90 protein-coding genes, 9 tRNA genes, 3 rRNA genes and 1 riboswitch (1 of these 103 running past the window's edge) are annotated in these 115,343 nt (G+C 46.3%); of the genes, 38 read left to right on the top strand and 64 right to left on the bottom strand.

Annotation, left to right across the window (positions count from 1 at the left end; translation table 11 throughout):
* A protein-coding gene (locus AC6I7V_RS00510) for an AsmA family protein (RefSeq protein ID WP_498011100.1) crosses the window boundary here: on the top strand, positions 1 to 1,303 show its 3' portion. The gene continues 674 nt to the left of window position 1, outside the view; the window shows 1,303 of its 1,977 coding nt (coding positions 675-1,977); its start codon lies off the left edge, out of view; it ends in the stop codon at positions 1,301 to 1,303.
* A gap of 45 nt (positions 1,304 to 1,348) precedes the next feature.
* Here AC6I7V_RS00510 and AC6I7V_RS00505 read toward each other — a convergent pair whose 3' ends face one another.
* Genes AC6I7V_RS00505 through AC6I7V_RS00495 form a run of 3 tightly spaced genes read right to left on the bottom strand, consistent with a single transcriptional unit; the run spans position 1,349 to position 3,648 of the window.
* Positions 1,349 to 2,284, bottom strand: a complete 936-nt coding sequence (locus AC6I7V_RS00505; RefSeq protein ID WP_032551099.1) for a bifunctional GNAT family N-acetyltransferase/hotdog fold thioesterase — start codon at positions 2,282 to 2,284, stop codon at positions 1,349 to 1,351.
* Between the two features lie 16 nt (positions 2,285 to 2,300).
* Positions 2,301 to 2,735 carry a D-aminoacyl-tRNA deacylase gene (dtd, locus tag AC6I7V_RS00500; RefSeq protein ID WP_255231712.1) on the bottom strand — a complete coding sequence of 145 codons (435 nt, stop codon included), beginning with the start codon at positions 2,733 to 2,735 and terminating at the stop codon, positions 2,301 to 2,303.
* Positions 2,707 to 3,648, bottom strand: a complete 942-nt coding sequence (locus AC6I7V_RS00495; RefSeq protein WP_255231713.1) for a virulence factor BrkB family protein — start codon at positions 3,646 to 3,648, stop codon at positions 2,707 to 2,709. The genes dtd and AC6I7V_RS00495 overlap by 29 nt, the downstream gene beginning before the upstream one ends.
* Positions 3,649 to 3,687: 39 nt before the next feature.
* Between AC6I7V_RS00495 and AC6I7V_RS00490 the strand changes: the two genes are divergently transcribed.
* The gene (locus AC6I7V_RS00490) at positions 3,688 to 4,329 is read left to right on the top strand and encodes a DUF2959 domain-containing protein (RefSeq protein ID WP_255231714.1); all 642 of its coding nucleotides are present in this window, start codon (positions 3,688 to 3,690) and stop codon (positions 4,327 to 4,329) included.
* A gap of 13 nt (positions 4,330 to 4,342) precedes the next feature.
* Positions 4,343 to 4,873: an AAA family ATPase gene (locus AC6I7V_RS00485; RefSeq protein WP_498011099.1), complete on the top strand. Its 531-nt coding sequence runs from the start codon at positions 4,343 to 4,345 to the stop codon at positions 4,871 to 4,873.
* Positions 4,874 to 5,032: 159 nt separating this feature from the next.
* On the opposite strand, the gene typA is transcribed toward AC6I7V_RS00485, so the two are convergent.
* On the bottom strand, positions 5,033 to 6,862 hold the full coding sequence (gene typA, locus AC6I7V_RS00480) for a translational GTPase TypA (protein ID WP_032551091.1): 1,830 nt from the start codon (positions 6,860 to 6,862) through the stop codon (positions 5,033 to 5,035).
* Between the two features lie 554 nt (positions 6,863 to 7,416).
* Here typA and glnA point away from each other — a divergent pair.
* From glnA to gepA, 5 genes are all read left to right on the top strand, one after another.
* Positions 7,417 to 8,826, top strand: a complete 1,410-nt coding sequence (gene glnA, locus AC6I7V_RS00475) for a glutamate--ammonia ligase (RefSeq protein WP_255231716.1) — start codon at positions 7,417 to 7,419, stop codon at positions 8,824 to 8,826.
* 189 nt (positions 8,827 to 9,015) lie between these two features.
* Positions 9,016 to 9,579 carry a DUF4124 domain-containing protein gene (locus AC6I7V_RS00470; protein ID WP_255231717.1) on the top strand — a complete coding sequence of 188 codons (564 nt, stop codon included), beginning with the start codon at positions 9,016 to 9,018 and terminating at the stop codon, positions 9,577 to 9,579.
* Positions 9,580 to 9,747: 168 nt separating this feature from the next.
* Positions 9,748 to 10,824: a nitrogen regulation protein NR(II) gene (gene glnL, locus AC6I7V_RS00465; RefSeq protein ID WP_191907594.1), complete on the top strand. Its 1,077-nt coding sequence runs from the start codon at positions 9,748 to 9,750 to the stop codon at positions 10,822 to 10,824.
* 112 nt (positions 10,825 to 10,936) lie between these two features.
* Positions 10,937 to 12,337 carry a nitrogen regulation protein NR(I) gene (gene glnG, locus AC6I7V_RS00460; RefSeq protein WP_255231718.1) on the top strand — a complete coding sequence of 467 codons (1,401 nt, stop codon included), beginning with the start codon at positions 10,937 to 10,939 and terminating at the stop codon, positions 12,335 to 12,337.
* A gap of 105 nt (positions 12,338 to 12,442) precedes the next feature.
* Positions 12,443 to 14,977, top strand: coding sequence for a phosphodiesterase GepA (gene gepA, locus AC6I7V_RS00455; protein ID WP_498011098.1), 2,535 nt, complete (start codon positions 12,443 to 12,445; stop codon positions 14,975 to 14,977).
* A 93-nt stretch (positions 14,978 to 15,070) separates the two neighbouring features.
* Here the strand turns inward: gepA and hemN are convergent, their stop codons facing one another.
* From hemN to AC6I7V_RS00430, 5 genes are all read right to left on the bottom strand, one after another.
* Positions 15,071 to 16,462, bottom strand: coding sequence for an oxygen-independent coproporphyrinogen III oxidase (hemN, locus tag AC6I7V_RS00450; RefSeq protein ID WP_255231720.1), 1,392 nt, complete (start codon positions 16,460 to 16,462; stop codon positions 15,071 to 15,073).
* 240 nt (positions 16,463 to 16,702) lie between these two features.
* Positions 16,703 to 17,191, bottom strand: coding sequence for a DUF2489 domain-containing protein (locus tag AC6I7V_RS00445; RefSeq protein WP_255231721.1), 489 nt, complete (start codon positions 17,189 to 17,191; stop codon positions 16,703 to 16,705).
* 6 nt (positions 17,192 to 17,197) lie between these two features.
* Positions 17,198 to 17,749, bottom strand: a complete 552-nt coding sequence (gene yihI, locus AC6I7V_RS00440) for a Der GTPase-activating protein YihI (RefSeq protein WP_255231722.1) — start codon at positions 17,747 to 17,749, stop codon at positions 17,198 to 17,200.
* Entirely contained in the window at positions 17,749 to 18,387 is a 639-nt protein-coding gene (locus tag AC6I7V_RS00435; RefSeq protein WP_261882348.1) for a class I SAM-dependent methyltransferase, read from the bottom strand. The genes yihI and AC6I7V_RS00435 overlap by 1 nt, the downstream gene beginning before the upstream one ends.
* 560 nt (positions 18,388 to 18,947) lie before the next feature.
* On the bottom strand, positions 18,948 to 19,565 hold the full coding sequence (locus AC6I7V_RS00430) for a c-type cytochrome (RefSeq protein ID WP_255231724.1): 618 nt from the start codon (positions 19,563 to 19,565) through the stop codon (positions 18,948 to 18,950).
* A gap of 148 nt (positions 19,566 to 19,713) precedes the next feature.
* Here AC6I7V_RS00430 and yihA point away from each other — a divergent pair, with 148 nt between their 5' ends.
* Positions 19,714 to 20,373, top strand: a complete 660-nt coding sequence (yihA, locus tag AC6I7V_RS00425; RefSeq protein WP_498011097.1) for a ribosome biogenesis GTP-binding protein YihA/YsxC — start codon at positions 19,714 to 19,716, stop codon at positions 20,371 to 20,373.
* 188 nt (positions 20,374 to 20,561) lie between these two features.
* On the top strand, positions 20,562 to 21,209 hold the full coding sequence (locus tag AC6I7V_RS00420) for a GTP-binding protein (protein WP_498011096.1): 648 nt from the start codon (positions 20,562 to 20,564) through the stop codon (positions 21,207 to 21,209).
* 269 nt (positions 21,210 to 21,478) lie between these two features.
* On the opposite strand, the gene spfP is transcribed toward AC6I7V_RS00420, so the two are convergent.
* The 4 genes from spfP to hemB form a co-directional block, all read right to left on the bottom strand.
* Complete coding sequence (gene spfP / locus AC6I7V_RS00415) at positions 21,479 to 21,526, bottom strand: small protein SpfP (RefSeq protein WP_438356636.1); 48 nt, start codon at positions 21,524 to 21,526, stop codon at positions 21,479 to 21,481.
* 193 nt (positions 21,527 to 21,719) lie between these two features.
* Complete coding sequence (polA, locus tag AC6I7V_RS00410; protein ID WP_498011621.1) at positions 21,720 to 24,524, bottom strand: DNA polymerase I; 2,805 nt, start codon at positions 24,522 to 24,524, stop codon at positions 21,720 to 21,722.
* A gap of 681 nt (positions 24,525 to 25,205) precedes the next feature.
* A complete protein-coding gene (locus AC6I7V_RS00405; RefSeq protein WP_255231726.1) occupies positions 25,206 to 25,640 on the bottom strand; it encodes a GNAT family N-acetyltransferase in 435 nt (144 codons plus the stop codon).
* Between the two features lie 119 nt (positions 25,641 to 25,759).
* Positions 25,760 to 26,803 carry a porphobilinogen synthase gene (hemB, locus tag AC6I7V_RS00400; protein ID WP_150870538.1) on the bottom strand — a complete coding sequence of 348 codons (1,044 nt, stop codon included), beginning with the start codon at positions 26,801 to 26,803 and terminating at the stop codon, positions 25,760 to 25,762.
* Positions 26,804 to 27,013: 210 nt separating this feature from the next.
* On the opposite strand from hemB, the gene AC6I7V_RS00395 reads away from it, so the two are divergent.
* Positions 27,014 to 27,775 carry a TatD family hydrolase gene (locus AC6I7V_RS00395; protein WP_255231728.1) on the top strand — a complete coding sequence of 254 codons (762 nt, stop codon included), beginning with the start codon at positions 27,014 to 27,016 and terminating at the stop codon, positions 27,773 to 27,775.
* Between the two features lie 303 nt (positions 27,776 to 28,078).
* Here AC6I7V_RS00395 and tatC read toward each other — a convergent pair whose 3' ends face one another.
* From tatC to rmuC, 7 genes are all read right to left on the bottom strand, one after another.
* The gene (gene tatC / locus AC6I7V_RS00390; protein ID WP_255231729.1) at positions 28,079 to 28,825 is read right to left on the bottom strand and encodes a twin-arginine translocase subunit TatC; all 747 of its coding nucleotides are present in this window, start codon (positions 28,823 to 28,825) and stop codon (positions 28,079 to 28,081) included.
* 84 nt (positions 28,826 to 28,909) lie between these two features.
* Positions 28,910 to 29,317, bottom strand: coding sequence for a Sec-independent protein translocase protein TatB (tatB, locus tag AC6I7V_RS00385; RefSeq protein ID WP_255231730.1), 408 nt, complete (start codon positions 29,315 to 29,317; stop codon positions 28,910 to 28,912).
* 3 nt (positions 29,318 to 29,320) lie between these two features.
* Positions 29,321 to 29,557: a Sec-independent protein translocase subunit TatA gene (gene tatA, locus AC6I7V_RS00380; RefSeq protein ID WP_032551065.1), complete on the bottom strand. Its 237-nt coding sequence runs from the start codon at positions 29,555 to 29,557 to the stop codon at positions 29,321 to 29,323.
* A gap of 51 nt (positions 29,558 to 29,608) precedes the next feature.
* Complete coding sequence (ubiB, locus tag AC6I7V_RS00375) at positions 29,609 to 31,243, bottom strand: ubiquinone biosynthesis regulatory protein kinase UbiB (RefSeq protein ID WP_498011095.1); 1,635 nt, start codon at positions 31,241 to 31,243, stop codon at positions 29,609 to 29,611.
* Complete coding sequence (locus AC6I7V_RS00370) at positions 31,240 to 31,845, bottom strand: ubiquinone biosynthesis accessory factor UbiJ (RefSeq protein WP_372064421.1); 606 nt, start codon at positions 31,843 to 31,845, stop codon at positions 31,240 to 31,242. The genes ubiB and AC6I7V_RS00370 overlap by 4 nt, the downstream gene beginning before the upstream one ends.
* 85 nt (positions 31,846 to 31,930) lie before the next feature.
* Complete coding sequence (gene ubiE / locus AC6I7V_RS00365) at positions 31,931 to 32,710, bottom strand: bifunctional demethylmenaquinone methyltransferase/2-methoxy-6-polyprenyl-1,4-benzoquinol methylase UbiE (protein ID WP_261882341.1); 780 nt, start codon at positions 32,708 to 32,710, stop codon at positions 31,931 to 31,933.
* A 65-nt stretch (positions 32,711 to 32,775) separates the two neighbouring features.
* Positions 32,776 to 34,308: a DNA recombination protein RmuC gene (rmuC, locus tag AC6I7V_RS00360; protein ID WP_255231734.1), complete on the bottom strand. Its 1,533-nt coding sequence runs from the start codon at positions 34,306 to 34,308 to the stop codon at positions 32,776 to 32,778.
* 135 nt (positions 34,309 to 34,443) lie between these two features.
* On the opposite strand from rmuC, the gene AC6I7V_RS00355 reads away from it, so the two are divergent.
* Complete coding sequence (locus AC6I7V_RS00355) at positions 34,444 to 35,337, top strand: DMT family transporter (RefSeq protein WP_255231735.1); 894 nt, start codon at positions 34,444 to 34,446, stop codon at positions 35,335 to 35,337.
* Positions 35,338 to 35,475: 138 nt separating this feature from the next.
* A protein-coding gene (locus AC6I7V_RS00350) for an IS1182 family transposase (protein WP_498010706.1) occupies positions 35,476 to 36,911 on the top strand; the annotation gives its coding sequence in 2 pieces (ribosomal slippage) (positions 35,476 to 36,649 and positions 36,649 to 36,911; 1,437 coding nt in all).
* Positions 36,912 to 37,041: 130 nt separating this feature from the next.
* On the opposite strand, the gene AC6I7V_RS00345 is transcribed toward AC6I7V_RS00350, so the two are convergent.
* The 7 genes from AC6I7V_RS00345 to ftnA all read right to left on the bottom strand — a co-directional run bounded on the left by AC6I7V_RS00345 (position 37,042) and on the right by ftnA (position 42,409).
* The gene (locus AC6I7V_RS00345) at positions 37,042 to 37,488 is read right to left on the bottom strand and encodes a PTS sugar transporter subunit IIA (protein WP_255231736.1); all 447 of its coding nucleotides are present in this window, start codon (positions 37,486 to 37,488) and stop codon (positions 37,042 to 37,044) included.
* Complete coding sequence (gene ulaA, locus AC6I7V_RS00340; RefSeq protein ID WP_032551054.1) at positions 37,485 to 38,741, bottom strand: PTS ascorbate transporter subunit IIC; 1,257 nt, start codon at positions 38,739 to 38,741, stop codon at positions 37,485 to 37,487. The genes AC6I7V_RS00345 and ulaA overlap by 4 nt, the downstream gene beginning before the upstream one ends.
* Positions 38,742 to 38,752: 11 nt before the next feature.
* Positions 38,753 to 39,022: a PTS sugar transporter subunit IIB gene (locus AC6I7V_RS00335; protein ID WP_032551053.1), complete on the bottom strand. Its 270-nt coding sequence runs from the start codon at positions 39,020 to 39,022 to the stop codon at positions 38,753 to 38,755.
* Positions 39,023 to 39,300: 278 nt separating this feature from the next.
* Positions 39,301 to 39,771 (bottom strand): hypothetical protein, encoded by a 471-nt coding sequence (locus AC6I7V_RS00330; RefSeq protein WP_498011620.1) that lies wholly within the window; start codon positions 39,769 to 39,771, stop codon positions 39,301 to 39,303.
* Positions 39,772 to 40,084: 313 nt separating this feature from the next.
* Positions 40,085 to 41,278: a BaiN/RdsA family NAD(P)/FAD-dependent oxidoreductase gene (locus AC6I7V_RS00325; RefSeq protein ID WP_498011094.1), complete on the bottom strand. Its 1,194-nt coding sequence runs from the start codon at positions 41,276 to 41,278 to the stop codon at positions 40,085 to 40,087.
* Between the two features lie 210 nt (positions 41,279 to 41,488).
* On the bottom strand, positions 41,489 to 41,812 hold the full coding sequence (gene uspB, locus AC6I7V_RS00320; protein ID WP_255231740.1) for a universal stress protein UspB: 324 nt from the start codon (positions 41,810 to 41,812) through the stop codon (positions 41,489 to 41,491).
* A gap of 66 nt (positions 41,813 to 41,878) precedes the next feature.
* Entirely contained in the window at positions 41,879 to 42,409 is a 531-nt protein-coding gene (gene ftnA, locus AC6I7V_RS00315) for a non-heme ferritin (RefSeq protein WP_255231741.1), read from the bottom strand.
* Positions 42,410 to 42,596: 187 nt separating this feature from the next.
* Between ftnA and uspA the strand changes: the two genes are divergently transcribed.
* Together uspA and AC6I7V_RS00305 are read left to right on the top strand one after the other, a co-directional pair.
* Positions 42,597 to 43,031, top strand: a complete 435-nt coding sequence (uspA, locus tag AC6I7V_RS00310) for a universal stress protein UspA (protein ID WP_255231742.1) — start codon at positions 42,597 to 42,599, stop codon at positions 43,029 to 43,031.
* A 51-nt stretch (positions 43,032 to 43,082) separates the two neighbouring features.
* Positions 43,083 to 43,961, top strand: coding sequence for a carboxylate/amino acid/amine transporter (locus AC6I7V_RS00305; RefSeq protein WP_261882339.1), 879 nt, complete (start codon positions 43,083 to 43,085; stop codon positions 43,959 to 43,961).
* Positions 43,962 to 44,044: 83 nt separating this feature from the next.
* Here the strand turns inward: AC6I7V_RS00305 and AC6I7V_RS00300 are convergent, their stop codons facing one another.
* The 3 genes from AC6I7V_RS00300 to AC6I7V_RS00290 form a co-directional block, all read right to left on the bottom strand.
* Positions 44,045 to 44,665 carry a hypothetical protein gene (locus AC6I7V_RS00300; protein WP_498011093.1) on the bottom strand — a complete coding sequence of 207 codons (621 nt, stop codon included), beginning with the start codon at positions 44,663 to 44,665 and terminating at the stop codon, positions 44,045 to 44,047.
* Positions 44,666 to 44,786: 121 nt separating this feature from the next.
* Positions 44,787 to 45,566: a class I SAM-dependent methyltransferase gene (locus AC6I7V_RS00295; RefSeq protein ID WP_255231745.1), complete on the bottom strand. Its 780-nt coding sequence runs from the start codon at positions 45,564 to 45,566 to the stop codon at positions 44,787 to 44,789.
* Positions 45,567 to 45,679: 113 nt separating this feature from the next.
* Positions 45,680 to 48,820, bottom strand: a complete 3,141-nt coding sequence (locus AC6I7V_RS00290) for an EAL domain-containing protein (protein WP_498011092.1) — start codon at positions 48,818 to 48,820, stop codon at positions 45,680 to 45,682.
* 98 nt (positions 48,821 to 48,918) lie between these two features.
* On the opposite strand from AC6I7V_RS00290, the gene asnC reads away from it, so the two are divergent.
* The gene (asnC, locus tag AC6I7V_RS00285; RefSeq protein ID WP_255231747.1) at positions 48,919 to 49,383 is read left to right on the top strand and encodes a transcriptional regulator AsnC; all 465 of its coding nucleotides are present in this window, start codon (positions 48,919 to 48,921) and stop codon (positions 49,381 to 49,383) included.
* 67 nt (positions 49,384 to 49,450) lie between these two features.
* On the opposite strand, the gene prlC is transcribed toward asnC, so the two are convergent.
* Complete coding sequence (gene prlC, locus AC6I7V_RS00280) at positions 49,451 to 51,493, bottom strand: oligopeptidase A (protein WP_498011091.1); 2,043 nt, start codon at positions 51,491 to 51,493, stop codon at positions 49,451 to 49,453.
* A gap of 271 nt (positions 51,494 to 51,764) precedes the next feature.
* Between prlC and AC6I7V_RS00275 the strand changes: the two genes are divergently transcribed.
* From AC6I7V_RS00275 to AC6I7V_RS00265, 3 genes are all read left to right on the top strand, one after another.
* Positions 51,765 to 52,604, top strand: coding sequence for a 23S rRNA (adenine(2030)-N(6))-methyltransferase RlmJ (locus AC6I7V_RS00275; RefSeq protein ID WP_498011090.1), 840 nt, complete (start codon positions 51,765 to 51,767; stop codon positions 52,602 to 52,604).
* A gap of 197 nt (positions 52,605 to 52,801) precedes the next feature.
* Positions 52,802 to 54,157 (top strand): glutathione-disulfide reductase, encoded by a 1,356-nt coding sequence (gorA, locus tag AC6I7V_RS00270; protein WP_032551036.1) that lies wholly within the window; start codon positions 52,802 to 52,804, stop codon positions 54,155 to 54,157.
* A gap of 135 nt (positions 54,158 to 54,292) precedes the next feature.
* Positions 54,293 to 54,541 carry a DUF6482 family protein gene (locus AC6I7V_RS00265; RefSeq protein WP_032551034.1) on the top strand — a complete coding sequence of 83 codons (249 nt, stop codon included), beginning with the start codon at positions 54,293 to 54,295 and terminating at the stop codon, positions 54,539 to 54,541.
* 78 nt (positions 54,542 to 54,619) lie between these two features.
* On the opposite strand, the gene AC6I7V_RS00260 is transcribed toward AC6I7V_RS00265, so the two are convergent.
* On the bottom strand, positions 54,620 to 55,861 hold the full coding sequence (locus AC6I7V_RS00260) for an NADH:ubiquinone reductase (Na(+)-transporting) subunit B (RefSeq protein ID WP_498011089.1): 1,242 nt from the start codon (positions 55,859 to 55,861) through the stop codon (positions 54,620 to 54,622).
* 341 nt (positions 55,862 to 56,202) lie between these two features.
* On the opposite strand from AC6I7V_RS00260, the gene AC6I7V_RS00255 reads away from it, so the two are divergent.
* The 5 genes from AC6I7V_RS00255 (at position 56,203) to AC6I7V_RS00235 (ending at position 63,629) form a co-directional block, all read left to right on the top strand.
* On the top strand, positions 56,203 to 57,495 hold the full coding sequence (locus AC6I7V_RS00255) for a serine/threonine protein kinase (RefSeq protein WP_498011619.1): 1,293 nt from the start codon (positions 56,203 to 56,205) through the stop codon (positions 57,493 to 57,495).
* Between the two features lie 2 nt (positions 57,496 to 57,497).
* Positions 57,498 to 58,934 carry a chromosome partitioning protein ParA gene (locus tag AC6I7V_RS00250; protein ID WP_498011088.1) on the top strand — a complete coding sequence of 479 codons (1,437 nt, stop codon included), beginning with the start codon at positions 57,498 to 57,500 and terminating at the stop codon, positions 58,932 to 58,934.
* Entirely contained in the window at positions 58,934 to 59,506 is a 573-nt protein-coding gene (locus AC6I7V_RS00245; RefSeq protein ID WP_261882333.1) for an ECF-type sigma factor, read from the top strand. The genes AC6I7V_RS00250 and AC6I7V_RS00245 overlap by 1 nt, the downstream gene beginning before the upstream one ends.
* Position 59,507: 1 nt before the next feature.
* Positions 59,508 to 61,052, top strand: a complete 1,545-nt coding sequence (locus AC6I7V_RS00240; protein ID WP_498011087.1) for a hypothetical protein — start codon at positions 59,508 to 59,510, stop codon at positions 61,050 to 61,052.
* A gap of 306 nt (positions 61,053 to 61,358) precedes the next feature.
* Positions 61,359 to 63,629: a putative Ig domain-containing protein gene (locus tag AC6I7V_RS00235; protein WP_498011086.1), complete on the top strand. Its 2,271-nt coding sequence runs from the start codon at positions 61,359 to 61,361 to the stop codon at positions 63,627 to 63,629.
* A 62-nt stretch (positions 63,630 to 63,691) separates the two neighbouring features.
* Here the strand turns inward: AC6I7V_RS00235 and AC6I7V_RS00230 are convergent, their stop codons facing one another.
* From AC6I7V_RS00230 to AC6I7V_RS00185, 10 genes are all read right to left on the bottom strand, one after another.
* Positions 63,692 to 64,717, bottom strand: coding sequence for an SPOR domain-containing protein (locus tag AC6I7V_RS00230; RefSeq protein ID WP_498011085.1), 1,026 nt, complete (start codon positions 64,715 to 64,717; stop codon positions 63,692 to 63,694).
* A gap of 187 nt (positions 64,718 to 64,904) precedes the next feature.
* Positions 64,905 to 65,843, bottom strand: a complete 939-nt coding sequence (locus AC6I7V_RS00225; protein ID WP_255229529.1) for an ABC transporter permease — start codon at positions 65,841 to 65,843, stop codon at positions 64,905 to 64,907.
* Between the two features lie 2 nt (positions 65,844 to 65,845).
* Positions 65,846 to 66,823 carry an ABC transporter permease gene (locus AC6I7V_RS00220; RefSeq protein ID WP_032551023.1) on the bottom strand — a complete coding sequence of 326 codons (978 nt, stop codon included), beginning with the start codon at positions 66,821 to 66,823 and terminating at the stop codon, positions 65,846 to 65,848.
* Between the two features lie 175 nt (positions 66,824 to 66,998).
* Positions 66,999 to 68,552 (bottom strand): ABC transporter substrate-binding protein, encoded by a 1,554-nt coding sequence (locus AC6I7V_RS00215; RefSeq protein ID WP_498011084.1) that lies wholly within the window; start codon positions 68,550 to 68,552, stop codon positions 66,999 to 67,001.
* Positions 68,553 to 68,647: 95 nt separating this feature from the next.
* Complete coding sequence (locus tag AC6I7V_RS00210; protein ID WP_261882328.1) at positions 68,648 to 70,375, bottom strand: dipeptide ABC transporter ATP-binding protein; 1,728 nt, start codon at positions 70,373 to 70,375, stop codon at positions 68,648 to 68,650.
* A gap of 1,063 nt (positions 70,376 to 71,438) precedes the next feature.
* Positions 71,439 to 71,515 (bottom strand) — tRNA-Pro (locus AC6I7V_RS00205).
* 10 nt (positions 71,516 to 71,525) lie between these two features.
* A tRNA-His gene (locus AC6I7V_RS00200) sits at positions 71,526 to 71,601 on the bottom strand.
* A 43-nt stretch (positions 71,602 to 71,644) separates the two neighbouring features.
* Positions 71,645 to 71,721: transfer RNA gene (locus AC6I7V_RS00195), tRNA-Pro, on the bottom strand.
* Positions 71,722 to 71,786: 65 nt separating this feature from the next.
* A tRNA-His gene (locus AC6I7V_RS00190) sits at positions 71,787 to 71,862 on the bottom strand.
* A gap of 48 nt (positions 71,863 to 71,910) precedes the next feature.
* Positions 71,911 to 71,987: transfer RNA gene (locus AC6I7V_RS00185), tRNA-Arg, on the bottom strand.
* 296 nt (positions 71,988 to 72,283) lie between these two features.
* On the opposite strand from AC6I7V_RS00185, the gene AC6I7V_RS00180 reads away from it, so the two are divergent.
* Complete coding sequence (locus tag AC6I7V_RS00180) at positions 72,284 to 72,697, top strand: c-type cytochrome (protein ID WP_255229532.1); 414 nt, start codon at positions 72,284 to 72,286, stop codon at positions 72,695 to 72,697.
* A gap of 54 nt (positions 72,698 to 72,751) precedes the next feature.
* On the opposite strand, the gene rep is transcribed toward AC6I7V_RS00180, so the two are convergent.
* Positions 72,752 to 74,770, bottom strand: coding sequence for a DNA helicase Rep (rep, locus tag AC6I7V_RS00175; protein WP_255229533.1), 2,019 nt, complete (start codon positions 74,768 to 74,770; stop codon positions 72,752 to 72,754).
* Between the two features lie 179 nt (positions 74,771 to 74,949).
* Here rep and AC6I7V_RS00170 point away from each other — a divergent pair, with 179 nt between their 5' ends.
* The 4 genes from AC6I7V_RS00170 to ubiK all read left to right on the top strand — a co-directional run bounded on the left by AC6I7V_RS00170 (position 74,950) and on the right by ubiK (position 80,161).
* The gene (locus AC6I7V_RS00170) at positions 74,950 to 75,531 is read left to right on the top strand and encodes a TetR/AcrR family transcriptional regulator (RefSeq protein WP_255229534.1); all 582 of its coding nucleotides are present in this window, start codon (positions 74,950 to 74,952) and stop codon (positions 75,529 to 75,531) included.
* Between the two features lie 17 nt (positions 75,532 to 75,548).
* Positions 75,549 to 76,655: an efflux RND transporter periplasmic adaptor subunit gene (locus tag AC6I7V_RS00165; protein ID WP_498011083.1), complete on the top strand. Its 1,107-nt coding sequence runs from the start codon at positions 75,549 to 75,551 to the stop codon at positions 76,653 to 76,655.
* 11 nt (positions 76,656 to 76,666) lie between these two features.
* Entirely contained in the window at positions 76,667 to 79,789 is a 3,123-nt protein-coding gene (locus tag AC6I7V_RS00160; protein WP_498011082.1) for a multidrug efflux RND transporter permease subunit, read from the top strand.
* Positions 79,790 to 79,909: 120 nt separating this feature from the next.
* Positions 79,910 to 80,161: a ubiquinone biosynthesis accessory factor UbiK gene (gene ubiK, locus AC6I7V_RS00155; RefSeq protein ID WP_032551009.1), complete on the top strand. Its 252-nt coding sequence runs from the start codon at positions 79,910 to 79,912 to the stop codon at positions 80,159 to 80,161.
* 57 nt (positions 80,162 to 80,218) lie between these two features.
* Here the strand turns inward: ubiK and AC6I7V_RS00150 are convergent, their stop codons facing one another.
* Positions 80,219 to 81,412 (bottom strand): ISL3 family transposase, encoded by a 1,194-nt coding sequence (locus AC6I7V_RS00150; RefSeq protein WP_498011081.1) that lies wholly within the window; start codon positions 81,410 to 81,412, stop codon positions 80,219 to 80,221.
* A gap of 322 nt (positions 81,413 to 81,734) precedes the next feature.
* The gene (gene ilvC / locus AC6I7V_RS00145) at positions 81,735 to 83,219 is read right to left on the bottom strand and encodes a ketol-acid reductoisomerase (protein ID WP_498011080.1); all 1,485 of its coding nucleotides are present in this window, start codon (positions 83,217 to 83,219) and stop codon (positions 81,735 to 81,737) included.
* 147 nt (positions 83,220 to 83,366) lie between these two features.
* On the opposite strand from ilvC, the gene ilvY reads away from it, so the two are divergent.
* Positions 83,367 to 84,257, top strand: coding sequence for an HTH-type transcriptional activator IlvY (gene ilvY / locus AC6I7V_RS00140; protein ID WP_498011079.1), 891 nt, complete (start codon positions 83,367 to 83,369; stop codon positions 84,255 to 84,257).
* A gap of 124 nt (positions 84,258 to 84,381) precedes the next feature.
* Here ilvY and AC6I7V_RS00135 read toward each other — a convergent pair.
* The 10 genes from AC6I7V_RS00135 to AC6I7V_RS00090 all read right to left on the bottom strand — a co-directional run bounded on the left by AC6I7V_RS00135 (position 84,382) and on the right by AC6I7V_RS00090 (position 93,219).
* Positions 84,382 to 84,472 (bottom strand) — tRNA-Ser (locus AC6I7V_RS00135).
* A gap of 97 nt (positions 84,473 to 84,569) precedes the next feature.
* Positions 84,570 to 84,685, bottom strand: a 5S ribosomal RNA gene (rrf, locus tag AC6I7V_RS00130).
* Positions 84,686 to 84,804: 119 nt separating this feature from the next.
* Positions 84,805 to 87,696 (bottom strand): 23S ribosomal RNA (locus AC6I7V_RS00125).
* Between the two features lie 452 nt (positions 87,697 to 88,148).
* Positions 88,149 to 88,224: transfer RNA gene (locus tag AC6I7V_RS00120), tRNA-Val, on the bottom strand.
* A gap of 67 nt (positions 88,225 to 88,291) precedes the next feature.
* Positions 88,292 to 88,367 (bottom strand) — tRNA-Lys (locus AC6I7V_RS00115).
* A gap of 2 nt (positions 88,368 to 88,369) precedes the next feature.
* Positions 88,370 to 88,445 (bottom strand) — tRNA-Glu (locus AC6I7V_RS00110).
* Positions 88,446 to 88,533: 88 nt separating this feature from the next.
* Positions 88,534 to 90,087, bottom strand: a 16S ribosomal RNA gene (locus AC6I7V_RS00105).
* The 16S, 23S and 5S rRNA genes sit together here with 4 tRNA genes alongside, the layout of an rRNA operon.
* 479 nt (positions 90,088 to 90,566) lie before the next feature.
* Positions 90,567 to 91,094 (bottom strand): menaquinone-dependent protoporphyrinogen IX dehydrogenase, encoded by a 528-nt coding sequence (gene hemG, locus AC6I7V_RS00100; RefSeq protein WP_255229539.1) that lies wholly within the window; start codon positions 91,092 to 91,094, stop codon positions 90,567 to 90,569.
* Between the two features lie 9 nt (positions 91,095 to 91,103).
* Positions 91,104 to 92,561 carry a TrkH family potassium uptake protein gene (locus AC6I7V_RS00095; protein WP_032548605.1) on the bottom strand — a complete coding sequence of 486 codons (1,458 nt, stop codon included), beginning with the start codon at positions 92,559 to 92,561 and terminating at the stop codon, positions 91,104 to 91,106.
* A 34-nt stretch (positions 92,562 to 92,595) separates the two neighbouring features.
* Positions 92,596 to 93,219, bottom strand: coding sequence for a YigZ family protein (locus AC6I7V_RS00090; protein WP_498011078.1), 624 nt, complete (start codon positions 93,217 to 93,219; stop codon positions 92,596 to 92,598).
* A 227-nt stretch (positions 93,220 to 93,446) separates the two neighbouring features.
* Here AC6I7V_RS00090 and fadB point away from each other — a divergent pair, with 227 nt between their 5' ends.
* The 3 genes from fadB to acuI all read left to right on the top strand — a co-directional run bounded on the left by fadB (position 93,447) and on the right by acuI (position 98,020).
* A complete protein-coding gene (gene fadB / locus AC6I7V_RS00085; protein WP_498011077.1) occupies positions 93,447 to 95,618 on the top strand; it encodes a fatty acid oxidation complex subunit alpha FadB in 2,172 nt (723 codons plus the stop codon).
* A gap of 26 nt (positions 95,619 to 95,644) precedes the next feature.
* Positions 95,645 to 96,808 carry an acetyl-CoA C-acyltransferase FadA gene (gene fadA / locus AC6I7V_RS00080; protein ID WP_255229542.1) on the top strand — a complete coding sequence of 388 codons (1,164 nt, stop codon included), beginning with the start codon at positions 95,645 to 95,647 and terminating at the stop codon, positions 96,806 to 96,808.
* A 231-nt stretch (positions 96,809 to 97,039) separates the two neighbouring features.
* A complete protein-coding gene (gene acuI / locus AC6I7V_RS00075) occupies positions 97,040 to 98,020 on the top strand; it encodes an acrylyl-CoA reductase (NADPH) (RefSeq protein ID WP_498011076.1) in 981 nt (326 codons plus the stop codon).
* A gap of 74 nt (positions 98,021 to 98,094) precedes the next feature.
* Here the strand turns inward: acuI and AC6I7V_RS00070 are convergent, their stop codons facing one another.
* Both AC6I7V_RS00070 and AC6I7V_RS00065 read right to left on the bottom strand, forming a co-directional pair.
* Complete coding sequence (locus AC6I7V_RS00070; protein ID WP_498011075.1) at positions 98,095 to 99,036, bottom strand: LysR family transcriptional regulator; 942 nt, start codon at positions 99,034 to 99,036, stop codon at positions 98,095 to 98,097.
* Positions 99,037 to 99,208: 172 nt separating this feature from the next.
* On the bottom strand, positions 99,209 to 99,394 hold the full coding sequence (locus AC6I7V_RS00065; protein ID WP_032548611.1) for a hypothetical protein: 186 nt from the start codon (positions 99,392 to 99,394) through the stop codon (positions 99,209 to 99,211).
* 148 nt (positions 99,395 to 99,542) lie between these two features.
* On the opposite strand from AC6I7V_RS00065, the gene tusA reads away from it, so the two are divergent.
* Entirely contained in the window at positions 99,543 to 99,794 is a 252-nt protein-coding gene (gene tusA / locus AC6I7V_RS00060) for a sulfurtransferase TusA (protein ID WP_032548612.1), read from the top strand.
* 56 nt (positions 99,795 to 99,850) lie between these two features.
* On the opposite strand, the gene AC6I7V_RS00055 is transcribed toward tusA, so the two are convergent.
* Complete coding sequence (locus AC6I7V_RS00055; protein WP_084181750.1) at positions 99,851 to 100,108, bottom strand: hypothetical protein; 258 nt, start codon at positions 100,106 to 100,108, stop codon at positions 99,851 to 99,853.
* Between the two features lie 213 nt (positions 100,109 to 100,321).
* On the bottom strand, positions 100,322 to 100,876 hold the full coding sequence (locus AC6I7V_RS00050) for a TMEM165/GDT1 family protein (protein ID WP_032548613.1): 555 nt from the start codon (positions 100,874 to 100,876) through the stop codon (positions 100,322 to 100,324).
* A gap of 38 nt (positions 100,877 to 100,914) precedes the next feature.
* A riboswitch (yybP-ykoY riboswitch) is annotated at positions 100,915 to 101,103 on the bottom strand.
* A gap of 209 nt (positions 101,104 to 101,312) precedes the next feature.
* Between AC6I7V_RS00050 and glyQ the strand changes: the two genes are divergently transcribed.
* From glyQ to AC6I7V_RS00030, 4 genes are all read left to right on the top strand, one after another.
* A complete protein-coding gene (gene glyQ / locus AC6I7V_RS00045; RefSeq protein WP_255229546.1) occupies positions 101,313 to 102,233 on the top strand; it encodes a glycine--tRNA ligase subunit alpha in 921 nt (306 codons plus the stop codon).
* Between the two features lie 2 nt (positions 102,234 to 102,235).
* Entirely contained in the window at positions 102,236 to 104,302 is a 2,067-nt protein-coding gene (glyS, locus tag AC6I7V_RS00040) for a glycine--tRNA ligase subunit beta (protein WP_498011074.1), read from the top strand.
* Positions 104,303 to 104,502: 200 nt separating this feature from the next.
* Positions 104,503 to 106,590: an alpha-amylase gene (locus AC6I7V_RS00035; protein ID WP_498011073.1), complete on the top strand. Its 2,088-nt coding sequence runs from the start codon at positions 104,503 to 104,505 to the stop codon at positions 106,588 to 106,590.
* Positions 106,591 to 106,781: 191 nt separating this feature from the next.
* A complete protein-coding gene (locus tag AC6I7V_RS00030) occupies positions 106,782 to 108,032 on the top strand; it encodes a valine--pyruvate transaminase (protein ID WP_498011072.1) in 1,251 nt (416 codons plus the stop codon).
* 105 nt (positions 108,033 to 108,137) lie between these two features.
* On the opposite strand, the gene AC6I7V_RS00025 is transcribed toward AC6I7V_RS00030, so the two are convergent.
* The 5 genes from AC6I7V_RS00025 to dnaA form a co-directional block, all read right to left on the bottom strand.
* The gene (locus AC6I7V_RS00025) at positions 108,138 to 108,572 is read right to left on the bottom strand and encodes an Hsp20 family protein (protein WP_120119637.1); all 435 of its coding nucleotides are present in this window, start codon (positions 108,570 to 108,572) and stop codon (positions 108,138 to 108,140) included.
* Between the two features lie 543 nt (positions 108,573 to 109,115).
* On the bottom strand, positions 109,116 to 111,533 hold the full coding sequence (gene gyrB, locus AC6I7V_RS00020) for a DNA topoisomerase (ATP-hydrolyzing) subunit B (protein ID WP_261882316.1): 2,418 nt from the start codon (positions 111,531 to 111,533) through the stop codon (positions 109,116 to 109,118).
* A gap of 17 nt (positions 111,534 to 111,550) precedes the next feature.
* Positions 111,551 to 112,630 carry a DNA replication/repair protein RecF gene (gene recF, locus AC6I7V_RS00015; protein WP_032548620.1) on the bottom strand — a complete coding sequence of 360 codons (1,080 nt, stop codon included), beginning with the start codon at positions 112,628 to 112,630 and terminating at the stop codon, positions 111,551 to 111,553.
* 37 nt (positions 112,631 to 112,667) lie between these two features.
* Positions 112,668 to 113,768: a DNA polymerase III subunit beta gene (gene dnaN, locus AC6I7V_RS00010; protein WP_255229552.1), complete on the bottom strand. Its 1,101-nt coding sequence runs from the start codon at positions 113,766 to 113,768 to the stop codon at positions 112,668 to 112,670.
* Between the two features lie 83 nt (positions 113,769 to 113,851).
* Entirely contained in the window at positions 113,852 to 115,270 is a 1,419-nt protein-coding gene (gene dnaA, locus AC6I7V_RS00005) for a chromosomal replication initiator protein DnaA (protein ID WP_032548623.1), read from the bottom strand.
* Positions 115,271 to 115,343: the final 73 nt, after the last annotated feature.

The raw sequence follows: 115,343 nt of genomic DNA, 5'->3' as shown, positions 1-115,343 counted from the left end.
TGTCACTATTGATGGTCTGCACCTTAATCAAAAGCAAACTCAGGAATTACTAATATCTGACTGGCGTATCCCAAACTTCAACATTAGCCATATTAATAGCCTAGATGTACTGAAAAGTGACATCGCTTGGCAAGATGCTCACCTCGCAGCTTTCAGCGCCTCGCTTGAAAACATCCATCTGCCTTTCAAGATATGGCAGCAACAGCAGAGCTACTTCTCACTGCAGGCTGAGAGTCTTTCTCTGCAAGACGAGCAGTGGATTGAGCCCAATCTAAAACTGACCCTACAGCAAGATCACATCGAGATTAATGACTTTTACAGTCAATGGCAGCAAGGCAGTATCCAACTCAATGGTCAAATAGGCCCTCGCTCTATCAAGCTCCAAGAGCTGGATGTTCGCGGCGTAAAATGGGTGACGGAATCAGAGGAAGAGAAGGAGCCGCTTGAAGTATTGCAACCTTGGCTACAAGAGATCGACTCACTCTCGATCTCGCGACTCAATGTCGAGCGAAGCCAACGTATTCAGCTTGCTAGTCATCCATATTGGCAAGTCTCTGGATTACATATAGAGGGTCAAGAGCTGACCTTGATAGAACAAGGCAAATGGGGGCTGTGGGAAGGCGAGTTAAGCGCCAGTGCCAATGACGCGAGCTATCAGAGCATTTTATCAGCCCAGCCAGTGGTTGAAATGAGCAGTCACCAAGGACTGTGGCAGCTTAAACGACTTTTTGCGCCGCTCAAGCAAGGCTATATTGAGGCTCAAGCCACACTCGACTTCAATCAAGTCAGCCAGCCATGGCAAGCGACCATCAGTGCCGATGGTGTTCCATTGTCGCCGTTTATCCCTTACTTGGCGTTACCCTTTGATGCCTCAGGCATTGGTGAATTTGAGCTACGTGCCTCTGGCTTAGCCGGCGATGATCTAATGCTCAGACATTCAGCTACAGCGAGCCTTGAGGGCAGTATTCGCAATGGCGTGATTAACTTTGCCTCTAACAATCCCCAGGCAACTGAGCTCCAAACAAACCAAGCGTCACAATCCAAGATCGTGAACTTTGAGGTCTCAGATATCAAAGCCGACTTAAACCGCGGCCATCTGTCATTGCTACCATTGCACATTATTGGTGCAACACAACAAGATGACCAGCCTCAGCCAGTCACACTGACAGGTGAACTTGGTGGCGAACTCGATCTTGTGACACCGCAAACGCACAGTTTGACGCTTACTCTTTCGAGTGAATGTTACGAAGTTTCTGGTTTAATCACCCAAGCGCAGTTAGTGCACAAAGAGAGCTGCCAATAAAAACGCCACTTAGAGAAGTGGCGTTGGTTAAGAGATTAAAATGCATTATTCCGAGACGTTTTGCGTGGAACTAAGAACCTTTTTATAGTCTGGGATCAGCATGTAGGTTCCCGTGAACTCAACCGCGGCCACATCACCACTGTGAATCGTCACATGGATGATGATTCTCGCCTTACGCCCCGATGCGAGTCGATCTAAGTCGCCGCTGATTCCATCTAAAGAGGTTGAAGCCACCGGATTCTGCTCTACCGGGTGACGATAGCGAATGTTGCTGTCAGCCAGCACGATATCCCCTGTCAAGCCGCGCTCTTTCATCAGCAACCACGTCATGCCCCACCCCGTCAGGGTCGCCAGAGTAAACGCCGAGCCCGCAAACATGGTGTTGTGAGGGTTAAGGTTTGGGTTAAGCTGAGCACTGCACTCAAACTGGTAACCTGTGTATTGGTTTATCTTGATGCCCATCTTGTCGCTGATAGGGATCTGATGTTCCCAACGCTGCTGCAGTTCATTACACCACTCCGGCTTACGCAGTACATCCGCCATAGGATCAAGATGTTTTACCATCTGTTGGTGACGCACCGGACCGCGCTGATCATTAATCTCACCACGACGCTCAAAGCTGTTCTTCTCATAGAATGAGATTGCATCTTCACGAGCATTACACACTAAGCGCTTAGCCCCTTCTTGACGAGCCAGTGACTCTAGCGCAACTAAGATAAGAGAACCCATGCCCTTGCTACGGCGCGAGTTCTTTACCGCCATATAGCGGATCTGACCTTCGAGATCAGGGGTGATGTAGAGGCGTCCAATTGCCATAGGTCGACCACGTCCATCGACAATCATGCGATGGTGACTCATCCCGTCATATTCATCACGTTCCGAGCCAACTGGCATGCGCCAAGGCTCGCGCAGCATCTGCCAGCGAAAGTGATAATACTTGTTCAGTTGATTCTCCGTGGTCGGAGTAATAAGTTTAAACATGCTTATTCCTTTAAGCTTAAACCTGTAGCCAGAATGTCACAGGGCCATCATTGACCAGAGAAACTTTCATATCTGCTGCAAAGCGGCCACGCTCCGTTGGCAGTACAGTCGCGCATTGATCGGCGAAGTAATCGTAAAGACGTTCAGCATCGGCAGGGTGTGCACCGCGAGAAAAACCGGCACGAGTCCCTTTTTTGGTATCGGCTGGTAGCGTGAACTGAGATACCACCAAGACTTTGCCATCAACCTGCTTCACATTGAGGTTCATTTTATCGTCTTCATCACCGAAGACACGATAAGTCGTCACCCTTTCCATCAAACGTTTCGCTTTAGCTTCATCGTCGCCTTTCTCTACACCTAGCAGTACCAATAAGCCTTTATCGATTTCGCCAACGGCCTCACCATCGACACGAACGGCAGCTTCACTTACTCTTTGAATCAGTGCTATCACTGTGATTTCCTTGTTCTGGAGCTTTTTGATTATCGGTAGAGTGTACCATTTCTTGCGTCTCACTCCACTGTTCGCGCTCGCCAAGTGCCGCCGTTACCTCAGCTCCCACCAGCACGATCAACCAACACAAGTAAACCCATACGAATAAGATCGGAATCGCAGCCAGTGCGCCGTAAATCAACTGATAAGAGGGAAACTGAGTGATGTAAGCCGCAAAGCCTTTTTTACTCAATTCAAACAAAAGTGCTGCCACCATCGATCCTGCAGCCGCGTGAGAAAAATTAATTTTCTTGTTTGGAACCAGTAAGTACAAGCCAAAAAAAGTAAAGAAAGAGAGAATTAATGGCAACTTACGAATCACAAAGTTATACAACCCAGAGACGGTTTCGTTTTGCAGCAGAGTAAGCGAAGTCACGTAGGATGTGGCCGCAATGCTTGCACCCACTAAGATTGGACCTAGAGTTAACACCATCCAATACATTGAGAATGAGTGAACCGGGCGACGCTTGGCTCTCACTCGCCAAATGTAGTTGAGATTCTTATCGATGTTCGAGATCAGCATCATCGCGGCAATAAACAGGAATCCACTACCGACTGCCGTCATCTTGCCAGTATTCGCAACAAAATCCTGTAGAGCATTATGAACCGCATCACCAGAGGCTGGGACAAAGTTATTGATGATGAATTTCTGAATAACAAGCCCAACATCTTCAAACACAGAGAAAGAAGAGAGTATCGACAGCAATACTGCCAACATAGGCACAATCGATAGCAAGGTGATGTAAGCTAAATAGCCTGCATTTACATTGACTCGATCGTGTTTCATTCGCGCCATCAGGTAGTGTGAGAACGCGAGTCCGAGTTCGGTTGTCTTTTGAATCTTCAACTTGTAACTCCCATGTAACTCGTTCATAGTCCTAATATGTTGATTATCTATATATAGGAACCAAGGATGCCTTATTTACTCGTCTTAGTGCTATCTATTTTTACCCTAACGGGATGTCAGTCAGCGTATTACTCCGCAATGGAGCAAGTGGGCTACCACAAGCGTGACATTATGGTCGACCGTGTCGAAGACGCTAAAGAGTCACAACAAGATGCCCAAGAAGAGTTCACCAGTGCCCTAGAAGCACTGAGCAGCCTGACCAACTTCAACGGCGGTGACCTTGAAGATATGTACAACAAGATCAACGACAAATACCAAGACAGCGAAACAGCGGCACAAAATGTCAGTGACCGTATCGCTGCGATCGAGGATGTCTCCGATGCCCTATTCGCCGAGTGGCAAGACGAACTCGACCTCTACACCAGCGCTTCACTGCGCCGCTCAAGTGAGCAAAAGTTGCGAGACACCAAGTCCTCTTATCAAACGATGCTCTCGGCGATGAAACGTGCGGAGAAGAAGATGGACCCGGTACTCAACACCCTACGCGACAATACGCTCTATCTTAAGCATAACCTAAATGCGAGCGCTGTCGGTTCACTGCAAGGTGAATTCATGAGCCTAGAAAAGGACATCGCCTTTGCTATCAAACAGATGAATGAAGCGATTGAAGAGTCAGATAAGTTTCTTGCTCAGCTAAATCAGAAGTAAATAGAGTCACTCAATGCAACCTATCATCATAAGTGGCGGCCCAGGCGCAGGAAAAACAACCTTGGTCAACGCACTCGCCGAGCGCCGCTACGCTACCTTTGCCGAAGCTTCTCGCCAGTTAATTGAACAGCAGAGCCAATTAGAAAGTGGGGTACTGCCTTGGGTCGACCTACCCGCTTTTGCTGCACTCTGCTTAGAAGTAATGAGTGAACAAAAGGTACAGGCCAGCCAGCACTCCATCGCTTTTCTTGACCGCGCCATCCCTGACATCTGTGGCTATCTATCTCAAGCACAACTAGAGATTGATGAGAAGTACCTAAAGGCGAGTCAGGGTTACCACCCTCAAGTGTTCTTGTGTCGCCCAGAAGCAAGTATTTACGTGCAGGATGAGGTGCGCCCTTACTCGTTTGAGGGTGCCCTAGAGATTCACGACAGCCTAGTCGCACTCTATCAGCAACTCGGATATGAAGTGATTGAGGTGCCATTTATGACAGTGGAAGAGCGAGTTCAGTTCATCCAGCACAAGTTAGGTATAGCAAGTTAGATCCCCAACTCAGTCGTTGCTCCCTTTTGAGGGTGACAAGTACTTGAACGCTCTTCGCATCTCGCATCCCGTTTACTCGAATCTAGACTAACTAAAAAAACAAAAGCCCCGAGCAGCATCGCTACTCGGGGCTTTTTAAACTCAATCAGTTAAATCTGATTATTTCGCTGCACGTGAAGCACGCTTACGATCCGATTCCGTTAGGAACTTCTTACGGATACGGATGCTTTCAGGTGTTACTTCTACTAGCTCGTCGTCATCGATGAACTCTAGAGCTTGCTCAAGAGTCATGATAATTGGCGGAGTAAGAACCTGTGCGTCGTCCGTACCAGATGCACGAACGTTGGTTAGCTGCTTACCTTTCAGTACGTTAACTGTAAGGTCGTTGTCACGGCTGTGGATACCAACAACCATGCCTTCGTATACTTCAACACCGTGACCGATGAACATGCGACCACGCTCTTGTAGGTTGAATAGTGCGTTAGTCAGCGCTTTACCCATACCGTTAGAGATTAGTACACCGTTAACACGCTGGCCGATTTCGCCGCCTTTGTGTGGACCGTAGTGATCGAATGTATGATAAAGAAGACCAGAACCTGAAGTTAGAGTCATGAATTCCGTTTGGAAACCGATTAGGCCACGAGATGGCATAACGAAGTCCATACGTACACGACCTTTACCGTCTGGAGACATGTCAGTCAGCTCACCTTTACGTAGGCCGATGTTCTCCATGATACCGCCTTGGTGCTCTTCCATAACGTCGATAGTTACCGTTTCGAACGGTTCCATCAGTTGACCATCTTCTTCTTTGATGATTACTTCTGGACGAGATACTGCTAGCTCGAAGCCTTCACGACGCATGTTTTCGATCAGGATAGATAGGTGAAGTTCACCACGTCCTGATACGCGGAATTTGTCTGGATCGTCTGTTTGTTCAACACGTAGTGCAACGTTGTGTACCAGTTCTTTCTCTAGACGCTCAAGGATGTTACGTGAAGTGACGAACTTACCTTCTTTACCCGCGAATGGAGACGTGTTTACTTGGAACGTCATTGTTACTGTTGGCTCATCTACAGACAGTGCTGGTAGCGCTTCTACTGCGTTTTGTGCACAGATAGTGTCAGAGATTTTTAGCTCACCAAGACCAGTGATCGCGATGATGTCACCCGCATTCGCTTGTTCAACTTCATGACGCTCAAGACCTAGGTAGCCCATTACTGTGCCAACTTTGCCGTTACGAGTTTTGCCGTCTGCGCTTACGATAGTAACTTGTTGGTTTGGTTTAACAGAACCACGAGTTACACGAGCAACACCGATAACACCAACGTAAGAGCTGTAGTCTAGTTGAGAAACTTGCATCTGTAGTGGACCATCTAGGTCAACTTGTGGCGCTGCTACTTCTTCAACGATAGTTTGGAATAGTGGTTCCATGTCTTCGCCAGTTTCGCCTTCTTCTAGAGAAGCCCAACCGTTAAGTGCTGAAGCGTAAACTACTTTGAAGTCTAGCTGTTCGTCAGAAGCACCTAGGTTGTCGAATAGGTCGAATACTTGATCCATAACCCAATCAGGACGCGCGCCTGGGCGGTCGATCTTGTTGATGACAACGATTGGCTTAAGACCGTGTGCGAATGCTTTTTGCGTTACGAAACGAGTTTGAGGCATTGGGCCATCTACTGCGTCAACGATAAGTAGCACAGAGTCAACCATAGACATGATACGCTCTACTTCACCACCGAAGTCCGCGTGTCCCGGAGTATCTACGATGTTGATGCGGTGATCGTTCCAGTCGATTGCTGTGTTCTTAGCAAGGATGGTAATGCCACGCTCTTTCTCGATGTCATTCGAGTCCATTACGCGCTCTTCAGTCTCACCACGAGATTCTAGTGTGCCTGATTGTTGTAGCAGTTTATCAACCAGCGTTGTTTTACCGTGGTCAACGTGCGCGATAATCGCGATATTTCTTAACTTATCAATCTGTGGAGTAGACATGGATTCTCGATTCACTCATAAAAGTAGCCGCACATCACCTCTACAATCAGGGTAAGTGCCACTAGCTTGATTAAAAAAACGGTCAATAATATACCAGATTCTAGCAAAAACCCCAGAAATATGTGATCTGAACCAAAGCCTTTTTCCACAGGCGCTTATTCCCAATAAATAACCGGCCATCAGGCGCCCTCAATTCGAAATGGCTCAGCCTTTTGTATTATCTCAGTCAGGCTGGTGAAATCTCGTCGTAAAACGAAAAAGTGGATTGACAACCCATGCAAATCGTTGCTGAATGGTACTCGTTTGTGACTCATTATGGTGCACAACCAAACAACTGCACCATAAGTGTGCATCGCATGATCATTTTGGTGCAAAGAAACGCACCAAGAAAAACACAAACAAACTAAATCATTGAAATTAATGGATTAATTTTTTTGGCACGCTTTTAGCTTTAGTTAAAACAGCATCGATTAATGCGCCGAAAGACATTAATCAATGCTAGTTTCGACCGAATCGAGCACAAACCAAATTAATAACACTGGAGGTTATCCAAGATGTCAGTAGAAAACGTACTATCGCTGATCCAAGAGAACGAAGTTAAATTTGTAGACCTACGCTTTACAGATACTAAAGGTAAAGAGCAACACATCTCTCTACCTGCTCACCAAGTTGACGCAGACTTCTTTGAAGAAGGTAAGATGTTTGACGGCTCTTCAGTAGCTGGTTGGAAAGGCATCAACGAATCTGACATGGTAATGATGCCTGACGCATCATCTGCTGTTCTTGACCCATTCACGGAAGACGCAACACTAAACATCCGTTGTGACATTCTTGAGCCTGCAACAATGCAAGGCTACGACCGTGACCCACGTTCTATCGCAAAACGCTCTGAAGAGTACATGCGCTCTACAGGTATCGCAGATACTGTACTTGTTGGTCCTGAGCCAGAGTTCTTCCTATTTGACGACGTTAAATTCGCAACTGACATGTCTGGTTCTTTCTTCAAGATCGATGACATCGAAGCTGCATGGAACACAGGTTCTGACGTAGAAGGTGGTAACAAAGGTCACCGTCCAGGCGTTAAAGGTGGTTACTTCCCAGTAGCTCCAGTTGATTCATCTCAAGACATCCGCTCTGCAATGTGTCTAGTAATGGAAGAGATGGGTCTAGTTGTAGAAGCGCATCACCACGAAGTAGCAACTGCGGGTCAAAACGAAATCGCAACTCGCTTCAACACGCTAACAACGAAAGCGGATGAAACTCAAATCTACAAGTACGTTGTACACAACGTTGCTCACGCATTTGGTAAAACAGCGACATTCATGCCTAAGCCACTTGTAGGTGATAACGGTTCTGGTATGCACGTTCACCAATCTCTAGCAAAAGACGGTGTTAACCTATTTGCTGGTGATAAGTACGGCGGTCTGTCTGAAATGGCGCTTTACTACATCGGTGGTATCATCAAGCACGCTCGCGCAATCAACGCGTTCTCTAACCCAGCGACGAACTCGTACAAGCGTCTTGTACCTGGCTTCGAAGCACCAGTTATGCTTGCTTACTCTGCACGTAACCGTTCTGCTTCTATCCGTATCCCAGTAGTACCAAGCCCTAAAGCGCGTCGTATCGAGCTACGTTTCGGTGACCCAGCAGCAAACCCATACCTATGCTACGCTTCAATGCTAATGGCTGGTCTTGACGGCATCAAGAACAAGATCCACCCAGGCGAAGCTATGGATAAAGATCTGTACGACCTACCAGCTGAAGAAGCAGCAGAAATCCCAACAGTAGCGTACTCACTAAAAGAAGCTCTAGAGTGTCTAGATGCTGACCGTGAGTTCCTAACAGCTGGTGGTGTATTCTCTGACGACTTCATCGACTCTTACATCGCCCTTAAGTCTCAAGATGTAGAGAAAGTGAACATGACAACTCACCCACTTGAGTTTGAACTGTACTACTCTGTTTAATCTCTGGTAGAGATAAGCACTCTTACTGCAACCCTGTAAGAATCGCTAACTAAATATTAGGCTCGCCTCGCAGGCGGGCCTTTTTTATATTCCTCCTCCCCCATTCGCTTCGTACCATTCCCTATCAAACCAGCTCATTCCGACTGCCTACAACGTGTGCATTCACAGCATCAGAAAAGGGTCATCATCATGAAAACGATATGGATATTCATTGGGGCAATACTCTCAGGTATGTTGGGGGCTCAAACTGTCTATACTTGGGAAGACGACAATGGGGTACTGCACTTTAGTGATACACCAGACAACAACAAAGCCAAAGCATTAGACCTGCCCGATGTTCAAGCGGTGGCGCCGGCCCCTAAATTTGATAGCGCCTCGCCAGTTGACCTTAAACCTACAGAGCCTTTGCCCGCTGCCACTTCCACTCAGGAAACGCCTACGTCAGACAAACCAGATACTCCGCCTCCGCTCATGCTAACGCTAATTACTCCGCAACATGATCAGACCTTACGCAGCAACCGCGGTTTGATTGCGATTGAAATAGAACTCAACCGAAAACTCGGTATTGGAGAACAGCTGCAGTTAATGTTAGATGGGCGCCGTTATGGTGCACCTCAAACCACATCAACATGGGCGTTAAAAAACATCGATCGTGGTGCACATACCATTGCTATTCAAGCACATAGAAGCGGCAAGCTTATTGCATCTACTACTCCAGTCACTGTGTTTTTACACCGTGCGACGATCAAGTAGGCCAATGTGCACAAAACACGTCCAGTTTGTCTGTTTTTCACCGGATACTGACCACTTTAAGGCAACAGATAGGAATTATCTTTAGCTTCTGGTTGAGATGCGCCATACTTGAACTTATCAACGCACCAATTTGGTGCAAGGAAATAATCTCAGTTCAAGGATGCAACAGTGAATCGATCAGCGCAGAGCGACAGTATAGAGACACATCAATTATCTAACGCCATACTCGACAATATGGTGACGGCCACCTTGATGCTCGATGAGCAGCTCTATGTGCGTTATGCCAATCCAGCCGCCGAGCAACTGTTCTCACAGAGTGCTAAACGCATTGTTGATCACCCACTTAGTCAACTCATTCAACATGCGTCTCTCGATCTCGCACTACTTACACAGCCTCTGCAGAGTGGTCAAAGCATCACTGACAGTGACGTTACCTTTGTGGTCGATAACCGACCGCTAATGCTGGAAGTCACAGTCAGCCCAATGACTTGGCAGCGTGAGACTCTGCTGTTGGTAGAGATGCGCAAGATAGACCAGCAAAGACGCCTCAGCCAAGAGCTCAACCAGCATGCCCAGCAACAGGCGGCCAAGCTTTTGGTGCGCGGTTTAGCCCATGAAATTAAGAACCCACTTGGTGGGCTACGCGGCGCGGCACAGCTTCTAGGGAAAATGCTGCCAGACCAATCGCTGAACGAATACACCCAAATTATTATCGAGCAGGCCGACCGTTTAAGAGCTTTGGTCGACCGTCTACTAGGTCCACAAAAGCCGGGTAAGAAAAGTGAAGAGAACCTTCACCAGATTCTAGAAAAAGTGCGCCAATTGGTGGAATTAGAGTCAGGCTCTTCATTGGCGATTGAGCGCGATTACGATCCGAGCCTACCCAATATTTTGATGGACTCAGCCCAAGTTGAGCAGGCGATGCTCAACATTGTGAGTAACGCGGCGCAGATTCTGAGCTCACAAGAGTCGGGCAAAATCACCATTCGCACCAGAACGGTGCATCAAGCGAACATTCATGGGCAGCGACACAAACTCGCGGCACGCATTGAGATCTGCGACAACGGGCCGGGCATCCCAGATGAACTCAAAGATACTCTCTTCTACCCTATGGTCAGTGGACGAGAAGGGGGTACTGGACTTGGATTATCAATCTCGCAGAATTTGATTGACCAACATAACGGAAAAATTGATGTAGAGAGCTGGCCGGGGAACACCACCTTCACCATCTACTTACCAATTTAATAAATTTATCGGCATCACCAGAGAGCTGCTTGGGTGGTGTTGGCAACAAGATATAACAGCATAAAAACAACAATGATCACCACAATAGAATTGGCTGCAAAGGAATGGAACTATGAGTAAAGGATATGTATGGGTCGTCGATGACGATAGCTCTATCCGCTGGGTCGTTGAGAAAACGCTCTCTTCGGCGGACATTAAGTGTGAAACCTTCGCTGATGCGGAGAGCGTGCTCATGGCACTGGAACGCGAAACCCCTGATGTCTTAGTCTCAGATATCCGTATGCCGGGTATCGACGGTATCGAGCTACTTAATCAAGTTCAGCAGCGCTCACCGGATCTGCCTGTCATCATCATGACCGCGCACTCGGACCTCGACGCTGCCGTTAACGCTTACCAGAAAGGTGCTTTCGAGTATCTTCCAAAGCCATTCGATATTGATGAGACTCTAACTCTGGTTGAGCGTGCTATTGCCCACAGCCATGAACAGAAACGTGAGCAAGCCAATGAAGTCGCCGATACCGATGCACCAGAAATCATTGGTGAAGCGCCAGCAATGCAAGAGGTTTTTCGCGCCATTGGTCGTCTATCTCGCTCTTCAATCTCAGTGCTAATCAATGGTGAGTCTGGAACAGGTAAAGAGCTGGTTGCCCACGCCCTACACCGCCACAGCCCACGCGCGACGAAACCATTTATCGCCCTCAACATGGCCGCCATTCCAAAAGATCTGATTGAGTCAGAGCTGTTTGGTCATGAAAAAGGCGCATTTACTGGTGCCAATAGCGTGCGTCAAGGTCGTTTCGAACAGGCGAACGGTGGCACCCTATTTCTAGATGAGATCGGAGATATGCCACTCGACATTCAAACTCGCCTACTACGTGTACTTTCAGATGGGCAGTTCTACCGTGTTGGTGGTCACTCAGCTGTGAAGGTCGACGTTCGTATTGTCGCGGCAACGCACCAAAATTTAGAACGTTTAGTGCACGAAGGCGATTTCCGTGAAGACCTGTTTCACCGTCTCAACGTCATTCGTATCCATATCCCCGCACTACGCGAACGTAAGCAGGATATCGAAAAGCTCACACAACACTTTCTAAGCTCGGCAGCAGAAGAACTTGGCGTTGAGGTGAAAGCGCTTCACCCAGAGACTATCGCCAAACTTAATCAACTCAACTGGCCGGGCAACGTTCGCCAACTCGAAAATATCTGTCGTTGGTTGACGGTCATGGCGAGTGGTAGCGAGATACTGCCATCTGACCTTCCTCCAGAATTACTCGAAGAAAAATCCGTTACCACCAGCGATAGCGGTGAGAGTTGGCAAAACCTTTTAGCAAACTGGGCAAAGTGCGCGCTAGATTCAGGAGAAAAAGAGCTGCTCTCTTATGCGCTTCCAGAGTTTGAACGCATACTGCTTGAAGCGGCTTTGAATCATACTAATGGTCATAAGCAAGATGCCGCGAAAGTGCTTGGTTGGGGTCGAAATACTCTAACAAGGAAGCTAAAAGAGTTGTACTAACATAGACAGACTTAAACCCACAGTTACTTTTTAATCAAAAAAGTGTCGCCTGACTGGGATGGAATCGGTACAATTACAGTACAACATACAAAAAATTAATCGTCGATGTACATAAAAGCCCAAATTACACTCAGAACTGCTGTGGTTTTGCCGTTCGTGATGATTTTTCTCGTCACCACCGGTGTAATGGTTTTTACTCAGAAAAACAGCTTCGAAGAGATGGTTCGTGATGTCAGTGCACGTCAATTAGCGTCACTGACAGAAAATGTCCACAAAAGTCTATCTGAATTTCTAGAGAAGCCGTTCCACGCCAACCTATCTCTAAGTCATAACATCGGGTACCACCAGCTGTATCAAGAAGGGAAACTGAATACAGTACAGGACTACATTCTTCGAAGCTTTGCAGGGCACTTCTCAACCATCGAACAGCTCGATGTTATTGGCTTTGGGTCAGAGCAGGGGCACTATGTAGGTCTTCGTAAAGAAGCCAACAATGGCTATTCGTTAATGTTGCAAGATGAGCGCACTCAAAATCAGCTGATCATCTATCGCGGCAGTGAGATAAGCAAAGACATTCGCTCTGTGATCTCAAATTACGACCCACGCATTCGCCCTTGGTACACACCTGTTGCTCATCAAACCAAACCCGCATGGTCAACGATTTACACCAACGCTGACGAAAGACAGGAGATCACCCTCTCTGCTCTCGCACCAATCTATGACCAAGACAAATTCAAGGCGGTCATTGTTAGCGACATTAAAATTGATACCTTCAACGCTTTCCTCAAGCAACTCAAAGATAGAACCAACGCCTCCGTTTACATTATGGATCAGCAGCAACGCATGGTGGCTCATTCTGATGGCGGGAGTGTCGTATCCTGGGGCAATACTCGCCACTCTGACCGAGGGGAGAGACTGCTCGCGACAGAGAGCCCCAACCCAATCATTCGAGAAAGTGCCTCTTACGTAGATCAATTCCATTTAATTGATGATCAGCAAGTGCACCGCTTTAGCTTCGATCTCGACGACGAACGCTTCTACAACCAGATCACCCCTTATTCGGATGAATACGGCATTACATGGTTCATTGGCATGTCTATTCCCAAAACAGACCTACTCGGTAAACTGCCAGAGAATCAGCGTAATAGCTTACTACTTGGGCTGCTACTAAGCTTTACGGGGATTACTCTTGGTTTCTTAGCATTCAATCGTGTGACGCGACCGATCACCTCAACTGCCGATGCAGCAAAGCAGCTAGCAAAAGGCGATTGGGAAAGCACCATGCCACGACCAGGCCATATCTACGAAACCAGTATGTTGGTCGAAGCGTTCAATGAAATGACCGACAACCTCAAGTCTTCGTTTAACGCTCTGCAGACTCAACTTACCTATGACTCACTGACCAAGTTGTATAGCCGCGAAGGTCTAGTGGATGCTGCGAAAAAACTCAATATCGCCAACACAGGCACTCTATATCTGGTGGGTATTGACCGCTTCCGTGACATCAATGATAGTCTTGGTCACTACAACGGTGATCAGTTACTGATTGTCGCCGCTGCTCGCCTGCGAGGTATTCTGCCAGAACATTACTTACTGGCTCGTACTGGCGGTGATGAATTTGCTATCTACGCACCCGATGTGGCTGACAAAGAAGAAGTAAGTCTATTAGCCAGCCGACTGCTGCAGACCTTCGCCTCTCCCTTCTGTATGGAATCAGAAAATGTGGTCGTCAATATTTCGATTGGTATTGTGCAGCAATGCGAAGATTGCGATATGACCCTGTGGTTGCGTAACAGCAGTATCGCCTTGAGTAACGCAAAACAAGACAAAGCGCGCTTTAGTATATACAGCCCTGAAATGGCTAACGCCTCAAGGCATCGCACTAAAATGCTGGCTCGTATTAATAAAGCGATAGAGAAAAAACAGTTTGAACCCTTCTACCAGCCAATCATTGACCTAGAAACCGGCACAATCATTGGTGCTGAAGCGCTAGCTCGTTGGGTAACGGAGCAAGGTATCATCCCCCCGTTGGAGTTTATTCCATTGGCGGAAGAGACTGGGCTTATCAGTGATATCGGCCAGCAAATTTTGCATAAGTCATGTCGTGATACGGCAATCGCGATTGAAACGGGTATGTGGGCGCCTGAGTTTTCCATTCACGTTAACTTAGCGGTTGATCAACTGAGTCAAGCTGGCTTTGTCGAGCAGGTTATGACCACCCTGCGTGATACTAGACTGCCAGCTCGCAATCTCACCTTAGAAATCACCGAGTCTCGAATCGTCGATAATGATCCAACGATCATTGAGAATATGCTAGCACTTAAGGCTCTGGGTATTTCGATTGCGATTGATGACTTTGGCACTGGCTATTCATCACTGGCCTACCTGCAAAAGCTGCCATTTGATTGCTTGAAGATCGACCGTAGCTTTGTTAGCAAGTTAGAGAAAGAGCGCTTAGAAAGTTCAATCGTAGCTGCGATTGTGAACATTACACGGGGCTTTAAGGTTAACTTAGTAGCTGAAGGCGTGGAAACCCAACAGCAGGCTGATTTGCTCAAACAGTTAAAATGCCCGCAAGCTCAAGGCTTCCTTTATAGCCGCCCGGTGCCAATCGATGAATGGCCTCACCAACTGAGTTAGCCGACAGATTGATCGTTATAGAACAAAAAATGCCAACATCTCGATGCTGGCATTTTTATTGGGAAAAGCAGGTAACGGGAAAACAGGGCTCGCTTAGATAACGCGAGAGAACTGCTGCTGACGCGCTTTGGCTCGCAGGTACTTATCGAAACACATACAGATGTTACGAATCAGCAATCGACCACGCAGGGTTACACGGATCTCTTTATCATCCACTTCAACGAGCTCATCATTGATGAAAGTTTGCAGTAACTCTAAATCTTCTTTGAAGTAGCGATTAAAGTTCACTGAGAACTCAGACTCAATCTGGGTCTTATCTAGCTTAAAGTTACAGATAAGCTGCTTAATCACTTCACGGCGCAATAGATCGTCGTTATCCAGTACCACCCCCTTCCATAAAGCATGACGAAGTTCGTTCACTTGAGCGTAGTACTTCTTCAACTCTTTCTGGTTCTGAGCGTAAGCATCACCCACCATAGAGATTGCCGATACACCAAAGCCAATCAGGTCACACTCACCTTGTGTGGTGTAGCCTTGGAAATTACGGTGAAGAATGCCTTCACGCTGTGCTACCGCCAGTTCATCTTCAGGCAGAGCGAAGTGGTCCATACCGATAAACTGATAACCCGCACCTGTCAGCGTCGCGATGGTATCTTGCAGGATCGCCATCTTCTCTTCTGCTTTTGGTAGGTCTTCATCTTTAATCTTACGCTGAGCCGCAAACAGTTGAGGCATGTGCGCGTAGTTAAACACCGATAGGCGACCCGGCTTCATCTCCAGAACTTGCTTCAGTGTTTCAGCAAATAACGCTTGAGTCTGCTTTGGCAAACCGTAGATAAGATCCAGGTTGGTTGAGCGGAAACCCAGGTCTTTGGCACGCTGCACCATAGCAATGATGAACTCTTCATCTTGCTCACGGTTAACCAGTTTCTGTACTTCTTTGTTGAAATCTTGAACACCGATGCTCAGACGGTTAAAGCCTTCGCTGCGCAGGTGATCAAGCATATCAAGCTCAATCTCACGCGGGTCAACTTCAATACTGATCTCAGCATCTTGAGTAAAGTTGAACTCATCACGCAAAATCATCATCAGGCGAGTGATTTGCGCTTTGCTCAGGAAGGTTGGTGTACCACCACCAAAGTGCAGCTGCGTCACTTCACGCCCTTGCAGTAGTGCTGCGCGCTGGCGGATCTCATGCTCAATGACATCCAAGTACTCATCAGCCTTATGCGAGTGGCGAGTGATCACCTTATTACAACCACAGTAGTAACAAAGCTTGTGACAGAACGGGATATGTACGTAAAGAGAAAGCGGACGCTCAGGGTACTGAGTACACGCCATGTCATAATCAGAGACCGTGAAAGCTTCATGGAACTCCAACGCAGTTGGATAAGAGGTGTAACGTGGACCAGAATAGTTGTACTTATCTAAGATGGCTTGATCCCAAACGATTTGCTGGCTCGTTACTGCTGGCTTGCTCGACATGATGGTATTTCCAATTAAGATCCGCGAATACTGATGTACTCTCAAATCATTTTACATACATTAAAATATAGACGGGTTATTTTGCCACACGATGTGTAAGGACGTTTGACAGCAAATCGCTTTTTGAACACCAATGCTCAAAATTGATAGCTTGATCACTAACCGGTTTAGGGGATGTAAGATAACACAAAGGTAAGAGGGCTTATTTGATGTGACACCACACCACACAAGCCCTTTTTATTAGATCATCTGAATGTTGATTTGGTTATTGAGCGGTTTTACTCTCTTCTGTAACTGTTTCAACTCTTCAATGATGGATTCGTTCAAGCGTGACTCAGCTTTTTGTCGAGTCAGGTTCTGCTTCATGCGCTCTCGTTTCGGAAGATTTTGTCGCTCTTCACCACGCGCCATGTCTTTCACCACGTGATACAACTCAGAGGTTGCAGGGTATTCAGTGTCGAAATCAACACGTTCATCACCCTGAACAAAGTCCATGATGTTGTACACGCGAATACTGATCTCCGACAAATCGCACTGACCTTGAATGCCCGCAAGACATAGGGTGTTCACGTTGTCGAAGATGTTCGCGTTACGCTTCTCGATGGCTAGAGCTTTATGCTGCTTTTGCAACTCCGTCTGCTTCTTCACTTGAAGTAGAAGGTAACCTGCGTAACAGCCCAAGCCGAGAACGATAATTCCGCCAGCAATTGCTAATAAGGTTACATTCATAGATTCTTAGCCTTTAAAGTTATCGAGATCGATGTCTTCAAACTGCGACAATAGGTCTTCATCTGAAGAGGCTTTCTTAGATACAGCTTCAGGAAGGTCATCAAATACGTCTTCCTCTTCTGGCTCAAGTAGGCCTAGGCGATCCATTAGGAACTCAATACGATCCAGCTTCTCGTCGACCAGTTTCTGTAGACCTGCACCCAAGTTTTCGCCCGCTTCTAGACGGTCAAGCAAGGTGTTCAGTTGTGCATCGTTCTCAAGCATCTCTAGCTCTTGTTCAAACGACAACTTACGCTCTTGTTTGGTAGGCTTCTTAACTGGTTCGATCACCAATGGAATCTTTTTCTTGCTGCCTAAACGTGGGTCGCGGTTTTGTGCAGCTTTACGCTGTTTCGCTTCGCCACCGTCTGAGTGACGACTACCTGATTTTAAACCTTTACGTTTCTTCAGGCGCTTACGCTCACGTCCCTCAACATCCGATTCGCTACGGTTGCGAGTTACGATAACTTCAGGAGCACCGTAAGCTCCTGGCTTTCTTGATTTTTTGCTACGGCTCATTACTGGGTCTTCCTCAGTAAAATTACATCATTTCCAACAAATTCGAGTTCGAGCTTATCCCGCTCAGCCAAAAACTGGAATGTTTGGCGGCTAAAAAAGACCACATGCGTCGGATCATTCTTATAGTGCCAACCAGCAAACGCGTCTACGTCAATTACTAGCTTGGTCATGAGACCAATCCAGCCCTCCGGCTTAACTAAATTCAACCATTGCTGCCACACCTTATCGGGTTCATAAAGATGTTCAATCACCTCGGTGGCAGTCATAAAGTCGTACGTCTTATCAAGAACGGCACGTTCTGGGTGATAGTAGATGTCGTACAACTCCACGGTGTGTCCAGCTTCTTCTAACATGATAGATAGCGTAGGGCCTGGGCCACAACCAAAATCTAACCCATGTGAGTTAGATGAAATTCTGTCTGTTAATGGGTCGGCAATGCGCGACAAGAATCTACGATATCCAGCATCACTGGGATCATTCTCATGCAGATCATAGTGTGCTTTCTCTTCGCTTGCTTCTAACCTTTGGTCAGGTTTTACAAATACCAACTCACATTGCTGACACTGCAGATACTCTCTGCGTTTGTCTTCAAAGTAGTGATGCACATCGTGATGATGGCATAAGGGACAAGTATACATAGCACATCCTTAAACAGGGATGCGAAACATACCAGAAAGTGCGTTTAGAGTGGAGAGATATTGGGTGTTTTTTCATCAAATCAATAAAAAAAGCGATAGGAAAACCTATCGCTCTCTAAATCTGCCTATATTGGCCAAAATTTGCGTACTCAACTTGATACACAAATCTCCATTTGTTATTGGTGCTTTCCTTGCCAAATTTGTTTTTTGTTCATCACCCTGATGAATTTTGGCTATCCGTTTCTAACACCTTGTCGCTGGGCTATCCTAGCCTGATCCTTTTCTGTCTATACCGTTAGACTAGACGATCATCCATATCGATTTCAGCTCCAAGCTGATGGCGGCTAATTTACTTACTTATCAAAAAAACGACAAGAGCGCGACTTCACACTTTTTGTACATCCTTTGAACACTCATAAAGAATGCCTATTTGATCACACCACACATAATGTGAGGTTATATAAAAGACAACGCCCCAGCCGATCATGGCTAGGGCGCATCCTAAATATTGCTCGAACGTACATTTCTTTACTCTTAATTAAGAGCGAGAAACCGACAAATTAGTGTAAACCACCAACGTACTTCGATAAGGTTTCAATGTCTGCGTCTGTTAGCTTTTTAGCTACATCACGCATCATCGCGTTCATGTCGTTGTTACGGCTACCATCGCGGAATTTCTCAAGCTGTGCCTTGATGTATTCTGCGTGCTGACCAGAAATCTTAGGGAAACCAGATAGCTCTGTACCGTTACCACGAGGACCGTGACAAGCGATACACGCCGTTAGGCCGCGTTCAGCGTCACCCGCAGTGTATAGAACCTTACCCTCTTCTACTACGTTCTCTGGCGTAGAGTTGTTAGAGATAGGCAGAGATGCGTAATATGCAGCTAGGTCAGCCATGTCTTGTTCAGACAGAGGCATCGCCATTGCACCCATTACAGGCTCATTACGACCTTGTTTACCACCACTAGTCATACCTAACTTGAGATCTTTTAACTGCTTCTCTAGGTATTTCTCATGTTGACCAGCCAGTTTAGGGTACTGTGTGATCAGACTGTTGCCGTCAGCACCGTGGCAGGCAACACATGTTTGTGATTTGGCTTTACCAGCTTCAATACTACCTTGAGCCCATACTGAGCAGCTGGCTAATAGACTCAAAATTAGCGCTAATTTCTTCATGACATTCCATTATAATTATCAAGCTTCCAGTACCACTCTATGTTGCCACTCATGGTACAATAGGCGACCTTATGCCGAGCACGGTTATTTTACACAAATTCACAAAAAAGTAATCAATCGACTACACAAAGTCGAGATGGAGTTAACAGTGAGCGTAAAAATTCATTATCAAAACACGCATTTCATTACCAGTGCACCTGATATTCGTCACTTACCAGAAGACGAAGGGATCGAAATTGCGTTCGCAGGACGCTCCAATGCTGGTAAATCTAGTGCACTAAATCGCGTGACCAACCAAAAAAGTCTAGCGAAAACCAGTAAGACCCCAGGTCGTACTCAACTGATCAACCTGTTTAAGGTGACTGACGGTTGTCATATTGTCGATTTACCAGGGTACGGCTTCGCGCAAGTACCACTAGAAATGAAGAAAAAGTGGCAGAAGTCACTGGGTGAATACCTTCAAAAGCGTGAATCGTTAAAAGGTTTGGTGGTATTGATGGATATCCGCCACCCAATGAAGGACCTTGACCAACAGATGATCTACTGGGCTATCGATAGCCGCATCCCAGTACAAGTCCTGCTAACTAAGGCCGACAAGCTAAAACAAGGCGCGCGCAAAGCACAGCTACTCAAGATTCGTAAAGATGCGCAATCTTTCGGTGGTGATGTTGCCGTTGACGTGTTCTCTTCTCTAAAAGGCATTGGTGTTGACCAGCTACGCAGCAAAATGGACGAATGGTTCGCACCTGCGCTTGCTGAGCAAATAATCGATGAACTTGCAGAAGAAGAGCGCAACGACGAGGTCTAAAATAGACACATTCGTTAGCTTTAAGGAATAGAAGACTTACCCTGCTTATATAAGCGGGGTATTTTTTTACCTAATTTTCATCGGCTAGCGCTCTGAGTGAGCCATACTGACAGACAGAAATAGAATAAATAGATGATAACAATGGTTGAATAGCTGTCATCTAACTTAATAATGGGAAAGGAAGACTGATGTTAAAAAAATGGACACTGCTACGAATTTTGGCCCTTATCAGCTTGTTGATGCCACTATTATTCACGCCACTATCGCTGCATGCCGAACAGACCCAGACTCCGCCGCCAGCTCTCATGAATGTCGACATGACTCTCGACCTCGATGGTATGGAGAAATATGCCAAAGAAGCCAGCCAGTCGCTACAGGTCATCTCTGAGTCACTGCAGTCTATTGTCAATAATCCCAATCTCAGTCAAGACCAACAACAAGCGCTCGATGAAACAATCGCTAGTATTAATCAATTGAGCGTCGCAACGACCCAATCGATCAATCACCTTCCCGAAGTGTTTGAACACTCACGAATGACCTTCCAGCAGACTAGCCAAACTTTACTTGATGATATCCAGAGCAAAATATTGATTGCCTTGGTCGCTATCGTTGCTGTCATCATCTTGGCTTTGATTGCTATCTATCTACTGATTCTAAAACCGATGCAACATACTCTCGTCCAAGCCACCAGCAATATCTCGGCGATGGCGAAATCCATCCAGATCACTGCGGAAGCGTTGAAATACAGCACCGACCAACAACAGTACTTAATGGCAGCCATTGATCAAAAAAGCGATGCGCAGGAAAGCTTAACGACTGAAAAGCAGAGCAAATAAAGCAGTAACAATAACCAAATCGCGGCACACTCCAGATTTAACAAGGTTATTTTCTCAGATAAAACAAGACTGAGAGGCTTTGATTGAAAGTTACATTTTGATCGCTTTATTCCACAAACATCAAATCATAGCATATTTGTCGATGAGACTGTTCTGGTTGAGATAGACAAGCGAAAGGTGGGTTAGTATTGGCGAGAAAAGAGGGGTTGGAAAATTTTCTTTCGCACAAGAAAAAACGCCCCAGTCAAATACTGACTGGGGCGGCTGAATCAGCCTAATCCAATAACGTGAAACAAAAGGTCTGAAAGATAGAACATCTTACCTCTGTACCCTACGAGATTTAATGTACAACAATTGCTCAGAAATGAAAACAATTTTTGTAGTTTTTTTTCATGAATGTTTTATTAAAACACTTCGAACGCTTGAAGTAGCTCGCTTTATTCATGATAAAAAAAAGCCAGTGTTTGTGCACTGGCTCATACTAATTTCGTAAATAAGGTTAAAAAGTGATTAGTGGGCCTGATCCCAGTTGTCACCATGGCCAGCTTCCGCAACCAGTGGGACATCTAGCTCCGCGGCTGATTCCATCAATTCTTGTACTTTACTTTCAATTTCCGCTAATGCTGACTCTTCTACTTCAAACACCAGTTCATCGTGTACTTGCATCAGTAGCTTCACGCGACCCGCGCCTTCAGCTTGAATCCACTCGTCCACCAATAGCATCGCTTTCTTGATAATGTCTGCCGCAGTACCTTGCATTGGTGCGTTGATCGCCGCACGCTCCGCTGCCTTACGACGCATACCGTTACGAGATTTAATTTCTGGTAGATGTAGACGACGACCGTAAATCGTCTCAACAAAGCCCTGCTCAGAAGCCGCACTGCGGGTGTCTTCCATGTACTGCATTACGCCAGGGTAACGCTCAAAGTAAGTATCCATGTAGTGCTGTGCTTCGCCACGAGGAATACCTAGCTGCTTCGCAAGGCCAAAGGCACTCATACCGTAGATAAGACCAAAGTTAACCGCTTTCGCGCGACGACGCTGCTCTGAAGTCACATCATCAATGCTCACGCCGATGATCTCAGCTGCCGTTGCGGCGTGGATATCTTTACCTTGTTGGAAGGCTTCAAGTAGCGCTTTATCGCCAGATAGGTGCGCCATGATACGCAGTTCAATCTGAGAGTAATCGACTGCAAGAATCTTCCAGCCGTGAGGCGCGACAAATGCCTGACGAATACGACGTCCTTCTTCGTTGCGAATTGGAATGTTCTGTAGGTTTGGATCTGTCGAAGATAGACGACCTGTCGCCGTTACCGCTTGGTGGTAAGAGGTGTGTACGCGACCTGTCTCTGCATTAATCATCTTCGGTAGCTTGTCTGTGTAAGTCGACTTAAGCTTAGCCAAACCACGGTATTCCAGAATCAACTTCGGCAGTGGGTAATCCAGAGCCAGCTCTTGCAGCACTTCTTCATTGGTCGATGGCGCGCCCGATGGCGTCTTCTTCACCACAGGTAGACCCATCTTTTCGAATAGAATCGCTTGCAGCTGTTTTGGTGAGTTCATGTTGAACTCTTGCTCGGCGATTTCGTAAGCCTTCTGCTCAAGCTCATCAAGACGCGCGGCAATTTCTTGCGACTGTGCACCTAGCAGCATGTCATCGACAAAGACACCTGTGCGTTCAATGCGAGAGATCACCGGTACCAATGGCACTTCAATCTCTTCGTAAATCGCTTTTAGCTTTTCATCTTGCTTGATGTGTTGCATCAAACGATTGTGCAGACGTAGGGTGACATCCGCGTCTTCAGCTGCGTAAGGAGAGGCCTCGCCCAGTTCAATCTGGTTAAACGTCAGTTGCTTCTTGCCCTTGCCTGCAATCTGCTCGAATGAGATGCAGCTGTGTTGTAGGAAACGCAGCGCAAGGCTATCCATGTCGTGCTTACCACCTACGCTGTTGAAAACGTAAGATGCCAACATGGTGTCATGTTTAATGCCCTTCATCTCAATGCCGTAGCGCGCAAGTACAGACGCATCGTACTTAAGGTTCTGACCGACTTTGGCTTGAGTATCGTCTTCTAAAATCGGCTTCATCTGTTCCAGTACCCAATCACGATCCAGCTGTGCTGGCGCGTCTAGGTAGTCATGTGCCACAGGTACGTAAGCGGCAACGCCCTCTTCTGTCGCGAACGATAAACCGACTAGATTCGCCACCATGTAGTCAAGGCTGTCCGTTTCCGTATCAAAGGCAAACACTTCCGCTGCTTTTAGCTTCTCTAGCCAAGCACTGAAGTCCTCTTCATTCAGAATCGTTTCGTACTTGCTGCGATCAATAGTCACAGCTGAAGTGTTCATCTCTACACTTGATGACGTTGGTGCTACAGAGCGTGCAGCGCCAGCCGCACCAGACTTCTCATCAGCCTCAACCACACCAGTGCCGCCTTCTAACAGCTCATTCAACCACGACTTAAAAACGAGTTGTCCATACAGTTTGATCAGCTCGTCTACATTTGGCGCCCCTTTAACTAAGGACTCCGGTGTCTCTTCTAGCTCAACATCCAATTTGATGGTCGCTAGCTCGTAAGAAAGCTTGGCATTCTCTTCGTTATCAACCAGCTTCTTAGCCATAGTTTTCGAACCACGGAATCCAAGTGCTGCGATGTCGTCTAAATTTTGGTACAGCTTTTCGATGCTACCTATACCCTGAAGTAGCGCCGTCGCCGTTTTATCGCCGACACCCGGTACACCAGGGATGTTATCCACTTTATCGCCCATCAGTGCCAAGTAGTCGATGATCAGCTCTGGTGGAATACCGAACTTCTCGATAACGCCTTCACGATCCATCACTACATTCGTCATGGTGTTGATCAGCGTAACGTTATCATCAACTAACTGAGCCATATCTTTATCACCGGTACTGATCAGTACTGGCATACCCGCTTTGGATGCTTGTGACGCCAACGTACCGATAACATCATCCGCTTCCACGCCCGGGATTGAGATCAATGGCAGACCCATTGCACGAATCACATTGTGCAGAGGCTCAATCTGGCAACGCAGATCATCCGGCATAGGCGGACGATTGGCTTTATATTCTGGATACATATCATCACGGAACGTTTTGCCCTTAGCATCGAAAACAACGGCAATGCGATCTGAAGCGAATTGACGCATCATGCTGCGCAGCATGTTCACCACACCATAAATAGCGTTAGTGGGAATATCACCATTACTCATGGTGCCCGGGTAAGCATGGAACGCGCGATATAGGTAAGAAGAGCCATCAATCAAAATCAATGGATTATCAGGAATACGAGCCATAATGTTTGTGTATCCAGTAATAAGTACAGAAATAATGAGGTAAGCATGCCACGTATGGTGACGGGATTCCACGTTGTCGATCTGTATCCGTAGAATGGGTTGTGTTTGTTATAAACAGAATCTTGTTATTTTTTGTTCCACAAGCCACCTCATCTGTGGATAACTCTGTTTATATTATTTATCCACCCTGTTGAGAAGTTCGTAACATGAGACAAAAGCACAACCTAAGACATTGAAATACAAAAGATAAAATAGAGATCGAACAGATGATCAACGATCTTTTTTCGATCTTGCATTGTGGAAAAGAATATTGGTGAGGATTTATGCATGCACCTTTATGGTGCCGCATATGCATCTTGTTGAAACTAAGATAGAAAAAAAGCGACACCCGAGGATGTCGCCTAGCAAAAAGCGGTGAAGCTATTCAATTGAATACCACAGCTTAACCAAAAAGCTATAAATTACACTGGAAGCAATGTGAGCAATGTCGTGTCAAAAAGAACTTAGTTTAAGTTCGCGAGAATTCTGTTGGTAACTCAGCGTAGCACTCAGTTACTAAACATCCTTGTGAACATTTCCTCATTCCCTAAGACGCAGTTAATAATAATGATTCTCATTTGATAGTCAACAATTAAATGATAATAAATCTCATTTAATTGTAATTATCATCAAAACGTCATCTCATATCTGCTTCACAAAGTGCAGCCTATTCTCTTTAATGTCTTCTTTTTGTTCGAAATTTTCTATCATATAGCCATTTCTCAATAGCAATCTCAACATCGAAGAAAATTGGTTTCTAGACTTCACTTTTAGCTGTTTATAGCCCTGATCTCGTACCCATTGCTCCTGAAAATCCAATTGAAGCTGCGCGACGCCTTTGTTTCGAGCTAAAGGAGAGACTCCACCAAACCAACTATAAAAAGTGTGTTCATCTAACTGATAACCAATTTTAAAACCGAGCAGCTGCCCATCCTCTTCTGCAACGAGTACCAACTGTTTTTTGTTTTGTAGACGAGCTGAAAGCGATTCAACACTCTCTTTGTGGCTGAACTCATCGATCTGCTGTACGACAGCCACGCACTCTTCCAATGTCCCCTCTCGAACCACAACGGTCATTTTAAATCTCCTAAAAACGAATAAAGGCCAGCATGATGGCTGGCCTTTTATGATTAGGGCGTGTTGACCTTTCGTGGTTAAATTTTGTTCGAAAGATCAACACACCTTAGTCTCGACGACTATTTGTTTCTTAGAAACTGTGCTGCTTGAGCATCGTCTTCTGCTAACCACTCAGCCACATCTTTAGCGAAGTAAGTCAGGATGCCATCCGCACCGGCGCGCTTAAAGCACAACAGAGATTCTAGTACTGTTTCGCGCTCTTTCAGCCAACCATTTTGAATCGCGGCTTTGTGCATCGCATACTCACCAGACACTTGGTATGCAAATGTTGGTGCTTGCAGCTCGTGCTTAACACGACGAACAATGTCTAGATAAGGCATACCTGGTTTCACCATCACCATATCCGCACCCTCATTCAGGTCCATCGCCACTTCGTGAATCGCTTCATCGCTGTTAGCCGGATCCATCTGGTAGTTTTTCTTATCACCACCTTTCAGGTTTGATGCACTGCCGACGGCATCACGGAATGGACCGTAGTAGCACGATGCGTATTTAGCCGAGTACGCCATGATTTGAGTATGAATGTGACCCGCTTCTTCTAAAGCTTCACGAATCTTACCAATACGACCATCCATCATGTCTGATGGTGCAACCACATCAGCACCAGCTTCTGCGTGAGACAGAGCTTGCTTGATCAGAACTTCGGTTGTCTCGTCGTTCATCACATAACCATCTTCATCAATGATGCCGTCTTGACCATGCGTCGTGAATGGGTCTAGCGCTACGTCGGTAATCACGCCGATATTTGGCACATGCTCCTTCAGCGCACGCACAGCACGTTGCACCAGACCTTCAGAGTTATGTGCTTCTGCGGCACATAGGCTTTTCGCGTCTTGGTTAACGACAGGGAACAGTGCAATTGCAGGCACCCCAAGTTGAGAAAGGTATTCTGCTTCTTCCAACATCAAGTCAATTGAAAGGCGCTCAATGCCCGGCATAGACTCAACCGTTTCACGACGGTCCTTACCCATAAGAATGAACATTGGGTAGATTAAGTCATTCACTGATAACTGGTTTTCTGCCATTAAGCGGCGGCTGAAGTCGTGTTTACGCATACGACGCATACGACGACCTGGGAACTGACCTTGAATAGATACAGACACGTGATTCTCCTTGCCTAGCCTAGGTAAACAACTACCTAGATTATAAAAAGTGCAAAATAGTTGGCAAAAGCATATCACCGCTAGCTAAAGACGCTAGCAGTAAAACCTAAATCCCCCGTAAAAACCGGGATAAATGGCAAAAAATGACCTTCTCCTCACACTGCCGTATACTCTTGGCAACACGTTTCTTCAGCTTTTCAGGACACAACCATGATCGATACTCACGCCCATATCTACGCTAGTGAATTTGATAACGACCGAGATCAAGTCGTTCAACGCGCGCTAGCCCAAGGCATTGATCGCATTCTTCTCCCTAATATCGACCTCGACTCTATCGAACCTATGCTCGCAACCGAGCGCCAATTTCCTGAAGTTTGCCGCTCAATGATGGGGCTTCACCCGTGCTATGTTGATGGAAATATTGAAAATACACTGAAAACTATCCGTGCCTGGTTCGACAAGCACGATTTTATCGCCGTGGGTGAAATTGGTATCGACCTCTACTGGGATAAAACCTACAAAGCGGAGCAAGAGTACGCCTTTGTTACTCAACTGCAGTGGGCTAAAGAGCTCGACCTACCGGTGGTTATCCACACCCGAGATTCGATTGAAGAGACGTTAGCTCTATTGAAGCAACAACAAGATGGCAGCCTTCGTGGTGTATTCCACTGCTTTGGTAGCAGCTTAGAGGAGGCTCAAGCGATCAACGCGCTCGGTTTCCACTTAGGTTTGGGGGGCGTTTCTACCTTCAAAAACTCAGGTATGGACAAGGTGATTCCACACCTCGATATGAATCTCGTCATCTTAGAAACAGATTGCCCGTATCTAGCACCAACGCCAAACCGCGGCAAGCGCAATGAGCCAGCTTATACAGAACTTGTCGCAAAACGAATTGCAGACTTACGAGGTATTACAGTGGAAGAAGTCGATATGATCACAACTCACAATGCCAAACAGCTGTTTAAATTATAGACCACCATACCATAAGAAAATATTATAAAATCACACTTTCCATTTGAGTTAACAGCTCAATCGGTCTAATATCACCCCTCTGCATATGGAGGTGGTTGATTATGTGTGACCATGCACAACACTTACAACGTCAACATCGAACCTTTTGGCATAAAATCATTGGTATTAAAGAGATTTATATCTGTCAGAACTGTGGCTACGTGTTAAAAATTCGATAATAATAAAACGGAAAAAGCGGCACTATGGCCGCTTTTTGCTTAAGGGTTCAACAATTGACTTTTAAGCATTAATTGCGTGAAAAGCTCACGACTCCACTTCATCTTCTTCCTCTTTGCGTACATAGAAACGAGCAAAAAACAGGCCCACTTCAAACAAAATACACATCGGAATAGCCAGTAGAGTTTGAGAAATCATATCTGGTGGTGTCAGCATCATACCGATAACAAAGGCACCCACCACGATGTAAGGACGTTTCTCTGAAAGCGACTTTGGATCCGTTGCTCCCGTCCAACATAGTAGGATGATGGCCACTGGTACTTCAAAGGCAATACCAAAAGCCAAGAACAACGCCAGTACGAAGTCTAAGTAGCTAGAGATATCTGTTGCAAACTCAACCTGTCCCAAAGAGATAGTGGTGAAGAAGGTAAACACCAACGGAAACACCACAAAGTACGCAAAGGCAACACCACAGTAGAACAGCAGTGAGCTCGATGCCATTAGCGGCATGATCAATCGCTTCTCGTGCTTATACAAGCCAGGCGCAACAAAGGCCCAAACCTGATACAAGATAAATGGAACGGCGACAAAAATAGAGGCAACTAGCGTTAACTTCAACGGTGTAAAAAACGGTGAAGCCACATCGGTTGCGATCATGGTCGCCCCTTCTGGTAGGCGCTCTACCAAAGGAGCCGAGACAAATTCATAGATGTCATTGGCAAAATAAATCAGCCCTAGAAACACCACCACTACGGCAACAATAGCACGTAGTAGACGATTGCGAAGCTCTAGTAAGTGACTGATTAAAGGCTGTGTCTGCTCAGTCGAAGACATATCAAACCTCTTAATAAGGACGATCGAAAAGGAGCCGCACGTATACTTATCAGTTTAAGTACTTCGCGACTCCTCCTTGCGAGACTATTCGGCTTTTTTATCTGGCGTGGCTGATGCCTCACTGTTGACCTGAAGTGATTCATGATCCGCAGTCTCGGTGTGGCTCGTTTGAGCTTCACTTGGCTTATCAGACTCAGGCTTAGCGTATGGACGTTGAACTTCAGCAGCCGCCTGCTTCAATTCATCCACCGACTTTTTCAGCTCAGGAGAGAGATCTTCCATCCCCATTTGCTCAGCCTTCCGTAGGTTTTCTTGCAGCTCTTGTACCTTAAGTTCATGTGAAAGCTCATCTTTCACACTGTTCGCCATGCTTTTCGCCGATCCAATAAACTTGGAGACACTACGAATTGCCACAGGCAAACGCTCAGGTCCTAAAACAACTAACCCGACGACAGATATTAATACCAGTTCCCAAAAACCGATATCAAACACGACTTACGCCTGCTCTTTGTCTTTCTTAGTTTCAGCAGTTGCGTCAGTCTTCTGCTGTTCAATGTTTTTTTGTTCAAAGTCTGCATCTTTCTTTGCAGGCTCTTCATCATTCATTGCTTTCTTGAAGCCTTTTACTGCTGAACCTAGGTCACCACCCATACCGCGTAGCTTCTTCGTTCCAAACAGCAAGATTACGATTACAGCAATGATTAGAAGTTGCCAAATACTGATTCCACCCATTGTCATTGTCCTCGGGTCTGTCTACAAAAAATTATTAAGGAAGTCTACCGCTTAACGACGGTAAGCTCGCCAACTTAGCAGCCAAAATGTGACACCTGCGATGCCACAGCCCATAGATAACTGCTGGTAAGGGCTTGAAACTAATATTGCGGAGCATACGACTAAAGTTGCTCCAACGCCAAACAAAAATTTACCCGTCGCTTGCTGACGTTTGCTTTCTCTATAACCTTGATAAAGCTGATCCATTCGTTGATTCATCGCTTTACCTTGGCGCAAACTGTCATAAAGCAGCTCCGGCAATTCCGGCAGCTTCTCTGCCCAGAAAGGCGCTCGGTCTTTAACAGCGTTAATCACTGCCTGCGGACCCACTTGGTTCATCATCCAAGTTTCTAGGAAAGGCTTTGCTGTCTCCCACAAATCCAGCTGTGGGTATAGCTGACGCCCCAACCCTTCAATATACAGTAAGGTCTTTTGTAGAAGGACCAGCTGAGGCTGAACCTCCATATTAAAACGCCTTGCCGTATTAAATAAGTTTAGCAACACATGGCCAAATGAGATCTCACCCAAAGGTTTGGCAAAAATCGGCTCACACACCATGCGAATCGCGAACTCAAAATCATCAACGTTAGTGTCGTGTGGTACCCAACCTGAATCAACATGTAGCTCCGCCACTTTGCGATAATCTCGGTTGAAGAAAGCCAATAAGTTCTCTGCCAAGTAGCGCTTGTCTTCACTGTTTAGCGTTCCAACAATGCCGCAATCTAGACCAATCCATTGTGGATTGTCTGGATTCTCTGGGTTTACGAATACGTTACCCGGGTGCATGTCCGCATGGAAGAAGCTGTCACGAAACACTTGGGTAAAGAACACGGAAACGCCGCGCTCCGCCAACAGCTTCATGTTGGTGCCATTGGCTTCCAGCATTGGGATATCCGAGACTTGGATACCGTAGATGCGTTCAGAGACCATCAAGGTTTCACTGCTCAGATCCGGTATCACTTCCGGAACATACAGCTCTTCACTGCCTTCAAAATTACGACGCAGCTGAATTGCGTTCGCCGCTTCGCGTCTTAGGTCGAGTTCATCGAGTAGCGTTTTCTCGTACTCTTTCACCACCTCAACCGGTTTTAAACGACGTGCTTCAGGAAGCGACTTGGCGACTATACTCGCCATTCGGTGCATCAGTTTTAGATCTGCATCAATCACAGGGCGAATATCAGGGCGAATTACCTTAAGTACCACCTCACGGCCCGAATCTTTGAGCTTTGCCGTATGCACCTGTGCGATGGATGCGGATGCCAATGGCTTAATGTCAAAGTCGGTAAACCAGTTATCTAAACTGCCGCCCAACGCCTTTTCCATATCGCGCTTGGCTAACTCACCGTCAAACGGCGCGACTTGGTCTTGCAACAGGGCTAACTGATCAGCGATGTGCGGAGGAAACAGATCACGTCGTGTCGACATCATCTGACCAAATTTAATCCACACAGGGCCAAGCTCTTGCAATGCTAAGCGTAGGCGATGACCCAGTTCTTTGTCTTGATGACGATTTTTAAGCCAAAAAAGAGACTTTCTTGCCAGCAGCGGCGCTTTGGTCAACTGGTGCTCAGGCATCAATTCATCAAGGCCGTACTCTAACTGTACCTTAATAATATGATAAAGACGTTTCAGTTCTGCCAGCGTCATGCTTTCTCCAATAGAGCGTTCAATTTGGCTTCAAGGCGAGCTGCTGCGCTTTTCACATCATCAACCTGATCACAGAAATGTGCGACTTCTAACGGTGCAGGAGCGATCTTCCACTCTTCCGTAAGCACTTGTGCGAAATGATTTTGGTGTTTATTGGCTTGAGACGCGACAATGCCACCAACGTTCTTCGCGCCTTGCACTAGTGTGTGCGCCACGACATCACCGGTCACGCGTGATAGCCACTCTTCAAGATCGGGTTTGCAGTCGGTCATCAGTTGAGCAAACTTCTGCGCTAACTGAATATCACCTTCAAGGATCAGCTTATCCTGCTTGATCAGCTTCGTGATGTTCGATTGTTCACGTAACTCAGGAAGCACAGATAAATTCAAAGAGAGGTAACAGTCTGGTTGCCCTTCGTAGTCTGCTAATACGTCTATTTGTTGGCTAAACACAAATGTCAGAGTCTTATTGAGCTCTTTAAGGTTCACCTGAATGATCTGACCCTTTAAACGCGATAAACGACGCACCAAATCGGGGTCGTCGTTGACGAGTGTATTTAAAGAGGTTTCGATAACCGCCGTTACTAGTGAGTCAAATGGCATGACTGTCCTTACCTTTGAAAACGGATAAGCCGAAACCTATCCGTTGTATCTTATAATTCGTTGTCGATTTTACTTGAGTTCTGTCTTAGAACTTATAACCGCGGTGTAGCGCAACAATACCGCCGGTTAGGTTGTAGTACTTCGTATTTTCAAAGCCCGCTTCTTGCATCATGCCTTCCAGCGTTTCTTGGTCTGGGTGCATACGAATCGACTCAGCAAGGTAACGGTAGCTGTCTGCATCATTCGCGATAATCTCACCCATCTTCGGCAATAGGTGGAATGAGTAGGCGTCGTACACTTTTGAAAGTGGCTCAAGTACTGGCTTAGAAAACTCCAATACCAATAGACGACCGCCTGGCTTCAACACGCGGAACATGGAACGAAGTGCTTTGTCCTTGTCTGTTACGTTACGTAGACAGAAGCTGATAGTAATGCAATCAAAGTAGTTATCTGGGAATGGCAGCTCTTCTGCGTTCGCTTGAACGTAGTGAACGTTACCAACAATACCGCTATCACGCAGCTTGTCACGACCCACATTCAGCATCGAGTTGTTGATATCAGCAAGGACTACGTGGCCGTTCTCGCCCACAATGCGCGAGAATTTTGCGGTTAGGTCGCCAGTACCACCACCAAGGTCTAGAATGCGTTGACCTGGGCGCACGCCACTGCAATCAATGGTAAAGCGCTTCCATAGACGGTGAACACCACCTGACATCAGGTCATTCATAATGTCGTACTTCGCAGCTACAGAGTGAAAAACCTCTGCAACTTTCGCAACTTTCTCTTCTTTTGCGACTGTCTCAAAACCAAAGTGTGTGGTTTCTGATTCTACTACTGTATTTGTTTGCACACTGGTGTCCGTCATGCTGTTCTCTACCCTGGTAAGTCCTCAATGGCAGCGCAATAAGCCTTTGAACGCGCTGCGGTCGATTAGTTTACTTTATCCTCAGCGGGTTGTCTTTCTACTAACGAGGCATTTTCTGAAAAAGCCTCGTTTTGCGCGAGCTCTGTCAGGCTAACGGCAATTGGCTTTTTCACCTCAACCCCTAGCTGTTTGAAGCTCTCGGCCTGACGAATCACGTTACCCCGCCCAGTTGCGAGCTTATTCATCGCCCCTTGATAGTTTTGGTTTGCTTTGTCCAGCGCCCCACCAAGGCTTTCCATATCATCGACGAATAAACGCAGCTTATCGTACAATTTACTTGCACGTTCAGCGATGATTTGCGCATTTTGATTCTGACGCTCATTGCGCCACAGATTATCAATGGTACGTAGTGCCACCAACAAAGTGGTTGGGCTAACCAGAATAATATTTTGCTCCATCGCGTCTTTGACTAGGCTTGGATCGGCCTGAATCGCCACTTGGAATGCAGGCTCGACAGGAATAAACATCAATACATAGTCGAGGCTCTGAATGCCTTTCAGTTGATGGTAATCTTTCTGACTCAAACCTTTAATGTGCGCGCGCAATGAGACTAAATGGTCACGCAATGCGACATCACGCTCAGCATCGCTTTCTGCATTGAAGTAGCGCTCATACGCCACCAGCGCCATTTTCGAATCCACGATGACTTGTTTGTTTTGAGGTAAGTGAACAATCACATCGGGTTGATAGCGCTTGCCCGCTTCATTTTGTAAATTGACCTGAGTTTGATACTCATGCCCTTCTCGCAGACCGGATTCTGCGAGTACGCGCGCCAGTACCACTTCACCCCAGTTGCCCTGCTGTTTATTATCGCCTTTAAGCGCTTGAGTCAGGTTAACCGCTTCTCGCGTCATGCTTTCATTCAGGCGTTGCAAGTTCTTGAGCTCATGAACTAAGGTGTGACGCTCTTTGGCTTCTTGACTAAAGCTGTCATTAACCTGTTTCTTAAAGCCCTCAAGCTGTTCTCTGAGTGGAGATAATAGCCCCTCTAAGCTCTGCTTATTCTGCTGATCGACTTTTGCAGTTTTCGCTTCAAAGAGTTGGTTAGCAAGATGTTCAAACTGCTGCTTCAAACGTGTTTCGGCTTGCTCTAAAAGCTGCAGCTTTTCGTGGTTGGCAAGGTTCTCTTGGTCGTGACGCGCTTCTTGCTCTCGCAACTCGGCTTCAAGCTCAGATTTTTGATCTTTAAGACTATTAATCTCATCAAAGTACTGCTGGCGCTCTTGTTTTACCGCTTCGAAATAACGCAATTTCTCCATCGCCGCCATGACCTTACCGTGGGCTTGCTTAAGCTCAAAAGCAGCTTTGTCACGCTCATCATCGAGCTCATCAAGCTCTTGCTGAGCCTCTGCTAATGAGGCCTTTAGCTGGGCAGTTTGCGACTCATGCAACTGACGATCAGACTTCAACTGCTGCTCTAAAAGCTGCTGTTGGAATAAAAGTTTCTGCTTAATCCACCAACCCACAAGGCTACCGCTGATTACCGCGGTTGAAGCGGCTGCGATAAGGGTCGTTTGGTGATCGATAATCCATTGCATGGTAGTAACTTAGCCTAATTGGAGATAACTCATTAAATGGTATTTTGATACTGGATAAATGTCCAGTTTGCCGTATTAAATTTCGACATATAGACTAAGCTTCCACCTTTGCCTTATTCAACTTGATGAGCTTTTATGAACGAACGTCGCGCCCTCGGTTTTGGCCTTTCCGCGGTACTACTCTGGTCAACGGTAGCCACCGCTTTTAAGCTAACCTTAGCTGAGTTTTCACCGATTCAAATGCTGACTATTGCCAGCGTTGTCTCTTCGATTGCTCTGATCGTTATTTGTTACTTCCAAGGCAAGCTTTCTCAGCTCTCTACTACCTTTTTTGCTAACCCTTGGTATTACTTACTGCTCGGCCTCGTCAATCCGCTGGCTTATTATCTGATTCTCTTTAAAGCTTACGACCTGCTCCCTGCTTCTCAAGCTCAAGCGATCAACTACAGTTGGGCGATCACCTTGACCTTAATGGCGGCTGTTTTCTTGGGGCAGAAGATTCGCAAGCAAGACTGGGTGGCCTGTACCTTCAGCTACTTAGGTGTGGTTGTGATCGCGACCAAGGGCGATGTGTTGGGGATGCAGTTTGATAGTCCACTCGGCGTTGGTTTAGCGCTGTTATCAACACTGCTTTGGGCGGGTTACTGGATCTTAAACACCAAAAACAGAGCCGATCCCGTGGTGGGTGTATTGCTCGGCTTCTTAGTTGCACTGCCTTTTGCAATTGGCTTAACTCTGTATGAAGGGCAAGGCTTTAGTCAGATCACAGCTAAGGGCTGGATGGCCGTCACTTATGTTGGCCTGTTTGAGATGGGGATTACCTTTGTGTTGTGGCTATCAGCACTTAAATCCACCAATAACACTGCGCGTATCAGTAATCTGATTTTTGCATCACCGTTTATCTCATTAATGCTTCTCGCATCCATCATAGGTGAAGAAATTCATCCATCCACTTTATTCGGTTTGGTGCTGATCATTACCGGTTTAGTGATTCAACAACTCAAACTATCTAAGGGCAAAAGCGCCTAAATAACTCGATCAGTCGCGATTTGATAGAAATGATAAAGGAAAGGCCCTCGTTATGAGGGCCTCAGACTGCTGACAAAGGTCTAGCTTTCAAGCTAGACCTTTGATCTAATAGGGGTATCGAAATATGGATATCTCACTATGCTTCAAGAGCCTTCACCTCAACAATATGAACTCGAAATGGTCACCATGGAACAGCTCGTTCCTCAGAACCATTTAGTTCGTAAGATAGATAAAGCCATCGACTTCGAGTTTATCCGTAATGAAGTCGCTCACCTCTACTGTAAAGACAACGGTCGCCCACCTGTTGACCCTGTACGCCTGTTTAAAATCATCCTGCTTGGTTACCTCTTCGGAATAAAAAGCGAGCGACAACTCGTGAAAGAGATTGAAGTCAATGTCGCTTATCGATGGTTCCTGCGTATGTCACTGACAGAGAAAGTTATCCATGCATCGACACTCAGCCAAAACCGTATTCGCCGCTTTAATGGTACCGATGTGTTTGAGCGTATCTTTATCAATATCGTAGAGCAGGCAATGGCGAAAGGTTTGGTCGCAGGCCAAGAACTATTTACTGACAGCACGCACCTAAAAGCCAATGCCAACAAAAATAAGCACACGAACAAAGTGACTAAGGTTCGCGCCAGTGCTTATCTTGATATGCTCGATGAAGATGTCGCGCTAGACCGAGAGAAAGAGGGTAAGAAACCTCTAAAGTCACGTACCGCTGAGCCTAAAACTAAGAACACCAAAACGAGTACTACCGACCCGGAAAGTGGCTTCATGACTCGAGATAATAAGCCCCAAGGCTTCTTCTATCTCGACCACCGTACAGTGGATGGACAGCATGGCATTATCTTAGATACCCATGTCACAGCAGGTAATATCAATGACTCTCAACCTTATGTGAAGCGTCTGGACTATACCCTAGAGCAATTTAACCTTAATCCAATCGCCGTTGGACTCGACGCGGGCTACTTCACTGCGCCAGTCGCTGAGTCATTAGAGCGTCGAAATATCTTGGGCGTGTTCGGTTATCGCAGACCATCGAGAACAAAGAATGCGTTCAAGAAAAAGCACTTCATCTACAATGAAGAGCGAGACAGTTACCGCTGCCCTAACGGTCAAGAGCTCATCTATAAAACAACGTCTAGAGATGCGTATCGTGAGTATCACTCCGACCCGAAAGAGTGTGCGTTCTGTCCAATGAGAGATGACTGTACGCAAAGTAAAAATATGAAGAAAGTCATTACAAGACACATCTATACGGACGCGATGGATAGAGCCAACCAAATGCGGCTCTCACCTTATGGAAAAAGACGTATAGGCGAAGAAGTGAGACGGTAGAGCGGAGCTTCGCCGACGCTAAGCAGCACCATGGTCACCGTTATGCCCGCTTCCGCGGGCTCTCGAAAGTGCAAATGCAATGTTGGTTGGCAGCTGCCGCTCAAAACATCAAGAAGATAGCCTTGGTGGTGAGCTATTTACAAAAAATAGGGCTAAATATGTCCCAAATACGTCAAATTATGGCGTCTAGATGCCAATTTAAGTGTTGGGCTCTTCCAAACTTCGCATAATAAAAAAATATCGCGATCGCGGCCTACGGCCGCTCGAAAAAGAGAACCCCACTTCAAAAAGTGGGGTTCGTCAGCAATCTGAGGCCCTCGTTATGAGGGCCTTTTGACAAGTGGGGGCAGGAGCCAATAATCAGTATTTTGCCAGGATATCGGCAATCTCTTTATTGGTGTTCGCAGCGATGATGGCATCAATATCATCATCGTTTTGGAACAGTTCAGAGAGCGCCATGATTGTCTGAATGTGGCTATCTGAATCCATCGCCGCCAGAGTAATGGAGAAGTACACCTCGCCATTATCTTCTGACTCCAGGTCAACGCCGTTTTTAAACACAGTCACCTGCAAGCAAGCTTCATTCACACCGTCTTCAGGCCGAGCGTGTGGCATCGCAATCTTTGGCGCCAACACATAATATGCGCCAATATCCTTGTGTTTCTGTTGAATCGCTTCTAGGTAAGATTGCTCTACCTTGCCACTTTCAATGAGTTTTGAACAAGTAATCTCTAGTGCGGCATCAACCGTTAGATTTTCTTCTGTTGAGATAACAATGTTATCGCCCGTTAGTTTTAAAATACTCATGACACAATCCAACCTAGAATCAGACCAACAACACCGAAGTCGAAGTCAGCAAACGTTGTTGCTTCAAGCCCCATACCACCTAGTACTGGAAGCAGTAGCATTGGTAGGAACGAGATACACAGACCTTGAGTGAAGGCACCTAACACCGCACCACGTAGACCACCTGTTGCGTTACCGTAAACACCCGCAGCGCCGCCTACGAAGAAGTGAGGAACAACACCCGCGACAATGATAGTCCAATCGAACATGCCTTGAATGCCCATTGCAATTAGACCAGCAGCGAATGAAGACAAGAAGCCAATCAATACCGCGTTAGGCGCAACTGGGAATACCATCGGACAGTCAAGAGCTGGGCGTGCACCCGGAACCAGTTTGTCAGAAATACCTTTGAATGCTGGGACAATCTCAGCAATCAACATCTTCACACCTTGCAGAACAATGTACACACCACCAGCAAACACAAGCGACTGCATGAAAGTAAATACAATCCAGTTTTGACCGCCAGATACCGACTCAACAAAGGTTGGGCCTGCAAAGATAGATGCGAACATGAAGAAGATAGCCATGGTTGTTGCAACAGCGACTGGCGTATCACGAAGGAACATCAAACTCTTAGGCACGTTGATGTCTTCTGTCGACTTCGATGTATCACCAAACTTACTCCCAATATAACCAGACACTAGGTAAGAGAAAGTCGAGAAGTGACCCATAGCCAGCTGATCGGTGCCCATCACTTTCTCAGTGTACTTCTGAGCAAGTGCCGGCATAATCACCATCAGAGAGCCCACTATCACAGAGCCCATCGCAACCAGTAGCGTGCCTTGGATACCACCTGTCGATAGAATTACCGCCACGAGCATCGACATGAACATAGTGTGATGACCGGTTAAGAATATAAACTTAAGCGGTGTGAACCGAGCCAATAGAATATTCACAACGAAAGCAAAGAACATAATCAATGCCATTTCATAGCCGAAGGCTTCTTGTGCTAATGCAACAATGGCTTCGTTATTCGGAATAACACCACTCACACCGAATGCTTCAGTAAATACTACCGAAAAATTATTTAACGCACCCACAAGAGCGCCAGCACCGAAACCTAAAATTAGGAAACCCATTACAGTTTTAATGGTGCCTTTTAATATGGTAGAAACATCTGCTTTTTGAGCAACTAAGCCAATAAAAGCAATTAATCCGACCATAATTGCTGGCTCTTTTAATAAGCCAAGCATGAACTCAAAGAAATTAGCCATTATTTACTTCCTTACATGAAAGTTTTTAGTTGCTCTTCAATTGAAGCTTTATCAAAGATATTTGCTAGGCTTACAATGTTTGTTTTACCTGCTTCTGATAACTGGTTAGCTACATCCGTTGCTGCTACCCAAATATCAGCCGTGCTTGATGCTGCAGAAGATAAATCCTCATGATCAACTTCTGCTTCCAAACCAATTTTACCTGCAACTTCTTTAACCGCCATCTCCATCATTAAAGAAGTACCAAGACCATTTCCGCACACAACCATAATCTTTTTCATAATATAAATCTCTGTAGGGTTTTAATAGGAAACTATATTGTCTCCGTTTATTTGTTGATCAGAATAGTATCGAAAAGCCCCAAAAACAGAATAGATCACCATCACAAAATCAAAATGACCTTGTGATGCAGGTCTCATTAAAATAAAGAAAAAGACGATTTAATCGTCGATACTACTTAAGAGTTACTAGGTGATTTATATAAGTCTGGCGAATAATATTAGAAGATATATAAAGTGTGATCTGAGTATATGACAAGAGTTAAATATTAAAATTAAGGTTATTTTCCATAATCGGTCAGCATTTTTTTAAGCAGACTATTAACGTCTTTGGTCTTTTTATTTCTTTTGGTCAGAGCGCTTAAAGATGTTGGCATTTTAGGTTGTTCTTTATCAGAAATATCCTCTTCTTCACGGTCTCGCATTTTTTGTACTGCAGCAAGCAGCATGCGAACTTCTTCACCTTCTCTATTTGCCATTACTACGATATTTCCAGATTCTACCGCTGTAATTGTCAGAATACCGTGCTTAGGAGATTGAATGGTTTCGCCTACTAACGTGGATTGAGGTGGGACAGATCGATCTGATAATTGACCACTACGTAGCTTCGCAGCTGTAATAGCTCGAATATTACCTGTATTTTCAAACGCAACGATAACAGTGTGGGTATTGTAGTATTCGATAACGGTGACGTAGCCATGATTTTTGGTATCAAATCTGGCCCCTATTTGCATATCGATCGGTGCGTCCATTTTTTTAATTTGCATTCAGCAATACCTATTACATCCGTTTGTTTACTCAATAAATTATAAACGCCATTATCGCCATATTAAATCATATTTCTTCTGTTCTAAGTCAAGAGTCTCGCATTCACTCTCACCTGAAACTGAAATACTTATTATTAAATAATGAGTTGCGCTGATTATTCGATGACCTAAACCTATCATTTGAGGTAAAAAGAAGAGAGTATGAGAGCTAAGCAGATGAGCAAAAAACCTTTCCATCGGCTTTGCCCATCACTTCAACGTATTGTGCAGATTTCCGTTTGACTGTGCTATTAGACCGCTATACCCACTGCCCTGCTGCGAAACCAGAGCTCCAACACCATTGAAAGTTATAGCCTCCCAACCAACCGGTAACATCCATCACTTCACCAACAAAGTATAAGCCTGGTACGGTCTTACACTCCATCGTTTTTGACGACAGGTGATCAGTATCAACACCGCCCAAGGTTACTTCTGCAGTACGGTAGCCTTCAGTACCATTTGGCGCGATTTTCCAGTTTTCTAGATGCTCGGTGATCGCGGCCAGTTGCTTCTCATTGAATTGCTTGAGTGGTTTGTCTTGCAGCTCTTTACGTTCAATTAGAGCTTCTACCAGACGTTTGGGTAGTACTTTTGCCAGCGTATTCTTCAAGCTTTGATTTGGGTGTTTCTCACGTGAGCGCTCAAGCAGTTCAGCCACATCCGCTTCAGGGACTAGGTTAATTGAGACCGCTTGACCTGCTTTCCAAAAAGAGGAGATTTGCAGAACGGAAGGGCCTGATAGACCACGGTGAGTAAACAGCAGCGCTTCTTTGAACAGAGTACCATCTTGCGCGGTGATTTCTGCAGGGATCGCAATACCAGATAGCTCAGCAAAGTCCTCTTTATCCTCTTTATGCAGAGTAAAAGGCACAAGACCGGCACAGGTTGGCATGACAGACAAACCAAACTGTTCAGCGATTTTATAACCAAATGGCGTCGCCCCCAGTTTCGGCATCGACAAGCCTCCGGTAGCAACGACCAAAGATTCACACTCAACTTGCTCGGTATTCAGGTGCAGCTGAAAGCCTGCTTCGATTTTTTCTATCGAGTGAACATCACAGCGGTAGCGCTGTTGAACACCAGCGTCATCACACTCTGCGAGCAGCATGCTGACGATGTCTTTCGCCGTATGCTCATTCACACAGAACAACTGTCCATGATCGCGCTCTTCGAACTCAATGCCGTATTTGCTCACCATCGAGATGAAGTCCCAGTTGGTGTACTGAGAAAGCGCTGATTTAACGAAATGGCGGTTATTACACAGGTAGTTGTTAGCAGACACGTCGTAGTTAGTGAAATTGCAGCGACCGCCACCCGAGATCAAAATTTTTCGACCTGGCTTTTTGGCATGATCGACCACCAGCACGCGTCGACCTCGTTTGCCCGCTTCTGCGGCACACATTAGGCCAGCGGCACCTGCGCCAATTACGATGACATCAAATTTTTCACTCATTGTGTTCTGCTTAATCTTACCCAGTCATCACTCAGTACTTCCTATACCAGTGACGTTACCAATAAAAAAGGATGCGCGTTATCAGCACATCCTTACTCTTTGCTCGCTATTCTAGCGTCAAATTTTAACTTTGCAATTGCCTACATCGCGCTCACATAGGGCGCAATGCCATGCATCTTTTGGGTACTCTACCTATTACATCACACTGGTTTAAACCAAGAATGCCGCTAGTAACGTTACACCCAGTAGAGAGACAGATAAAATGAATAACTCTCTTACTCTATCGCATTTACCAGTAAATACCGGATCGTGGTGGTGATGGTACTCTTTACTCTTGATATAGCTAAATAGCCTCACCTGCTTGGTCACGTTGCCGTGGGTTGTGAAGAAACCACCACCATCGACTTGTTGATACAAAAGCGGGTGCGCCTCGCGCATGATATAGATGAGTTTTCTGAGTGCCGTAACATAGCGAACCAAGTTAACGCAGGTCACAACCATCAATGCTAGTAGAATAGTATCGCCACTGATCATCCTTTCCTCCCTACACCCTCACAGGCTACTCAAAAGAAAAAGACAATCAGAGCTTTTTCTTACAGCTTATACCGCTGCAGGAGCATCCATAATTGAAGATGAACCATCTTTTGCCAATTGCGCTAAGTCTTTATCAATAAAGAATAGGGCTTTGCCATCTTCACCAACAAGCTCTAGCTTATCCAGAATACCTTTGAACAGTTTCTCTTCCTCGTGCTGCTCAGCGACATACCACTGTAGGAAGTTAAAGGTAGAGTAATCTTGTGTGCTGAAAGCAACGTGAGCCAGTTTGTTGATCTTATCTGTGATCATCTGCTCATGTTCGTAAGTCTCGCGGAAAACAGCACCTAGGCTCTCAAACTCATGCTTTGGTGCTTCGATTGCACCTAGAATAGGCATCGCTCCTGTTTCACTCACATAAGTGAACAAACGCTGCATATGTTCCATCTCTTCCACTGCATGAGCGCGTAAAAACTCTGCTGCTCCTTCAAATCCTTTATCTTCACACCAAGCACTCATTTGTAAGTATAGATTGGATGAGAAAAATTCTAGATTAATTTGCTCATTCAGTTGTTCAACCATAGTTGTAGACAGCATTTACGTCTCCTAGTTACGCCTTCGTTTTCCCCATTATATCACTATTTTATGAATATCTCGCAGGCTATTAATTAACCGTCATTTTGATGTAATCCTACGCAAGAGAGTGGATATGAGATCACTTCAACAAAAAAACACCAACCTTAGTGCTAATCTTTAACTAGACAATGAGTGAGGAGATAGCGGTATGAGTTACAAACATATTTTGGTCGCCGTCGATTTATCTGACGACAGTAAACTGATCGTAGACAAAGCAGTCGCACTAGCTAAACCGCTGGATGCCAAAGTCTCTTTTATCCACATCGATATCAACTATGCAGAGCTCTATACAGGGCTAATTGATATCAACATGGCCGAAACCCAACACAATGCGATGGAAGCTTCTCGTATTCAATTGAGTGACTTTGCTGAGCACGCGCAATACCCAATCACCCACACCTTAGTGGGCAGCGGGGACCTCAGCCATGAGCTGTGCGATACCATCAAAGAGTACAATGTCGATCTCGTGGTTTGTGGTCACCATCAAGATTTTTGGAGTAAGCTGCTGTCTTCGACTCGCCAACTGATCAACGCCACCCCAGTCGATATGCTGGTCATTCCATTACGGGATCCAGAAGACTAATTGATTACAGTTGGGTAACATAAGCGCATACTTTTACTACGAATTATTGTTATGCGTTATTTATCTGGTGTTACCCTTCTTTGGGCCTTCTCTTTCAGCCTGATCGGGGTTTATCTCGCGGGTCAGGTTGATTCATGGTTTTCCGTCTGGATGCGCGTCGCGCTTGCCGGACTGGTCTTCCTTCCTTTCTTGAAGTTTCGAGGCATTTCAAAAAAACTGATCGCGAAATTGATGACGATTGGCGGCATACAGCTTGGCTTGATGTACTGCTTCTACTATCAGTCGTTTTTACTGCTTTCAGTCCCAGAGGTGCTGTTGTTCACCGTCTTCACGCCGATTTACGTCACCCTGATTTATGACTTCTTAAAAGGTCAGTTCTCGCCTTGGTATTTAGTGACAGCAGCAATCGCAGTCGCCGGTGCCGCGTTCATTAAGTTCGCAGGTGTTAATGACAACTTCCTAATGGGCTTCCTTGTTGTTCAAGGCGCGAACCTCTGTTTTGCCATTGGTCAGGTTGGCTATAAAACCATTATGGAGCAAGAGTCTGTCGAACTCCCACAGCATACCGTGTTTGGTTATTTCTATCTTGGCGCATTCTGCGTCGCGTCAGTGGCCTTCCTACTGCTTGGTAATAGCGATAAACTGCCAACGACGTCCACTCAATGGGGTATCTTGATCTACCTTGGCTTAATCGCCTCAGGTTTGGGTTACTTCTTCTGGAATAAGGGCGCAAGCCTCGTCAACGCAGGCGCACTTGCGGTAATGAATAATGCACTGGTGCCTGCTGGGTTAGTGGTGAATATTCTCATTTGGAACCGTGATGTAGACCTGGTGAGACTGTCGATTGGTGGCGGGATTATCTTGTTGTCACTGTGGGTGAATGAGACGTGGGTTAAAAGGCGTGTTGAGCAGAGCCTGAACAAAGCTTAAATGCAAACAAAGCTCAGTTGCAAAACCCAAAAGAGCGACCTCAGGTCGCTCTTTTTAATTCAATTCTATTTATGTCTGCAGGGCTAATGAATATGACTCACTTTTGAGCTGCTATTCACTGCTAAAGCAGTGCTATCAACTTGCAGGTTGATGTTTTCCAACTGGCTCTGCAGCTTACGGCTTTTCTTGTACAGCTTTTGCTGCTTTTTGATCATCTTAGCCAGCTTTTTGTTGTACTTCTTCTGTTTTTTCGCCACTTTCTTCGCGCGCTTTAGCTCACTCTTATCCAGCAGTTCAGAAGACGGTGACAGCTGCATATCCAATGTCTGAATTGCTTGTGCCTTCATCGTTTGGGTTTTCTTAGCTTGTCGCTTTTGAGCTTGTATCTTTTTGACAACAAGTTGCGACTTGCTGTTTGATGCACGTTTGGCGGAAGCTGCAAGGTTGAGAGGTTCTTGACTAAGCACATTGGCTGGCGCTGAAGTTATTGCCTCAGCAAGCAGCCCGCAAGCCGCTTTTTCGCTGTCTGGCTTAATTTGGCAACTCACCGGTGGAATCGCTGCAGGCTTACATAGGTTCGCTTTGTCAGCAGACGAGCGAGCACACGAACGACACACAAACTTAGGTTCGCTCACCAAGCGGTGAATTTCGCCTAGATGTTCAGTAATGTCTCGACGATTTAACTTACAAAAGCGTTTAGCCATGCTACAACCCCAGCTAAGAATAATAATAATTCTTAGTTAGATATACATCTCTAACACGGCTATCGCAAGCAAAAAATTCAGTTTTAGCGTATTTCTGACGGAACGATTTTTCTGCCTTCCGCTAAGTCATTGATGCTTTTACGTACACATCAAAACGGTTCTTTTTAGTCTCAATCGCCATACTCGGTTTTTGCTCATCCAACCAAGCCGCATAATCGGGTCTTTTCACCACAACACGTTTCGCGGCAAGCTTCAAAGCTGGTTGTAATAGCCCATCCGCATCGAGATCGGCACCCACAAGGGATTGGAATACGCGCATCTCTTTTTTCACCAAAGCGGACTTTTTCTTGTTCTCTGGGTGTGGATACATAGGGTCAAGATAAACAACATCCGGCTGAGCAAATTCAGGGTCGGCGCTCAGTTTATCTAGCGCATCATGGCTTGATGCATGAATAAGGCTCATACGTTCACTCACCCAAGTGCCGATATCCGCATCTTGCTTAGCGCGCTGCAGGCCGTCATCAAGCAGAGCTGCAACCACAGGGTGACGCTCGACCATCTGCACTTTACAGCCTAATGACGCCAATACAAATGCATCACGCCCTAAGCCAGCTGTACCATCAAGAATGGTTGGCGTCGCACCTTTGTTCAGACCGGCAGCTTTGGCAATAGCTTGGCCTTTACCGCCACCAAACTTACGCCTATGTCCTACTGCACCACCGACCAAATCGACAAAGATGGCGCCAAGCTTAGGCTCATCGACTTTGCGTAGTTCAAGTCTTTCATTGGTGAGCACCAAGGCAAATACACTGTTCTCGTCATGAGAAAGGTGCCAGCGTGATGCTAGCTCATTAAGGCGTTCGATTTGGCTTGCGTCTTCGCAAATCAGTTGTAGTTGCAAGGTGGTCTCCAGAGGACTCGCTGATTCAAAACAGTTGAGGCAACCAGTTTACCTGATTGCCTCACAAATACGTAATGTGGGATGACTTAATCGTTATATATCGTCGTGATTATTCATGAAAGCAAACGTTCTTGCCTTAGCTTGGCGACCAACTCAGGCAACGGCTTTGGACGACCAATGACATAACCCTGCGCGTAGTTAACCCCCAGCTCAATAAGCTTATCGAGGATCTGGGTGTTCTCAACAAACTCCGCTACCGTGTATTTACCCATCTGTTTGGCGAGATCGTTGATTGAGCGTACCATGATATAGTCCATTTCATTGACATCAATATCACGCACAAACAGTCCGTCAATTTTCACAATATCAACCGGTAGCTTCTTTAAGTACCCAAATGAAGACAAGCCCGAACCAAAGTCATCCAGAGCGATAATACAGCCGAGCTCTTTCAACTGCGTAAACAGCTTAATTGCCTGCTGCATATTACTCATCGCTGCCGTTTCAGTGATCTCTAAGCAGATCTTGTCGCACGGCACAGCTGACTGTTCTAAGCTATCAATTAAGAATTCAACAAACTCGCGGTTACCCATCGAATGACCAGAAAGGTTAATCGAGCACATCCCCAATTCATCGATCACACCATCACTCTCTTCTAGCCAAGATAATGTTTGACTCACCACTTGTCGGTCAATCAGGTGAGCAATGTTGTAGCGCTCAGATGCCGGCATAAAGATCCCAGGGGAGATGTACTCACCATTGTGATTTTTGATTCGCACCAATATTTCGAAATGCATCAGATCGCTCTGTGTATCTAAGCCAACGATCCGCTGAGCAAACAGCTCGATGCGATCATGAGCCAGTGCTTCATGCACTAAGTTGACACACTCCATCTCCAAGTGGCGACGACGCAGATCTTCATCATCTTGATGGTATAAGTGGTAGCGGTTTCTTCCCTCTTCTTTGGCGGCATGGCAGGCCGCATCAGCTTGAGCATGCACCATCTGTGGAGAAGCTGCGGTATGGTCAATCAAACGTATACCGATTGAGCAGGTGAGATTGAGTTGAATGTCCCCCCAAAGGAAGGCGTTTTCACCCATCATTGCGATAATGCTGCGACACACATTAACGGCATCTCGTTCAGTACAGTCTTTGAGTAACACCGCAAATTCATCGCCACCCATGCGCGCTAACACTGCATTGTAAGGCAGCACGCTCTCAAGCAAGCCCGCGCTAAATAGAATCGCTGCATCGCCCGCTTCGTGACCAGCAGTATCGTTGAGTACTTTCAGTTGGTCTAGGTCGAGATACAGCATGGCGTGAGTGCGCATATGGCTCTCAATTTCTTTAAGCGCCTTCTGCAGTTCTTGCTCAAAGTGGTTTCGATTGAAAGTATGAGTCAGCAAATCGTAACGAGCTTGGTACTCCAACTGTTCTGCCAGTTCATGCGTCTCTGTGATGTCTTCACCGACAATCAACAGCTGATTTGAATCCACCAGCGGTCGAATATTTTCACGAATCCAAATTTTACTGCCGTCGGCATGACGATATTGAATATCACGACGCCATACTCCACACGACTTATGCTGAGGTTGAAGGAGGATTTGACGCGGAATCATGGCATTGCGATCGACATAAAACTCACGTGGACGGTGGCCAAGTAGCTCGCTTAATGGATAACCCAACAACTCCTCTGCAAATTGGTTGACCTGCTGAATGCGATTGTTTTCATCCAGCGTAATCATCATCACGGGTTGTTTGTCGTAATAGAGCTTAAGATTCGCCTCACGCTGGAACAGTTTATTTTCAGCCAGTTTTCTAGAGGTCACATCGCGCGCTTCAAACAGGAAATGCAGCTCATTGGATTCGCTATCTGGCATTGGTTTTAGTGAGATATCCAGCACCAAGACACCGCTATCTCGGCACCACACCTCGGCTTCAAAACGCAGTGACGTATATGACTGCGCTTCCACGAAATACTTCTTCAGAGACTCTCTCGCTGCGTCTTCCCAATGCTGATGCTGATAGATGGGCGCACCAACTTGATAGCCTTGATTATAGAGCAGCTCATGCAGTTTACTGTTACTCGAAAGCAGTACGCCATCACGATCAATGATGCCTATAAATTGCAAGCTCTGATCAAAGATAGACTCCAATAAAATCTGACTTTTACGACTATCACGCTCACTCTTTTTGAGGCGATTCATGTAATAAATCAAGGTCACAATCACACAACTCATGACCAGAAATAGTAGACCTAATGTACGAATCTCATCTTGGTAACGCTCCAAAAAGGATTGAGGTTTATTATAAAAAGTTGCCGAGAGATCATTATGTTCACCCAACCCCCAACGGTTGAGTTGCTGGTAATCGAGCTTAACCTCAGCAGCGCCTTCAACCACAGGAGGTAGCCCTTGCTCGGGGTTGGCAAGAATACGACGTAGAGTACGTCCAGTCTCACGACCTTGACTCAAGCCACTCTGAATCACACCACCAATGGCGCCAAAACCCAGGCCAAGGTCATGCACCATATAGATGGGCATTTTCGATAGTTTGTTCAGTTCACGCCAGTCACTGTCATTGCTGACGTAGCCATTCGCATCTCTATAATAAACCCAGAACAACAAGCTTTGGTTCATGTCCGCTTGTTGCGCAAAGTTTACCAATTCACTATAGGATCGAGGCTGGTAGTGCTCAATAAGATCAGCGTGTTTTGGGTACTGTTCCAAATGGCGATCCACTTGCGCGCGAACCGCTTCCCCAGTGACAGAGAAGTCAGTAACGATGTAGATCTTGTTCGTCATAGGTTGTAAGCGCTGAATCAGAGTAACATTGCTTTTTATATCAATATCTTCGGTTATCCCTGTCGCTTTAAGACCCTCTATCATGGCAGGAGAGTAGTTGTTGATACCGCCGAAAACAATCGGCGTACCGTTTAGCTCTGGGGCGAGCCGTTTCATCAAATTGAGGGCGTTGTTATCGCTAACGACAACAGCAGAGAACTCTTCACTGGCAAGTTTAGTACGGTAGAGTTGATAGAGTTTATCGAAGTACTCTTCACTTTGAGTACGCTTGCTGTCCAAGTACACCACTCGATAGGAAAGGTCATCACGATCAAGTTCTGTAGCCAGCCCTTTTTGAAAATTATCTGTCCAGAAAAAGCCTTGGTGATAGGAGTGAACAACCAATACATCTTTTGATTGAGCAGAAACCCAAAAGCTCCAAATCAAAAGAATAAAAAATAACGAAAATCGCACTAAGCTCACCCTAACAACACACTTGCTGCTAATATTATCACCCTTGGCTATGATGTGTACTCTAGCTATTAAACTTTCAACCAATTCACGAGGTTTGCATGCCGACTTCAACCGCTCGTCTTGATGATCTAGATCGCGCCATTCTTAAAACGTTAATGGAAGACGCTCGCACCCCTTATGCGGAGATGGCGAAGCAGTTCGATGTGAGCCCTGCGACGATTCACGTGCGCATTGAGAAGATGAAATCAGCAGAAGTCATTGAAGGCACGGAGGTGGTGGTTAACACCAAGAAGCTAGGCTACGATGTATGCTGTTTTATCGGTATCAACCTCAATGCCGCAAGAGATTACCACTCTGCGATTGCGAAATTAAATGCACTCGATGAGGTGGTCGAGGCTTACTACACCACAGGCGCTTACAACATCTTTGTAAAACTGATGTGTAAATCCATTGAAGAGCTGCAATACGTGTTGATTGATAAGCTGCAAGCGATTGATGAGGTGCAATCAACCGAGACGCTAATCTCGCTGCAAAACCCAATCAATCGCAACGTAAACCCATAATAGGTTGATGTATAAATACCAAAAGAGCCTCACGAAGAGGCTCTTTTTAGGTGCGATTAACGCAATCTTAGGCGCTGATACCCGCGTGACGCAGCATGGCATCGATTTGTGGCTCACGACCACGGAAGCGCTTAAATAACTCCATAGGTTCTTCACTGCCCCCCATCTCAAGGATGTTGTTTAGGAAGCGTTTACCCGTTTCTGCATTAAAGATGCCCTCTTCTTCAAATGCTGAGAATGCATCTGATGACAGTACTTCAGCCCAAAGATAGCTGTAGTAGCCCGCGCTGTAGCCACCCGCAAAGATATGGCTAAAGCTATGAGAGAAACGGTTCCACTCTAGGCTTGGCAATACCGCAACCTTAGACTTCACCTCTGCCAGCGTTTCAAGCACACGTGCGCCTACTTCAGGGTCATACGTGGTGTGTAGAGTGAAATCGAACAGACCGAACTCTAGCTGACGCAGAATAAACATCGCCGATTGGAAGTTCTTCGCCGCGAGCATCTTTTCTAGCATCTCTTTTGGTAACGCTTCACCGGTCTCGTAGTGACCCGAGATAAACGCTAGCGCCTCTTCTTCCCAGCACCAGTTTTCTAGGAATTGACTTGGTAGCTCAACTGCATCCCAAGGTACGCCGTTGATACCCGAAACCGCACCGGCTTCGACTTGAGTCAGCATGTGGTGAATACCATGGCCGAATTCGTGGAACAGAGTCACCACTTCATCGTGAGTAAACAGTGCAGGCTTATCGCCCACAGGCTTGTTGAAGTTACATGTTAGATACGCAACCGGCGTTTGCAGCTCACCCGATGCGGTAATACGACGACCACGGCAATCATCCATCCATGCGCCACCACGCTTGTGCTCACGTGCGTACAAGTCTAGGTAAAAGCTGCCACGCAGTGCCTCATTAGCATCAAAGATGTCAAAGAAACGCACTGACTCATGCCAAGTATCCACACCTTCACGCTCTTTCACTGTCATACCAAACACTCGGTTTAGCACTTCAAACAGACCTGAGACGGCTTTAGATTCTGGGAAGTAAGGGCGTAGCTCTTCATCCGAAATCTCAAATAGGTGCTGCTTCTGTTTTTCGCTGTAGTAAGCGATGTCCCAAAGCTCCAACTCTGACACACCAAACTCTTTTTCAGCGAACTGACGCAGCTCTTCCACTTCACGCTCACCTTGAGGTTTTGCTTTCACCGCTAGGTCGTTCAAAAAGCCCAGTACCTGATCCGGCGTCTCGGCCATTTTGGTTGCCAGAGATTTCTCGCTGTACGTACCAAAACCAAGCATACGTGCAATTTCGTGACGCAGCTTAAGTTGTTCTGTGATGATCTCGCTGTTGTCCCATTTACCAGCGTTTGGACCACGGTCTGATGCGCGAGTCACGTACGCTTCATACAGCTCTTTGCGCAGTGCTTGGTTGTCACAGTAAGTCATCACCGGTAGGTAAGATGGGATATCTAGTGTAAGAAGGTAGCCTTCTTGTTCTTTCGCTTCTGCGGCGGCTTTCGCTGCCGCTAATGCTGACTCCGGCATACCGGCAAGCTCTGCCACGTCCGTGATCTGCTTGCTCCAACCCATGGTCGCATCAAGTACGTTGTTTGAGAACTGCGAACCCAGCTCAGACATGCGCTTGCTGATCTCACCGTAACGATGCTGCTCATCAGCCGGTAGGCCAATGCCCGACAATTCGAAATCACGTAGTGCATCCGTAATGGTTTTCTGCTGTGCTTGGCTCAATGATGCAAATTCATCACTCGCTTTGATCGCTTTGTAAGCCTCAAACAAGCCTTTATGTTGACCTACCCAAGTACCGTACTCAGAAAGCAGGGGTAAGCAGCTCTCGTACGCTTCACGCAGTTCATCGCTGTTCACGACAGAGTTCATATGGCTCACTGGTGACCAAATGCGGCTAAGGCGGTCATCAACCTCTTCAATCGGAGCCACTAGGTTGTCCCAGCTTGGCGAGGTATTACCTTCAAGTACTTGTTCTATCTTATTGCGACACTCTTCAATCACTTGCTCTACCGCTGGCTTGACGTGCGCAGGGGTGATCTGTGAAAACGGCGGTAGGTCCGTGAAGGTTAATAGCGGGTTAGACATATAAACATTCCTTTGGCTTGGAGACTTGCGTCTTTAAGTAATTGGGTCGTCTTACAGTATCGAGCTGAGTGAGCTAATAATGACTGCGAATAGTTATTAAATAGTGTCCATAAGCGCAAATTTCAATAGTAGAACCAATAACTAACCGTTCACCCTCGCGACGACACCCGCATTTTGGGGAGAATTTATTAGCTAGTGCGGTATATAATGAAGACAGAATACCCACCGACACCAACCACACTCTATAGCGAGAGTGTTACGAGAGTTTAATTTGTTAAGTTATCGCCACAGCTTCCACGCAGGTAACCATGCCGATGTGGTTAAGCATATTGTACAAAGCCTTATTCTTAATTCACTGAAGCAGAAGGACAAACCTTTTGTCTATCACGATACCCACTCAGGTGTTGGTCGCTACGACTTGACTCACGAATGGTCGGAAAAGACCGGCGAATACAAACAAGGTATCGCAAGAGTTTGGGATCAAAAGCAGATTCCAGAAGAGATTCAAAGTTACTTAGACGCTATCGCCACCCTCAACAACGGTGAAAAACTGCGTTACTACCCAGGTTCACCACGTGTTGCTCGTGCTCACCTACGTGAACAAGATCGTATGGTGCTGACCGAGCTTCACCCAGCCGATCATCCACTGCTTGAGCAAGAGTTCCACCGCGATCGCCAAGTCTCTATCTACAAAGAAGATGGCTTCAAGCGACTAAAAGGCAGCTTACCACCAAAAGAGCGTCGTGGTCTGGTTCTGATCGACCCACCTTACGAGCTAGCGAAAGAGTATCGTGACGTCGTCAACGCCATTTTCCAAAGCCATAAACGCTGGGCAACGGGTATTTATGCTATTTGGTATCCTGTGGTTAACCGCTGCGATATTGAAGATATGATAGAAGGACTAGAAGGTCTCGGCATTCGCAAAATTCTGCAAATTGAACTGGGTGTATCCCCAGACACCAATGAACGCGGTATGACAGCTTCGGGTATGATAGTGATTAACCCACCCTGGCAACTGGAAAGCCAGATGAAAGAGATTCTGCCGTTCCTCAAAGACGCGATTGCGCCAGCAACTGGCCACTGGAAAGTCGACTGGATCGTTCCTGAATAACTCTGATTCCGTTTTCCTATCCTTTCATCGCTATTTGTCATAAGCAATGTCACTTTTTCCCATTTAGTAAATTGCTAGACTCGATTTATGATAGCAGCATAGGATAGGTAACAATTCATGTTGATAGCGTTGAGTTCACTCAGACGCACCCCAATGTAATGGTTATCAACAAAATTAATAAGCTCTTGGAGAAAGTAATGGCGACTCATTTTGATTATATCTGTATCGGCGGTGGCAGCGGCGGTATCGCATCAGCAAACCGTGCAGCAATGTACGGCGCAAAGGTTGCACTTATCGAAGCACAAGACCTAGGCGGCACATGTGTAAACGTTGGCTGTGTTCCTAAAAAGGTCATGTGGCACGGTGCTCAAGTTGCAGAAGCGATGAACCTATACGCAGAAGACTACGGCTTCGATGTAGATGTAAAAGGCTTCGACTGGAGCAAACTGGTTGAGAGCCGCCAAGCTTATATTGGTCGTATCCACCAATCTTACGATCGTGTTCTAGGCAACAACAAAGTTAATGTGATTAAAGGCTTTGCTAAGTTTGTTGACGAGAAAACGGTTGAAGTGAACGGTGAACATTACACAGCCGATCACATCCTGATCGCAGTGGGTGGTCGTCCTACGATTCCAAACATTCCAGGTGCTGAATACGGCATTGATTCAAATGGCTTCTTCGAGCTTGCAGAACAACCAAAACGTGTTGCGGTTATCGGTGCCGGTTACATCGCAGTTGAGATTGCTGGCGTTCTGCACGCACTAGGCACAGAAACACACCTATTCTGCCGTAAAGAGTCTCCACTACGCAGCTTCGACCCAATGATCATCGAAACGCTAGTAGAAGTGATGGACGCAGAAGGTCCAACGCTACACACTCATTCTGTACCCAAAGAAGTGGTTAAAGAAGCAGATGGTAGCCTAACTCTGCATCTAGAAAACGGTGAGAGCCAAAATGTTGATACCCTAATCTGGGCTATCGGTCGCCACCCAGCAACTGATGCGATCAACCTAGCATCAACGGGCGTTGAAACGAACGACCGCGGCTACATCAAGGTAGACGAGTACCAAACGACTAACGTTCCTGGCATCTACTGTGTAGGTGACATCATGGAAGGTGGTATCGAGCTAACACCAGTGGCTGTTAAAGCGGGTCGTCAGCTTTCTGAGCGCCTATTCAACGGTAAAACCAACGCGAAGATGGACTACGATCTTGTTCCTACTGTTGTATTCAGCCATCCACCAATCGGCACCATTGGTCTAACGACTCAAGAAGCTGAAGAGAAGTACGGCAAAGACAACATCAAGGTTTACACGTCTGGCTTTACTGCAATGTACACAGCAGTAACCAAACACCGTCAACCTTGTAAGATGAAGCTAGTATGCGCTGGCGAAGAAGAAACGGTCGTTGGTCTACACGGCATTGGCTTCACGGTTGACGAGATGATTCAAGGCTTCGGTGTAGCAATGAAGATGGGCGCAACCAAAGCAGACTTCGACTCTGTTGTGGCTATCCACCCTACTGGTTCCGAGGAGTTTGTGACGATGCGTTAATCGCTATCACAAGCATTCTCTAGACTTTGAAAAGCAGGCTTCGGTCTGCTTTTTTTATGTACCTGCTCTGAACTTTGCTCAAAATTTCAACGTAACAGACAAAGATTTTCTCTTAACGAAACATCGGAGTGTGTTATGAACCTACTGATTGAATCTTTTGAAGGCGGTATCTACCTTGCTTATCAAGTCACAGACCATAACCGTAGACTGGTGATGGACAGTGACCACCATCCAAAAAAGTTTATGAGCCTCAACCAAGTGCGTGATCACTTCAACGACCAATCAATCACGTCAGCCACCCTAATTCATAACAGCGCTTACGATGAAATGTGTGGTGAGCAGTGTGGCAGCGACATGCCACTCAGCGTTGATTTAAGATGGTGATTACCTATCCATCGCAAAACAATCAAATTGAAAAGAGGACTTATCATTAAGTCCTCTTTTTTCGCCTAAGCTTTCTCTCTAACGCGCCATGCGTCTATTTCTGCGCTTAATGTTGCCCTCACGAACGATGAAATCAAACAGTGGCGCAAACAGGTTAGCAAACAGTATTGCGAGCATAATGCCTTCGGGATAGGCTGGGTTGAGCACCCTAATCCCGATTGTCATCACCCCGATCAGAATACCGTAGGCCCACTTCCCTTTATTGGTAAAGGCTGCAGATACCGGGTCAGTCGCCATGAAGAAAGTACCAAAAGCCACGCCGCCAAGTACAAAATGCCAATAGAAAGGCATCGAGAACATGGCATTGGTTTCTGACCCTATCAGATTTAGCAAACTAGAAGTCGCTACAAGGCCAACAATCACCCCTGCGACAATCCGCCACGAAGCTATCTTCATCGCAATAAGCGCCAAACCGCTAAGCATGATTAGCAGCGACGATACTTCACCCATCGAACCGGGAATATTACCGACAAAGGCGTCCATCCAAGAAATTGACTCCCCGGTCATGTTATTCAGAAGTGCACTATTACCTCCCTCATACCATTGACTCAATGGTGTTGCACCAGAATAGCCATCAGCCGCTACCCATACTAAGCCGCCTGACATGTTGGCCGGATAAGCAAAATAGAGAAATGCACGCCCCGCAAGCGCTGGGTTAAGGAAGTTACGACCTGTACCACCAAAGATCTCTTTGGCAACCACAATACCGAAGGTGATACCTAATGCAGCTTGCCAAAGTGGAATCGTTGGCGGCAGTATCAAAGCAAACAGCACCGAACTAACGAAAAAGCCCTCGTTCACCTCATGCTTGCGCACAATGGCAAACAACACCTCCCAAAAGCCCCCTACAACAAACACGGTGGCATAAACAGGTAAGAAATAGAGCGCACCCAACCACATCTGGCTCAGCCAACCACTCGATGTGAGCGCTTCTGCGCTACCAAAGGCCCAAGCCAAGCGCCAGTTTCCCTCAATAACCGCTAACAGCTCTGCGCCAGAGTAAGTCGCACTCAATCCCATGACAGCTTGGTGACCGACGTTATACATACCCCAAAACATCGCAGGAAAAGTCGCTAGCCACACCATGATCATAATGCGTTTGAGATCGATGCTGTCTCGAACATGGGTTAGCCCTTTGTTCACATGACCGGGGGTATAGAATATGGTCGCGGCTGCTTCATATAAGGGGTACCACTTTTCGTACTTACCACCCGCTTCGAATTGAGGGGAGACACTCTCTATCCACTTCTTCAATTTCATATCTTTGTAACCTCATTTTAGTGAGTCACCAGCAATACGAAACAAACGGGGGTTGAGAGCAATTTCGATAACCTTCACCAATAAATACACCCTCATGCATTTACAGAATTTCAACTTCTAGATAGAAAAAGTAAGAATCAAATTTGGGGAGAAGATCACACGTTGAAATTTTCACCCGCTTTCTCAAAAATGCGACTCGTTAGCTCATTTTTTCATATGTAATTGATAAAAATGTCGAAAAAACATCAAAAACTCTTATAGAATGCCCAAATAATAAAAAACAAAAAAGATCAGTTGTGCAAAATAAAAGCAGTGGGTCCACTGAAGTTTTCTATCACCTCATGGATCTATCAGATAGAGAAAAACGTCTTTATCTAGAGCGATTAAAGGCTGAACAGCCCGGCTTATACCAGCAAATTATTCCTCTTGTGAACGAGGGACCATCAGAGCAGATCACATCGCTGTTCGGCTTCCACGCACAGCAAGCAACCGAAACAGAGTTCGACCTCACCAACACACTAGTCGACAAGTACCAGATCTCTCATGAACTGGGTCGTGGTGGTATGGGCATTGTTTACGCGGCGAGCCGGGCGGACAGAACCTTTGAGCAAGATTTGGCGGTGAAATTCATTCAGCCTGCCCTCTCGCATATCCTCGGGGAACATGCACTATTTCAAGAAGCGCAGTTGCTTGCTCATCTCAACCACCCTTGCATCGCCAAAGTGTTTGATGGTGGGGTCTATGAGGAGTCGGTCTACATCGTCATGGAACGTGTAGAAGGTGAGACGCTCTCACTGCATTTGCAGAATCGTATATTGAGTGAAAAGCAAAAGCTTAACCTCTTCAAAGAGGTGTGTTCCGCCATTGAGCACGCGCACCAAAAGCAGGTATTACACGCCGATCTCAAACCAGAGAACATCTTAATTGACCCGCTAGGTTCACCTAAGATTTTGGATTTCAACCTGACTCAAAAAGTTAAGCAACCAGTACCGGACAAAAACACCGACGCATCTCTGCTCACAGCTTACAGCAAGGCTTATGCAAGCCCAGAACAAGCTGCGGGACAGTTTTTAACTCAGCAAAGCGATATTTATTCATTAGGTAAAATTCTAGCGCTGATCTTCGATTCTTCACCCAACTTGGATATCGATCTTATTGTTGAAAAGGCGACACAAGATGAACCTAGTCGGCGCTATGCCAGTGTGGGCGAATTGCGCCAAGATATCGTCCGAATATTGGAGTGCAGACCTATCTCGCTCCGCGAGAAGCACCCGCTCCACACTCTATCCAAACTACTGAAACGTCGTCCAGTACAGAGTGCTCTCACTATTCTTTTATTGATTTCAGGCGCCTCCTTTTCAACCGCAATCTTCCACAAAAATCTGCAACTGCAAAAAGAGAAACAGGTTGCCGAGGAGATGATGTACGAGGTAACAAGCCTGCTGTTTCATGCTAAGGGCAGTGATGCTGCCAAAATGTCGGTGGGGACCATGCTCGAACTCACCAGGCGTCGCATACTTTCGAACCCAGATTTACCCAAAGACGTGAAGCAAAAAATGCTATTGGCGATGCTAACACCAGCACCCGAAAAATCCGTGACTAATAAAAACAAACCAAATTCATCCAGTAACTGATTATGAAAAAAGCTCTCTTACCTTGTATTGTAACGTGCGCTTTGAGCCTAAGCGCGCACGCTGAAAATAACCAATCTCTGACTGGGTACTTTATTGATTCGCCAGTTTCTGGACTCTACTATGAGACCAGCTCAAACCTCACCGGCACCACAGACAAAGGGGCGTTCCAATACAACTCCGGTGATATCGTGAGTTTCTTTATTGGCACCGATAACTCGGGCTACTTACTGACCACTCTATCTGGCCAAGAAGTCATTACACCAACGTTGTCATCGACGCGCCCAAGCCGCAGTATCAACATGACGCGCCTGTTGTTGTCGCTCGACGACACGCCGGAGCATCGCGATGAGATCATCTTAGCCAGTAAGGTGTTGTCGGACGTCGAGTTTCAAAAGAAGCTTAAGAAGCTAGATTTGAGCTACCTAGATGACCAAGACCTTGGTATCGAGTTGGTTTCCGTTAAGGAAGCAGCTGAGCATCTGAATCAGAGTCAGGAGTACATCAAAGACAACTTTGCCTCTGAGGAGATCATTTTCTCTCCAAAAGACAAAGTGCTGCACAACATCATCATCGCCAAAAAAGACTACGCGGGAAGAGCCTGCTTCTACGATTTGGCTCATCGCGCCAACCCAAAATATAAGGGGCCCATTGGCGAGCTAAGCTACCAGATTACCGACACTGAGCTGATTCAGTTCCCGGGAACGGGTGACTATTTCAACGGCTGTAACCTACTCCCTTACCACACACCTCAAGAAATCATCCGTGAACCATTATCCATCGGCGATGGCTGGACAGGCTTTACTAGCTGCGCACAAACAGGTTGCACCCGCCACGATCTAAGTGGCTTCTCAATCGAAGACTTCGACGATGAAGGGGACTGGAAATATCGAACGGTCGCTTTGGATTTCGATACCGAGACCCAACTCCTGATGGAAAAAACCCAAGGCTTGGGCCAAAAGGAGCACATTCGTCATGCTAACAAGGGTGAGATGATCTGGTTCACCTACACCAATGAGCGTGGTAACCACATCCCTTACGAAGGTGTCTGGCAACACACTCAATATCAGCACGCCGACATCATCACAGAGTGTCTATTGGTTAAAGATAAACGCGTTCTGTTAGGGCCTAGTGAATCTGAAGCCTGCCCAACAAACCACCAGCAATACACAAAGGATGTGACGGAAAAGTTTGGTGATATGTGGTGGCTAAGCAACCCAGATCCAACGGTATCCCTTGCTCAGATGAATGTTGCTGTTCGTTGGTACGACTCTGTACCTCAACAACATTTCACTGCGTGGGAATACTTGCCTGCAGGTAAGAACTGGGACCAAGGCATCCTCTATAGATTCAAACAAAAAATTTCGCTAAACCCAGATAAATCCCATAATATCAGCACCCTATCTGTTTCTGAGTTTACTAAAGTGAGGTCTAACAGCTAATGGAAGCAACAACTCCAGATATCACACAGATCATCCACCAATGGCAATCCGGCGACAAAAGCGCCGAAGCAGACCTGTATCAATTCGCTTACTTACAGCTTCGCCAGATCGCCCAGCAAGAGCGCACTCGTAGCGCACAGAAGTACGGCACTGATAACCAAGTGCTGAGTGACAGCATGAATAGCACCACCGCATTAATTCACGATGCCTACCTGAAAATATCCTCTTCAGATCTGCAATCAATCGAGAACAAAAAAGAGTTCTTTTTGATGGCAGCTAAAGTAATGCGCCAGATTCTTATCGATAACGCTCGTCATCTACAGGCACAAAAGCGCCAGCAAATGACGATGGTAAGCGACAATGACGGCGACAAGTTTGAGCAGTTTATGATGATGGATAAAGCCATCGATAACTTCAGCATCCACTACCCTCGCCAATCGCAAGCGCTAAAACTCAAGTATCTGATGGGGATGCGAAACCAGGAGATCAGCGAACTGCTTGAATGCAGTGCAAGCTTAATAGAGAAAGACCTCAAATTCTCCCGTTGTTGGTTACAAAGCAAACTGGTTTAACATGAAAAAGCGCCTCTGTTTTTTAGTTGTCTCTGGATGCGCGGCACTCGTCCTGCTGCCACCTTGGCTTGCATCTGAAGAAGTGAATGCTTCCCTACCAATCAAAGACAACACATCTGTCAGACAAGCTGCCACTGAAGCCTCGCAGAGCGTCGTTATCGATGCATCTGTGCAAAATCGCACATCCTCAACAACACGGATAGAAAGCAAAGCCGAGTCAACCCTATCAGAGGTGTCATTCCCATCGGCTACGTTCGAAAGCCAAACGGATCGATTTGAGGACCAAGCTGAGAAATTTTACAGTGATACCGAAACCTTGATTGTCGCTGACGACAAAGACCGCGCCAATCGCAACCAGAAACCACAAGTAAACCCAGCAGTACAGCAAAGTATTCAACATGAAATCAATCAATGGTCCTTTACCGAGAACTCTCCGATTAACTACTCGATTGATGTTACCGGCCTATTTGAAGATCCAGATGATGATTTACTGACAACACAAATTGCCGTCAATCATCCCAAGTTTTCGGTTTCGAATCTCGGCGGAAGAACAAGCGTGCAAGGCACTCCGAAAGCTGGAGAAGCACCGACACAACTGATTGCTCGAGCTAAAGATGATTATCACGGCTCAGAAGAAAGTGCTTGGGTTACCACACGCTTTTCACTTCCTTCTATGTCCTCAGGCTTAGAGGGGAACGGCTTACATCCTTTGATTGGCGAAACTTGGTATCGACTAGAGACCAACCATCAATTTGCCGGTAAGACGTACAACTACGAAAAGGTCTACTGCGAAGCCTTTAAGTTCATCAACGACGAAGTGTTCTTCGCCTCTTCGAGCAATCTCACTACCTGCCCGAATGAGCACGCTCTGCGTAAGGTCGGAAGCTATCATGTCGATGGCGATATCTTAGTTGTCTCTAGCAACCAGTCTATTTTTGATACCGACATGCGCTGGAAAATTTTGGAGACTTACCCAAATCACCCAACCTTCACTACCGCTTATGTCACTCAAGTTAAAATGGGCAATGAGTATGAAACTTACACGGTGGCCTCGAAAGCGCAAATAGAACAACGCATAAACACTGTGACAGGATTAGAAGCTCTGCAGCTAACACCACTCAACTATATGTATTTAGCTAACGATGGTCACTACTACCTAGGCTGGTATGGCATGCACCTAAGTAACGCTCAACAAACCAATCCAGCATGGCAAGATCGAATGGACGGTGACCTCAATGTTCAGTCATACAACACAACTGTTGTCTGCGAAGATTTACTCAGTAAGTTTGATTACTACTCCGTTGGCGGACAAGGGGTGTATGGCGACATCATTGGTCAAACCATCGGCGAAAATCTTGAGCCGATCGAGTGTGCCAAGCGTCCGCTAGGTCACCTTCAATACTCATACTTAGATGTCGATTTCTTGGAATTCGATGAGTTTAAACATGGCGAAGTATTTAGCATCATACTCCGCCCTAAGAAAGAGTGGCGTCATAAGGTTGAAGAGATGAAACTCAATGTTCGATATCTAGACCCCGACGCTTGATAGCGCCACAACACCTGCAAGCCGGCGCGAAAAGTATCAGTGTCGGCTTCAGGTCATCTGACACCCACTCCAGCGTTATTTCATCGATTGTTATTTCCTTCTCCCTTCTCAAGCATCACTTCCTACATAAAGTCTTAGTCATCCACCTTTTTCAAACAAAAATCGAATAAATTTTACGGTTTTTTTTTGATTTTACGTGCGTTGAAAACGTACTCAATCCCAAGTAAAACATTTATCTAATTGATATAAGCCTCAGAAAACAAAACAAAATAGGGCTTGGCTAGAGCTCTTTACAAAGGATATGAAATGAAAAAAGTTAGTTTACTAGCAGCGTCAGTGGCTTTCGCTCTCACAGGCTGTGGTGGTTCAGATGGTGATAGCTCTAGTGCTACTCCAAGTGGTGTTGTGATCACGGCTATCGATGGTTATCTAGAGAATGCACAAGTTTGGGTTGATACTAATAACAACTTCAAATGGGACTCAGAAGATAAGCAGCTTGATAGCAATACCGATGCAAACGGTGAAATTACTCTTCCAAATGAGTACAAAGACAACGCCATTTTTATCAAAGCAATTGCTGGCCAAACAATCGATAAAACTCGTGGCTTAGTCACATCCAACTTCGATCTCGCGGCTACCGCAGGCGCTACCGTTGTTAGCCCAATGACCAATATGGTTGTTGAGCAATTAGCGGCTGATGATACATTGACGCAAGAAGATGCCGAAAATAAAGTTGTTACGTCAGTTACAAACTCAGGCCTAACAGCCTCTCAAGATCTGATCTTTGGTGACTACATTGCTGATAGATCTGAGCAAGCAAAAGCACTCAATGCTATCGGTGAAAAGCTAGTTGATAACTCAGGCTTAGCTGTCGACAAACAACTAGAACTGACGGATAAAGTCGCAGGCGCAGCTCAGACAATCATCGAGAAAGAAGAGAGCCTAGAAGACTTCTCTCCGGTCGTAGAGGTTCCTACCGATGGCAACCCGATCACCGTAACTCCGAACTCTCGTCCTGTGGACAACAAGAATGGTGCACTAGAGAGCATCACGCTTGAGTCTTCAGACGTATGGGTAGAACTGAATGCTTCAGCTTACTTCCAAGACGTAGAGAACGATACATTAACGTTCGAACTCAAAGAGCTCGCTAATGATCTCAATGGACTAGTGATCGATAGCGATACAGGTATTATTAGTGGCGACCTTACTAAGGCTGGCACTTACAATTACCAAATCTTCGCAAAAGATGCTCATGGTGCATTGTCATACCCTCTGAATCTTAAAGTCACAAAGTTGGCTGATAACCTAGCTCCAGAAATCGACACAGAAGAACAAAACAGGCTACAAAGTGTGATTAATGGCTGGCAACTTCAAGAAGGTGAATTGTTCAACCAAACTATCGACTTAGCCGGCTTATTTAACGATACAGATGGCGCTATTGTTAAGTATCGTTCTGGTGGACTGACTATTGATGGTTTAACCATTACCCCAACGGAAGACACAAGTTCAATCGTTACTATTTCAGGCACACCAAGTAAGTCATACCCAGCAGGACAAACTTTCAATGTCGGTGGTGTGGATGACGATAACGAACCAACCTACGTAACGTTTACTCTGCCGGAAGTATTAAAAGGCACCCCTGTAGAGCCACCAGTATCTGAACTGGGCTTCACTCAAGCACACTTTGATAAAGGTGGCGTGTGGCAAATGGGTAGCTTTGACTACGGTGACGGTGAGTTCGCATTTGCATCACTTCGCATGGAAGCGGGTCAACATGTACTATGTTGGGCTTCAGAAGATGACGCTGACAGCACAATCAGTCGTAAGGGCTGGATGGAAACATTTGATTACCAAGCTGCAGAATACAAAGCAAATAACGGTAACGTCATTGGTGGCGATGACTGTATGCCAGCAAAACTCAATACTGATGGCACATTAGAAGTTGAAGGTGACGAACCAGGTTCTGTAACCACTATCTCTATGGTTTACCAACACATTACCGAGAACAATGACTACCAGATCATCATGACTTTGGATGAGGGTAATATTGTAGAGCTATTCTGGTTAGACTCAACAGAAGACAGCACTGGCTCAATCTACAACACCTTTGCTTACCCTAGTCCATCAAATCGTCCAGTAGGTGACCAATACACAGAATACCTTCTGATAGATGATGCGACAGCTTACAATAAAATCGATCCTTTGCTTGATCAGTTTGATTACACAGTTACCAAAACATCAGGCTTTGATTCAGAAACAGTCCTAGCTGAAGGCACCTACCGTGTATCATCCGTTAGCTTCCCAGACGAAGGTTGGTCTGGTAACTGGGTATATGAAGAAGTGCCACCTACCGGCGGTCTATCGTATGTTGGACTTCCTGAGTTCAATGAGGATGTAAACCGTGACATTCTACGTCGTTACTTCACCTACCGTGACTTCGGCGATGTACAGATCGGCGTTGGTGACAGCGACAAAGACGCACAATGGGGACGTGATTTGAATGACTTCGGCTTTTTCTTCATTGCATCAGAAGATAAAGAGATCATTAAATCCATTCATGATGCTTGGATTAAATAACGAGCTATAGAATATGAACAAGCCCCGCTCTCGCGGGGCTTTCGTCTATTTGGTGTATCCGGCTACTTCACACACATCACGTTGAGAAGTGATGAGCCTTTAAGTTGAGTAATATTGCCATTGGTAAAGAGGCCTTTCTTCTGTGCCCCCCAGTAAGGTAGATGCATTGGCCAATCTTTTTGCTCCATCACTTTTGAGTTCAAAATAGTTTGCCAATCTTTTTCACTCAACAGCCCCATACCTAAGCCATTGCACGTCTTTTGCGCTTGGTCGTAATCCAAACGGCTCCAAGGTTTGCCTTGTTCCATATAAAACTGTTGTTGACCATCAAGAATGTAAGGAACAGCGTAGGTCTTACCTGAAACAGAAGCGCTTAAACGTACCTCGACCTCGGTATCACTGCTGTTTTTCGAATTATCTGGTAGAGATTGGATTGCCATCGACCCAGTAGAAACAGGTTTGCTTACAGCTTTAGGAGCAGGAGCCTTAGGTGCTGGCGCAGAAGCTTTGGCAACCGCTGCCGTCGCAGGTGCTTTTGCCGCAGTGCGCTCTACAGGTTGCGCTTCCACTCGAGCTTTAGGAGCGGTCATTTTATCCGCTTTTGCAGTCGCGGCAGCCAGTGGTGCAACATTAGTTGATTGAGATTTATCAACCATGCGGATAAAGGCTTCTTTGTAGCCCGATACCTTCCTAACCTGAAGCAACTCTTTACGTGCATCCGCATAATTGGAGTAAGGGCCAATCAAGCAGCGGTAGTTACCTTGTTCTGGCTTCATCCATACATTGGTCGAGATATTTTTATAGATAGGTTTCGCTTTCTTTAGCGGCAGTGGGTCATTGAGCAGGCCACACTGAACCCAGAAAAGGTTACTTTCTGAATGAGTTTTGGGTGCTTTACTCCCCCATATCCCTTTACCGATTGGACAAGAAGCTTCTAACTGAGGTAGTTGATCTGCACTGGCTTGAGTCGCATCACAAAGCACCGACTCTGCATTCACATAACCAGACAATGACGCACCAACTGTGAACAGTGCTAAACCTAACCCTTTACGAGAACCTCGACATACTGCATTTATTGTCAATTTCATACCCATCACTCAACCCTCAGGGGTAAAATTATCACCGACTTAATATCGATAATAAATGAATTCCATTTTAGACATTATTGACTAGATCAATAACTCATAGTTCCTAAACTATAAGCAAAAAAAGAGCCGTAATTACTTACGGCTCTTAGTTTAGTGAGCTTTTTTATTAAAAATCAATCGCTCGGGATCAACCTTTATAAATTTTCGGGTTAAACACATCACGTAACCAGTCACCAAGCAGGTTGATAACCAGTACCAACGTTACCAATAGCACACCTGGGAAGGCAGTAATCCACCATGCACCAGAGAAGATGTAGTTGAAGCCGATACTGATCAGTGCGCCAAGTGATGGTTGATCTACCGGAAGGCCAAGACCTAGGAAAGAAAGTGCCGCTTCTGACATGATGGCATTTGCCACCTGTACTGTAGAGATAACCAAAATTGGAGATAGGCAGTTCGGTAGAATGTGACGGAACATAATGCGAGGTGCTTTAAAGCCCATAACACGTGCCGCTTCGACATACTCTTTCTTCTTCTCCGCCAATACCGACGCACGAATCGTACGCGCATACTGCGGCCATTCAGCAATACCGATAATCACCACCAGCATCACTACTGCATACTGAGCGTAGAAATCACTACCAAAGCTCGCCTTAAAGATAGCGGAAACAATGATCGCAACCATCATAGTAGAGAACGAAAGCTGAACATCAGCGAAACGCATTAGGAAGCTATCGATACGACCACCGAAGTAACCCGCTGACAGACCGATAATGATACCCAGTGTTAGCTGAAGACCGACCGCCAAGAAACCAATCGTTAGCGACAGACGCGAGCCGTAAAGCATGGTTGATAAAATGTCACGACCTTGCTCATCTGTACCTAGAAGGAAACGCTCGTCACCATCTTCCATCCATGATGGCGGTAGCTCAGAGTCCATAATATCAATCGACGTCACATCGTATGGGTCAGTCGGTGCGATAATCGGCGCAGCCAGAGCCATCACTAAGAATGCGGTAAAGACAGCGAAGCTGAACATCGCCACTTTGTCACGTAAGAAGTAGTACAGAATGTCTGACTGCTTGAAGCGCTCCCAACGAGATGGAGCTGTTGTTGATTGTTCCATGATTATGCTCCTTTCCCTGTAATGTTCACTGTTGGGTTAATAATGCCGTATAGCAGGTCAACAATGGTGTTGGTTACGACGAAAATCAGACCAACGAAAATAACGTATGCGGTAATCAGTGGTGTATCCACTCGGTTAATCGCTTCAAGGAATAGGAAACCGGTACCCGGCCACTGGAATACGGTTTCAGTAAGAATGGTGTAAGCCACCATAGTACCAATCTGAACACCACCCACCGTTAGTACAGGTAGCATTGTGTTTTTCAACGCATGTTGGTAGTAGATCTTGTTCAGTGCTAAGCCTTTCGCTTTACCGAACTTGATGTATTCAGAGCTTAATACTTCCAGCATTTCAGAACGCACCAAACGAATGAATAGCGGCAACATGATAGAAGCTAGCGCAATACTTGGCAGAACTAAGTGTGCAAGGCCATCTAAGGTAAAGAAGCCAGACTCCCAGCCAAGCCAGTTGGCGGTTTCACCACGCCCATAAGAAGGCAGCCAGCCAAGCTCAATAGAAAATACATACATTAGCATAATGGCCGTTAAGAACACCGGAATCGAGATACCGATACTACTGCCCGCCATCACCAACTTGGTAAAGAAGCTTTTTGGGTGAATCGCCGAGTAAACCCCAAGCGGGATCGACAAACAAACAATGATAAGCGATGCACCAAACACTAACTCAAGTGTGGCTACCAGCTTATCTAAAATAACGTCCACAGCTGGACGCTTAAAGAAGTACGAAGTACCAAGATCACCCTGTAGAGCTGCGCCTACAAAGCGAGTGTATTTTGTAATGAAGGGATCGTTGAGGCCCAGTTCATCACGCAGCGCTTGACGCTCCGCTTCTGAAACAGACTGACCTACCAACTCACGTAACGGGTCGCCCAGGTTATCCTGAATGGCAAACGCCACCAAACTGATCACAAACATCACTATCAGTGCCTGAAACAGGCGCTTGACCAGAAACGTAAACATTCCTTGCCCCTTATCTATCCATGACTGTCTAGTTAAATCCGTAACCAGACAACAAATATTCAGTCTTAAAAAAGGTATCTAGCCAGACTGAAGGAAGACTAAATACCGAAACTTAATAGAACAACTTAAATAGTGAGAGCCTGAACCAACAGGCTCTCGCATCTAGCAAGCTAGATTATTTTACAACTAGGTCACCGAAGTAAGGCATCACCATTGGGTTAACGATATCAGCCGCACCAACGTTAGACTTCGCGCCCCACGCTTCACTTTGCCAGTGTAGCGGTACGAATGCTGCGTCGTTGTAAAGTGTCGCTTCAACGCCTTTCAGCATTTGAGAACGCTTAGCAGGATCCGTTTCAGTGTTAGATGCTTCTACGATTGCGTCCATCTCTGGGTTTGAGTAACCAGAACAGTTGTACTGACCGCGACCTGTCTCTTCGTTACGAGTCATGGTTAGGAACTCGTTAAAGTTCGCAGAATCTTCCGTATCTGAGTGCCAACCGATCATCATCATGTCTGCTGAACATAGATCAAACTCAGGCCAGTATTGCGCTTTAGGCATTGTCTTCAGGTCAACCTTGATGCCAATCTTAGACAGCATTGCTGCAGATGCTTGAGCAACTTTTGCATCGTTCACGTAACGGTTGTTTGGTGCCATCATAGTTAGCGTGAAGCCATCTGCGTAGCCCGCTTCTTTCATCAGCTCTTTTGCTTTCTTAAGATCGTAACGTGGCACTAGCTCCTCGTTGTGACCTGCGTAGCCTGTTGGGCTTTGCTGACCAGCGGCTGTTGCGAAGCCTTTCATGATCTTCTTAACGATACCTTCGTTGTTGATTGCATGAACAATCGCCTGACGAACGCGAACATCTTTCAGAGCTTCGTTGCTGTTTTGGTTCATTTGGAACGTGATGATACGAGTACCAGGTAGCGTCACAAGGTCGATGCCTTTCGCGTTGCTAACACGCTTGTGGTCGTTTGGCGCTACTGGGTGAATCATGTCTACGTCACCAGAAAGAAGTGCAGCTACACGCGTTGCGTCTTCTTTAATTGGTACTAGCGTTAGGTTATCAACGTTACCTTTTGACTCCTTGTCCCAGTAATCGTTGAAACGTTTGAATTGAACTTTTACGCCCTGCTCACGCTCAGTAACGATGAATGGACCTGTACCAGAAACGTTCGTTGAAGCGAACGAGTTACCGTGCTTCACTAGCTCTGATTTATCTTTACCATCCGCAGTCTTACCAGAGTAGAACTTGCTGTCCATTGGGAAGATGTAAGTCGCTGTTTGTAGTACTAGTGGGTAAGCCGCTTTCGATACTAGCTCAACTGTGTAGTCATCCACTTTTACCATCTTCTCATACGGTGCGAAGATAGACTTAAAGTCTGGAGACGCTTGTAGACGCTCGAAAGTCCACACAACATCGTCAGCTGTTAGTTCGTTACCAGAGTGGAATTTCACACCCTTACGTAGGTTAAAGCGGAAAGTCGTTTCATCAACACGCTCCCAGCTAGATGCCAGGCGGCCTTCAAAATCCATCTCTTGAGTGAAACGTACTAGAGGGTCAAACACCATGTGAGACATTTGCAGTGTGCCACCAGACAGCTGCTCGTGCGGGTCAAGTGATACTGGGTCAGCTGCGTAGCCAACGGTAATATCTGCTGCTGCTGCACTAAAGCTTAGGCCAGCTGCCATCAAAGCGACTGCTAATTTGCTTTTCATGGTTTTCATTTGCATAACTCCTTCATGCGGGAATCCAGATCCCTAGTTGTTGTATTTGCGTCTGTTTTATTTTTTAAAGCAGGCTCAACCTCGCCCGCTTACATTTATACCGCGGCGTTCGCCACTGCTTTTTCTTCACGTAAGCCTGTAAACTCAGGCATTAAAGAAATCAATTGTTTGCTGTACTCATGCTGAGGTGATTGGAACAACTGTTCGGTCGGCGCAACCTCAAGCAGTGTACCCATCTGCATCACACCCACGCGGTCACACATCTGACGAATAACCGGTAAATCGTGACTGATGAACAGCATGGTTAGGTTTAGCTCATCCTGTAGGTCTTTTAGTAGGTTAAGGATTTGAGCTTGAACCGACACATCCAGTGCCGACGTTGGTTCATCACAGATCAGAAGACGAGGACGAGTCGCCAGAGCACGAGCGATAGAGATACGCTGACGCTGGCCACCAGAGAATTCGTGTGGATACTTAACACCCGCCATCTTACCCAGACCTACGTGATCTAACAGATCGTGTACGATCTGACGCGTTTCATTCTCGTTACGCGTTAGCTTATGGAAACGGATAGGCTCAGCAATGATGTCGAATATCTTCATTCGAGGGTTCATTGATGTGTAAGGGTTTTGGAACACCATCTGCATCTGACGACGCATTGGACGGCGCTCTTTCTCTGACTTAAGGGCTGTCAGATCAACACCTTCAAAGGTGACCTTGCCTGAGTTTGGTGCGTACAAACCAGCAATCACACGTGCAATTGTTGATTTGCCTGAGCCTGACTCACCCACAAGACCAAAGGTTTCCCCTTCATGCACTTCAAAACTCACGTTATTTGAAGCTTGGACATACTCACGACGACTCTCAAAGAACGAATCTTTAGTGGTAAAACGTAGGTTTACGTTTTCCACATTCAATAATGGACCTGTGTATTCACGGTGATCTTGGCTTTGACCCAACCAGTGGTTTTTAACATCCAGAGGTTCCATCTCGTGCGCTTCTTCGATGTAGCTCACCAGAGGGAAGCGATCAAGTTTGCGATCCGAACGTGGAACCGCAGAGATCAAGCTGTGCGTGTATGGGTGCTCAGGAGTACCAAGGACTTGCGCCGTTGGACCAAACTCAACTAAGTCACCGCGGTACATTACCGCGACACGATCGGTTACGTTAGAAACCACACCCATATCGTGCGTTACCAACATACAACCTACATTCTTCTTGATACACAACTCACGAATCAGACCTAGGATTTGGTCTTGAATCGATACATCCAGTGCTGTGGTTGGTTCATCAGCAATGATAAGATCTGGCTCACCCGCCAGTGCAATTGCGATAACCACACGCTGACGCATACCGCCAGAGAATTGGTGAGGGTACTGTTTCAGACGGTTCTCAGGTTGAGGAATGCCTACCTGATTCATAAGATCCAGAGCGCGCTGATACGCTTCTTCGTCAGAAACGTTCATATTGGCGTGGATCGTTTCTTTCAGTTGCTGCTCAACGGTGAAAAGAGGGTTAAGAGATGTCATCGGGTCTTGGAAAATGAACCCGATCTTTGAACCGCGTACTTTGCGCATATCTTCAGGTGATAAACCTGATACTTTCTCACCATCTAAGAAGACTTCACCACTCGCGATGCGACCTGGAGGGCTCAGTAGATCGATAACCGCGTTACCAACCGTTGACTTACCAGCACCAGACTCCCCTACTACGCCCACGATCTCTCCTCGCTCAATATTGAACGAGAGCGATTTCACCGCAGCGTGCACACCATGACGAGATGGGTATTCGATACGAAGATTTTTTACTTCTAAAAGTGACATTACCAGACCTCTACTGCTTTGGCAGTTTTCTGCCCTGTCTGCAAAATTGAATCCATTCTTACCAGAATAATGTTCTGATATTTTATACGATTGACAATTTGGCAAATAATTCACAGAAAAGCAACAAAAATAGGATAAAAAGTCGACATTAAACGTCAAGCAAGCAAAAACACCATATAATTATTCAGTTGTTAAGCATATAGTAAGAAGAATTCAGCATTTATCTTGCATTAGAAAAGCCAAGCAAACACCTTTATACATATACTTGTATAAGATTTCCTGACCGTTAAAGCACTTTTTACCTTTAGTCAATTTAGGTAAATAATTATTCCAAAAATCAATTAACATTATAGAAACATAAACTAAGTTTGGTAAAAATACCCGATACTTAATCCAAATAACATCACAAACACAGAAGTTTAAACCAAGTTTTATTTACAGAATTGATAGTAAGATCTACTCAAAACTGGCAGTAATATTTGGGGGATCATAGAGCTTTGAAAAGAAAAATTACCGTAGACACTCTCCCAACCTGAACCTCAATAAGGTTAAGTAAAGTTTCCCAATAAGCAAAACATCGTCTCAATAAGGTTTGGTGATAAATCCCTCACCAACCCAAGAAAAACAACATTCTCCCAATCATGAAAATGCCCCAAAAAGACAAGAATGCTTAGTATTGGTGCAGAGTTTCATCAACCACTTCAATAAATTAATCGTCGTAGTATTGAATTAGGGCAAACCCTATCCACTTGATGGTGTTCATATGCTTTTAAGTGCATTTAAAAATGATAAATAGACAACACTGATCGTTCATTTGTTTATAGAGATAGACGGGAAGTACTAGGAAGTAATAATAGAAGCTTTATTGAGGATGTCAGAGAAAGATAGATGAAAAAAAGCCCCGTCATTTCTGACGCGGACGGCTAGTTGAGGCTTTCTTATAGTGGTCGGTGAAGAGGGATTCGATCGGACTGGCGTACCAGCCCCCGCCCCTCTGGTCCAAAAATTATCTACATTACAGACGTAAAAAAGCCCCGTCATTTCTGACGAGGCTTTCTTATAGTGGTCGGTGAAGAGGGATTCGAACCCCCGACCCTCTGGTCCCAAACCAGATGCGCTACCAAGCTGCGCTATTCACCGACAAAATTAATGGGGTGGCTAACGAGATTCGAACTCGCGACCACCGGAATCACAATCCAGGGCTCTACCAACTGAGCTATAGCCACCACTAATTTTTTTGTATAACCGCCGAAGCGATTATTGAAATAGTGGTCGGTGAAGAGGGATTCGAACCCCCGACCCTCTGGTCCCAAACCAGATGCGCTACCAAGCTGCGCTATTCACCGACTTATGTTTTGTTCCGATTTTATCAGAACTGGGAGCCGAAGCTACCGATATTCTTAAAAGAAAATGGGGTGGCTAACGAGATTCGAACTCGCGACCACCGGAATCACAATCCAGGGCTCTACCAACTGAGCTATAGCCACCATTGTTTCTTTTTGCCAATTTCTCACTTGTCGAAACAAGTGTCCGGATGGCGCGCCTGAAAGGATTCGAACCTTCGGCCTTTGGCTCCGGAGGCCAACGCTCTATCCAGCTGAGCTACAGGCGCATGCCCTGTCGGCGGAGTGGAATAATACGTATATCACCCTAGGTCGTCTAGTACTTTTTTTATTTTTTTTCTCGTTTGCTCTCTTTTTCGACAGTTAATATGTGATAAACCCCTTATTTGAGTACTAGAACCCCCTATTGCCGATAAGTTGTTGTTTATTGCAACAACTTATCGGGATATAATCACCCATTATTTACATTGATTTAACAGTCGCTTTTTGCAACTTAAATCAACACACCCCTCTAACACTATAATTGGTAGGCACGTACTTACCTTGGGAATGTAAAGTGAGTTTAATGGATATGTCTCGTCGAATTTTAAGCCTTGTCATCGCAGCAGTGACTTTTTCAACGACAGCGGTCGCATCAGAACTGAGCCAAGCTGAGCATGATGCTATTGCTGAGCGCATCAAGCCCGTTGGTCAAGTTTACCTAGTGGGCAGCGAACCTGTTGCAGCAGAACCTACTGGTCCTCGTGATGGCGCAACTGTTTACGGTACTTTTTGTATTGCTTGTCACGCATCTGGCGTAAGTGGCGCACCAAAAACAGGTGATGCTGCAGATTGGGCACCTCGTATTGCTCAAGGCCGAGATATCCTAGCGGACCACGCAATCAACGGCTTCAACGCGATGCCAGCGAAAGGCTCATGTATGGACTGTTCAGACGAAGAGATCAAAGACGCTATCGAGCACATGATCGCTGGTCTGTAAGCAAACCAAAATTCTAAAAAGGAGACCACATGGTCTCCTTTTTGTTTTCCTGACTTATTTCTTATTAAACATCGCTCTGATATTGGCGATATGCGCTTGGCCTTTCTCCATGCGCTCTTCTTGTGACTGAGGCTTCTTCACTGTCTCCCACTCCACATCATCATGTGGCAATTCATCTAAAAAGCGGCTCTGCGTTGGTTTAATCAATTCACCAAACTGACGACGCTCACGACATTTAGTAAAGGTCAGCTCTTTCTGAGCTCGGGTAATACCCACGTACATCAATCGACGCTCTTCTTCGACATTACCTTCATCAATACTGGTTTGGTGAGGAAGAATTCCCTCTTCCGCGCCCATTAGGTAGACATATGGGAACTCGAGACCTTTAGAGGCGTGCAAAGTCATCAGTTGAACTTGGTCAGCATCATCGTCATCTTCACCACGCTCCATCATGTCACGCAGAGTCAGTCGCTGAACCACTTCTCTCAATGTCTTCTCTTCTTTATCGTAGTTGTCACCCTCAAGGTCAGCCACAATCCAACTATAGAGATCAGAGACGTTCTTCATGCGCATTTCTGCCGCTTTCGGACTCGCTGACGTTTCGTATAACCAATCTTCGTAGTTAATGTCGCGAACTAAAGAGCGAACGGCATCAACCGTATTACCACGCTCTGCATTATCTGAGATACGAACAATCCAATCGGTGAAGCGGCGCAGGTTCTCTAACCCTCGACCTGTCAGTGTCTGCTCCAAGCCCATCTCAAAGCTCGCCTCAAACAAGCTCTTACCACGCATGTTGGCGTAGCTACCCAGCTTCTCGAGTGTCACCGGACCAATCTCACGGCGCGGGGTATTCACAATACGCAAGAACGCGTTGTCATCATCTGGATTCACCAATACACGTAGGTAAGCCATAATGTCTTTAATCTCTGCACGTGCAAAGAAAGAGGTGCCACCTGAGATTTTATAAGGGATACGGTTTTGCATCAGAGCTTTTTCAATCAGGCGCGATTGGTGGTTACCACGATAGAGCACCGCATAATCTTTATATTCGGTACGATTTAAGAATTTGTGTGCGATGATTTCACCGGTTATGCGCTCCGCTTCATGATCTTCATTCTTAGCGTTGAGTACCTTGAGCTTTTCACCGTCTGGGATCTCAGAGAAAAGTGACTTTTCATACACGTGAGGGTTATTGGCGATCAGGATGTTAGCCGCTCGCAGGATACGACTGGTTGAGCGGTAGTTCTGTTCCAATTTAATTAAACGTAGATTCGGGTAGTCTTCACCCAAGAGCACCAAGTTTTGTGGTTTCGCGCCACGCCATGAGTAGATCGATTGGTCATCATCACCTACCACGGTCAAGCGACCTCGTTCGCCGACTAACAGACGCACTAACTCATACTGACTGGTGTTGGTATCTTGGTACTCATCGACCAATAAATAACGAATGCGAGATTGCCAACGCTCACGCACTTCTTGATTGGTCTTCAGCAGTAATACCGGCATTGCAATCAGATCATCAAAATCAAGCGCGTTATACGCTTTCATCTGCTTTTGATACATTTCAAAACAGAAAGCAAAGAGCTGCTCTTGCTCACCTTTGGCACGCGCTTTCGCTTGATCTGGCGTGAGCATGTCATTTTTCCAGTTTGAGATGGTGCTCAATAGCTGACGCAGCAGGTCCTTATCACCATCGATCTGCTTTTCCGTTAGCTCTTTGAGTAGAGCGAGCTGGTCTTGATCATCAAACAGTGAAAAGCCTGCTTTTAAACCAAGCGCCTTATATTCTCGGCGGATGATGTTCAAACCCATGGTGTGGAAGGTCGAAACGATCAGCCCCTTAGATTCATTCTTACCTAATGTCTGTCCAACACGCTCTTTCATTTCACGAGCCGCTTTGTTGGTGAAGGTCACAGCTGCAATGTTTCGCGCCTTGTAGCCACACTCCTGAACCAAGTAAGCAATCTTGTTGGTGATAACTCGTGTTTTGCCCGATCCTGCGCCCGCTAACACTAAGCAGGGGCCTGATACGTACTTCACGGCTTCGTCTTGTCTTGGGTTCAGTCTCATTAGATTCTCGATGTCATCTCAGGGGTCAATTGGAATTTCCGCCTATAATAATGCTGCAATGTTATGAATGCTACGCTCTCTTGTACAAGATTTTTACGCTACTTGTACAAAACTTACTTGCATAAGTGGATGGTTCTTGAGCTATAATGAATGAACGTTCATTCATTAGTGATAAGATTATGAGTAATCATACGTCTCAAGATAAGCGCTTACAGATTCTATCTGCTGCTGAACGACTGATTGCAGAAGAGGGCTTTCAAGGCCTTTCGATGCAGAAGTTAGCGAAGGAAGCCGGTGTAGCTGCAGGCACGATATATCGCTATTTCGATGATAAAGAGCACTTAATTGAAGAGGTGCGCATTCAGGTTACTCAACGTATCGCACAAGCGGTTCAATCCGGAGTCGATGACTCAGAGCCGATTAAGCAGCGTTACAGAACCATGTGGCTCAACATATGGAACCTGGCTGGTACCGACATAGCGGCGATAAAAAACCGCGTTCAATACGACTCTTTACCTGTAACAAATAGCAAAACTTTCAGGGAACTAGAAAGAAAAATGTTTGCCCAAGTTGAGCTGTTGTTTGATGAAGGCAAAGAGCAAGGGCTATTTAAACCACTTGATAATCAAGTATTAAGTGGACTGAGCTTAGCGGCAAGTGTGTCACTCGCCCGCAAGCATTCTTTAGGTTTTTACCAACTCGATGATAAGGCTTTAGAAGCTGCCATTGAAGCGAGCTGGGATGCGATAATTCAACACTGATCGGAGTTTTGACCATAATGAAAAAGTGGACTTTCTTCATGTTACTCATTGCTGTGCTTCTTTTTGGCAGCGTTATTGGGTTCAACATGTTCAAACAACAAAAAATTGCTGAATACATGGCAAACCGACCTGAACCTGAGTTCCCAGTAACGGTAACTGACGTTCAGCCGATCGACTGGGTTCCAGTAATCGAGGCTATCGGTTTCATCGAGCCAAACCAAGGTGTAACACTGGCGAATGAAACCAGTGGTGTTATCGATCAAATTTCTTTTGAGTCGGGTACCGAAGTTAAGAGCGATCAACTATTAGTGCGTCTAGATTCTGACGTTGAGAAAGCAAATCTTAAAAGCTCTCAAGCGCGACTACCTGCTGCACAAGCTAAGTACAAGCGTTACCAAGGCCTATTCAAAAAAGGTTCTATTTCAAAAGAAGCCTACGATGAAGCAGAAGCAAACTACTTCTCTTTATCTGCTGATATTGAGAGCCTAAAAGCTTCGATCGCTCGTCGTGAAATTCGCGCACCCTTTGACGGTACTGTGGGTATTCGTAATGTGTACCTAGGTCAATACCTTCAATCTGGTACGGATATCGTTCGTTTAGAAGACACCAGTGTGATGCGCCTGCGCTTTACGGTTTCTCAAACGGACATCTCTCGCATCAATGTCGGCCAAGCGGTCGATATCTTTGTTGATGCTTACCCAGAGACACCGTTTGAAGGCTCTATTAGTGCTATTGAACCAGCAGTAAGCGTGCAAAGTGGTTTGATTCAAGTTCAAGCCGACATTCCAAACAGTGATGGCAAGCTACGTAGCGGTATGTTCGCTCGTGCCAACATCATTCTACCGACTCTAGAGAACCAAGTTGCGCTGCCTCAAACAGCGATCACTTTCACTCTATACGGTGACAATGTTTACATCTTGACTGAAGAAGATGGCGTGAAACGCGTTACACAACACGTAGTAAAAGTAGGTGAACGTACTACAGACATCGCACACATCCTAGAAGGTGTAAAAGCGGGTGATGTGGTCGTGACTTCAGGTCAAGTTCGTCTAAGTAATGGTGCCAAGGTGAGAGTTGTTGAGAGTGATGCAATCACACCACCTTCTGAAACACCTCAGTTATAATTGGAGTCACAATGCGCTTTACTGATGTTTTCATTAAACGTCCAGTTCTAGCGGTATCCATCAGCTTTTTGATAGCACTGCTTGGTTTACAAGCAATCTTCAAGATGCAGGTGCGTGAATACCCAGAAATGACGAATACCGTAGTAACCGTTACCACAAGTTACTACGGTGCGAGTGCCGATCTTATCCAAGGTTTTATTACTCAACCTCTTGAGCAAGCAGTTGCCCAGGCGGATAACATCGACTATATGACTTCATCTTCGGTTCTTGGTAGCTCTACCATTACCGTAAACATGAAGTTGAACACAGATCCAAATGCCGCTCTATCGGACATATTGGCCAAGACAAACTCGGTTCGTTCTCAGCTTCCAAAAGAGGCAGAAGATCCAACTGTAACCATGTCTACGGGTTCGACAACGGCGGTACTGTACATTGGCTTTACCAGTGATGAATTGGCTTCGAGCCAGATTACCGACTACCTAGAGCGTGTAATCAACCCGCAGCTATTTACGGTAAACGGTGTATCGAAGGTTGACCTATACGGTGGTATGAAATACGCCCTTCGCGTATGGCTAGACCCGTCAAAAATGGCAGCAGTTGACCTCACTGCTAGCGATGTGATGACGGTATTGAACGCTAACAACTACCAATCAGCGACAGGCCAAGCGACGGGTGAGTTCGTACTTTACAACGGTAGTGCCGACACGCAGGTTTCGAATACGGAAGAGCTAGAAAACCTTGTAGTACGAAGCGGCGAAGGCGAAATTATCCGTCTATCTGACATTGCTAAGGTTTCTCTAGAGAAAAGCCACGATGTTTACCGAGCAAGTGCCAACGGTCAGGAAGCGGTTGTTGCAGCGATTAACGCAGCACCAAGTGCAAACCCGATCAACATTGCAGCAGATGTACTTGAGCTTCTTCCTCAACTAGAGAAGAACCTACCAAGCAACATCTCGATGAACGTGATGTATGACTCGACCATTGCAATCAATGAATCTATTCAAGAAGTTATGAAAACCATTCTTGAAGCAGCTTTAATTGTATTGGTCGTGATTACACTATTCTTAGGTTCGTTCCGTGCAGTACTGATTCCAATCGTTACTATTCCACTGTCTCTAATCGGTGTGGCAATGGTAATGCAGGCGATGGGTTTCTCATGGAACCTGATGACGCTACTGGCAATGGTACTCGCTATCGGTCTGGTGGTAGATGATGCGATCGTTGTTCTTGAGAACGTCGACCGTCACATCAAGCTTGGTGAATCGCCATTCCGTGCAGCGATCATTGGTACTCGTGAAATCGCGGTTCCAGTTATTGCAATGACACTGACGCTAGGTGCGGTATACGCGCCAATCGCGATGATGGGTGGTATTACGGGCTCACTATTTAAAGAGTTTGCACTAACACTTGCCGGTTCAGTATTTGTATCGGGCATTGTGGCACTAACACTTTCTCCTATGATGTGTTCAAAGATGCTTAAAGCTCACGCTGAGCCAAGTAAGTTTGAGCAGAAGGTGCACAGTGTTCTTGATGGTATGACTAACCGTTATGAGCGCATGCTTGGTGCTGTTATGCAGCATCGTCCAGTGTTCATTGGTTTCGCTATCATCGTATTTGCAAGCCTGCCAATGCTGTTCAAATTTATCCCGAGTGAGCTCGCGCCATCTGAGGATAAAGGTGTAATCATGCTGATGGGTACCGCACCGTCGAATGCGAACCTAGATTTCATGCAAAACACCATGAATGACGTCAACACGATTCTATCTGATCAACCAGAAGTAGCGTACGCTCAGGTGTTTACTGGTGTGCCAAACGCAAACCAAGCCTTCGGTATCGCATCTATGGTGCCTTGGAGTGAGCGTGAAACCAGTCAGTCTGACGTTGCTAACCGTGTAGGTGAATTAGTTAAAGATGTTCCAGGAATGGCAGTAACGGCGTTCCAAATGCCAGAACTTCCAGGTGCAGGTTCAGGTCTTCCAATTCAGTTTGTTATTACAACACCAAACAGCTTTGAGAGCCTTTTCCAGATCACAACAGACATTCTGGCAGAAGTATCTTCAAACCCGCTATTCGTTTACTCAGATCTTGATCTGAACTACGACTCAGCGACCATGAAGATCAATATCGACAAAGACAAAGCGGGTGCTTACGGCGTGACCATGCAAGATATCGGTATCACGCTAGGTACTATGATGTCCGATGGTTACGTAAACCGTATCGACCTCAATGGTCGTTCGTACGAGGTTATCCCACAGGTTGAGCGTAAGTTCCGTCTAAACCCGGAATCGATGAACAACTACTACGTGCGTGCAGCTGATGGCAAAGCCGTTCCTCTGGGCAGTTTGATTACTATTGATGTGGTGGCTGAGCCTCGCTCTCTTCCTCACTTCAACCAACTGAACTCAGCAACGATTGGTGCCGTACCTGCTCCAGGCGCTGCGATGGGTGATGCGATTGCATGGTTTGAGAACATTGCAGAGACCAAACTACCAAGTGGCTACAACCATGACTACATGGGTGAGGCGCGCCAATACGTAACCGAAGGTAGCGCGCTATACGCAACATTTGGTCTAGCACTGGCGATCATCTTCCTAGTACTGGCGATTCAGTTCGAGTCGGTGAAAGATCCACTGGTTATCATGGTTTCGGTACCACTGGCGATCTGTGGTGCATTGATTGCCCTTGCGTGGGGTGCAGCAACCATGAACATCTACTCACAAGTAGGTTTGATCACACTGGTTGGTCTGATTACCAAGCACGGTATCTTGATCTGTGAGGTGGCAAAAGAAGAGCAACTGCACAACAAGAAATCACGTATTGAAGCAGTAATGGAAGCGGCGAAGGTTCGTCTACGTCCTATCCTGATGACCACTGCAGCGATGATCGCAGGTCTTATCCCACTGATGTACGCAAGTGGTGCAGGTGCTGCTCAACGTTTCAGTATCGGTATTGTTATCGTTGCTGGTCTAGCAATTGGTACTATCTTCACGCTATTCGTGCTGCCTGTGATCTACAGCTACCTAGCAGAGAAACACAAACCACTACCGGTTTTTGTTGAAGATAAAGACCTAGAGAAACTAGCACGTGTCGATGAAGCGAAAGCGGCACACCGAGAGTTAGCGGACAACAACTAACCTCAAGTTTCACGTTAATCGCAAAAAGGTCACTTCGGTGACCTTTTTTTATACGCCACAGGCGACATCTCCACTGCGATTAAATAGAATAGTAGGAAATAATCAGGAGTTTTAATTGATATGTTTGATCCAAAAAAACTAGAGCAGATTGCGAAACAAATCCATGACTCTATGCCTCAGCCAGTGAAAGAGCTGGGTTCTGATGTGGACCAAAAGGTTCGCCAAGTTATCCAAGGCCAACTAAACAAGCTAGACGTCGTCAGCCGTGAAGAGTTCGATGTTCAAACTCAGGTTCTACTACGTACACGTCAGAAGCTAACTGAGATGGAACAAAAACTAGCAGATCTAGAAGCGAAGCTCGCTGACAAATAAGCGTAAATGCAAAAATACAAAAGGGTTGATGTGTAAGCATCAACCCTTTTTTATGGTTCATCGCGGCTTTCCGGGGAAAGCCGCTTTTATCTTCAAGAAGAAGTAGTCAGTATCTCGATAACCATATCCCATTCGCTTGATTAGCTTTATCTTGTTGTTTATCCCTTCAAGCGTGCAGGTATTTAACGGATAACTTGCCGATGCGATAACCCCGTGAAGATATGGTCTGAGTTTTCGTGCGAACTCTTTTAATGGCTTAATCCCACTATCCTGCACTTGTTCCCACCACGCGTCCCAGAGCCCCTTAGCGTGCCCTTCTGATTCACAATACCAAAGCTCTTTGAGTTGTGCTCCGAGTATATAAGTGGTCATTAAGTCCTTATTGATATTCAATATTTCAGTAAGATAGCTTTCTTGGCGTGTATTTAAGTTGCCTCTATTTTTCAGCAGTACCCAGCGTGAACGCTTCACCCATTGCCTCGCTTTTTTGTCTTGCTTAAGTTTGTGAGCTTGGTCGACTCTAACTCTATCCATCACCTCGCGACCGAACTTAGCGACAACATGGAATAAGTCGTAAACGATTTTTGCGTTCGGACAGTGCGCTTGAACTTCAAGATCGAAAGCCGTATTCATGTCCATCGCGACGGCTTCGATATTTATCCCATGCTCGCCTAATTGCTCGAAGAACGGTCGTATGTCTTTGCGGCTACGACCTAATCCTATCCAAATGACTTGGTGAGTCTTAGCATCAGCGATGACCGTGGCATATCGATGTCCTTTAAAGATGGCGAACTCGTCCATGACGAGTTGCCTTAGGTCTTCCCATTTTATTGACGGTACAACTTGTCTAAGCCGGTGTTTATCTATCTCTTTAATTGTGTGCCAATGAACGCTCGTTAATTGGGAGATATGCTTAATAGGGAGAAGAGGTAATAGTTGTTCTATATAGCTTTTTAGGCGCTTCGTTATGCGAGCATAAGGCTCTAACCAAGATAGAGACTCTGTTTTTATGCCGCAGTCGCGACACTTAATCCTTCGAGTTTGAACGGAAAGTTCAACTGGAACACCGAGTAACATGGCATCCTTTACATGACGCCATTGATACTCATGGATAGCTTCGGCTTCAAGACCACAGAGGCATTTAGCTTCAGAGTTAGGTTTAAGAGTAAGGGTAATAAGTGTTGCTGTCTGGTGAGACTTTACTATTTGAAAGCCTTCCCAGAATGAAGATAGGAAAGTATGATTCGGCATGGAAACGGTAGTTTGTGTATGATTTTTGTTTGGCGACTAAACCATATCACTTACTACCGTTTTTGTTTTAAGTTCCCGCTAATCCGCGATGAACCTTTTTTATACGCTCGTATTCTGGAAGGTATACTCCAAGCAATACTCTTCCATTGCTTTAAGGCGTGATAGTGAAGACATACATCGTCCACATCTTCAGGAGCAAGTTGGCGAGCTCTGTAAAAACAAAAAGGCTTGGTCAACGGCGACCAAGCCTTTTAATTAGATGTTGTGTTTTTTATTTATGACTCCAATTTTTTTGGAGTTCTCTAAATTCTTGCGATGCTAATTAGCCGCCTACTGCGATGCGCTTCATGTCGCTCATGTAAGCACGTAGCTCTTCACCGATGTACTCAACTGGGTGGTTACGGATAGCTTCATTCACTTCGATTAGACGAGCATTGTCTACTTGGTTAGATGATTCACCTAGACCTTTACCAATAACGTCTGTAGATACTGAAGGCATGAACTTCTCACGTAGTAGTGGCGTAGCTACGTTAGCAAATAGGTAGTTACCGTATTCTGCTGTATCAGAGATTACTACGTTCATTTCGTATAGACGCTTACGAGCAACCGTGTTTGCGATCAGTGGAAGCTCATGTAGAGATTCGTAGTATGCAGACTCATCGATGATGCCAGATGCAGTCATTGCTTCGAACGCTAGCTCAACACCAGCACGAACCATTGCAACCATTAGGATACCGTTGTCGAAGTACTCTTGCTCAGAGATTTCAACATCACCTTCAGGGTAGTTTTCGAATGCAGTTTGACCTGTCTCTTCACGCCAGCCTAGCAGGTTCGCATCGTCGTTTGCCCAGTCAGCCATCATAGTGCTAGAGAAGTGACCTGTGATTACGTCATCCATGTGCTTGTTGTACAGTGGACGCATAAGCTCTTTTAGCTCTTCAGAAAGCTCGAACGCTTTGATTTTCGCTGGGTTTGATAGACGGTCCATCATGTGTGTCACACCACCAAACTTTAGTGCTTCCGTAACAGTTTCCCAACCGTACTGTAGAAGCTTACCTGCGTAGCTCGGGTCAATACCTTCAGCAACCATCTTCTCGTAAGAAACGATAGAACCAGCTTGTAGCATGCCACATAGAATAGTCTGTTCGCCCACTAGGTCCGATTTCACTTCAGCAACAAATGAAGACTCTAGACAGCCCGCACGGTGACCCCCAGTACCAGCAGCCCATGCTTTCGCGATATCCCAACCTTCACCCTTTGGATCGTTCTCTGGGTGAACAGCGATAAGAGTCGGAACACCGAAGCCACGCTTGTATTCTTCACGTACTTCTGTACCTGGACACTTAGGTGCAACCATAACAACCGTTAGGTCTTTACGAATCTGCATGCCTTCTTCAACAATGTTGAAGCCGTGTGAGTAACCTAGTGCAGCACCCTCTTTCATTAGAGGCATTACTGTCTCAACAACGTTTGTATGCTGTTTGTCTGGAGTTAGGTTGATCACTAGATCTGCTTCAGGGATTAGGTTTTCGTAGCTATCTACTTCAAAACCGTTCTCTTTTGCGTTTTTGTAAGATTGACGCTGCTCGTCAATCGCAGCCTGGCGAAGTGCGTAAGCTACGTTCAGGCCAGAGTCACGCATGTTTAAACCTTGGTTCAGGCCTTGAGCACCACAACCAACGATAACGACTTTCTTACCTTTCAGGTAATCCGCTTCAGTTGCAAATTCGCTGCGGTCCATGAAACGACAACGACCTAATTGGTCTAGCTGCTCGCGTAGGTTTAAAGTATTGAAATAGTTAGCCATCTGGGCGCTCCTTTTAAGAATTTTTCCGTTGAGGTCGGTAGCTTTGTTACCGAATGAGTTCATACTAAAACAGACATGCGGTTGCTTAAAGTGATATATTCACAATTAGTTATTGCAATTAATGCAACGTGGAAACATTCGTAATATATGAACATAAAATCATTACAGTTATTCATACATTTGTGTGACAGCAAAAACTTCAGCAAGACTGCGGCGGCGATGCACGTCAGCCCATCAGCTTTAAGTCGCCAAATACAGAAACTCGAAGATGAAACAGGGCAAGAGCTGCTGATTCGAGATAACCGTAGTGTCGACCTCACTCCAGCAGGAAAACAACTGCTTCCTGTTGCCCTCAATATTGTCAGTGAATGGCAGCAGTACAACCTTCATTTAAAAGGCGGAGAACAAGAGCTGAAAGGTGAGATTCGAATCTTCTGCTCAGTGACTGCAAGCTATAGTCATCTGCCTGAGTTAATTACTGAGTTTCGAGCTCTCCATCCTTATATTGAATTTAAACTCTCAACGGGCGACCCAGCTCAAGCGATAGATAAGATCCTCAATGACGAAGTCGATATCGCTATTTCTGCTAAGCCAGATATCCTTCCATCACGCCTCGAATTTGAAACGATTAGTGATATCCCGTTATCTGTTATCTCTCCAGCAGGAGTCAGTAGCTTCAGCCAACAACTACAGTCTGAGCACATCGATTGGAATGAGCTGCCATTCATCATCCCAGAAGCAGGCACAGCTCGTGAGCGCGCCAATGCATGGTTTAAGAAGCTGAAAATCAAACCTAATATCTATGCTCAGGTATCTGGACATGAAGCGATAGTCAGCATGGTAGCGCTTGGATGTGGTATTGGAATTGCTCCAGATGTAGTGATCAACAATAGCCCGGTAAGAGATAAGGTTGAACGCTTAAAGATAGAACCTATTAAGCCTTTTGAGCTTGGTGTATGTTGCAAGCGGGCGCAACTGGATAACCCACTCATCCGAGCGCTCTGGCAGGTTGCAGAAGGGAAGTACCTAACGGATTAACTATCTTTTCTCGCTAATAGATAGAACGACATGGAAGGGCACACTAGTGCTCTTTTTTGTGATTTGAATTCGACACGACAGAAATGAAAAAAGCCCGCTGATTTCTCAGCGGGCTTTTCAATGGTGGTGGAGGGATAGGGATTTGAACCCTAGAACCGCTATTAACGGTTGCCGGTTTTCAAGACCGGTGCTTTCGACCACTCAGCCATCCCTCCAACAAATTGTTACTAAAATCAGTCTTATTTTGATGCTGTTTCTAGTTTTGCTTTCAGTATTCCTCTAAACGATAAGTTAACTGAAAACGTAAATAAAGCCTGGCGATGTCCTACTCTCACATGGGGAAGCCCCACACTACCATCGGCGCTATTGCGTTTCACTTCTGAGTTCGGCATGGAATCAGGTGGGTCCACAACGCTATGGTCGCCAAGCAAATTCTTTCTTCTCTGATTTTCTTTCAGAAAAGTAATCTGGAAAGCTGTTTCTGTTCTCTTCAAACTCATTCAAGCGTTTGTATGTCTTGAGTCCATCAAAACCCCTTGGGTGTTGTATGGTTAAGCCTCACGGGCAATTAGTACAGGTTAGCTCAACGCCTCACAGCGCTTACACACCCTGCCTATCAACGTTCTAGTCTTGAACAACCCTTTAGGACACTTAAAGTGCCAGGGAAGACTCATCTCAGGGCTCGCTTCCCGCTTAGATGCTTTCAGCGGTTATCGATTCCGAACTTAGCTACCGGGCAATGCCATTGGCATGACAACCCGAACACCAGAGGTTCGTCCACTCCGGTCCTCTCGTACTAGGAGCAGCCCCCTTCAATCTTCCAACGCCCACGGCAGATAGGGACCGAACTGTCTCACGACGTTCTAAACCCAGCTCGCGTACCACTTTAAATGGCGAACAGCCATACCCTTGGGACCGACTTCAGCCCCAGGATGTGATGAGCCGACATCGAGGTGCCAAACACCGCCGTCGATATGAACTCTTGGGCGGTATCAGCCTGTTATCCCCGGAGTACCTTTTATCCGTTGAGCGATGGCCCTTCCATTCAGAACCACCGGATCACTATGACCTGCTTTCGCACCTGCTCGAATTGTCATTCTCGCAGTCAAGCGGGCTTATGCCATTGCACTAACCTCACGATGTCCAACCGTGATTAGCCCACCTTCGTGCTCCTCCGTTACTCTTTGGGAGGAGACCGCCCCAGTCAAACTACCCACCAGGCACTGTCCGTAATCCCGATTCAGGGACCAACGTTAGAACATCAACACTACAAGGGTGGTATTTCAAGGACGACTCCACCACATCTAGCGACGCGGTTTCAAAGTCTCCCACCTATCCTACACATGTAGGGTCAATGTTCAGTGCCAAGCTGTAGTAAAGGTTCACGGGGTCTTTCCGTCTAGCCGCGGGTACACTGCATCTTCACAGCGATTTCAATTTCACTGAGTCTCGGGTGGAGACAGCGTGGCCATCATTACGCCATTCGTGCAGGTCGGAACTTACCCGACAAGGAATTTCGCTACCTTAGGACCGTTATAGTTACGGCCGCCGTTTACCGGGGCTTCGATCAAGAGCTTCGACCGAAGTCTAACCCCATCAATTAACCTTCCGGCACCGGGCAGGCGTCACACCGTATACGTCATCTTACGATTTTGCACAGTGCTGTGTTTTTAATAAACAGTTGCAGCCACCTGGTATCTGCGACTCTCGTCAGCTCCATCCGCAAGGGACTTCACCGATAAGAGCGTACCTTCTCCCGAAGTTACGGTACCATTTTGCCTAGTTCCTTCACCCGAGTTCTCTCAAGCGCCTTGGTATTCTCTACCCGACCACCTGTGTCGGTTTGGGGTACGATTCCTTACAATCTGAAGCTTAGAGGCTTTTCCTGGAAGCATGGCATCAATGACTTCACCACCGTAGTGGCTCGACATCGTATCTCAGCGTTAAGAAAGTCCGGATTTACCTAAACTTTCCGCCTACGTACTTGAACCTGGACAACCGTCGCCAGGCCCACCTAGCCTTCTCCGTCCCCCCATCGCAATTGTAAGAAGTACGGGAATATTAACCCGTTTCCCATCGACTACGCCTTTCGGCCTCGCCTTAGGGGTCGACTTACCCTGCCCCGATTAACGTTGGACAGGAACCCTTGGTCTTCCGGCGAGGGAGTTTTTCACTCCCTTTATCGTTACTCATGTCAGCATTCGCACTTCTGATACCTCCAGCAGCCCTTACAGACCACCTTCAACGGCTTACAGAACGCTCCCCTACCCCGCATACTAAAGTATGCAGCCGCAGCTTCGGTGTATAGCTTAGCCCCGTTACATCTTCCGCGCAGGCCGACTCGACCAGTGAGCTATTACGCTTTCTTTAAATGATGGCTGCTTCTAAGCCAACATCCTGGCTGTCTGAGCCTTCCCACATCGTTTCCCACTTAGCTATACTTTGGGACCTTAGCTGGCGGTCTGGGTTGTTTCCCTCTCCACGACGGACGTTAGCACCCGCCGTGTGTCTCCCGGATAGTACTTACTGGTATTCGGAGTTTGCAAAGGGTTGGTAAGTCGGGATGACCCCCCTAGCCTTAACAGTGCTCTACCCCCAGTAGTATTCGTCCGAGGCGCTACCTAAATAGCTTTCGGGGAGAACCAGCTATCTCCAGGTTTGATTGGCCTTTCACCCCTAGCCACAAGTCATCCGCTAATTTTTCAACATTAGTCGGTTCGGTCCTCCAGTTGATGTTACTCAACCTTCAACCTGCCCATGGCTAGATCACCTGGTTTCGGGTCTATATCCAGAGACTGAACGCCCAGTTAAGACTCGGTTTCCCTACGGCTCCCCTAAACGGTTAACCTTGCCACTGAATATAAGTCGCTGACCCATTATACAAAAGGTACGCAGTCACACCACGAAGGTGCTCCTACTGCTTGTACGTACACGGTTTCAGGTTCTATTTCACTCCCCTCACAGGGGTTCTTTTCGCCTTTCCCTCACGGTACTGGTTCACTATCGGTCAGTCAGTAGTATTTAGCCTTGGAGGATGGTCCCCCCATATTCAGACAGGATATCACGTGTCCCGCCCTACTCGATTTCACTGATTATGATGTGTCGGTTACGGGGCTATCACCCTTTATTGCGGCACTTTCCAGAGCCTTCACCTGCATCATTAAAAGCTTAAGGGCTAATCCAATTTCGCTCGCCGCTACTTTCGGAATCTCGGTTGATTTCTCTTCCTCGGGGTACTTAGATGTTTCAGTTCCCCCGGTTTGCCTCTTGTTGCTATGTATTCACAACAAGATACTTACTTATGTAAGTGGGTTTCCCCATTCGGAAATCCCAGACTCAAAAGGTTTTTACTACCTAATCTGGGCTTATCGCAAGTTAATACGTCCTTCATCGCCTCTGACTGCCAAGGCATCCACCGTGTACGCTTAGTCACTTAACCATACAACCCGAAGAAGTTTCGAGTTGATGATTTATTTGCTTTCACTTGCTTATTTGATTTCACTTTAAAAAGTGAAGACAAATGGCAGTGAAGACAAAATAGCAACCAAGGTTTTTGGTTGTAATAAGAAGGGTTAGTTCTTATTACGTGTTTGCCGGACTCAATTTTTGCTTTTTATTTTCACTTTTTAAAAGTGAAGACAAAAAGCCAAGACACTTGAATGTGTTTGTGTTGTGTTTATACCGTTCTTATTAAATAAGAGCAGATAAACATTGAGAACTTTTAATTTGATTTAAATAACTCTGTTATTTAAATCAGTCAGCTTTCCAAATTGTTAAAGAGCATGAGACTTCGTTAGAAGTTCATTTTCTAAAGACTCTCACAGTCGAAAAATCCAACCAGCAACCTAAATTGTGGTTTGGAGTTTTGAACTTCCAAGAATATTTAGAGAATGGTGGGCGATACCGGGCTCGAACCAGTGACCCCCTGCTTGTAAGGCAGGTGCTCTCCCAACTGAGCTAATCGCCCACGATAGTTTCCTCTTGCTTTCACTTTTTAAGAAAAGTGAAACAAAAGCCATTCTTCGCGGAAAGAATGGTGGGTCGTGCAGGATTCGAACCTGCGACCAATTGATTAAAAGTCAACTGCTCTACCAACTGAGCTAACGACCCAATGGTATCCCGTAGGGGAGTCGAACCCCTGTTACCGCCGTGAAAGGGCGGTGTCCTAGGCCTCTAGACGAACGGGACACTGCGTGAAGATATTGGGATATCTTCGTCTCTTTTACTTTCTAAACCGTATCAATCTGTGTGGACACTTATCGTGAACATCTTCGTATAAGGAGGTGATCCAGCCCCAGGTTCCCCTAGGGCTACCTTGTTACGACTTCACCCCAGTCATGAACCACAAAGTGGTGAGCGTCCTCCCGAAGGTTAAACTACCCACTTCTTTTGCAGCCCACTCCCATGGTGTGACGGGCGGTGTGTACAAGGCCCGGGAACGTATTCACCGTAGCATTCTGATCTACGATTACTAGCGATTCCGACTTCATGGAGTCGAGTTGCAGACTCCAATCCGGACTACGACGCACTTTTTGGGATTCGCTCACTCTCGCGAGTTGGCCGCCCTCTGTATGCGCCATTGTAGCACGTGTGTAGCCCTACTCGTAAGGGCCATGATGACTTGACGTCGTCCCCACCTTCCTCCGGTTTATCACCGGCAGTCTCCCTGGAGTTCCCACCCGAAGTGCTGGCAAACAAGGATAAGGGGTTGCGCTCGTTGCGGGACTTAACCCAACATTTCACAACACGAGCTGACGACAGCCATGCAGCACCTGTCTCAGAGTTCCCGAAGGCACACCTGCGTCTCCGCTGGCTTCTCTGGATGTCAAGAGTAGGTAAGGTTCTTCGCGTTGCATCGAATTAAACCACATGCTCCACCGCTTGTGCGGGCCCCCGTCAATTCATTTGAGTTTTAATCTTGCGACCGTACTCCCCAGGCGGTCTACTTAACGCGTTAGCTCCGAAAGCCACGGCTCAAGGCCACAACCTCCAAGTAGACATCGTTTACGGCGTGGACTACCAGGGTATCTAATCCTGTTTGCTCCCCACGCTTTCGCATCTGAGTGTCAGTATCTGTCCAGGGGGCCGCCTTCGCCACTGGTATTCCTTCAGATCTCTACGCATTTCACCGCTACACCTGAAATTCTACCCCCCCTCTACAGTACTCTAGTTTGCCAGTTTCAAATGCAGTTCCGAGGTTGAGCCCCGGGCTTTCACATCTGACTTAACAAACCACCTGCATGCGCTTTACGCCCAGTAATTCCGATTAACGCTCGCACCCTCCGTATTACCGCGGCTGCTGGCACGGAGTTAGCCGGTGCTTCTTCTGCAGCTAACGTCAAGAAATGCCGCTATTAACGACACCCCCTTCCTCACTGCTGAAAGTACTTTACAACCCGAAGGCCTTCTTCATACACGCGGCATGGCTGCATCAGGCTTGCGCCCATTGTGCAATATTCCCCACTGCTGCCTCCCGTAGGAGTCTGGACCGTGTCTCAGTTCCAGTGTGGCTGATCATCCTCTCAGACCAGCTAGGGATCGTCGCCTTGGTGAGCCATTACCTCACCAACTAGCTAATCCCACCTAGGCATATCTTGACGCGAGAGGCCCGAAGGTCCCCCTCTTTGGCCCGTAGGCATCATGCGGTATTAGCCATCGTTTCCAATGGTTATCCCCCACATCAAGGCAATTTCCTAGGCATTACTCACCCGTCCGCCGCTCGACGCCGTTATCGTTCCCCGAAGGTTCAGACAACTCGTTTCCGCTCGACTTGCATGTGTTAGGCCTGCCGCCAGCGTTCAATCTGAGCCATGATCAAACTCTTCAATTTAAGATTTTGTTGACTCAATGAATACTGATTCTATCTAACGATAGTGAATTGACTGTGCTAAGACCGAAGTCTTAATTGGTCACTCAGTTCATTGAAATCATTTTGATTCCGAAGAATCTGCTTGCCTTTGCTTTTAAAAGCGAAAACAAACTTAGTGATATTCATCAACGAGTGCCCACACAGATTGATAGGTTTAAATTGTTAAAGAGCTTTTCCTTTTTGAGCTTATCTCAAATAGGACGGCCATTTTAGCGATTTAAGTTTTAGTGTCAACCACTTTTTCAAAACTTTTTTCAAGCGCTTAGCTTGGCTAATTTGACTTGCTGGTTCGTTGTGGTTTCTTGCGAAGCCATCCCGTGTCAGCGAGGTGGCATTATAGAGATTGCGATCACATTGGCAAGCCCTTTTTTAAGTTTTTTTGCTTTTTTTAATTGTTCGATTAAAAAGAAAACAAAACGCCTCAAAAGTAAGCTTTTCTCTTATAGATTCTTGAGTTTTTCAGTGAATAAAGAGACTTTTTGCCAGTTGGTGTACTCAACTTCTTTGCTGGTATCCGTTTCACCACCAGTCATCGTCATAATAAAGCGAATCATGGTTCTGTCGAAGAAGTTATATCTAGGGTAATAGAGAGCACCTGCGAAAACACCGATTAAAGAAGGTTGCCACGGTGACTTCTTAAGGAATGTCTTTATATACGCACTGCCTTCTGGCGTATCTTTACCTTGGTCTTCTTTACGAGCGGTTAGGTTCACGCAAAAGAACGCCACTTTATTCGATTGAAGCTGAGTGAGATTGCGCTCAATAAACTGGTACAGCTTTTTATTAAGATGACCATAACGAATAGAGGCACCAATCAGTACTTTGTCATACTGGACGAAATCTACGTCGCCAACGGTGTGTAGATCGCGAATGTCACAATCAAACTCCGCCATTTCCTCTTTTATATAGTTAAGAATCTTCTTGGTCTGCCCTTCTCGGCTTGAGTAAAGAAATAGTGCTTTTGCCACAATGGTTCCTTAGCTACGCCAGAACGTAGGCGTTAATAGAATTAATAGAGTGAAGATCTCTAAGCGCCCAAACAGCATAGAGACAATCAATACCCACTTTGCTTTATCGTTGACATCACCAAAGTGGACTGCGACTTCTCCTAGGCCTGGGCCCAGATTGTTCAATGTTGCCGCCACAGCAGAGAACGCACTCAGTTCATCCATACCCGTTGCAATCAGAGCCAACATACAAACCACGAACACCAAAGCATAAGCAGAGAAGAATCCCCATACCGCATCAACAACACGTTGAGGAAGTGCAGTACCACCAACCTTAATGGTGTAAACCGCACGTGGGTGAACCAAACGCTTCATTTCACGAGCGCCTTGCAGAGTCAGCAATAGAATACGGATAACTTTCATACCGCCCCCAGTCGAACCTGCACACCCGCCTATAAAAGAAGAGAATAAAAGCAGTACTGGCAAGAACAGTGGCCATTCTGAAAAACCAGTTGTAGTAAAACCAGCCGTGGTTGAAATAGAGACAGTCTGGAATAGCGCTTGATCAAACGCATCATAATAAGAGTCGTAAGAGTGATGATTCAGTAGTAATAAGAAGCAAACCAGAAACAACACCGCTTGGATAAAGATAAAGGCACGAAACTCAGGATCTTTCCAATAGTACTTAGGGTGAACACCGCCCGATGCAAATGCTGCAAAGTGAAGAGAGTAGTTACACGCAGAGATAAGCAGGAACACAACCGTGATCATGTTAATCGCAGGGCTATTGAAATAACCCATACTGGCATCATGCGTCGAGAAGCCACCGATAGCTATAGTAGAGAAACTGTGGCTAATGGCATCAAAGAAGCTCATTCCCGCCAGCCAAAACGCCACTGCACAAGCAATAGTTAAACTTAAATAGATATACCAGAGTGCTTTTGCTGTTTCTGCAATCCTCGGGGTCATCTTACTGTCTTTAACAGGACCTGGGATTTCCGCTCTATATAGCTGCATACCACCGATACCCAGTACCGGTAAGATCGCTACCGCGAGTACGATGATACCCATACCACCAAACCACTGCAGGAACTGACGATAAAAAAGAATCGCTTTAGGTAGGTCATCCAGTCCAACAATAACAGTAGCACCGGTTGTGGTGAGAGCCGAGAAAGACTCGAAGAAGGCATCAGTAACCGAAACATTTGGGTTATCTGCTATTAAAAAAGGAAGTGCACCAGCACTGCCGATTACAGTCCAGAACAGAACAACAATAAGAAAGCCGTCTCTCGCCTTTAATTCATGCTTGTGGCGACGGTTTGGAAACCAGCAGGTAGCACCACAAAAAAGTAAAACAAAGAAGGTCGTAACAAAAGGAACACCAGCACCATCTCGATAGATCAATGCCACCAGCGCGGGTGCAAGCATTGAGACACTAAAGAGTGCTAATAATAATCCGACGATTCGAATAATTGAGCGAAATTGCATGAGCTAATGAACGAAGCGAAAGGCTTCACACTTCCTAGTTATCTTTTACTTGAGTGACCAGTGCCTTGGCACCGCTTTTATTGATCATGGTTTGAGTGAAGGCTTCGACCTGAAGCAGCTCAATCTCTATGACCATTGTGACCTGAACGCCATAATCCGCTTCAACCTCTACCGCCTGATATTGCGACATGATTGATTGGGCGAGCGGCATAAACCCATAGTCTAACTCTAGGCGCAGTTTTGTGGTTATTTTTTTCTCGATAGTTTGAAGCAGCTTAAGCGCTTGTTGCACACCACCGCCGTACGCCTTTACTAAACCACCTGTACCGAGCTTAATTCCACCCGAATAACGAGTCACCACAGCCGTCAACTCTCCCACTCCAGAACCAGACAGTTGAGCCAATATTGGTTTACCCGCCGTTCCTGAAGGTTCACCGTCATCACTGAAGCCCCACTTCATCGAGTCTTCTGGTCGCCCCGCAACAAACCCCCAGCAATTGTGTCTTGCTGAGCTATGCTCTTGTTTTATCTGATCAACAAACTGCTTAGCCGCCTCGATACTCGGTGTATGAGCAAGGTGGGTAATGAAGACACTTTTCTTAATTTCTTCTTCAAAAACAGCCGAAGCAGCCGGGATTAAATATGGTTGGTCATTCATATCATTTACTTTAGCGATCAGGGCGGCAAAGTGTATCACGGGTGAATAATAAGGGTTAGCGGATCTGTGCTAACGCACAATGTTAAACAATTGTTTAAAAAATGTATTGAAATTAGCCAGTGGTGGGTACAGACTAAAGAAACTGGTCTTACCAGGTATTCTATACTTAAAGAAAGATAACAAAATTCTCTCAAACAATCGTCGATTGTATGTCATGGAGATAGACAATGATTTACCAAGCTAACACCCTACAGGTAAAGGAATTACAAGATGGTATAGCCGAACTTAGCTTTTGTGCTCCTGCCTCTGTAAATAAGCTCGACCTTGCTACATTAGAATCACTCGACAAAGCACTCGATGCTTTAAATGACCACGCTGGACTGCGCGGCTTGATCTTAACTTCAAACAAAGATGCCTTCATTGTAGGTGCAGACATCACGGAGTTTTTGGGCCTGTTCGCGAAACCAGAAGCGGAACTAGAAGAGTGGCTGATTTTTGCGAACTCTATTTTTAGCAAGCTAGAAGACCTACCTGTTCCTACCCTTTCAATGATGCGCGGCCATGCACTTGGCGGCGGCTGTGAGTGCGTACTAGCCACTGACTTCCGTATTGGTGACAAGACCACCAGCATCGGCTTACCAGAAACCAAATTAGGCATCATGCCTGGCTTTGGTGGTTGTGTACGTCTGCCACGTGTTATTGGTGCTGACAGCGCAATGGAAATCATCACGCAGGGCAAAGCATGCCGAGCAGATGAAGCACTGAAAGTTGGGTTGTTAGATGCGATTGTTGAAACTGACCAACTACTTGAATCGGCTATTAATACAGTATCTCTAGCCGCGAGCGAGAAGCTAGACTGGGTTGCTCGCCGCAAACAGAAAACCTCTGCGTTATCACTCAGCAAGCTAGAAGCGATGATGAGCTTTACGATGGCGAAAGGCCTAGTAGCTCAGAAAGCAGGTCCTCACTACCCAGCACCGATCACATCAGTTATCGCGATTGAAGAAGCTGCTCGTTGCGATCGTGATGCTGCGCTGGATATCGAGCGTAAACACTTCATTAAACTGGCGAAGTCTGAAGAAGCAAAAGCGTTGGTTGGCCTATTCCTTAACGACCAATACATCAAAGGCATCGCGAAAAAAGCGGGCAAGTCAGCGAGTAAAGCCACAGAGCGTGCTGCTGTATTAGGTGCAGGCATCATGGGTGGTGGTATTGCTTACCAATCTGCGCTGAAAGGCGTGCCAGTGATGATGAAGGATATTGCTCAAGCATCGCTAGATCTGGGCATGAACGAAGCATCTAAGCTGCTTAATAAACGTCTATCTCGTGGCCGCATCGATGGCTTCAAGATGGCGGGCATTCTCTCTTCTATTACTCCTAGCCTTCACTACGCAGGTATCGAGCAATCAGATGTGATTGTTGAAGCGGTAGTAGAAAACCCGAAAATTAAAGCGGCCGTGTTGAGTGAAGTGGAACAGCAGGTTAACCCTGATACCGTGATTACCTCTAACACGTCGACGATTCCAATCAATCTACTGGCAAAATCGCTGCAACGCCCAGAAAACTTCTGTGGTATGCACTTCTTCAACCCAGTGCACCGCATGCCGCTAGTAGAGATCATCCGTGGTGAGCACACTTCAGATGAAACCATCAATCGCGTTGTCGCTTACGCGGCAAAAATGGGTAAATCACCAATTGTCGTTAACGACTGCCCAGGCTTCTTCGTTAACCGTGTTCTTTTCCCATACTTTGGCGGCTTTAGCATGTTGCTTCGCGACGGTGCTGACTTCACAAAGATCGACAAAGTCATGGAACGTAAGTTTGGTTGGCCTATGGGTCCTGCTTACCTACTGGATGTGGTTGGTCTTGATACTGCGCATCACGCACAAGATGTTATGGCACAAGGCTTCCCAGAGCGAATGGGTAAAGAAGGTCGCGATGCGATCGACGCGCTATTTGAAGCGAACAAGTTTGGTCAGAAAAATGGAAGCGGCTTCTACAGCTACAGCGTCGACAAGCGTGGTCGTCCGAAGAAAGCCTTCTCTGAAGACATCCTTCCTATCTTGGCAGACGTGTGCCAAGCACCACAGGAATTTGATGAAGAGACCATTATCCAGCGTGTAATGATTCCAATGATCAACGAAGTGGTACTGTGTCTTGAAGAAGGCATCATTGCTTCACCACAAGAAGCAGACATGGCTCTGGTTTACGGACTTGGCTTCCCTCCGTTCAGAGGCGGCGTTTTCCGTTACCTAGACAGTGTGGGCATCGCGAACTTTGTTGAGACAGCGAAAGGCTACCAAGACCTTGGCGCAATGTACAAAGTACCTCAACTGTTGCTTGATATGGCAGAGAAAGGCGAAAGCTTTTACGACGCTCAACAAGCTAGCTCTCTATAAACCACATTTGGAAAAGGAATTACAAAATGAAGAACGTAGTTGTTGTTGATTGCCTTCGCACCCCAATGGGCCGTTCCAAAGGTGGCGCTTTCCGTCATACACGTGCAGAAGACCTTTCTGCACACCTGATGAAAGGCATTCTTGAGCGTAACCCTCAAGTTAACCCGAGTGAGATTGAAGATATCTACTGGGGCTGTGTCCAACAGACACTTGAGCAGGGCTTTAACGTGGCACGTAATGCTGCGCTACTTGCTGGCCTACCGATTGAAATTGGTGCTGTAACTGTTAACCGATTATGTGGTTCATCTATGCAAGCTCTGCATGATGCAACACGCTCAATCATGGTTGGCGATGCCGATATCTGTCTGATTGGTGGTGTTGAGCATATGGGTCATGTTCCTATGACGCATGGAGTGGACTTCCACCCTGGCATGTCAAAGAACGTAGCAAAAGCCGCGGGTATGATGGGTCTGACGGCAGAAATGCTTGGTAAGCTGCACGGCATCAGTCGTGAAGACCAAGATGCTTTCGCTGCCCGCTCTCACGCTCGTGCACACGCTGCAACGATTGAAGGTCGTTTTAAAAACGAGATCTTACCAACTGAAGGTCACGCGGCAGACGGTTCACTGTTCACACTCGATCATGATGAAGTGATTCGCCCAGAGACCACAGTTGAAGGCCTATCTCAGCTTCGCCCAGTATTCGATCCAGCTAACGGTACCGTAACCGCTGGTACATCATCAGCGCTGTCAGATGGTGCATCTGCGATGCTGATCATGAGCGAAGAGAAAGCTAACGAGCTTGGTTTGACGATTCGTGCTCGTGTTAAGTCAATGGCAATTGCAGGCTGTGACCCATCAATCATGGGCTACGGACCGGTTCCAGCGACTAAGAAAGCACTGAAGCGTGCAGGCCTATCGATTGAAGATATGGGCGTCATTGAGCTTAACGAAGCCTTTGCAGCGCAATCTCTGCCATGTGCTAAAGACCTAGGTCTTCTGGATGTGGTCGACGAGAAAGTAAACCTCAATGGTGGTGCAATCGCACTTGGTCACCCACTGGGTTGTTCAGGTTCGCGTATCTCAACCACCTTGATTAACCTAATGGAAGCGAAGGACGTGAAGTACGGCCTAGCAACCATGTGTATTGGTTTGGGCCAAGGTATCGCAACGGTATTTGAGCGCCCTTAATCTAGAGTAACTCTAAGTTAAGAGACCAATTAATTGTCGTTAGTAGGGTAACGATAAAAATGCAGCCTTAGTCTCTAGGGCTGCATTTTTTTATCTGCCGACTTACCGATATCACAAAACTAGAACTATGCATATGATGCATAGATTCAATGTTGACGTTTCATTATTTTTTCTTCAATTATTCAACTACAGTTATCTCAGTTTCCTAATATTCCTCCAGTGGAGAGCACCATGTTTAAAGCACTTGTACTAAACCAAGAAGACAAAAAAACGATTGCTAGCGTTTCTCAAATTGACGAGTCACAACTTCCAGAAGGCAACGTTAAGATTGATGTGAACTACTCATCTTTAAACTACAAAGATGGTTTGGCAATTACAGGTAAAGGGCGCATTGTTCGTAACTTCCCTATGGTACCGGGTATCGACCTTTCAGGTGTGGTTTCTCAATCAGACGACCCTCGTTACAAAGCGGGCGACGAAGTGGTACTGACTGGCTGGGGTGTTGGTGAAGGTCACTGGGGTGGCATGGCTGAAAAAGCGAGCCTAAACGGTGACTGGCTGGTACCAATGCCAAAAGGTCTAGACGCTAAAAAAGTGATGGCGATTGGTACTGCAGGCTTCACAGCAATGTTATGTGTTCAAGCTATCGTTGATGCGGGTGTTAAACCAGAAGACGGCGAGATTCTAGTAACGGGTTCAAGCGGTGGTGTGGGCAGTGTGTCTATCACGCTCCTTAACCAGCTAGGCTACAAAGTAGCAGCAGTAACAGGCCGTGCATCTGAGAACGGTGCTCTACTTAAATCTCTAGGCGCATCGCGTATTGTTGAGCGTGCAGAACTAGAAGAGCCAGCAAAACCACTCGAGAAACAGCTGTGGGCTGGTGCTATCGATACGGTAGGCAGCAAAGTTCTAGCAAAAGTACTGGCACAGATCGATTACAACGGCGTTGTCGCGGCATGTGGCCTAGCGGGTGGCTTTGACCTACCAACAACGGTAATGCCATTCATCCTACGTAACGTGCGTCTACAGGGGGTTGACTCAGTAATGTGTCCACGTGAGAAACGCATCAAAGCATGGGAACAGTTAGCTGAACTACTTCCAGAGTCGTTCTACCAACAAGCAACTACAGAAGTGGCGTTGGATGATGCGATCCAAGCTGCAGAAGACATTACTAACGGTCAAATCACTGGTCGCGTTGTCATCAAGCTATAGTTTCAAAAACCTGAAGCGATAAAGCTAAGTAACAAAGACAAAGGGCTGATTTCACTCAGCCCTTTTTCATTGCGTTAACCAAGACCAACATCAGCAATCCGCTTTTGAATTAACTCACCACACTCCTCTTTCACCACTTGTCTCAACCATTGCTGAGAAGCTGACGAATCGCAACGTGAATGCCAAATCAGTGAATAGTCAAACGGCATAAACTCGAATGGTAGTGGCTTAACAACGAGATCGTAGCGCTCTGCCACTAAATACGCGAGGTCGGCAGGCACTGTGATCACAAGAGGCATTCTATCGACGATCGCTAAAGCCGCCTCTAAATGATAGGCCCGCAGCACCATCCTTCTTGGAGGTTGATTGGCTAATGCATTATCAAGCAAGGCTTTTACGCCATCACTGATAGCAATCATCGCATGAGGCAGTGATACATAATCATTGAGGCTTAACGCGCTATCAGCCAGAGGGTGATTTTTAGAAAGTAGGCACGATACCCCAACAGGCCCTAGTACTTGCTGATGCAGAGGTGCGACAGGGCCTGTTGGTCGGCAGATCGCCATATCAACCCGCTCGGTACTCAGCTGTTTAAATAGGTTTTCATGTTGAAGCGGTGCAAACTCTAGCGAGATGTTTGGTGCTTGCTCATAAATCTTAGGCAGCGCATACGGAAGGATGGTTTGCATCGCGTAATCAGTGGTCGCGATCAGAAAGCGTTCTGTGCAGTAGTATGGGTCAAAGTCACTCGGGCTTAACAGCTGACGAAATGACTCTAGCGGCTGATCAATGCGCTGGCTGATTTCGAGCGCTCTCTTGGTCGGCAGTAGACGCTGCCCCTGACGAGTAAAGAGGGGATCGTTAAGGAGTTCGCGAAGTCGCCCCAACACACGGCTGGTCGCAGACTGGCTGAGATTCAAACGCAAAGCAGCTTGGCTCACGCTACCCTCTTCGATCAACACCTTAAGAGCAACCAACAGATTTAAATCTCGACGATAGATGTCTTCTAGTTCCACACGCTTACCTAATGAGCTTGTTAACAATCAATTTTGATGATTCATGTTTATAGCATGCTTTAGATAAAAAAAATCCCGCAATTACGCGGGGAAGCCCAAGAAAATTTGGGGATAGTGTCGGAATGTGTCGTATCGGAAAAACGTTTTGTACTTAGGTTAAATATCTTACAATTTAATGTTCCTGCTCTTCTGGCAAGCCACGCCAGCGTCGCATTTCAACCCAAATACCAATAATTGTTGCTGCTATGCCAAAAATTGGCATTAACGAGGCTTCTGCTGGTGTGCGTAACACTAACGCGCAAAAAGAGATAAAGCAGAGAACCGAATATATGGTTAATCTATCAAGTGCTGTCAACATCGCCACTCCTTAGCTAGTTGTCATTTGTTTAAGTTGTTACCAACTTGTTAAATAATTTATAGTAAATAATTCTGTTTGCCAAGCACTTATTGCATATTTTTTCTGCAGACGTATTATTCCCCTCGTTATACAGAAAGAGACACCTATCATGACATTCAATCCTGAACTGGCCACACACACTTTAGAAGCACAAGGGCTACGCTGCCCAGAACCGGTAATGATGGTCAGGAAGACAATTCGAAACATGCAGGATGGCGATGTATTACTGGTAACGGCAGACGATCCATCAACCACACGCGACATCCCAAGTTTCTGTCGATTTATGGATCATCAACTTGTAGGACAGAACACGGATTCTGTGCCATACCAATACTTAATCAAGAAAGGCCTAGAAGCCTAGCAACGGTTTGATTCAGAAGTAAAAAAGCCGCTCAATTGAAAATGAGCGGCTTTTTGTTATTCGCTATCTCGACTGCGTTGCTGCAGATTGTCGAGTTGGTGTTGAATTGAGCGTAGTTCTTTACGCATAGGGATAATATGGGCGACTCGAATCCAAGCCTCAACAGCCAGTCCGGTCATGATCATCGCACCTGCCACCATCGGCAACCACATGTCAGTTAATACCATCCCCAATAGAGTTAATGCCAAGCCAAAAGTAAACAGGTAGCTTTGGCTTTGTGGAGTGATACCCATATAACGCGTCAACATAATCATGCCCTCGTGTTCTCAACTCACAACATTAAAATATCATGACAATTGTGACAGTGATATGTCAGTCGGCGGTACTCACACCACCTCTCTGTTAGAGTTTGAACTGCAACACAGAATGCAGAGCGCAGCGCAAAAATTGGCACGCTTATAATTATAGATTGATAGATATGGCGATAGATTCTCCAGAAAAACGAGAGATCTATCGCCGAAAAATCATCAATAGATTGCAGCGGCAATCGCTAAGCCAACAAACAACAGAGCAGTGATCTTGCGAATCAACGCCAGTGGCATCTTATCGGCTGACAATTTGCCGATCACCACTACTGGCACGTTGGCTAATAGCATACCAATCGTGGTACCCAAGATAACCCACAGCAGAGCATCAGCATACTGAGCTCCTAGGATAGAAGTGGCTATCTGGGTCTTATCACCAATTTCAGCAATGAAGAACGCAATAAAGCTTGCGACAAACGGACCACGGCTGGAGATCTCCTCATCGTCATCAAGTTTATCTGGGATCAGAATCCAACCCGCCATCGCCAAAAAGCTCACCACCACAACCCATTTGAGGACTTCTGGCGATAAGTAATCGGATACAACAACACCTAACCAAGCCGCTAGGGCATGATTGGCAATAGTGGCAAAGAAGATTGCAGCAATAATCGGTATCGGCTTGCGATAACGGCTGGCTAATAGAAGAGAGAGTAACTGTGTCTTATCACCGATCTCGGCCAAGGCAACAGTTGTAATAGAGATTGCTAAAACGCTCACGACATGCTCATTTGGGGCGGGATTATTATTTTAACCGTAGACAAACCTCGCGCCCCACCCCGGTTCACGATGTTTGTCTAAGGTCTTGCTAAACGAAGTCGACTTATGTGTTGTTGTGGTCGATTGTCGTCTCGAACGCCATGATGATTTTGCATCAATTATGTTGACGAACGAACCTATTATCCCAGTGCTGATAAATAGGTAAGCTACTCCCCAAAGACGGCGTGATTTTAGCGAGCCCCCTCCTCTAAAACAAGCTGAAAAGTGACTAAAAATTCCCGTTAAGTCGAAAAAAGAAGATTAAAGGGTAAAAAATCCATTAAAAGGGATTTAAGGCTATTAATTAAACAAGATTAACGCTACTCGCTGGGCAAATATCTGGGTATACTTGATTGTTATTTTTCAAATCATTTATAAGAATCGCGCGAACCTGACTATGCAAAAATTCGATATCAAAACCTTCCAGGGAATGATCCTCGCGCTGCAGGATTACTGGGCACAAAACGGTTGTACCATTGTTCAACCTCTAGATATGGAAGTAGGTGCTGGCACCTCTCACCCAATGACATGTCTACGTGCACTTGGCCCAGAGCCAATGTCTACGGCATACGTTCAACCTTCACGTCGTCCGACCGATGGTCGCTACGGTGAAAACCCGAACCGTCTGCAGCACTACTATCAGTTCCAAGTAGCTCTAAAACCATCTCCAGACAACATTCAGGAGTTGTACCTAGGCTCACTTGAAGTTCTTGGTATCGACCCGCTAGTACACGACATTCGTTTCGTAGAAGACAACTGGGAAAACCCAACGCTAGGCGCATGGGGTCTTGGTTGGGAAGTATGGCTAAACGGTATGGAAGTCACTCAGTTTACTTACTTCCAGCAAGTTGGTGGCCTTGAGTGTAAGCCGGTTACTGGTGAGATCACTTACGGTATCGAACGTCTAGCTATGTACATCCAAGAAGTTGACTCTGTTTATGACCTAGTGTGGAACATCGCACCAGACGGCAGCAAGGTAACTTACGGTGACATCTTCCACCAAAACGAAGTTGAGCAATCAACGTACAACTTCGAGCATGCTGACGTAGACTTCCTATTCACTTTCTTCGACCAGTGCGAGAAAGAGTGTAAAGAGCTACTTGAGCTTGAGAAGCCACTGCCGCTTCCAGCTTACGAGCGCATTCTAAAAGCTGGCCACGCATTCAACATCCTTGATGCGCGCAAAGCTATCTCTGTTACAGAGCGCCAACGTTACATCCTTCGCATCCGCAACCTGACTAAGTCTGTTGCAGAGGCGTACTACGCATCACGTGAAGCGCTAGGCTTCCCAATGTGCCGTAAGGAAGAGGAGAAGTAATTATGGCTAAAGAATTTCTAATTGAACTGGGTACTGAAGAGCTACCACCAACGCAACTTCGCACTCTGGCAGAAGCATTCGCAGCCAACTTCGAAGCTGAGCTGAAAGGCGCCAACCTAGCGCACGAAGGCGTGAAATGGTACGCAGCACCTCGTCGTCTTGCTCTTAAAGTCGCAGCACTGGCTGAAGGCCAAGAAGACAAAGTCGTTGAAAAACGTGGTCCTGCAGTTTCTGTCGCATTCGATGCTGACGGCAACGCAACTAAAGCCGCTCAAGGCTGGGCTCGTGGTAACGGCATCACGGTTGAACAAGCTGACCGTCTAGTAACAGACAAAGGCGAATGGCTTCTTTTCAAACAAGAAGTAAAAGGCCAAGCAACGTCTGAAATCGTTGTTGACCTAGCAGCAAAAGCACTAGGTAACCTACCAATCGCGAAGCCAATGCGTTGGGGCAACAAGACGACTCAGTTTATTCGTCCAGTTAAAACACTAACTATGCTAATGGGTTCTGACCTTATCGAAGGCGAGATCCTAGGCGTAGCATCTGACCGCACTATCCGTGGTCACCGCTTCATGGGTGAACAAGAGTTTACTATCGATTCTGCAGAGCAATACCCAGCGATCCTAGAAGAGCGCGGTAAAGTAATGGCAGATTACGAAGCGCGTAAAGCGATCATCCTTGCTGATTCGCAAAAAGCAGCAGCAGCGGTTGGTGGTACAGCTGATCTAGAAGATGACCTAGTAGAAGAAGTAACGTCTCTGGTTGAGTGGCCAGTAGTACTAACAGCGAAGTTTGAAGAAGAGTTCCTAAAAGTGCCTTCTGAAGCATTGGTTTACACCATGAAGGGTGACCAAAAATACTTCCCTGTTTATGACGATAACAAGAAGCTACTGCCTAACTTCATCTTCGTATCGAACATCGAGTCTAAAGAGCCTCGCCACGTTATCGAAGGTAACGAGAAGGTTGTACGTCCACGTCTAGCGGATGCAGAATTCTTCTTTAACACTGACCGTAAACGCCCTCTTATCGACCGCCTACCTGAGCTAGAGCAAGCTATCTTCCAGAAACAGCTTGGTACTATCAAAGACAAAACAGACCGCATCACAGAACTTGCTGGCTACATCGCTGAGCAGATCGATGCTGACATTGAGAAATCTAAGCGCGCAGGTCTACTAGCGAAATGTGACCTAATGACATCAATGGTATTCGAATTCACGGATACTCAAGGTGTTATGGGCATGCACTACGCGACTCACGATGGTGAAGACGAGCAAGTTGCATTAGCGCTTTACGAGCAGTACATGCCTCGTTTCGCAGGTGATGATCTACCAAGCACAGGTATATCTTCTGCAGTCGCAATGGCAGACAAGCTAGACACTATCGTAGGTATCTTCGGTATTGGCCAAGCTCCAAAAGGTTCTGACCCATTCGCTCTGCGTCGTGCATCACTAGGTGTACTACGTATCATCGTTGAAAATGGCTACAACCTAGACCTAACAGATCTGATCGCAAAAGCGAAAGAACTACTAGGCGACAAGCTAACTAACGAAAACGTAGAAGCTGACGTTATCGACTTCATGCTAGGTCGTTTCCGCGCATGGTACCAAGATGCAGGCTTCAGCGTCGACATCATCCAAGCGGTACTGGCGAATCGTCCAACTAAGCCAACTGACTTTGACCAACGAGTTAAAGCGGTTTCTCACTTCCGTGAACTAGAAGCAGCAGAAGCTCTAGCAGCAGCGAACAAACGTGTAGGTAACATCCTTGCGAAGTTCGATGGTGAGCTAGCGGCAGACATCGATCTAGCCCTTCTTCAAGAAGACGCTGAGAAAGCACTGGCTGAAAACGTTGCAGTAATGACGGAAGCACTAGAGCCAGCATTCGCGACAGGTAACTACCAAGAAGCCCTAAGCAAGCTAGCAGCTCTACGTGAGCCTGTTGATGCGTTCTTCGATAACGTAATGGTTATGGCTGATGACGAAGCGCTTAAGAAGAACCGTCTAACGCTATTGAACAACCTACGTAACCTGTTCCTACAGATTGCTGACATCTCTCTACTGCAAAAATAAGTACGAGTGAGAAAGCTGTTCAAAGCGATGCTCTGAGCAACAAAAGGTAAATACCCAAAGGGAAGCGCGTGCTTCCCTTTTTGTTTTTGTGAACCCGGTATTTATTTGTAGAGGTAATAGCCACAACTCGATTGTATTAGTCCTCAGAATGTAGATCCCAACCTTTGATATAACGAGAGTCTTATTCGGGGAAGGATACAATGAAGAAGACCACTCTCGCGCTCTCAATTCTTGCACTCAGCGCATGCAGCCAAACCAGCGACAATCCACTACTGTTGACCATTGATGATCAGGCGCTGCCCTTTCAATCAACAGGACAAGGTACATTGATTGCCGAGCACGAGCTTAGCAAAGGCACACACACCTTTTCCATCAGCGACGCCGCGCAAACCTGTGGCACAAGCTACGCCTTGGCAGAAGAGAGCCGAGTGAAATTTAACAAGCCTCTGCGTGTAGACGACTGCGCGGAAGAGTCTCAGATAGATATCAAGGTATTCAGGGCCAATACTTACCAATTTACCCTCAACCCACAATCCAATGAGCTAACAGTTAAGGTAAAACCGAAACAGAAGAAGGTTCAGAGCTTCACATGTCCGGTGCCAAGCGACTCACCGACCACCGTCAATGTCACTAAGACCTTTGCAGATGGCACCTTGCTACGTGACGCACTCTCTGGCCAACAAGCGACAGTGACCAACGGCACGATCAGCATGAAACCAGCCTCTTCAAGCCAAGGGCTCCTTTTGCTTGAAGAGGTTGAGTCAGCAGAAAAATCGACGTTTAGTTGGGACAATGCCACGGTTTACTTCGTCATGACCGACCGCTTTTACAACGGCAACCCAGACAATGACAACAGCTATGGACGCAGCCAAGATGGCCAAGATGAAATTGGCACCTTCCACGGCGGAGACCTAGCAGGCTTAACTGAGAAGCTCGACTACATCGAATCGCTTGGGGCTAACGCTATCTGGATTACATCCCCTCTAGAGCAAATTCATGGCTGGGTTGGCGGTGGCGACCGTGGTGACTTTAAGCACTACGCTTACCATGGCTACTACCACCAAGATTGGACCAAGCTCGATAACAACATGGGTACCGAAGACGAGCTTAGAACCTTCATCGATACCGCTCACAGTAAAGGTATCCGCGTGATTTGGGATGTGGTGATGAACCACACCGGATACGCAACCCTCGCCGACATGCAGGAGTTTGATTTCGGTAAACTCAACCTCAGTGACCAAGAAGCACAGCAGACGCTGGGTAAAAATTGGACAGACTGGCAGCCAAAAGAGGGACAAAACTGGCACTATTTCAATAATTACATCTCCTACAGTGACCAACAAGCGTGGGAGAAATGGTGGGGTAAGGCATGGCTACGCAGCGATATTGGCGCCTATGATTCACCTGGCTACAACAACATCACTATGTCACTTGCGCACCTGCCAGATCTAAAAACCGAATCCACAGAGCTGACAGGACATCCTAATTTCTACGCTAATAAAGAGACCAGCGCTGAAGATGTACAGCGTACTCCTCGCCAACACCTAATCACTTGGCTTTCAGACTGGGTGAGAGAGTATGGCGTTGATGGTTTCCGCGTCGATACCGCCAAACACGTCGAACTTGATGCCTGGGCAGAGCTAAAAGAGAGCACCACTCAAGCACTCGCAGAATGGAAACAGAACAACCCAGACAAAGCATTGGATGATTTACCGTTTTGGATGACCGGTGAAGTCTGGGCGCACAGTGTCGTGAAATCAGATTATTTCGCTAACGGCTTTGATTCGATCATCAACTTTGAGTTCCAGAGTGATATCGCACCAAAGGCACTTAAGTGCTTGTCTGACCTCGATGCTGATTACCTTCGCTACGCAGAGAAGATCAACAGTGACGATAAATTCAATGTACTGAGCTACCTATCGTCTCACGACACCTCGCTATTCTGGACGCAGCACGGCACTGACTTTAGCAAACAGACCAAAGCGGCCAACGCTCTGATGCTATCTCCGGGTGCAGTTCAGATCTATTATGGAGATGAGATTGCGCGCGACTTCGGTCCAACGGGATCAGATCCTATGCAGGGCACACGTTCTGATATGCCTTGGGAACAAATCAATGGAGAGCGTGCAGAGCTACTGAAGCACTGGCAAGAGCTAGGTCAGTTCCGTCAGCGCCACCCATCGGTTGCACAGGGTAAACACATCATTCGTAACCAAGAGGGCTACTACGCCTTCGAGCGCCAATACAAAGACGATAAAGTGCTTGTGGTTTATACAGGGGCTAAATAAGCACCAAGCAGTATAATCATGACCATTGTTGATAAAGCCAGCATATTTCGCTGGCTTTTTTTCGTTTGATGCCACATTCGTGCTTTGCTCATCCGACACATTGCGGTATGTTCAAGAATTACCCTCGACCACCAGCAACATCTGGTGCACAAACTATTAAAACGAACATAATGAATTAGGTAACACAAGCGATGCAATTCTCTCAATTTGGTGAAAAGTTTAATCAGTACTCAGGTATTACGCAGTTAATGGATGATTTGAATGATGGTCTACGCACTCCAGGTGCCATCATGCTCGGTGGTGGTAACCCAGCAGCCATTCCTGCCATGCTCGACTACTTTCACCAAGCCAGTGAGGAACTCCTCGCCAGTGGAGCCCTTCTCAACGCCCTCGCCAACTATGATGGACCGCAGGGCAAAGATGTTTTTGTAAAAGCGTTAGCCGCTCTACTTAAAAAGACCTATGGCTGGAATATCAGCGAAAAGAACATCAGCCTAACCAATGGTAGCCAGAGTGGTTTCTTCTACCTGTTCAACCTGCTTGCAGGTAAGCAGCCAGATGGCTCACATAAGAAAATCCTACTGCCGCTCGCGCCTGAATACATCGGCTATGGAGATGCGGGCGTTGATGAAGACATTTTTGTCTCTTACCACCCAGAAATTGAGATGCTTGATAATCGCATGTTCAAGTACCACGTCGACTTTGAAGAGCTCAAAGTGGATGAGTCGGTAGCAGCTATCTGTGCTTCACGTCCAACCAACCCAACCGGTAACGTGCTAACAGATGAAGAGATCCAAAAGCTCGATAAGCTAGCACGCGAAAACAACATTCCACTGATCATCGATAATGCTTACGGCTTGCCGTTTCCAAACATCATCTTTGAGGATGTAGAACCGTTCTGGAACGAGAACACCATTCTATGTATGAGCCTGTCTAAGCTTGGTTTACCAGGTGTGCGTTGCGGTATCGTGATTGCGAGTGAAGAAGTCACACAAGCGATGACCAATATGAATGGCATCATCAGCTTGGCGCCGGGCAGCATTGGGCCTGCACTGGCGCATCATATGATTGAGAAAGGCGACCTGCTTGAGTTGAGTGAAAACACCATCAAGCCGTTCTACCGTCAGAAATCTCTGCGTGCTGTCGAGCTACTGCAACAAGCGATCACCGACGAGCGCTTCCGCATTCACAAACCAGAGGGCGCGATGTTCTTGTGGCTATGGTTTGATAAGTTGCCAATTACAACCATGGAGCTGTACAAACGTCTAAAAGCTCGCGGGGTATTGATTGTTCCAGGTGAGTATTTCTTCATTGGTCAAGAAGATGAATGGGACCATGCTCACCAATGTCTGCGTATGAACTACGTACAAGACGATGAGATGATGCAGAAAGGTATTGCAATCATTGCAGAGGAAGTGGAGAAAGCTTACAGCGAGCAGTAATCAGAGCTTTTAGCTTATCGTAGCCCAAATACAAAAAGAGCACCTCATTGGGTGCTCTTTCACTCTTATTTCCCGATAATTTTAGCTCTCAAAAGCTAATCGTAATTAGCCTTCTAGTAGGCTGTTACCATTAATAGCAATCTTACGTGGTTGCATCGCTTCTGGGATTTCGCGTTCTAGATCAATGTGTAATAGACCGTTTTCCATGCTCGCACCTACCACTTTTACGTAGTCTGCCAGTTGGAATTTACGCTCAAAATCACGCTCTGCGATACCTTGATACACATAGGTTTTTTCTGCTTCTGGTTTACGCTCACCTTTTACAATCAGCATGTTATCTTTTTGAGTTAGGTCTAGCTGCTCTTCAGCAAAGCCTGCAACTGCCATAGTAATACGGTAGTTGTTCTCGTCTTTTTGCTCGATATTGTATGGAGGGTAACCGCCAGAAGAGTTCTTCGATGTGTTCGCTTCCATCATGTTAAATAGACGATCGAAGCCAATTGCATTGCGGTATAGTGGAGTGAAATCTACAGTTCTCATAATGCTATCCTTTTAGTAAGCAATAGTCTTAGTCGTGAGTTTGCACGGATCGATAGTGTGTTTGATTGCTGCCGACTAAGGGATTTATCCGCTACTCCTCGGGTTCTGATAACGCTGGGACGTAGTAATAAATCAGTTCAATTGTGTGCCTTCAAGGTTATCCTCTCCTGAGCGATACCTATTCAGCGTTCCAGAAGATCTGTTTCTTCTCTCTTGAGCAAGACAGCCATCCTCTTCACAACTAGATATATGGATTGAGCAAAATAGTTTCAAGGGATCGGATTAAAAAATTTTCTACGCGCTTCTAGAGATCCCCAACTCGGTCGTTCCTCCCTCTTGAGGATGACGAACCAAATTATTGAAAAATAATTAAAATATCGGCAATAAAAAAGACCGCCATCTCTGGCAGTCTTTCAATTAAAAAATTTAGTTTTTTGAGACGAAGCTATTTCGTTTTAGTTCAAGGAAGAGGCGCGGAGCATACGAATGTATGTGAGCACCTCTGACACAGAAATTAAGCGAAAGAGCGAAGTATCAAAGATACTAAACGTCTAAGTTTGCAACTTTAAGTGCGTTTTCCTCGATGAAGTTACGACGCGGCTCAACTTGGTCACCCATTAGCGTAGTGAACAGCTGGTCTGCACCGACTGCATCTTCGATCGTTACTTGCATCATGCGACGCGTTTCTGGGTCCATAGTGGTTTCCCAAAGCTGATCAGGGTTCATCTCACCTAGACCTTTGTATCGCTGCAGGCTTAGGCCACGACGAGACTCTTTCACTAACCAGTTCAATGCATCAACAAAGTTGCTCACCTCTTGAGTACGCTCACCACGTTTGATGTATGCGCCCTCTTCGATTAGACCATCTAGAGCCTCAGATAGGCTTGCTAGCTTGTCGTACTCTTTCGAGTTGAACAGCTCAACGCTCAATGCGTGCTCATGAGTGACACCGTGTGTACGAACAACAACTTTAGGCAGGCTTAGACCTAGCTCTTCGTGTTTCTCAACTTCTAGTGAGTACTGGCTTGCACCGACTTCTTTCGCATTCAGTTGCTCAATAAGCTGCTTGCCCCACGCTTCAACCGCCGCTTCGTCATGACACTGCTCTGCCGTTAGGCGTGGCATGTAGATCATCTCGTGCATCAGTGCGTGTGGGTAACGACGGCTCATGCGCTCCACCAGCTTAATGCCAGAATTGTACTGTTGAACCAGCTTCTCTAGCGATTCACCTGCCAGTGCTGGCGCATCGGCATTTACGTGTAGCGCTGCGTTATCAAGAGCCAATGCCACTTGGTATTGGTTCATTGCGTCTTCGTCTTTGATGTACTGCTCTTGCTTACCTTTCTTCACTTTGTAAAGCGGTGGCTGAGCGATGTACACGTAGCCGCGCTCGATAAGCTCAGGCATTTGACGGTAGAAGAAGGTCAACAGTAGCGTACGAATGTGCGAACCATCGACGTCGGCATCGGTCATGATGATGATGTTGTGGTAACGCAGTTTATCTGGGTTGTACTCATCGCGACCGATACCACAGCCAAGTGCTGTGATCAGCGTTGCTACTTCTTGTGAAGATAGCATCTTATCGAAACGCGCTTTTTCAACGTTCAGGATCTTACCTTTCAGCGGTAGGATAGCCTGATTTTTACGGTTACGGCCTTGTTTTGCGGAGCCGCCTGCCGAGTCACCCTCCACTATGTATAGTTCAGAGAGTGCTGGATCTTTTTCCTGACAGTCAGCCAGTTTACCTGGTAGGCCTGCTAGGTCTAACGCGCCTTTACGACGAGTCATTTCACGAGCTTTACGCGCTGCATCACGTGCACGCGCTGCATCGATGATCTTAGTACAAACCGTTTTCGCTTCCGCTGGGTTCTCAATTAGGAACTCAGACAGCTTCTCACCCATCGCCTGCTCAACCGCAGATTTCACTTCAGAAGAGACCAGCTTGTCTTTGGTTTGGCTTGAGAACTTCGGATCTGGCACTTTCACCGAGATAACCGCAGTTAGACCTTCACGTGCATCATCACCTGAAGTTGCTGTTTTCGCTTTCTTAGAGAAGCCTTCTTTATCCATGAAGCTGTTCAGTGTACGCGTTAGCGCTGCACGGAAGCCCGCAAGGTGAGTACCACCATCGCGTTGAGGAATGTTGTTGGTGAAACAGTAAATGTTCTCTTGGTAGCCATCATTCCATTGCATCGCGACTTCGACAGTGATGCCATCATCACGCTCATTATCGAAGTGGAAGATTTTCTGGATGATTGGTGTTTTGTTGGTGTTTAGGTGCTCAACAAACGCTTGGATACCACCTTCAAACATGAAGTGGTCGCCTTTGTCTTCTTCACGCTCATCACGCAGCTTGATCGATACGCCTGAGTTTAGGAAAGAAAGCTCACGCAGACGCTTCGCTAGAATGTCGTAGTGGAATTCTGTGTTAGAGAAGGTCTCTTCACTTGGCCAGAAACGGATCTCTGTACCCGTTTTGTCCGTCTCACCAATCACAGCTAGTGGCGCTTGAGGCTCACCGTGGTGGTAGGTTTGAGTATGGATTTGACCACCGCGGTGGATAGTAAGAGTAACCTGCTTCGACAGTGCGTTTACTACAGAAACACCTACACCGTGCAGACCACCCGATACCTTGTATGAGTTGTCATCGAACTTACCACCCGCGTGAAGAACCGTCATGATTACTTCCGCTGCAGATACCTGCTCTTCTGGGTGCATTTCGGTAGGGATACCACGGCCGTCATCGCGAACAGAAACCGAGTTATCGTCATGAATAGTAACAATGATGTCATTACAGTGACCAGCAAGTGCTTCATCAATAGAGTTATCTACCACCTCGAAGACCATGTGGTGCAGACCGGTACCATCATCCGTGTCGCCAATGTACATTCCAGGACGCTTACGTACCGCATCCAGACCCTTCAGTACCTTAATACTCGATGAATCGTAATTATCTGACATAGTTACTCTCTGACTAATTATCCTTGCTCTATTTTGCCATGTTCCACATGAAACATCCTGCTATTTTCATCATGCATGTCGGCAATCTGATCAGCGGTAATAGAGCTTACAAAAACTTGTGCCTGGGTCGCCTTTAAACACTCCGCAAGGCGTGCTCGGCGTTGGCTATCTAATTCGGAAGCGAAGTCATCTATTAAGTAGACGCACTGCTTACCTGTCATCTGGGTGAGGTGCTGGCCTTGAGCCACGCGCAGTGCGCACACCATCAACTTCAGTTGACCTCGTGACAAGACATCTTCCACAGGAGTGCCGTTCACTTTTATCTTTAGATCCGCTTTGTTTGGTCCACTAAAGGTGTAACCAAGCTGCTGATCCCTTTCAAAATTCTTCTCTAGTATCTCGGCATAGGGCGTATCTTTGTCCCAGCCGCGATAGTAGTTAATCTTTATCTCAAACTCAGGCAAGAAGGTGGCGCAAATCTCTTCTGCGACCTGTTTAAGCTGCTCAACATAGGTTGCTCGCCACTGGCTGATGTTTTCCGCCAATCGCGCCAGCTCCTGATCCCAGTAGCTAAGCTCGCGATAATGGGTGGCTGTTTTGAGCAGCGCGTTACGTTGCTTATTAAGACGCTTCACTCGCCCCCATGCATCGTAAAAACCAGATTCGCTGTGAAACACGCCCCAGTCAATAAAGGCGCGGCGATGTTTCGGCCCATCCGTCAGTAAATCAAACCCTTCTGGGTGAATCAACTGCAAAGGCAAGACTTGTGCTAATTGCGCCAGCTTTTGTCCAGATTGACCGCCTATTTTAACCTCTGTTGTGCCATCGCGCTGCTTATTAATGCCAATAGGCAGCTCAAATTGATCCGAGGTCAAAAAACGGCCGTGAACAAACAGCTCACTGCACTCATTTTGGATGATGCGACCGGTTAAGGAGCTCTTAAAAGAGCGGCCATGTCCGAGCAGATAAATCGCTTCGAGGACACTGGTTTTACCGCTGCCGTTCGCCCCTATAAGAAAGTTAAAGCCTGATGACGGTTGAATGTCACAGGCTTCAATATTTCTAAACTGCTTAACGATCAGACGAGAGAGTGGCATAACGTCATCATATTAATCATTAACGACGGTACCATCTCTATAGACGGATTGGCATAACAACGTACATCGCGCTGTCATCTTGTGCGTTCTCAATCAGCGCACTGGCGTTGGCATCCGACATCGAAACACGAACCTGTTCACAGCGTAGCGTGTTCAATACATCCAGAACATAGCTTACGTTGAAGCCGATCTCTAGCGCGTCGCCTTCGTAGTTCACGTCTAGCATCTCTTCCGCTTCTTCCTGTTCTGGGTTGTTCGCCGTAATGCGCATTTCGCTATCCGCAAGGTTCACACGCACGCCACGGAATTTTTCATTCGATAGAATTGCAGCACGAGAGAAAGCAGAGCGCAGTTCATCACAGCTAGTTTCTAGCGTTTTGGTGGTATTTTGCGGCATTACGCGGCGATAATCAGGGAAACGGCCATCAACAAGCTTAGAAGTGAAGACATAGTTGTTCACCTCTGCACGTACGTTTGAGCTACCAATTTGCAGTGTTACCGGCTGCTCGGGTGCATCTAATAGCTTAACGAGCTCTTGAACACCTTTACGCGGCACAATGATCTGCTTCTGTGCGAAATCACCACCAAGCTGAGCTTGAGATACCGCCATACGGTGACCATCGGTTGCCACGCTGCGCAGTATTGAGCCTTCAATCTCAAACAACATACCGTTGAGGTAGTAACGAACGTCTTGGTTCGCCATTGAGAATTGTGTCTTCTCAATCAGACCACGCAGTTCTGCTTGTGTCACAGACACTTCAACTTCGCTGCTCCAGTCTTCAATATTTGGGAAATCAGCCGCCGGTAGCGTTGCTAAAGAGAAACGGCTGCGGCCAGAGCGAACCTGAACACGATCGCCGTCGAGAACCACTGTGATCACCGAGCTATCTGGTAAACCGCGACAGATATCTAGGAATTTACGAGAAGGTACCGTGATGCTGCCCGCTTCAAACTCACCTTCTAGTGTCACGCGACTCACCAATTCCACTTCTAGATCGGTGGCTGTCATTGATAATACGTTATCTTCAACCTTGATCAGTAAGTTACCTAGGATTGGTAGGGTTGGTCGACCACCCAGTGCGCCAGAGACTTGTTGTAACGGCTTAATCAGGTGACTGCGTTCAATGGTAAATTTCATAGCTTGCTCTTAAGGTATCAAGGGCGGCTCGTTATCCAACGAGCGGCCGATATTCTGTTATCTCTGGTTAAGAATACTGTGTATTAAGAAGAAAGGGTACGGATCAGGTTAGAATAGTCTTCTTTAATGTCGTGGCTCTCTTCACGAAGCTGGGCAATTTTACGGCACGCGTGCAGAACCGTGGTGTGGTCACGACCACCAAATGCATCACCAATCTCAGGTAAGCTGTGGTTGGTCAGCTCTTTTGCCAGTGCCATCGCCAATTGACGTGGGCGCGCAACCGAGCGAGAACGACGCTTAGACAGTAAGTCCGCGACTTTAATCTTGTAGTACTCCGCCACGGTCTTCTGAATGTTATCGATAGTAACCAGCTTCTCTTGCAGTGCCAGTAAATCACGCAGTGCTTCACGTACGAAATCGATGGTGATTGGACGACCAGTGAAGTTTGCGTTAGCAATGACACGGTTCAATGCACCTTCAAGCTCACGAACGTTTGAGCGCAGTCGCTTAGCGATAAAGAATGCCACTTCATCGGCTAGGTGAATCTGGTGGTCTTCGGCTTTCTTCATCAAGATCGCAACGCGAGTCTCTAGTTCAGGCGGCTCGATCGCAACCGTTAGACCCCAACCAAATCGAGATTTAAGACGATCTTCTACCCCGTTGATCTCTTTTGGATAACGGTCTGAAGTTAGAATGATCTGTTGATTGCCTTCCAGTAGCGCATTAAAGGTATGGAAAAACTCTTCCTGTGAACGCTCTTTATTAGCAAAGAATTGGATGTCATCGATAAGCAGTGCATCAACACTACGGTAGTAACGTTTGAACTCTTCAATTGCGTTATTCTGCAGGGCTTTAACCATATCCTGAACAAAACGCTCAGAGTGCATGTACACGACTTTAGCGTTCGGCTTACCATCAACAATCGCATTACCTACCGCGTGCAATAGGTGAGTTTTACCTAGGCCGGTACCGCCATATAGAAATAGTGGGTTGTACGCTGCACCTGGGTTATCCGCAACTTGGCGTGCTGCTGCTAAACCAAGTTGGTTCGACTTACCTTCAACGAAGTTGTTGAACTTGTGTTTAGGGTTCACGTTTGAACGGTGGTTAAGGTCGACCTCTGCTGCAGGCTCTTCATCGTCCCATGTCTTGTGAACAGGTTTACGAGCTTGCAGTTGTGCCGGAGCCGAAGATTCAGCTGCAACATCAGCGGCTGTGCGCGCTGGCTTAGGGGCTGCAGGCTTAGGCGCCGATACCGGTTTACTTCCCACTTCAAAATGAAGATGTGGGATATCGTTACCGCAATACTCTTGCAGTAGACGGTTAATGCTATTTAGGTACTTATCACGCACCCAATCCAACACGAAGCGGTTCGGTGCAAATAGAGTAAGAGTATTGTCATTGAGCTCCGCTTGTAACGGACGAACCCACATACTGAATTCTGTAGCTGGTAGCTCTTCTTGAAGCTGTTGCAAACATTGCAACCAAAGCGAAGATGACACGGTGCCCCCACTCTATTTAAGTTATTTGAAATGACGGGCAATTTTACCTGTTGATAAATCAGATCGCCAGCAA

It is taken from the genome of Vibrio sp. KUL70 (genome assembly GCF_059725515.1).
The sequence above is the reverse complement of the archived record's forward strand: the minus strand, read 5'-3'. Positions and strand labels throughout refer to the sequence as shown.

Bases quoted from the DNA above. Each gene is read 5' to 3' on its own strand.
- AC6I7V_RS00505 (WP_032551099.1), bottom strand. From the start codon at position 2,284: ATGTTTAAACTTATTACTCCGACCACGGAGAATCAACTGAACAAGTAT.
- AC6I7V_RS00495 (WP_255231713.1), bottom strand. From the start codon at position 3,648: ATGAACGAGTTACATGGGAGTTACAAGTTGAAGATTCAAAAGACAACC.
- AC6I7V_RS00490 (WP_255231714.1), top strand. From the start codon at position 3,688: ATGCCTTATTTACTCGTCTTAGTGCTATCTATTTTTACCCTAACGGGA.
- AC6I7V_RS00485 (WP_498011099.1), top strand. From the start codon at position 4,343: ATGCAACCTATCATCATAAGTGGCGGCCCAGGCGCAGGAAAAACAACC.
- typA (WP_032551091.1), bottom strand. From the start codon at position 6,862: ATGTCTACTCCACAGATTGATAAGTTAAGAAATATCGCGATTATCGCG.
- glnA (WP_255231716.1), top strand. From the start codon at position 7,417: ATGTCAGTAGAAAACGTACTATCGCTGATCCAAGAGAACGAAGTTAAA.
- AC6I7V_RS00470 (WP_255231717.1), top strand. From the start codon at position 9,016: ATGAAAACGATATGGATATTCATTGGGGCAATACTCTCAGGTATGTTG.
- glnG (WP_255231718.1), top strand. From the start codon at position 10,937: ATGAGTAAAGGATATGTATGGGTCGTCGATGACGATAGCTCTATCCGC.
- gepA (WP_498011098.1), top strand. From the start codon at position 12,443: ATGTACATAAAAGCCCAAATTACACTCAGAACTGCTGTGGTTTTGCCG.
- hemN (WP_255231720.1), bottom strand. From the start codon at position 16,462: ATGTCGAGCAAGCCAGCAGTAACGAGCCAGCAAATCGTTTGGGATCAA.
- AC6I7V_RS00445 (WP_255231721.1), bottom strand. From the start codon at position 17,191: ATGAATGTAACCTTATTAGCAATTGCTGGCGGAATTATCGTTCTCGGC.
- yihI (WP_255231722.1), bottom strand. From the start codon at position 17,749: ATGAGCCGTAGCAAAAAATCAAGAAAGCCAGGAGCTTACGGTGCTCCT.
- AC6I7V_RS00435 (WP_261882348.1), bottom strand. From the start codon at position 18,387: ATGTATACTTGTCCCTTATGCCATCATCACGATGTGCATCACTACTTT.
- AC6I7V_RS00430 (WP_255231724.1), bottom strand. From the start codon at position 19,565: ATGAAGAAATTAGCGCTAATTTTGAGTCTATTAGCCAGCTGCTCAGTA.
- AC6I7V_RS00420 (WP_498011096.1), top strand. From the start codon at position 20,562: ATGTTAAAAAAATGGACACTGCTACGAATTTTGGCCCTTATCAGCTTG.
- polA (WP_498011621.1), bottom strand. From the start codon at position 24,524: ATGGCTCGTATTCCTGATAATCCATTGATTTTGATTGATGGCTCTTCT.
- AC6I7V_RS00405 (WP_255231726.1), bottom strand. From the start codon at position 25,640: ATGACCGTTGTGGTTCGAGAGGGGACATTGGAAGAGTGCGTGGCTGTC.
- AC6I7V_RS00395 (WP_255231728.1), top strand. From the start codon at position 27,014: ATGATCGATACTCACGCCCATATCTACGCTAGTGAATTTGATAACGAC.
- tatC (WP_255231729.1), bottom strand. From the start codon at position 28,825: ATGTCTTCGACTGAGCAGACACAGCCTTTAATCAGTCACTTACTAGAG.
- tatA (WP_032551065.1), bottom strand. From the start codon at position 29,557: ATGGGTGGAATCAGTATTTGGCAACTTCTAATCATTGCTGTAATCGTA.
- ubiB (WP_498011095.1), bottom strand. From the start codon at position 31,243: ATGACGCTGGCAGAACTGAAACGTCTTTATCATATTATTAAGGTACAG.
- AC6I7V_RS00370 (WP_372064421.1), bottom strand. From the start codon at position 31,845: ATGCCATTTGACTCACTAGTAACGGCGGTTATCGAAACCTCTTTAAAT.
- ubiE (WP_261882341.1), bottom strand. From the start codon at position 32,710: ATGACGGACACCAGTGTGCAAACAAATACAGTAGTAGAATCAGAAACC.
- rmuC (WP_255231734.1), bottom strand. From the start codon at position 34,308: ATGCAATGGATTATCGATCACCAAACGACCCTTATCGCAGCCGCTTCA.
- AC6I7V_RS00355 (WP_255231735.1), top strand. From the start codon at position 34,444: ATGAACGAACGTCGCGCCCTCGGTTTTGGCCTTTCCGCGGTACTACTC.
- AC6I7V_RS00345 (WP_255231736.1), bottom strand. From the start codon at position 37,488: ATGAGTATTTTAAAACTAACGGGCGATAACATTGTTATCTCAACAGAA.
- ulaA (WP_032551054.1), bottom strand. From the start codon at position 38,741: ATGGCTAATTTCTTTGAGTTCATGCTTGGCTTATTAAAAGAGCCAGCA.
- AC6I7V_RS00335 (WP_032551053.1), bottom strand. From the start codon at position 39,022: ATGAAAAAGATTATGGTTGTGTGCGGAAATGGTCTTGGTACTTCTTTA.
- AC6I7V_RS00330 (WP_498011620.1), bottom strand. From the start codon at position 39,771: ATGGACGCACCGATCGATATGCAAATAGGGGCCAGATTTGATACCAAA.
- AC6I7V_RS00325 (WP_498011094.1), bottom strand. From the start codon at position 41,278: ATGAGTGAAAAATTTGATGTCATCGTAATTGGCGCAGGTGCCGCTGGC.
- uspB (WP_255231740.1), bottom strand. From the start codon at position 41,812: ATGATCAGTGGCGATACTATTCTACTAGCATTGATGGTTGTGACCTGC.
- ftnA (WP_255231741.1), bottom strand. From the start codon at position 42,409: ATGCTGTCTACAACTATGGTTGAACAACTGAATGAGCAAATTAATCTA.
- uspA (WP_255231742.1), top strand. From the start codon at position 42,597: ATGAGTTACAAACATATTTTGGTCGCCGTCGATTTATCTGACGACAGT.
- AC6I7V_RS00305 (WP_261882339.1), top strand. From the start codon at position 43,083: ATGCGTTATTTATCTGGTGTTACCCTTCTTTGGGCCTTCTCTTTCAGC.
- AC6I7V_RS00300 (WP_498011093.1), bottom strand. From the start codon at position 44,665: ATGGCTAAACGCTTTTGTAAGTTAAATCGTCGAGACATTACTGAACAT.
- asnC (WP_255231747.1), top strand. From the start codon at position 48,919: ATGCCGACTTCAACCGCTCGTCTTGATGATCTAGATCGCGCCATTCTT.
- prlC (WP_498011091.1), bottom strand. From the start codon at position 51,493: ATGTCTAACCCGCTATTAACCTTCACGGACCTACCGCCGTTTTCACAG.
- gorA (WP_032551036.1), top strand. From the start codon at position 52,802: ATGGCGACTCATTTTGATTATATCTGTATCGGCGGTGGCAGCGGCGGT.
- AC6I7V_RS00265 (WP_032551034.1), top strand. From the start codon at position 54,293: ATGAACCTACTGATTGAATCTTTTGAAGGCGGTATCTACCTTGCTTAT.
- AC6I7V_RS00260 (WP_498011089.1), bottom strand. From the start codon at position 55,861: ATGAAATTGAAGAAGTGGATAGAGAGTGTCTCCCCTCAATTCGAAGCG.
- AC6I7V_RS00255 (WP_498011619.1), top strand. From the start codon at position 56,203: ATGGATCTATCAGATAGAGAAAAACGTCTTTATCTAGAGCGATTAAAG.
- AC6I7V_RS00250 (WP_498011088.1), top strand. From the start codon at position 57,498: ATGAAAAAAGCTCTCTTACCTTGTATTGTAACGTGCGCTTTGAGCCTA.
- AC6I7V_RS00245 (WP_261882333.1), top strand. From the start codon at position 58,934: ATGGAAGCAACAACTCCAGATATCACACAGATCATCCACCAATGGCAA.
- AC6I7V_RS00240 (WP_498011087.1), top strand. From the start codon at position 59,508: ATGAAAAAGCGCCTCTGTTTTTTAGTTGTCTCTGGATGCGCGGCACTC.
- AC6I7V_RS00235 (WP_498011086.1), top strand. From the start codon at position 61,359: ATGAAAAAAGTTAGTTTACTAGCAGCGTCAGTGGCTTTCGCTCTCACA.
- AC6I7V_RS00230 (WP_498011085.1), bottom strand. From the start codon at position 64,717: ATGAAATTGACAATAAATGCAGTATGTCGAGGTTCTCGTAAAGGGTTA.
- AC6I7V_RS00225 (WP_255229529.1), bottom strand. From the start codon at position 65,843: ATGGAACAATCAACAACAGCTCCATCTCGTTGGGAGCGCTTCAAGCAG.
- AC6I7V_RS00220 (WP_032551023.1), bottom strand. From the start codon at position 66,823: ATGTTTACGTTTCTGGTCAAGCGCCTGTTTCAGGCACTGATAGTGATG.
- AC6I7V_RS00215 (WP_498011084.1), bottom strand. From the start codon at position 68,552: ATGAAAACCATGAAAAGCAAATTAGCAGTCGCTTTGATGGCAGCTGGC.
- AC6I7V_RS00210 (WP_261882328.1), bottom strand. From the start codon at position 70,375: ATGTCACTTTTAGAAGTAAAAAATCTTCGTATCGAATACCCATCTCGT.
- AC6I7V_RS00180 (WP_255229532.1), top strand. From the start codon at position 72,284: ATGGATATGTCTCGTCGAATTTTAAGCCTTGTCATCGCAGCAGTGACT.
- rep (WP_255229533.1), bottom strand. From the start codon at position 74,770: ATGAGACTGAACCCAAGACAAGACGAAGCCGTGAAGTACGTATCAGGC.
- AC6I7V_RS00170 (WP_255229534.1), top strand. From the start codon at position 74,950: ATGAGTAATCATACGTCTCAAGATAAGCGCTTACAGATTCTATCTGCT.
- AC6I7V_RS00165 (WP_498011083.1), top strand. From the start codon at position 75,549: ATGAAAAAGTGGACTTTCTTCATGTTACTCATTGCTGTGCTTCTTTTT.
- AC6I7V_RS00160 (WP_498011082.1), top strand. From the start codon at position 76,667: ATGCGCTTTACTGATGTTTTCATTAAACGTCCAGTTCTAGCGGTATCC.
- ubiK (WP_032551009.1), top strand. From the start codon at position 79,910: ATGTTTGATCCAAAAAAACTAGAGCAGATTGCGAAACAAATCCATGAC.
- AC6I7V_RS00150 (WP_498011081.1), bottom strand. From the start codon at position 81,412: ATGCCGAATCATACTTTCCTATCTTCATTCTGGGAAGGCTTTCAAATA.
- ilvC (WP_498011080.1), bottom strand. From the start codon at position 83,219: ATGGCTAACTATTTCAATACTTTAAACCTACGCGAGCAGCTAGACCAA.
- ilvY (WP_498011079.1), top strand. From the start codon at position 83,367: ATGAACATAAAATCATTACAGTTATTCATACATTTGTGTGACAGCAAA.
- AC6I7V_RS00095 (WP_032548605.1), bottom strand. From the start codon at position 92,561: ATGCAATTTCGCTCAATTATTCGAATCGTCGGATTATTATTAGCACTC.
- AC6I7V_RS00090 (WP_498011078.1), bottom strand. From the start codon at position 93,219: ATGAATGACCAACCATATTTAATCCCGGCTGCTTCGGCTGTTTTTGAA.
- fadB (WP_498011077.1), top strand. From the start codon at position 93,447: ATGATTTACCAAGCTAACACCCTACAGGTAAAGGAATTACAAGATGGT.
- fadA (WP_255229542.1), top strand. From the start codon at position 95,645: ATGAAGAACGTAGTTGTTGTTGATTGCCTTCGCACCCCAATGGGCCGT.
- acuI (WP_498011076.1), top strand. From the start codon at position 97,040: ATGTTTAAAGCACTTGTACTAAACCAAGAAGACAAAAAAACGATTGCT.
- AC6I7V_RS00065 (WP_032548611.1), bottom strand. From the start codon at position 99,394: ATGTTGACAGCACTTGATAGATTAACCATATATTCGGTTCTCTGCTTT.
- tusA (WP_032548612.1), top strand. From the start codon at position 99,543: ATGACATTCAATCCTGAACTGGCCACACACACTTTAGAAGCACAAGGG.
- AC6I7V_RS00055 (WP_084181750.1), bottom strand. From the start codon at position 100,108: ATGATTATGTTGACGCGTTATATGGGTATCACTCCACAAAGCCAAAGC.
- glyQ (WP_255229546.1), top strand. From the start codon at position 101,313: ATGCAAAAATTCGATATCAAAACCTTCCAGGGAATGATCCTCGCGCTG.
- glyS (WP_498011074.1), top strand. From the start codon at position 102,236: ATGGCTAAAGAATTTCTAATTGAACTGGGTACTGAAGAGCTACCACCA.
- AC6I7V_RS00035 (WP_498011073.1), top strand. From the start codon at position 104,503: ATGAAGAAGACCACTCTCGCGCTCTCAATTCTTGCACTCAGCGCATGC.
- AC6I7V_RS00030 (WP_498011072.1), top strand. From the start codon at position 106,782: ATGCAATTCTCTCAATTTGGTGAAAAGTTTAATCAGTACTCAGGTATT.
- AC6I7V_RS00025 (WP_120119637.1), bottom strand. From the start codon at position 108,572: ATGAGAACTGTAGATTTCACTCCACTATACCGCAATGCAATTGGCTTC.
- gyrB (WP_261882316.1), bottom strand. From the start codon at position 111,533: ATGTCAGATAATTACGATTCATCGAGTATTAAGGTACTGAAGGGTCTG.
- recF (WP_032548620.1), bottom strand. From the start codon at position 112,630: ATGCCACTCTCTCGTCTGATCGTTAAGCAGTTTAGAAATATTGAAGCC.
- dnaN (WP_255229552.1), bottom strand. From the start codon at position 113,768: ATGAAATTTACCATTGAACGCAGTCACCTGATTAAGCCGTTACAACAA.